The organism is Tessaracoccus rhinocerotis, assembly GCF_007197885.1.
Classification (GTDB): Bacteria; Actinomycetota; Actinomycetes; order Propionibacteriales; family Propionibacteriaceae; genus Arachnia; species Arachnia rhinocerotis.
The window spans coordinates 676,582-791,207 of the sequence record NZ_VKKG01000001.1; the positions used below are offsets into that span (position 1 = coordinate 676,582).

The 114,626-nt window shown below is 68.8% G+C and carries 100 protein-coding genes, 8 tRNA genes and 1 pseudogene (2 of these 109 only partly in view); 40 read left to right on the forward strand and 69 right to left on the reverse strand.

Going from position 1 to position 114,626, the window contains the following annotated elements; genetic code table 11:
• From rplC to FOJ82_RS03320, 4 genes are all read right to left on the reverse strand, one after another.
• A protein-coding gene (gene rplC / locus FOJ82_RS03305; protein WP_143937005.1) for a 50S ribosomal protein L3 crosses the window boundary here: on the reverse strand, positions 1-406 show its 5' portion. It extends 257 nt beyond the left edge of the window; 406 of the gene's 663 nt are visible here — the first part of the coding sequence; its start codon is at positions 404-406; its stop codon lies beyond the left edge, outside the window.
• Positions 407-414: 8 nt separating this feature from the next.
• Entirely contained in the window at positions 415-726 is a 312-nt protein-coding gene (gene rpsJ / locus FOJ82_RS03310; RefSeq protein WP_040284687.1) for a 30S ribosomal protein S10, read from the reverse strand.
• A gap of 412 nt (positions 727-1,138) precedes the next feature.
• Positions 1,139-1,990 carry a DUF2510 domain-containing protein gene (locus FOJ82_RS03315; protein ID WP_143937006.1) on the reverse strand — a complete coding sequence of 284 codons (852 nt, stop codon included), beginning with the start codon at positions 1,988-1,990 and terminating at the stop codon, positions 1,139-1,141.
• 9 nt (positions 1,991-1,999) lie between these two features.
• Positions 2,000-5,002 carry a glycoside hydrolase family 2 TIM barrel-domain containing protein gene (locus tag FOJ82_RS03320; protein ID WP_221933002.1) on the reverse strand — a complete coding sequence of 1,001 codons (3,003 nt, stop codon included), beginning with the start codon at positions 5,000-5,002 and terminating at the stop codon, positions 2,000-2,002.
• Between the two features lie 101 nt (positions 5,003-5,103).
• Here FOJ82_RS03320 and FOJ82_RS03325 point away from each other — a divergent pair, with 101 nt between their 5' ends.
• Positions 5,104-5,691, forward strand: coding sequence for a nitroreductase family protein (locus FOJ82_RS03325; RefSeq protein ID WP_143937007.1), 588 nt, complete (start codon positions 5,104-5,106; stop codon positions 5,689-5,691).
• 18 nt (positions 5,692-5,709) lie between these two features.
• Positions 5,710-6,672 (forward strand): glutathione S-transferase family protein, encoded by a 963-nt coding sequence (locus FOJ82_RS03330; protein WP_143937008.1) that lies wholly within the window; start codon positions 5,710-5,712, stop codon positions 6,670-6,672.
• Here the strand turns inward: FOJ82_RS03330 and gltX are convergent, their stop codons facing one another.
• A complete protein-coding gene (gene gltX, locus FOJ82_RS03335; RefSeq protein ID WP_143937009.1) occupies positions 6,673-8,139 on the reverse strand; it encodes a glutamate--tRNA ligase in 1,467 nt (488 codons plus the stop codon).
• Between the two features lie 40 nt (positions 8,140-8,179).
• Here gltX and FOJ82_RS03340 point away from each other — a divergent pair, with 40 nt between their 5' ends.
• On the forward strand, positions 8,180-8,803 hold the full coding sequence (locus FOJ82_RS03340; protein ID WP_143937010.1) for a DUF4112 domain-containing protein: 624 nt from the start codon (positions 8,180-8,182) through the stop codon (positions 8,801-8,803).
• 35 nt (positions 8,804-8,838) lie between these two features.
• Entirely contained in the window at positions 8,839-10,533 is a 1,695-nt protein-coding gene (locus FOJ82_RS03345; protein WP_143937011.1) for a glutamine--tRNA ligase/YqeY domain fusion protein, read from the forward strand.
• A 73-nt stretch (positions 10,534-10,606) separates the two neighbouring features.
• Here FOJ82_RS03345 and tuf read toward each other — a convergent pair whose 3' ends face one another.
• From tuf to FOJ82_RS03380, 7 genes are all read right to left on the reverse strand, one after another.
• Complete coding sequence (gene tuf / locus FOJ82_RS03350; RefSeq protein WP_143937012.1) at positions 10,607-11,800, reverse strand: elongation factor Tu; 1,194 nt, start codon at positions 11,798-11,800, stop codon at positions 10,607-10,609.
• 259 nt (positions 11,801-12,059) lie between these two features.
• A complete protein-coding gene (gene fusA, locus FOJ82_RS03355) occupies positions 12,060-14,150 on the reverse strand; it encodes an elongation factor G (RefSeq protein ID WP_143937013.1) in 2,091 nt (696 codons plus the stop codon).
• 71 nt (positions 14,151-14,221) lie between these two features.
• On the reverse strand, positions 14,222-14,692 hold the full coding sequence (rpsG, locus tag FOJ82_RS03360) for a 30S ribosomal protein S7 (protein ID WP_143937014.1): 471 nt from the start codon (positions 14,690-14,692) through the stop codon (positions 14,222-14,224).
• The gene (gene rpsL, locus FOJ82_RS03365) at positions 14,692-15,063 is read right to left on the reverse strand and encodes a 30S ribosomal protein S12 (protein WP_143937015.1); all 372 of its coding nucleotides are present in this window, start codon (positions 15,061-15,063) and stop codon (positions 14,692-14,694) included. The genes rpsG and rpsL overlap by 1 nt, the downstream gene beginning before the upstream one ends.
• Positions 15,064-15,308: 245 nt before the next feature.
• Positions 15,309-16,199, reverse strand: coding sequence for a carbohydrate ABC transporter permease (locus FOJ82_RS03370; protein WP_143937016.1), 891 nt, complete (start codon positions 16,197-16,199; stop codon positions 15,309-15,311).
• Entirely contained in the window at positions 16,199-17,101 is a 903-nt protein-coding gene (locus FOJ82_RS03375) for a carbohydrate ABC transporter permease (RefSeq protein ID WP_143937017.1), read from the reverse strand. Before FOJ82_RS03375 ends, FOJ82_RS03370 begins: the two co-directional genes overlap by 1 nt.
• Positions 17,102-17,180: 79 nt before the next feature.
• Positions 17,181-18,491, reverse strand: a complete 1,311-nt coding sequence (locus FOJ82_RS03380) for an ABC transporter substrate-binding protein (protein ID WP_143937018.1) — start codon at positions 18,489-18,491, stop codon at positions 17,181-17,183.
• 263 nt (positions 18,492-18,754) lie between these two features.
• On the opposite strand from FOJ82_RS03380, the gene FOJ82_RS03385 reads away from it, so the two are divergent.
• On the forward strand, positions 18,755-20,176 hold the full coding sequence (locus FOJ82_RS03385; protein WP_143937019.1) for an MFS transporter: 1,422 nt from the start codon (positions 18,755-18,757) through the stop codon (positions 20,174-20,176).
• Positions 20,177-20,247: 71 nt separating this feature from the next.
• On the opposite strand, the gene FOJ82_RS03390 is transcribed toward FOJ82_RS03385, so the two are convergent.
• Positions 20,248-24,186, reverse strand: coding sequence for a DNA-directed RNA polymerase subunit beta' (locus tag FOJ82_RS03390; RefSeq protein ID WP_143937020.1), 3,939 nt, complete (start codon positions 24,184-24,186; stop codon positions 20,248-20,250).
• Between the two features lie 133 nt (positions 24,187-24,319).
• Complete coding sequence (rpoB, locus tag FOJ82_RS03395) at positions 24,320-27,799, reverse strand: DNA-directed RNA polymerase subunit beta (protein ID WP_185975599.1); 3,480 nt, start codon at positions 27,797-27,799, stop codon at positions 24,320-24,322.
• 820 nt (positions 27,800-28,619) lie between these two features.
• On the opposite strand from rpoB, the pseudogene FOJ82_RS17000 reads away from it, so the two are divergent.
• Positions 28,620-28,763, forward strand: a pseudogene (locus FOJ82_RS17000) (DUF559 domain-containing protein); the annotation flags it as partial.
• Positions 28,764-29,039: 276 nt separating this feature from the next.
• On the opposite strand, the gene rplL reads toward FOJ82_RS17000, so the two are convergent.
• Together rplL and rplJ are read right to left on the reverse strand one after the other, a co-directional pair.
• Positions 29,040-29,435, reverse strand: a complete 396-nt coding sequence (gene rplL / locus FOJ82_RS03405) for a 50S ribosomal protein L7/L12 (protein ID WP_143937022.1) — start codon at positions 29,433-29,435, stop codon at positions 29,040-29,042.
• A gap of 54 nt (positions 29,436-29,489) precedes the next feature.
• Positions 29,490-30,125 carry a 50S ribosomal protein L10 gene (gene rplJ, locus FOJ82_RS03410; protein WP_143937023.1) on the reverse strand — a complete coding sequence of 212 codons (636 nt, stop codon included), beginning with the start codon at positions 30,123-30,125 and terminating at the stop codon, positions 29,490-29,492.
• A gap of 323 nt (positions 30,126-30,448) precedes the next feature.
• Between rplJ and FOJ82_RS03415 the strand changes: the two genes are divergently transcribed.
• The 4 genes from FOJ82_RS03415 (at position 30,449) to FOJ82_RS03430 (ending at position 33,671) form a co-directional block, all read left to right on the forward strand.
• Positions 30,449-31,348, forward strand: a complete 900-nt coding sequence (locus FOJ82_RS03415) for an ABC transporter substrate-binding protein (RefSeq protein WP_143937024.1) — start codon at positions 30,449-30,451, stop codon at positions 31,346-31,348.
• A 94-nt stretch (positions 31,349-31,442) separates the two neighbouring features.
• Complete coding sequence (locus tag FOJ82_RS03420) at positions 31,443-32,297, forward strand: amino acid ABC transporter permease (protein WP_221933036.1); 855 nt, start codon at positions 31,443-31,445, stop codon at positions 32,295-32,297.
• Complete coding sequence (locus FOJ82_RS03425) at positions 32,294-33,079, forward strand: amino acid ABC transporter ATP-binding protein (protein WP_143937026.1); 786 nt, start codon at positions 32,294-32,296, stop codon at positions 33,077-33,079. The genes FOJ82_RS03420 and FOJ82_RS03425 overlap by 4 nt, the downstream gene beginning before the upstream one ends.
• Positions 33,080-33,086: 7 nt before the next feature.
• A complete protein-coding gene (locus FOJ82_RS03430) occupies positions 33,087-33,671 on the forward strand; it encodes a hypothetical protein (RefSeq protein WP_143937027.1) in 585 nt (194 codons plus the stop codon).
• A gap of 6 nt (positions 33,672-33,677) precedes the next feature.
• Here the strand turns inward: FOJ82_RS03430 and FOJ82_RS03435 are convergent, their stop codons facing one another.
• The 14 genes from FOJ82_RS03435 to FOJ82_RS03500 form a co-directional block, all read right to left on the reverse strand.
• Positions 33,678-36,740, reverse strand: coding sequence for an endo-1,4-beta-xylanase (locus FOJ82_RS03435; RefSeq protein WP_143937028.1), 3,063 nt, complete (start codon positions 36,738-36,740; stop codon positions 33,678-33,680).
• A gap of 165 nt (positions 36,741-36,905) precedes the next feature.
• Positions 36,906-37,607: a 50S ribosomal protein L1 gene (rplA, locus tag FOJ82_RS03440; RefSeq protein ID WP_143937029.1), complete on the reverse strand. Its 702-nt coding sequence runs from the start codon at positions 37,605-37,607 to the stop codon at positions 36,906-36,908.
• Positions 37,608-37,700: 93 nt separating this feature from the next.
• Positions 37,701-38,126 (reverse strand): 50S ribosomal protein L11, encoded by a 426-nt coding sequence (gene rplK / locus FOJ82_RS03445; protein ID WP_143937030.1) that lies wholly within the window; start codon positions 38,124-38,126, stop codon positions 37,701-37,703.
• An 81-nt stretch (positions 38,127-38,207) separates the two neighbouring features.
• On the reverse strand, positions 38,208-39,026 hold the full coding sequence (nusG, locus tag FOJ82_RS03450) for a transcription termination/antitermination protein NusG (protein ID WP_143937031.1): 819 nt from the start codon (positions 39,024-39,026) through the stop codon (positions 38,208-38,210).
• A complete protein-coding gene (gene secE, locus FOJ82_RS16625; protein ID WP_143937032.1) occupies positions 39,023-39,598 on the reverse strand; it encodes a preprotein translocase subunit SecE in 576 nt (191 codons plus the stop codon). Before secE ends, nusG begins: the two co-directional genes overlap by 4 nt.
• An 84-nt stretch (positions 39,599-39,682) precedes the next feature.
• Positions 39,683-39,755, reverse strand: a tRNA-Trp gene (locus tag FOJ82_RS03460).
• 124 nt (positions 39,756-39,879) lie between these two features.
• Positions 39,880-41,262 carry a glucosaminidase domain-containing protein gene (locus FOJ82_RS03465; RefSeq protein WP_143937033.1) on the reverse strand — a complete coding sequence of 461 codons (1,383 nt, stop codon included), beginning with the start codon at positions 41,260-41,262 and terminating at the stop codon, positions 39,880-39,882.
• 100 nt (positions 41,263-41,362) lie between these two features.
• The gene (locus FOJ82_RS03470) at positions 41,363-42,346 is read right to left on the reverse strand and encodes a UDP-N-acetylmuramate dehydrogenase (RefSeq protein ID WP_246099766.1); all 984 of its coding nucleotides are present in this window, start codon (positions 42,344-42,346) and stop codon (positions 41,363-41,365) included.
• 49 nt (positions 42,347-42,395) lie between these two features.
• A complete protein-coding gene (locus FOJ82_RS03475; RefSeq protein ID WP_143937035.1) occupies positions 42,396-42,812 on the reverse strand; it encodes a MaoC/PaaZ C-terminal domain-containing protein in 417 nt (138 codons plus the stop codon).
• On the reverse strand, positions 42,805-43,230 hold the full coding sequence (locus tag FOJ82_RS03480) for an FAS1-like dehydratase domain-containing protein (protein WP_143937036.1): 426 nt from the start codon (positions 43,228-43,230) through the stop codon (positions 42,805-42,807). Before FOJ82_RS03480 ends, FOJ82_RS03475 begins: the two co-directional genes overlap by 8 nt.
• Before the next feature lie 86 nt (positions 43,231-43,316).
• Positions 43,317-43,487 (reverse strand): 50S ribosomal protein L33, encoded by a 171-nt coding sequence (rpmG, locus tag FOJ82_RS03485; protein ID WP_143937037.1) that lies wholly within the window; start codon positions 43,485-43,487, stop codon positions 43,317-43,319.
• A 36-nt stretch (positions 43,488-43,523) separates the two neighbouring features.
• Positions 43,524-43,599, reverse strand: a tRNA-Met gene (locus FOJ82_RS03490).
• Positions 43,600-43,634: 35 nt separating this feature from the next.
• Positions 43,635-43,707 (reverse strand) — tRNA-Thr (locus FOJ82_RS03495).
• Between the two features lie 136 nt (positions 43,708-43,843).
• A tRNA-Tyr gene (locus FOJ82_RS03500) sits at positions 43,844-43,929 on the reverse strand.
• A 142-nt stretch (positions 43,930-44,071) separates the two neighbouring features.
• Between FOJ82_RS03500 and FOJ82_RS03505 the strand changes: the two genes are divergently transcribed.
• Together FOJ82_RS03505 and FOJ82_RS03510 are read left to right on the forward strand one after the other, a co-directional pair.
• On the forward strand, positions 44,072-44,563 hold the full coding sequence (locus tag FOJ82_RS03505; protein ID WP_185975600.1) for a YajQ family cyclic di-GMP-binding protein: 492 nt from the start codon (positions 44,072-44,074) through the stop codon (positions 44,561-44,563).
• Positions 44,564-44,568: 5 nt separating this feature from the next.
• Positions 44,569-45,471, forward strand: coding sequence for an exodeoxyribonuclease III (locus FOJ82_RS03510; protein WP_143937039.1), 903 nt, complete (start codon positions 44,569-44,571; stop codon positions 45,469-45,471).
• Here the strand turns inward: FOJ82_RS03510 and mptB are convergent.
• The 4 genes from mptB to FOJ82_RS03530 are packed head-to-tail and all read right to left on the reverse strand — an operon-like array spanning position 45,447 to position 48,165.
• The gene (gene mptB, locus FOJ82_RS03515) at positions 45,447-46,949 is read right to left on the reverse strand and encodes a polyprenol phosphomannose-dependent alpha 1,6 mannosyltransferase MptB (protein WP_185975601.1); all 1,503 of its coding nucleotides are present in this window, start codon (positions 46,947-46,949) and stop codon (positions 45,447-45,449) included. The genes FOJ82_RS03510 and mptB overlap by 25 nt on opposite strands.
• On the reverse strand, positions 46,942-47,247 hold the full coding sequence (locus FOJ82_RS03520; protein ID WP_143937040.1) for a 4Fe-4S binding protein: 306 nt from the start codon (positions 47,245-47,247) through the stop codon (positions 46,942-46,944). Before FOJ82_RS03520 ends, mptB begins: the two co-directional genes overlap by 8 nt.
• On the reverse strand, positions 47,244-47,786 hold the full coding sequence (locus FOJ82_RS03525; RefSeq protein WP_143937041.1) for an NADH-quinone oxidoreductase subunit C: 543 nt from the start codon (positions 47,784-47,786) through the stop codon (positions 47,244-47,246). The genes FOJ82_RS03520 and FOJ82_RS03525 overlap by 4 nt, the downstream gene beginning before the upstream one ends.
• Positions 47,779-48,165, reverse strand: coding sequence for an NADH-quinone oxidoreductase subunit B (locus FOJ82_RS03530; RefSeq protein WP_246099724.1), 387 nt, complete (start codon positions 48,163-48,165; stop codon positions 47,779-47,781). Before FOJ82_RS03530 ends, FOJ82_RS03525 begins: the two co-directional genes overlap by 8 nt.
• 127 nt (positions 48,166-48,292) lie before the next feature.
• On the opposite strand from FOJ82_RS03530, the gene FOJ82_RS03535 reads away from it, so the two are divergent.
• The 3 genes from FOJ82_RS03535 to FOJ82_RS03545 are packed head-to-tail and all read left to right on the forward strand — an operon-like array spanning position 48,293 to position 52,493.
• The gene (locus tag FOJ82_RS03535) at positions 48,293-50,170 is read left to right on the forward strand and encodes a 2-oxoacid:acceptor oxidoreductase subunit alpha (protein WP_246099726.1); all 1,878 of its coding nucleotides are present in this window, start codon (positions 48,293-48,295) and stop codon (positions 50,168-50,170) included.
• Positions 50,167-51,219 carry a 2-oxoacid:ferredoxin oxidoreductase subunit beta gene (locus tag FOJ82_RS03540; protein ID WP_221933004.1) on the forward strand — a complete coding sequence of 351 codons (1,053 nt, stop codon included), beginning with the start codon at positions 50,167-50,169 and terminating at the stop codon, positions 51,217-51,219. Before FOJ82_RS03535 ends, FOJ82_RS03540 begins: the two co-directional genes overlap by 4 nt.
• On the forward strand, positions 51,216-52,493 hold the full coding sequence (locus FOJ82_RS03545) for a hypothetical protein (RefSeq protein ID WP_143937043.1): 1,278 nt from the start codon (positions 51,216-51,218) through the stop codon (positions 52,491-52,493). Before FOJ82_RS03540 ends, FOJ82_RS03545 begins: the two co-directional genes overlap by 4 nt.
• Here the strand turns inward: FOJ82_RS03545 and FOJ82_RS03550 are convergent.
• Positions 52,477-53,859, reverse strand: a complete 1,383-nt coding sequence (locus tag FOJ82_RS03550; RefSeq protein WP_143937044.1) for a glycosyltransferase family 2 protein — start codon at positions 53,857-53,859, stop codon at positions 52,477-52,479. The two genes, FOJ82_RS03545 and FOJ82_RS03550, sit on opposite strands and share 17 nt — an antisense overlap.
• Positions 53,860-53,966: 107 nt before the next feature.
• On the opposite strand from FOJ82_RS03550, the gene FOJ82_RS03555 reads away from it, so the two are divergent.
• Positions 53,967-55,916 carry a M13 family metallopeptidase gene (locus FOJ82_RS03555; RefSeq protein ID WP_143937045.1) on the forward strand — a complete coding sequence of 650 codons (1,950 nt, stop codon included), beginning with the start codon at positions 53,967-53,969 and terminating at the stop codon, positions 55,914-55,916.
• A gap of 12 nt (positions 55,917-55,928) precedes the next feature.
• Here FOJ82_RS03555 and FOJ82_RS03560 read toward each other — a convergent pair whose 3' ends face one another.
• A complete protein-coding gene (locus FOJ82_RS03560; RefSeq protein WP_143937046.1) occupies positions 55,929-56,969 on the reverse strand; it encodes a LacI family DNA-binding transcriptional regulator in 1,041 nt (346 codons plus the stop codon).
• A 147-nt stretch (positions 56,970-57,116) separates the two neighbouring features.
• Between FOJ82_RS03560 and FOJ82_RS03565 the strand changes: the two genes are divergently transcribed.
• The 4 genes from FOJ82_RS03565 to FOJ82_RS03580 are packed head-to-tail and all read left to right on the forward strand — an operon-like array spanning position 57,117 to position 62,654.
• Complete coding sequence (locus tag FOJ82_RS03565) at positions 57,117-58,436, forward strand: ABC transporter substrate-binding protein (protein WP_143937047.1); 1,320 nt, start codon at positions 57,117-57,119, stop codon at positions 58,434-58,436.
• Between the two features lie 6 nt (positions 58,437-58,442).
• A complete protein-coding gene (locus FOJ82_RS03570; RefSeq protein ID WP_143937048.1) occupies positions 58,443-59,438 on the forward strand; it encodes a carbohydrate ABC transporter permease in 996 nt (331 codons plus the stop codon).
• Positions 59,435-60,313, forward strand: a complete 879-nt coding sequence (locus FOJ82_RS03575) for a carbohydrate ABC transporter permease (protein WP_143937049.1) — start codon at positions 59,435-59,437, stop codon at positions 60,311-60,313. Before FOJ82_RS03570 ends, FOJ82_RS03575 begins: the two co-directional genes overlap by 4 nt.
• A gap of 25 nt (positions 60,314-60,338) precedes the next feature.
• The gene (locus FOJ82_RS03580; protein ID WP_143937050.1) at positions 60,339-62,654 is read left to right on the forward strand and encodes a glycoside hydrolase family 3 N-terminal domain-containing protein; all 2,316 of its coding nucleotides are present in this window, start codon (positions 60,339-60,341) and stop codon (positions 62,652-62,654) included.
• Positions 62,655-62,683: 29 nt separating this feature from the next.
• Here the strand turns inward: FOJ82_RS03580 and FOJ82_RS03585 are convergent, their stop codons facing one another.
• From FOJ82_RS03585 to FOJ82_RS03660, 16 genes are all read right to left on the reverse strand, one after another.
• Positions 62,684-63,574 carry a polyprenyl synthetase family protein gene (locus FOJ82_RS03585; RefSeq protein ID WP_143937399.1) on the reverse strand — a complete coding sequence of 297 codons (891 nt, stop codon included), beginning with the start codon at positions 63,572-63,574 and terminating at the stop codon, positions 62,684-62,686.
• A gap of 104 nt (positions 63,575-63,678) precedes the next feature.
• Positions 63,679-65,253, reverse strand: a complete 1,575-nt coding sequence (nuoN, locus tag FOJ82_RS03590; protein ID WP_143937051.1) for an NADH-quinone oxidoreductase subunit NuoN — start codon at positions 65,251-65,253, stop codon at positions 63,679-63,681.
• Entirely contained in the window at positions 65,253-66,767 is a 1,515-nt protein-coding gene (locus FOJ82_RS03595; protein ID WP_143937052.1) for an NADH-quinone oxidoreductase subunit M, read from the reverse strand. The genes nuoN and FOJ82_RS03595 overlap by 1 nt, the downstream gene beginning before the upstream one ends.
• Before the next feature lie 13 nt (positions 66,768-66,780).
• Positions 66,781-68,688, reverse strand: a complete 1,908-nt coding sequence (nuoL, locus tag FOJ82_RS03600; protein WP_143937053.1) for an NADH-quinone oxidoreductase subunit L — start codon at positions 68,686-68,688, stop codon at positions 66,781-66,783.
• A gap of 12 nt (positions 68,689-68,700) precedes the next feature.
• Positions 68,701-69,000, reverse strand: coding sequence for an NADH-quinone oxidoreductase subunit NuoK (gene nuoK / locus FOJ82_RS03605; protein WP_143937054.1), 300 nt, complete (start codon positions 68,998-69,000; stop codon positions 68,701-68,703).
• Positions 68,997-69,815: an NADH-quinone oxidoreductase subunit J gene (locus tag FOJ82_RS03610; RefSeq protein ID WP_143937055.1), complete on the reverse strand. Its 819-nt coding sequence runs from the start codon at positions 69,813-69,815 to the stop codon at positions 68,997-68,999. The genes nuoK and FOJ82_RS03610 overlap by 4 nt, the downstream gene beginning before the upstream one ends.
• Positions 69,812-70,363, reverse strand: a complete 552-nt coding sequence (nuoI, locus tag FOJ82_RS03615; RefSeq protein ID WP_143937056.1) for an NADH-quinone oxidoreductase subunit NuoI — start codon at positions 70,361-70,363, stop codon at positions 69,812-69,814. Before nuoI ends, FOJ82_RS03610 begins: the two co-directional genes overlap by 4 nt.
• A complete protein-coding gene (gene nuoH, locus FOJ82_RS03620) occupies positions 70,363-71,655 on the reverse strand; it encodes an NADH-quinone oxidoreductase subunit NuoH (RefSeq protein WP_143937057.1) in 1,293 nt (430 codons plus the stop codon). Before nuoH ends, nuoI begins: the two co-directional genes overlap by 1 nt.
• Positions 71,652-74,063, reverse strand: a complete 2,412-nt coding sequence (locus FOJ82_RS03625) for an NADH-quinone oxidoreductase subunit G (RefSeq protein ID WP_143937058.1) — start codon at positions 74,061-74,063, stop codon at positions 71,652-71,654. Before FOJ82_RS03625 ends, nuoH begins: the two co-directional genes overlap by 4 nt.
• Entirely contained in the window at positions 74,060-75,370 is a 1,311-nt protein-coding gene (gene nuoF / locus FOJ82_RS03630) for an NADH-quinone oxidoreductase subunit NuoF (protein ID WP_143937400.1), read from the reverse strand. Before nuoF ends, FOJ82_RS03625 begins: the two co-directional genes overlap by 4 nt.
• Before the next feature lie 23 nt (positions 75,371-75,393).
• Positions 75,394-76,140: an NADH-quinone oxidoreductase subunit NuoE gene (nuoE, locus tag FOJ82_RS03635; protein ID WP_143937059.1), complete on the reverse strand. Its 747-nt coding sequence runs from the start codon at positions 76,138-76,140 to the stop codon at positions 75,394-75,396.
• The gene (locus FOJ82_RS03640; RefSeq protein ID WP_143937060.1) at positions 76,137-77,489 is read right to left on the reverse strand and encodes an NADH-quinone oxidoreductase subunit D; all 1,353 of its coding nucleotides are present in this window, start codon (positions 77,487-77,489) and stop codon (positions 76,137-76,139) included. Before FOJ82_RS03640 ends, nuoE begins: the two co-directional genes overlap by 4 nt.
• Positions 77,486-78,199, reverse strand: a complete 714-nt coding sequence (locus FOJ82_RS16440; RefSeq protein ID WP_143937061.1) for an NADH-quinone oxidoreductase subunit C — start codon at positions 78,197-78,199, stop codon at positions 77,486-77,488. Before FOJ82_RS16440 ends, FOJ82_RS03640 begins: the two co-directional genes overlap by 4 nt.
• Entirely contained in the window at positions 78,196-78,750 is a 555-nt protein-coding gene (locus FOJ82_RS16445) for a NuoB/complex I 20 kDa subunit family protein (protein ID WP_143937062.1), read from the reverse strand. The genes FOJ82_RS16440 and FOJ82_RS16445 overlap by 4 nt, the downstream gene beginning before the upstream one ends.
• 15 nt (positions 78,751-78,765) lie before the next feature.
• A complete protein-coding gene (locus FOJ82_RS03655) occupies positions 78,766-79,125 on the reverse strand; it encodes an NADH-quinone oxidoreductase subunit A (RefSeq protein WP_143937063.1) in 360 nt (119 codons plus the stop codon).
• Positions 79,126-79,152: 27 nt separating this feature from the next.
• Positions 79,153-80,451, reverse strand: coding sequence for a geranylgeranyl reductase family protein (locus tag FOJ82_RS03660; RefSeq protein WP_246099728.1), 1,299 nt, complete (start codon positions 80,449-80,451; stop codon positions 79,153-79,155).
• Between the two features lie 259 nt (positions 80,452-80,710).
• On the opposite strand from FOJ82_RS03660, the gene FOJ82_RS03665 reads away from it, so the two are divergent.
• On the forward strand, positions 80,711-81,967 hold the full coding sequence (locus FOJ82_RS03665; RefSeq protein WP_143937064.1) for an isochorismate synthase: 1,257 nt from the start codon (positions 80,711-80,713) through the stop codon (positions 81,965-81,967).
• 157 nt (positions 81,968-82,124) lie between these two features.
• On the opposite strand, the gene FOJ82_RS03670 is transcribed toward FOJ82_RS03665, so the two are convergent.
• Both FOJ82_RS03670 and FOJ82_RS03675 read right to left on the reverse strand, forming a co-directional pair.
• Positions 82,125-83,765: a DUF6297 family protein gene (locus tag FOJ82_RS03670; RefSeq protein WP_143937065.1), complete on the reverse strand. Its 1,641-nt coding sequence runs from the start codon at positions 83,763-83,765 to the stop codon at positions 82,125-82,127.
• On the reverse strand, positions 83,762-84,415 hold the full coding sequence (locus FOJ82_RS03675) for an ABC transporter ATP-binding protein (protein WP_185975603.1): 654 nt from the start codon (positions 84,413-84,415) through the stop codon (positions 83,762-83,764). The genes FOJ82_RS03670 and FOJ82_RS03675 overlap by 4 nt, the downstream gene beginning before the upstream one ends.
• A 64-nt stretch (positions 84,416-84,479) precedes the next feature.
• Here FOJ82_RS03675 and FOJ82_RS03680 point away from each other — a divergent pair, with 64 nt between their 5' ends.
• The gene (locus FOJ82_RS03680) at positions 84,480-85,175 is read left to right on the forward strand and encodes a demethylmenaquinone methyltransferase (protein WP_143937067.1); all 696 of its coding nucleotides are present in this window, start codon (positions 84,480-84,482) and stop codon (positions 85,173-85,175) included.
• Complete coding sequence (locus FOJ82_RS03685) at positions 85,175-86,890, forward strand: TM0106 family RecB-like putative nuclease (RefSeq protein ID WP_143937068.1); 1,716 nt, start codon at positions 85,175-85,177, stop codon at positions 86,888-86,890. Before FOJ82_RS03680 ends, FOJ82_RS03685 begins: the two co-directional genes overlap by 1 nt.
• 14 nt (positions 86,891-86,904) lie before the next feature.
• On the opposite strand, the gene FOJ82_RS03690 is transcribed toward FOJ82_RS03685, so the two are convergent.
• Positions 86,905-87,690, reverse strand: a complete 786-nt coding sequence (locus FOJ82_RS03690) for a tryptophan-rich sensory protein (RefSeq protein ID WP_143937069.1) — start codon at positions 87,688-87,690, stop codon at positions 86,905-86,907.
• Positions 87,691-87,836: 146 nt separating this feature from the next.
• On the opposite strand from FOJ82_RS03690, the gene FOJ82_RS03695 reads away from it, so the two are divergent.
• The 3 genes from FOJ82_RS03695 to FOJ82_RS03705 are packed head-to-tail and all read left to right on the forward strand — an operon-like array spanning position 87,837 to position 91,023.
• Entirely contained in the window at positions 87,837-88,562 is a 726-nt protein-coding gene (locus FOJ82_RS03695) for an ABC transporter ATP-binding protein (protein ID WP_143937070.1), read from the forward strand.
• Positions 88,559-89,668 carry a COG1361 family protein gene (locus FOJ82_RS03700; protein ID WP_143937071.1) on the forward strand — a complete coding sequence of 370 codons (1,110 nt, stop codon included), beginning with the start codon at positions 88,559-88,561 and terminating at the stop codon, positions 89,666-89,668. The genes FOJ82_RS03695 and FOJ82_RS03700 overlap by 4 nt, the downstream gene beginning before the upstream one ends.
• 8 nt (positions 89,669-89,676) lie before the next feature.
• A complete protein-coding gene (locus FOJ82_RS03705) occupies positions 89,677-91,023 on the forward strand; it encodes an ABC transporter permease (protein ID WP_143937072.1) in 1,347 nt (448 codons plus the stop codon).
• Here the strand turns inward: FOJ82_RS03705 and pntB are convergent.
• Both pntB and FOJ82_RS03715 read right to left on the reverse strand, forming a co-directional pair.
• Positions 90,992-92,410, reverse strand: a complete 1,419-nt coding sequence (gene pntB, locus FOJ82_RS03710) for a Re/Si-specific NAD(P)(+) transhydrogenase subunit beta (protein ID WP_143937073.1) — start codon at positions 92,408-92,410, stop codon at positions 90,992-90,994. The two genes, FOJ82_RS03705 and pntB, sit on opposite strands and share 32 nt — an antisense overlap.
• Before the next feature lie 3 nt (positions 92,411-92,413).
• The gene (locus FOJ82_RS03715) at positions 92,414-93,952 is read right to left on the reverse strand and encodes a Re/Si-specific NAD(P)(+) transhydrogenase subunit alpha (RefSeq protein ID WP_143937074.1); all 1,539 of its coding nucleotides are present in this window, start codon (positions 93,950-93,952) and stop codon (positions 92,414-92,416) included.
• A 63-nt stretch (positions 93,953-94,015) separates the two neighbouring features.
• Here FOJ82_RS03715 and FOJ82_RS16845 point away from each other — a divergent pair, with 63 nt between their 5' ends.
• On the forward strand, positions 94,016-94,147 hold the full coding sequence (locus tag FOJ82_RS16845; protein ID WP_281279921.1) for a hypothetical protein: 132 nt from the start codon (positions 94,016-94,018) through the stop codon (positions 94,145-94,147).
• Here FOJ82_RS16845 and menD read toward each other — a convergent pair.
• Genes menD through FOJ82_RS03740 form a run of 5 tightly spaced genes read right to left on the reverse strand, consistent with a single transcriptional unit; the run spans position 94,134 to position 99,066 of the window.
• Positions 94,134-95,699 carry a 2-succinyl-5-enolpyruvyl-6-hydroxy-3-cyclohexene-1-carboxylic-acid synthase gene (gene menD, locus FOJ82_RS03720; protein ID WP_246099730.1) on the reverse strand — a complete coding sequence of 522 codons (1,566 nt, stop codon included), beginning with the start codon at positions 95,697-95,699 and terminating at the stop codon, positions 94,134-94,136. The genes FOJ82_RS16845 and menD overlap by 14 nt on opposite strands.
• Positions 95,696-96,658, reverse strand: coding sequence for an o-succinylbenzoate synthase (locus tag FOJ82_RS03725; RefSeq protein WP_143937076.1), 963 nt, complete (start codon positions 96,656-96,658; stop codon positions 95,696-95,698). The genes menD and FOJ82_RS03725 overlap by 4 nt, the downstream gene beginning before the upstream one ends.
• 13 nt (positions 96,659-96,671) lie before the next feature.
• Positions 96,672-97,550: a 1,4-dihydroxy-2-naphthoate polyprenyltransferase gene (locus FOJ82_RS03730; protein ID WP_143937077.1), complete on the reverse strand. Its 879-nt coding sequence runs from the start codon at positions 97,548-97,550 to the stop codon at positions 96,672-96,674.
• A complete protein-coding gene (locus tag FOJ82_RS03735; protein WP_143937078.1) occupies positions 97,547-98,572 on the reverse strand; it encodes an AMP-binding protein in 1,026 nt (341 codons plus the stop codon). The genes FOJ82_RS03730 and FOJ82_RS03735 overlap by 4 nt, the downstream gene beginning before the upstream one ends.
• Before the next feature lie 2 nt (positions 98,573-98,574).
• Positions 98,575-99,066, reverse strand: a complete 492-nt coding sequence (locus FOJ82_RS03740) for a TM2 domain-containing protein (RefSeq protein ID WP_221933005.1) — start codon at positions 99,064-99,066, stop codon at positions 98,575-98,577.
• Between the two features lie 106 nt (positions 99,067-99,172).
• Between FOJ82_RS03740 and FOJ82_RS03745 the strand changes: the two genes are divergently transcribed.
• The 4 genes from FOJ82_RS03745 (at position 99,173) to FOJ82_RS03760 (ending at position 102,146) form a co-directional block, all read left to right on the forward strand.
• Positions 99,173-99,427 carry a PLD nuclease N-terminal domain-containing protein gene (locus FOJ82_RS03745; RefSeq protein ID WP_143937079.1) on the forward strand — a complete coding sequence of 85 codons (255 nt, stop codon included), beginning with the start codon at positions 99,173-99,175 and terminating at the stop codon, positions 99,425-99,427.
• Between the two features lie 69 nt (positions 99,428-99,496).
• Entirely contained in the window at positions 99,497-100,114 is a 618-nt protein-coding gene (dhaL, locus tag FOJ82_RS03750; RefSeq protein WP_143937080.1) for a dihydroxyacetone kinase subunit DhaL, read from the forward strand.
• Positions 100,115-100,131: 17 nt separating this feature from the next.
• Positions 100,132-100,959, forward strand: a complete 828-nt coding sequence (locus FOJ82_RS03755; protein WP_143937081.1) for a nucleotidyltransferase family protein — start codon at positions 100,132-100,134, stop codon at positions 100,957-100,959.
• Positions 100,956-102,146 carry a GHMP family kinase ATP-binding protein gene (locus tag FOJ82_RS03760; RefSeq protein ID WP_143937082.1) on the forward strand — a complete coding sequence of 397 codons (1,191 nt, stop codon included), beginning with the start codon at positions 100,956-100,958 and terminating at the stop codon, positions 102,144-102,146. The genes FOJ82_RS03755 and FOJ82_RS03760 overlap by 4 nt, the downstream gene beginning before the upstream one ends.
• On the opposite strand, the gene FOJ82_RS03765 is transcribed toward FOJ82_RS03760, so the two are convergent.
• Complete coding sequence (locus FOJ82_RS03765) at positions 102,143-103,051, reverse strand: cation diffusion facilitator family transporter (protein WP_143937083.1); 909 nt, start codon at positions 103,049-103,051, stop codon at positions 102,143-102,145. The two genes, FOJ82_RS03760 and FOJ82_RS03765, sit on opposite strands and share 4 nt — an antisense overlap.
• A gap of 18 nt (positions 103,052-103,069) precedes the next feature.
• Here FOJ82_RS03765 and FOJ82_RS03770 point away from each other — a divergent pair, with 18 nt between their 5' ends.
• The gene (locus FOJ82_RS03770) at positions 103,070-104,536 is read left to right on the forward strand and encodes a patatin-like phospholipase family protein (protein ID WP_143937084.1); all 1,467 of its coding nucleotides are present in this window, start codon (positions 103,070-103,072) and stop codon (positions 104,534-104,536) included.
• A gap of 36 nt (positions 104,537-104,572) precedes the next feature.
• A complete protein-coding gene (locus FOJ82_RS03775; protein ID WP_143937085.1) occupies positions 104,573-105,883 on the forward strand; it encodes a hypothetical protein in 1,311 nt (436 codons plus the stop codon).
• On the opposite strand, the gene FOJ82_RS03780 is transcribed toward FOJ82_RS03775, so the two are convergent.
• From FOJ82_RS03780 to FOJ82_RS03790, 3 genes are read right to left on the reverse strand one after another with little or no spacing between them, the layout of a single operon-like run.
• Complete coding sequence (locus FOJ82_RS03780; RefSeq protein WP_143937086.1) at positions 105,838-106,359, reverse strand: hypothetical protein; 522 nt, start codon at positions 106,357-106,359, stop codon at positions 105,838-105,840. The two genes, FOJ82_RS03775 and FOJ82_RS03780, sit on opposite strands and share 46 nt — an antisense overlap.
• Positions 106,356-106,910 carry a hypothetical protein gene (locus FOJ82_RS03785; RefSeq protein WP_143937087.1) on the reverse strand — a complete coding sequence of 185 codons (555 nt, stop codon included), beginning with the start codon at positions 106,908-106,910 and terminating at the stop codon, positions 106,356-106,358. Before FOJ82_RS03785 ends, FOJ82_RS03780 begins: the two co-directional genes overlap by 4 nt.
• Complete coding sequence (locus FOJ82_RS03790) at positions 106,907-107,461, reverse strand: hypothetical protein (RefSeq protein ID WP_143937088.1); 555 nt, start codon at positions 107,459-107,461, stop codon at positions 106,907-106,909. Before FOJ82_RS03790 ends, FOJ82_RS03785 begins: the two co-directional genes overlap by 4 nt.
• A 284-nt stretch (positions 107,462-107,745) precedes the next feature.
• On the opposite strand from FOJ82_RS03790, the gene FOJ82_RS17005 reads away from it, so the two are divergent.
• Complete coding sequence (locus FOJ82_RS17005; protein ID WP_425472474.1) at positions 107,746-109,029, forward strand: DUF222 domain-containing protein; 1,284 nt, start codon at positions 107,746-107,748, stop codon at positions 109,027-109,029.
• Here FOJ82_RS17005 and FOJ82_RS03800 read toward each other — a convergent pair.
• Positions 108,991-109,063, reverse strand: a tRNA-Lys gene (locus tag FOJ82_RS03800). The genes FOJ82_RS17005 and FOJ82_RS03800 overlap by 39 nt on opposite strands.
• A gap of 49 nt (positions 109,064-109,112) precedes the next feature.
• On the opposite strand from FOJ82_RS03800, the gene FOJ82_RS03805 reads away from it, so the two are divergent.
• From FOJ82_RS03805 to FOJ82_RS03825, 5 genes are all read left to right on the forward strand, one after another.
• Positions 109,113-109,754, forward strand: a complete 642-nt coding sequence (locus FOJ82_RS03805; RefSeq protein ID WP_143937090.1) for a hypothetical protein — start codon at positions 109,113-109,115, stop codon at positions 109,752-109,754.
• Positions 109,755-110,105: 351 nt separating this feature from the next.
• Entirely contained in the window at positions 110,106-111,488 is a 1,383-nt protein-coding gene (locus tag FOJ82_RS03810; protein ID WP_143937091.1) for an SH3 domain-containing protein, read from the forward strand.
• Positions 111,489-111,598: 110 nt separating this feature from the next.
• Positions 111,599-111,674, forward strand: a tRNA-Glu gene (locus tag FOJ82_RS03815).
• Positions 111,675-111,796: 122 nt separating this feature from the next.
• Positions 111,797-111,870: transfer RNA gene (locus tag FOJ82_RS03820), tRNA-Asp, on the forward strand.
• Between the two features lie 30 nt (positions 111,871-111,900).
• A tRNA-Phe gene (locus FOJ82_RS03825) sits at positions 111,901-111,974 on the forward strand.
• Positions 111,975-112,076: 102 nt separating this feature from the next.
• Here FOJ82_RS03825 and FOJ82_RS03830 read toward each other — a convergent pair.
• Together FOJ82_RS03830 and FOJ82_RS03835 are read right to left on the reverse strand one after the other, a co-directional pair.
• Complete coding sequence (locus FOJ82_RS03830; RefSeq protein ID WP_221933006.1) at positions 112,077-112,886, reverse strand: alpha/beta hydrolase; 810 nt, start codon at positions 112,884-112,886, stop codon at positions 112,077-112,079.
• 157 nt (positions 112,887-113,043) lie between these two features.
• Entirely contained in the window at positions 113,044-113,217 is a 174-nt protein-coding gene (locus FOJ82_RS03835) for a hypothetical protein (RefSeq protein WP_425472465.1), read from the reverse strand.
• A 224-nt stretch (positions 113,218-113,441) separates the two neighbouring features.
• Here FOJ82_RS03835 and FOJ82_RS03840 point away from each other — a divergent pair, with 224 nt between their 5' ends.
• Positions 113,442-114,626 carry the 5' portion of an NADP-dependent isocitrate dehydrogenase gene (locus tag FOJ82_RS03840; RefSeq protein WP_143937093.1) on the forward strand. Its footprint extends 1,029 nt past the window's final position, so the window shows 1,185 of its 2,214 coding nt (coding positions 1-1,185); the start codon lies at positions 113,442-113,444; the stop codon falls past the right edge of the window.

Genomic DNA, 114,626 nt, shown 5'->3' on the forward strand with positions numbered 1-114,626 from the left:
CGTGGAAGCCGTGGCGCTTCATGACGCCGGCGGTGCCCTTGCCCTTGGAGGTGCCGGTCACGTCGACGACCTCGCCATCGGCGAACACGTCGGCGGTCAGCTCCTGGCCCAGGGTGTACTCGGACGCACCGGAGGTGCGGATCTCGAGCAGGTGCTTGCGCGGGGTCACGTCCGCCTTGGCGAACTGGCCGGCGTCAGGCTTGGTGAGCTGCTTGGCCTTGACGGCGCCGAAGCCGAGCTGGACGGCGCTGTAGCCGTCGGTCTCAGGCGTGCGGATCTGCGTCACGACGCAGGGACCGGCCTGGATCACGGTGACCGGGACGACCTTGTTGTCGGCATCCCAAAGCTGGGTCATGCCGAGCTTGGTGCCCAGGATGCCCTTCACGTTTCGTTCAGTAGTGCTCATCTCGGACCTCACGGAAGCTTGATCTCAATGTCGACTCCAGCCGGGAGGTCGAGTCGCATCAGCGAGTCGACGGTCTTCGGCGTGGGGTCGAGGATGTCAATCAGCCGCTTGTGCGTACGCATCTCGAAGTGCTCGCGGCTGTCCTTGTACTTGTGGGGCGAACGGATGACGCAGTACACGTTCTTCTCCGTCGGCAGCGGCACGGGGCCAGCGACCTTTGCACCCGTGCGAGTCACGGTGTCGACGATTTTCCGCGCGCTGGAGTCGATGACCTCATGGTCATACGCCCGCAGCCTGATGCGGATTTTTTGTCCCGCCACAGTTGGTTCCTTCTACTCGTCCCTGGTGAAAGTTCTTCGAACTATCGGGGGTGATTCCCCTTGTCGCCCCGACCCCCGAGGTCGGGAGTGTCGCACTGTCAGCCACAGCTTGGGACAGCCTCCGAGATCCCTCTCGAAGGACACGTCCCGCCCGTTGGCAATCTGTCCGACCTCGAACACGAGGGGCGGCCGGCCGGCGCGAACCCGGCCCTGACGGACCCGTTCGACAACACGGTGAAGCCTGCCCCCGCTCGCGGAGCAACCTAGTTATTCTTGCACGCCACGCGCCCTGCACAAAATCATCGTCGTGCGGGGCCGCGAGACACTGGGAGACGATCTCCCGGCCGTACGAGTGTAGTCACCGCTCCCGTAGAGGTCCAATCGGCACTGCAATCCGGCCGACCCGGCACTCCTACTGGGCGACGATGCCCCCGAGGAGCTCTTCGACGGCGGCTTCGGTCCCGGGATGGCCCTGCGGGTGGAAGCCGATCACCCCGGCGAGGCTGCCCTCCTGCCCGGAGTCCAGCGCGAGGACGCGGATGGTGGTGGCCCCGTACTCCCCCTCCTCGGGGTAGGCCATCGTCATCGACCAGCCTGGCATCCCGTCCACCGTGACCGCACCGGACTCGCTGATCTCCATCTGCTCGCCAGTGTTGAAGGGCCCGTGGGACAGCAGGCACTCGACCATCGCCTCGGCCGCCTGCCGCGGCTCCCCGAAGCCGCTGCCGGCCTCCAGCCGTCCGACGACGATGCCCGCTGCCCACTGCTCGCCGCGCGGCTCGATGTCAACGGTCCCCCAAGCGTGCAGGTCGTGCAGCCACGTCCACTGCGAGCTGTCGAACCGGAAGCCCCACTCGTCGTGGACGCCGAACGGCACCACGATCCCCGCCACGCGCAGCTCCGGCCCGCTGTCGAAGTTCGACGACGAGGCGGCCACACAGTCCAACTCCCCCACCTGCGTCGGCTCCTGTACCGGTGTCGTGGCCTGCGGCGACGTGCCCTCGCTCGACGTGGCGGTCGGCGCGGGCGCGGGATCGCCGTCGGAGAAGAGGAGTGGCCCGAGCTGCCAGACCCCGAGCCCGACCAGCACTGCCGAGACCAGGACCACCACTGCCGGCACGAGCCAGGCGGGCCTGCGCGGGCCGTCGGGTTCAGATCCGGGCGTCGGAGCCCCCGGCGCGGGTGCCCAGCGGTTGCCGTCCCAGTAACGGGCCTGCCCGGCCGGCCCCTCGGGATCCTGGTACCAGCCGGGCTGTGCGCTCATGGTTGAAGCCTAGGCGCGCTCAGGTGCAGCGCTGAAGCGCAGGGACCACTGCGCCGCCCGCGGCCGCAGCTCGTGCTCCGGTCGGACGTCCGGATCGCTGAGCAGGGTGCCGATGCCGCGCTGGGCGGCGTCGAGGTAGAGGTGTGTCGCCGTCGGTTCGGGGAGCTCGTGAGGGTGGTCGGCTGCGGTGACCTCGCGCACGTCGTGTCGGCGCAGCGTGAACCCGGGCCGTGCGCCGGCCACCTCGTCCGCCGCGATCCGTAGGCCGATCCCCGGCAGTTCGAGCCAGCGCAGGTCACCCCTGTGGCCGCTCTCCTGGGGTCGGGCGTAGTCGATGGTGAGGTCCGGCACGCGGGACAGGAAGCGTCCCACCACGGCGGCGCGGCGGGAGTCGGGATAGTTCTCGTTCGGCCCGGTACCGAACCACTCCACATCCTCGACACCCGGTGGCAGGACGAGGTGCAGGCCGATCCTCGGCCAGCCGCCCGGCCATCCGCGCGTCGGCTGCGCGTCGGCGGCGAGGACCAGCTCGCCCTCGATCGAGCGCCACAGCAACTCGACGACGACGGCGTCACGTCCGGCCGCAGCCGCGTAGCGGTGGCGTACCCGGATCGAGTCCTCCCCCACCTCGACGGCCAGCACCCGTCGCTGCAGCCGGTCCAGGCCTGCGGCGCGCCACCCGTCGGCGTGCGTCGGCCCGCCGTGGTCCACGAGGTTGTTGGTGTTGCGGTCGGTGGTCACGAAGGCGCTGGAGGTACCGAGCCGGTCGTTGTCCGTCGGCGGACGCCACAGCTCCAGCCGCGGTCCCGACACCGGGTGCCCTCCGAGCTCGACGAGGTCCCCGGTGCGCGCGTCCAGACGGGCCCGTCCCAGCACCAGCACCCCGTCACGATCCGTGGGCTCGTCTGCCTCCCGTTCCGCGACGCGGGCGCCGGCCGCCGGAGGTGCCGAGATCCGTACCTGGTGGAACGCCACCACGTGGCCCGCGGGTGCCCAGTCGGTGTCAGCCGCGAGCTCGGCGCGCGCCGTGCGCCACACCTCGCCGTCCACGCCCGCGGGCGGGTCCGGGATGTCGAGGTCCTCGGCCCCGTCGGGCCAGATGGGATCGACGGAGATCTCGTGGCGCGCCACCAACTCCCCCGCGACCTCGTCCACGACGACGAAGCGGAGGTCGGAGGTGTCCCCGTCATGACGGCGGTTCTCGATCACCAGGCCGAGGTCGTCAACGACCAGCTTGATCGGCGAGCAGACCGCGGCGAACTCCGCCAGCATCGGGCTGGGGGTGCCGTCGGAGAGCACCATTCCGTCGGTGACGAAGTTGCCGTCGTGGATCTCCTCGCCGAAGTCACCGCCGTAGGCGAAGAACTCACGCCCGTCGTCGGTGTGGGTGCGCAGCCCGTGGTCGCGCCACTCCCACACGAACCCCCCGTGCCACTGCGGCAGCGTGTCGAACAGCTCCTCGTAGACGTCGAGCTGCGCGGAGCCGTTGCCCATGGCGTGGGCGTACTCGCACAGGATCATGGGGCGCTCGGCGAGTGCGGCGGCCCGGCCCGGGGCGCCCAGCTTGTTGTTGCCCAGACCCTCGCTGAGGAACCGCAGTTCCTCCGGCGAGGCGTACATGCGCGAGACGACGTCGCTGTAGCGGCCGTCGAAGTCGGGTTCGTAGTGGACGGGGCGTCCCGGGTCGCGCCGGTGCAACCACGCCGCCATGGCCGCCGTGTTGGCCCCGGTGTGCGCCTCGTTGCCGAGCGACCAGGCCACGACGCAGGGATGGTTCTTGTCGCGCTCGAAGAACCGCTCGACCCTGTCGAGCAGCGTCTCACGCCAGCGCGGGTCGTCGGAGGGATTGTCCACCCAGCCACCGGCCTCGAACCCGTGGGTCTCGTAGTCGCACTCGTCGATCACCCAGAAGCCAAGCTCGTCGGCCAGCGCCAACAGCTCCGGGTGGGGCGGGTAGTGCGCGGTGCGGATGGCGTTGATGTTGTGCCGCTTCATCAGGAGCAGGCCCTCCCGGGCGGCCTCGCGGTCGAAGACCCGCCCGAGGTCCGGGTGGTACTCGTGCCGGTTCACCCCGCGCAGCCTCAGCTTCACGCCATTGACCCGCCACTCGTGGCCCACCACTTCCACCCGCCGGAAGCCCGTGCGAACGGTGATGGTCTCTGCCGCGTTGGAGACCACGGCCTCGTACAGCCTGGGGACGTCGGCGCTCCAGGGCTCGACCTCGCCCATGGGGACGGGCGCCACCTGCGACGGCGTCGCGAACGTGGTGGAGACCCCCAACTCTTCGACCGCCACGGTGACGGGGAACGCCTCGGCGCCGGCCCTGATCTCGGGGACCAGGGTGCCGTGGCCGGTCTCGGGGTCGAAGTCGGCCCGCAGCCAGACGTCGTCGATGCCGGCCCCCGGGCGCGAGAGCAGCTCCACCTCGCGGAAGACGCCGGGCAGCCACCACTGGTCCTGGTCCTCGAGGTAGGTGTTGCTGGACCACTGGTGCACGCGCAGGTGCAGCACGTTGCTGCCGACGACGAGTTCGTCGGTGACGTCCAGCTCCTGGGCCAGGCGGCTGCCCCGGACCACGCCGACCGGGGTGCCGTTCATGGTGGCGATGCACAGGGACTCCACGCCACCGAAGCGCAGGTGCGCCCTGGCGCCCCCGGTGAGGAACGCATCGTCGACGGTGAACTCCACGCGGTAGTCACCGGTCGGGTTCTCGTCGGGGACGAAGGGTGGGTCCACCGGGAACGGGTAGTCGATGTTGGTGTAGATCGGCCGACCCCACTCGGGGCGACCCTGCAGTACCCAGTGCGACGGCACCGGGATCTCGTCCCAGCCGGAGTCGTCGAAGTCCACCCGGCAGGCGTCCGCCGGAGCCAGGTCCGGGCGGGTCGCGAAGTGGAACCGCCACGTTCCGGAAAGGTCGCGGCGGGGGGCGTCGGAGGAGAGTTGGGAGCGAGGGGCGACGCGCCTGCCGGAGCCGGGACTGAAGGAGGTGATCTCGTCGTTGTTCAGCACGTCGTTGAACCTAGCAGGGAACAAAATCAGCGCCCCGGGCGTTCATCACGGTGGGCCACTGTCGTCCCGGCCAGCCGAAGAGCAGACGCAGGAGGACGACAATGACCCAGACCCTGAACCGCACCGCCGTGACCAGCGCACCCATCTCCGAGGTGATCGCGAACCGGTGGAGCCCCCGCTCCTTCGACGTCTCCGTCGACGTGCCCGAGGAGAACATCACCGCCTTCCTGGAGGCCGCCCGGTGGAGCGCGTCGGCGTCGAACACCCAGCCGTGGCGCTTCATCGTGGGCCGGCGCGGTACCGCCACCCACTCCACCATCGTCGAGCACCTGATGGGCTTCAACAAGGCATGGGCCGGCAGCGCCTCCGTGCTCGTCGTGAACCTGGCCGAGACCGTCAGCCCCGAGGGCGCGGAACAGCGCTGGGCGCACTACGACCTGGGACAGGCAGCCGCCACGCTGGCCCTGCAGGCCCACAAGGACGGCTTCCACGTGCACCAGATGGGCGGCATCGAGGTCGACCCCCTGCGTCGCTCGTTCAACGTCGACGATCGCTTCGACATCGTCTCCGTGACGGCCGTCGGCGTGCTCGCCTCCCCCGCCGCGCTGGCCGACGAGGTGCTGCGGGAGCGCGAGGTTGCCCCGCGGGTGCGCAAGCCCCTCGCCGAGCTGCTGCTCGCCGACGACTGAGCGACTAGCCTTGCGGGCATGAGCACACCTGGCCAGGAAGAGCATTCGAAGGGCGGCGTCTACTCCAGCAAGGGCAAGGAGTTCACCCGCGACAGCTCCTACATCACCACCCGCATCGTCGCCGAACCCCGTCCCGGCACCGACGACCACCCGGTCGAGCCCGGCCGCTACCACCTCGTCGCAGCCCGGGCGTGCCCATGGGCGAACCGGACCATCATCGTGCGCGAGCTGCTGGGGCTGACCGACGTCATCTCCCTCGGCGCCCCGGGGCCGACGCACGACGCCGACTCGTGGACGTTCGACCTCGACCCCGGCGGGGTGGACCCCGTGCTGGGCATCCACAAGCTCAAGGACGCGTACGAGAAGCGGTTCCCCGGCTACCCGCGCGGCATCACCGTACCGGCGATCGTCGAGGTGGCCACCGGTGAGGTGGTCACCAACGACTTCGCCCAGATGACCCTTGACTTCTCCACCGAGTGGAAGCAGTACCACCGCGACGGCGCCCCGGACCTGTGGCCCGAGCACCTCCGCGACGAGATGGCGCCCGTTATGAAGCGGATCTACACCGAGGTCAACAACGGCGTCTACCGGTGCGGCTTCGCCGGTTCGCAGGAGGCCTACGACTCAGCCTACGACCGACTCTGGACGGCGATGGACTGGCTGGAGGAGCGTCTGGCAGACCGCCGCTACCTCATGGGGGATGCCATCACCGAGGCGGACGTGCGCCTGTTCACCACCCTGGTTCGCTTCGACGCCGTCTACCACGGCCACTTCAAGTGCAATCGCAACAAGCTGAGCGAGATGCCCGTCCTGTGGGCCTACGCCCGTGACCTGTTCCAGACACCCGGATTCGGCGAGACCATCGACTTCGACCAGATCAAGCAGCACTACCACATCGTGCACACGGATCTGAACCCCTTGGGCATTGTTCCCAAGGGGCCGGACCTGTCGGGGTGGACCACGCCGCACGGGCGCGGCTGATCACAGCGAGCTGCGCAGACCTTTCAGTCGGGCCAGGGAGGACTCCCGTCCAAGGATCTCGATCGACTCGAACAGCGGCGGTGAGACCTTCCGGCCCGAGATGGCGACCCGAACGGGGGCAAAGGCGAACTTGGGCTTGATCCCCATCCCCTCGACGATGCGCTCCCGCAACCCGGCCTGGATGGAGGCGGCGTCCAGGGCGACGGAGGACACCACGTCGATGGCCGCGTCCAGCACCTCCGGGGCGTTGTCCGCGAGGCCGGCCAAGGCGTCGGGGTCCACCACGATGTCGGCGTCGGCGGTGAACAGGTAGTCGAGCTGCGGGAGCGCGTCCTTCAGGAGGACCAGCCGTTCCTGGATGATCGGGACCGCCCGGCGCAGCACGTCGAGCTGGGCCGGGGACGGGGCCGCCCACTGCCCGGCGGCGACTGCGAAGTCGGAGATCCGGGTGGCCAGCTCATCGGCAGCCATGGCGCGGATGTAGTGGCCGTTGAGCCAGTCGAGCTTCTTGAGGTCGAAGATCGGGCCCGTGGTGTTGACCTTCTCCCACGAGAACTCCTGCACGAACTGCTCGAAGCTCTTCACCTCGTTCTCCTCGTCGCCGGCGTAGCCGAGGAGCTGGAGGAAGTTGCGCACGGCCTCGGGCAGGTAGCCCTGCTCCTTGAACCACATCAGCCGGGCTGCCGGGTTCTTGCGCTTGGAGATCTTGGACTTGTCCGTGTTGCGCAGCAGCGGCATGTGGGCGAACTGCGGCACCTCCAGCCCGAGCCACTGGTACAGGAGGACGTGCTTGGGGGTGGAGGAGATCCACTCCTCGCCACGCACGACGGTGTTGATCCCCATCAGGTGGTCGTCCACCACGACGGCGAGGTGGTAGGTGGGGAACCCGTCGGTCTTGAGGATCACCTGGTCGTCGGGGCGGGGCGCCCTCACAGTGCCGCGGATGATGTCGGTGAAGCTGGTCGGGGCGTCGTCGGGGATCAGCATGCGCACGACCGGGGTCTCCGAGAAACCGGGCAGCGCCGCCCGCTCCTGACGGGTCTTGCCGACGCACAGCCTGTCGTAGCCGGTGTTGGACTGCTTGGAAGCCTGCTGCTCCTCACGCAGCTGCGCCAACCGCTCGGAACTGCACCAGCAGTGGTAGGCATTGCCCTGGTCCAGGAGCTGCTGCACGTAGGGGGCGTAGGTCTCGAGCCGCTCCGACTGGCGGTAGGGACCGAACTCCCCGCCCTGCACCGGGCCCTCGTCCGGGCTGAGCCCCAGCCAGGCGAGGGAGTCGTAGATCTGCTGCTCGCTGCCCTCGACCAGGCGGTTCTGGTCGGTGTCCTCGATCCTGAGTACGAATCGGCCACCGGTCCTGCGGGCCCAAGCAAGGTCGAACAGTGCCATGAAGGCCGTTCCGACGTGGGGGTCGCCGGTGGGCGAGGGGGCGACGCGGGTGCGGGCGGGAGTCAACGAGTCAGTCATGATGGGCCAGATCCTACCGGCACGGTGGCATCCTTGAATCGTGAGCAAAGAGCCGGCGAAGAACCCGGACTCCCTCGAGGAGGCCATCCGGAGGGCCGAGGCGGCCCTGTCGGAGCGCGGCGACGGCGCCCCGGACAAGGGCCGCACCGAGGTGTCCGAGCGCGCACTCGCGGAGGCCAGGAAGGTGATGGAGCACCTGCCGCGCGACACCCCGGCGCGCGTCACCCGCACGTTCGCGCACGTCCTGGACAGCCTCGTGCGCGTGCCCGGCACCAACTTCCGCTTCGGGGTGGATCCGCTGCTCAGCTTCATCCCGGGCGCCGGGACCGCCGTCGGCGCCGCGTTCGGCTCGGTCGTGCTGGTGGACGCCGCCCGGCTCCGGGCCCCCGTTCCCGTGCTGGCGCGCATGCTGGGCAACTACCTGATCGACTGGCTGCTCGGGCTCGTCCCGTTCCTGGGTGGGTTCCTCGACATGGCCTACCGCTCGAACGCCAAGAACCTGAAGCTGCTCACGCGTACGATCGAGGACCGCGAGCAGGTGCGCAGGGCGTCGGTGACCTACTGGGTCTCCGTCGCGGTGATGGCAGCCGTGGTGCTGGCTGTCGTGGTGGGTGTGCCGATCGCCCTGCTGGTGTGGCTCAACGGGGTCCTGCCGGGGGGCTGAGGACGGAACGGTGCCCCGATGGTAGCTTTTCCTCCATGACTGAAGCCGCCGGGACCGCGCCCTCCAACTTCATCTCCGACATCGTGCGAAACGACGTCGCGAAGGGGCTCCACGGTGGCCGCGTCCAGACGAGGTTCCCACCCGAGCCGAACGGCTTCCTGCACATCGGCCACGCCAAGGCCATCGTCGTCGACTTCGGCACCGCGCTGGACTTCGGCGGCTCGTGCATGCTCCGCCTGGACGACACCAACCCGGAGACCGAGGAGACGTCCTTCGTCGACTCCATCATCGAGGACATCCGGTGGCTCGGGTACGAGCCGGCGGAGGTGAGACACGCCTCGGACTACTTTGAGCAGCTCTACGCGTGGGCAGAACTGCTGGTCAGCAAGGGCCTGGCCTACGTCGACGAGCAGTCGCCGGAGGCGATCTCCGCCGGCCGCGGCGGGTACGGCAAGCCGGGCATCGAGTCCCCCTACCGGGACCGGCCCATCGAGGAGAACCTCCGTATCTTCCGCGACATGCGCGCGGGCCAGTACAGCGACGGCTCCCGCGTCCTGCGAGCCAAGATCGACATGCAGCACGAGAACATGCAGCTGCGTGACCCGATCATGTACCGCATCCGCAACATCGAGCACCACCGCACCGGTGACGAGTGGTCCATCTACCCGACCTACGACTGGGCCCACGGCCAGAGCGACGCGATCGAGGGCGTCACGCACTCCATCTGCACGCTCGAGTTCGAGTCCCACCGCCCACTCTACGACTGGTTCCTGCAGCAGCTGGACCTGGACCGCACGCCTCCCAAGCAGATCGAGTTCGCCCGCCTCGAGTTCACCCACACCGTCACCTCGAAGCGGCGCCTCGCCAAGCTCGTGTTCGACGGCGTGGTCGACGGCTGGGACGACCCCCGGATGCCCACGATCCGAGGACTGCGCCGGCGCGGCTACCCGGCCGCCGCCATCCGCCAGTTCTGCCGGGAGGTCGGCACCACCCGCACCAACTCGCGCAAGTCCATCGAGGAGCTGGAGTCCTACGTCCGCCGCGAGCTCAACGCCACCGCGCAACGCCGCATGGCGGTGCTGCATCCGCTCAGGCTCGTGCTGGACAACTGGCCCACCGATGAGGACGGCCGCCCCGTCGTCGAGTACTTCGAGGTTGCGAACAACCCGGAGCGCCCCGAGGACGGGACCCGCCAGGTGGCCTTCACCGGAGAGCTGTGGATCGAGGCCGACGACTTCCGCGAGGTCCCGCCCGCGAAGTACTTCCGGCTCTCCCCCGGCCGGGAGGTCCGCCTGCGCGGCGCCTACTTCGTGACCGCGACGGACGTCGTCAAGGACGAGTCGGGCAACGTCGTCGAGGTGCGTGCCACCTACGACCCGCTGTCCCGGGGCGGCAACTCCCCCGACGGGCGCAAGGTGAAGTCGACCATGCACTGGGTGAGCGCCCGGCACGCCGTCGACGCGACAGTGTCCCTGTACGACAGGCTCTTCACGGCCGAGGCTCCCGGTGAGCGCACCGGGGAGGCCCTCGACGACCTGAACCCCAACTCGCGCGAGGTCCTCACCGGGTGCCGACTGGAGGCCGCCCTGGCCGACGCCGAGCCCGGCGAGGTCGTCCAGTTCGAGCGCCTGGGCTACTTCGCCGCCGACCTCGAGCACCCCATGACGTTCCACCGCACCGTCGGCCTCCGGGACGAGTGGGCGGCCGTCCAGAAGCGCGCCGGGGCCTAGCCCGACTCAGACACACAAGAAGGCCCCGCACCATTCGGTGCGGGGCCCTCGTGTCGTGCTGGGTCAGATCAGATCACTTGAGGATCTTGGTGACGTTTCCGGCGCCGACGGTGCGACCACCCTCGCGGATGGCGAACTTGAGCTGCTCCTCCATCGCGACGGGCTTGTTCAGGTGAACGGTCATCTCGGTGTTGTCGCCGGGCATGACCATGTCGGTGCCCTCGGGCAGCTGGACAACGCCGGTCACGTCCGTGGTGCGGAAGTAGAACTGGGGCGAGTAGTTCGAGAAGAACGGCTTGTGACGGCCACCCTCGTCCTTGTTCAGGATGTAGACCTGCGCCTCGAAGTCCGTGTGAGGGGTGGTCGAGCCGGGCTTGATGATGACCATGCCACGCTCGACGTCTTCCTTCTTGGTGCCACGGAGCAGCAGGCCGACGTTCTCTCCGGCGCGACCCTCGTCGAGGATCTTGCGGAACATCTCGACACCGGTGATGGTGCTGGTCTGCTTGTCCTCGCGGATGCCGACGAGGTCGACGGTCTCACCGGTGCGGACGATGCCGCGCTCGATGCGACCGGTGACGACGGTGCCACGACCGGTGATGGTGAAGACATCCTCGACGGGCATGAGGAACGGCTTGTCCGTGTCACGCTCGGGCTGCGGGATGTGCTCGTCGACGGCGTCCATCAGCTCGAGGATGCTCTTGCCCCACTTCTCGTCGCCGTTGAGCGCCGGGAAGGCCGCCACGCGGACGATCTTGGTGTCCTCGAAGCCCTGGGCGGAGAGGATCTCGTCCAGCTCCATCTCGACGAGCTCGATCAGGTCCGCATCGGCGTCGTCGATCATGTCGCACTTGTTGAGGGCGACGACCATCGCGGGCACGCCGACCTGACGGGCGAGCAGGATGTGCTCGTGCGTCTGGGCCATCGGGCCGTCGGTGGCTGCCACGACGAGGATCGCGCCGTCCATCTGGGCGGCACCGGTGATCATGTTCTTGACGTAGTCAGCGTGACCGGGGCAGTCGACGTGCGCGTAGTGGCGCTTCTCGGTCTGGTACTCGACGTGGGAGATCGAGATGGTGATGCCGCGCTGGCGCTCCTCGGGCGCCTTGTCGATCATGTCGAAGGCCGAGGCCTCGTTCAGATCGGGGTATGCATCATGGAGCACCTTGGTGATCGCCGCGGTCAGAGTGGTCTTGCCGTGGTCGACGTGTCCGATGGTGCCGATGTTGCAGTGCGGCTTGGTCCGCTCAAACTTGGCCTTTGCCACTTGGGCTCCTTCTAGGTATCGCCGCACACTCTGCGCGACGTGTTCGTCTGGTGTGACCCGCGCCTTTTGACGGGCAGGGGTACGGCGCCCAAGTCTACAACCCGAACGCATACTCGTGTAATGCTAGCGATCTGAGCGCCAGAGTCAAACGAGCGACCACCCATGCTACACGCCCACCAGTGACTCGCCCAACCCGTGCAAAACAGCCGGCCGGCACCCTTTCGGGCACCGGCCGGCTGAGCGTCTGGGACGGCTGGGATCACTCCCCGCCGCGAGCCTTCGCGACGATCTCCTCGGAGACTGCCTTCGGGGTCTCGGCGTAGGAGTCGAACTCCATCGAGTAGGAGGCCTGGCCCGAGGTCTTCGAGCGCAGGTCGCCGACGTAGCCGAACATCTCCGACAGCGGCACGAGGGCCTTGACGACCCGGTTGCCGTGGAGCTCGTCCATGGACTGCACCTGGCCACGACGGGAGTTCAGGTCGCCGATCACGGTGCCGAGGTAGTCCTCCGGCGTCGTGACCTCGACGGCCATCACGGGCTCGAGGATCGCGGGGTCCGCCTTGCGGGCCGCCTCCTTGAACGCCATGGAACCTGCCAGCTTGAACGCGAGCTCGGAGGAGTCGACGTCGTGGTAGGCACCGTCGGTCAGGGTGACCTTGATGTCCTCGACGGGGTAGCCGGCCAGGACGCCGAACTGCATGGCCTCCTTGATGCCCGCGTCCACCGCGGGGATGTACTCCCTGGGGATGCGGCCACCGGTGACGGCGTTCACGAACTCGTATCCGCTGCCGGCCTCGGTGGGCTCGAGGTCGATGATCACGCGGCCGAACTGGCCGGAACCACCGGACTGCTTCTTGTGGGTGTACTCGACCTTCTCGACCTTGCGGCGGAGGGTCTCGCGGTAGGCCACCTGCGGCTTGCCGATGTTGGCCTCGACCTTGAACTCACGACGCATGCGGTCGATGAGGACGTCGAGGTGCAGCTCGCCCATGCCGGCGATGATGGTCTGGCCCGTCTCCTCGTCCGTGTGGACGCGGAAGGTGGGATCCTCCTCGGCGAGGCGCTGGATGGCCGTGCCGAGCTTCTCCTGGTCAGACTTGGTCTTCGGCTCGATGGCCTGCTCGATCACCGGGGCCGGGAAGTTCATCGACTCCAGCACGATCGGGGCGGTCGGGTCGCACAGGGTGTCACCGGTGGTGGTGTCCTTGAGGCCCATCACCGCGCAGATCATGCCTGCACCGATCGACTCGATCTCCTCACGCTTGTTGGCGTGCATCTGGTAGATCTTGCCGATGCGCTCCTTGCGGCCCTTCACGGAGTTCATGACCTGCGAGCCGGTCTGCAGGACGCCGGAGTAGACGCGGACGTAGGTCAGGCGACCCAGGTGCGGATCAGCGGCCACCTTGAACGCGAGGGCCGCGAGCGGCTCGTCGTTCGAGGGCTGGCGGTGCAGCTCCACTTCCTCGTCACCTGGCTTGAAGCCGTCGATGGCGGGGACGTCGAGCGGCGAGGGCAGGTAGGCCACGACCGCGTCGAGCAGGGGCTGGACGCCCTTGTTCTTGAAGGAGCTGCCGGCGAGGGCGACGGTGAACTCGTTCGCGATGACGCCCTTGCGGATGCCGGCGACGATCTCCGCGGTGGTGAGCTCTTCGCCCTCGAGGTACTTCTCCATCAGGTCGTCGTCCACCTCGGCGACGCGCTCGACCAGCTTGGCGTGCAGTTCCTCGGCGCGCTCCTTGAGGTCGGCAGGGATCTCCTCGATCTCGTAGTCCTCGCCCATCACGGTCTCGCCGCGCCAGGTGAGGGCACGCATGCCGACCAGGTCCACGACGCCCATGAAGTCGCCCTCGGAGCCGATCGGGATCTGCAGCACGACCGGGTCGGTGTTCAGCCGGTCCCGGATGGTCTGGACGCAGTAGTCGAACGAAGCGCCCGTGCGGTCCAGCTTGTTGACGTAGCAGATGCGCGGCACGCCGTAGGTGGTCGCCTGGCGCCACACGGTCTGCGACTGCGGCTCCACACCGGCGACACCGTCGAACACGGCGACTGCGCCGTCGAGGACGCGGAGCGAGCGCTCCACCTCGACGGTGAAGTCAACGTGGCCCGGCGTGTCGATGACGTTGACCTGGGTGCCCTTCCAGAAGCACGTCGTCGCGGCGGACGTGATGGTGATGCCGCGCTCCTGCTCCTGCTCCATCCAGTCCATCGTCGCGGCGCCGTCGTGCGTCTCGCCGATCTTGTGGTTCTTTCCCGTGTAGAACAGGATGCGCTCGGTGGTGGTGGTCTTGCCGGCATCGATGTGCGCCATGATGCCGATGTTGCGAACCTGCGCGAGGTCTTGGTTGGCCACTGTTGTGTCCTTATCTGGCTTCGTGAGTTAACGGTGAATGCCCTCGAGCGCAGGGCTCGAGGGCAGGGAGGTCACCAGCGGTAGTGGGCGAAGGCGCGGTTGGCCTCGGCCATCTTGTGCGTGTCCTCGCGACGCTTCACGGCGGCACCGAGGCCGTTGGAGGCATCCAGGATCTCGTTCATCAGACGCTCCGTCATGGTCTTCTCGCGACGATCGCGGGAGAAGTTGACGAGCCAGCGCATGGCCAGGGTGGTCTGACGGCCGGGCTTGACCTCGATCGGCACCTGGTAGGTGGCGCCACCGACGCGGCGGGACTTGACCTCGATCGAGGGGCGGATGTTGTCCAGTGCGCGCTTGAGCGTCTGCACCGGGTCCACACCGGTCTTCTCACGGGTGCCCTCGAGGGCGTTGTAGACGATGCTCTGCGCGACGGTCTTCTTGCCGTCGAGCAGGATCTTGCTCACGAGCTGGGAGACCAGCGGGGAGCCGTAGACGGGATCGATGTTGATGGGGCGCTTCGGCGCAGGACCCTTGCGAGGCATTACTTCTCCTTCTTGGCGCCGTAGCGGCTGCGAGCCTGCTTGCGACCCTTGACACCCTGGGTGTCGAGGGAGCCGCGGACGATCTTGTAGCGGACACCGGGGAGGTCCTTCACTCGGCCACCGCGGACGAGCACCATCGAGTGCTCCTGCAGGTTGTGGCCGACACCCGGGATGTAGGCGGTGACTTCGATGCCGGAGCTCAGTCGGACGCGCGCGACCTTGCGCAGCGCGGAGTTCGGCTTCTTCGGCGTGGTCGTGTACACGCGGGTGCACACGCCGCGGCGCTGGGGCGAACCCTTGAGCGCGGGGGTATTGCTTGATGACGACTTGTCGTGTCGGCCCTTTCGGACCAGCTGCTGAATTGTTGGCACCTGTTTGGTATCACTTTCGCTGTCTGGACATGTAATTCCCTGGCATTTTGCGGCTTCAGCCAGATACGTTCCGGGTCACCGTTTCCGTAGTTGCACTGCGCCTGCGGCCGGCCGTGCGAGCTCCGCACGACCCCGCCAACGCTGCAACTCGAGGCTGGGGCCCATGCCAGGGCACGCACAAGTGCCCGCGAGGGCGGACACGCTCCACAAGGTTACTCCCCCACCCCCACAGGGTCAAAATGCGGCTACTTCACCGAGCCACTCATGAGGCCTGAGACGAAGTACTTGCCGAGCGCGATGTAGACGATCAGCGTGGGCAGGCTGGCGATCAGCACGCCCGCCATCATCCGGGAGTAGTCGGGGTTCTGCGCCGAGGCCAGCTCCTGCAGGGCGTAGGTCACCGGGCCGGTGTTGCGGTTGGTCAGGAACAGCGCGAACAGGAAGTCGTTCCAGGCGCTGGTGAACTGCCAGATCAGCGTCACGACGAAGGCCGGCGCGGAGACCGGGAGCACGATGGAGCGGAAGATCCTGAGGGTGCCCGCGCCGTCGACGCGTGCCGCCTCCACGATCTCGTCGGGCAGCGCGGTGGCGTAGTAGTTCCGGAAGATCAGGGTGCAGATCGGGATGCCGTAGATCGTGTGGGCGATGATCAGCGTCGGGATGCCCGCGAGCCACTGGGCCGTGGACTGGACGTCGATCATGAGCGACTGCAGCGGGATCATGATGGCCTGGTACGGGATGAACATTCCGAACAGGAACAGCGTGAAGATCAGCGTAGCGCCGGGGAACCGGAGCTTGGAGAACACGTAGCCGTTGAGGGACCCCAGGAACGACGACAGCACGGCGGCGCTGACCGCCAGCACCATCGAGCGCAGCATCGCGGGAGCGAGCGCCTCCCAGGCGGCCGCCCAGCCCGCGCCGGAGAGCTGCCTGGGTAGGCTCCAGGCGGTCAACGAGGTGTACTCGGCAGGTGACTTCAGGCTCGTGACGACCACCACGTACAGGGGCATCAGGACGATGGCGGCGAAGAAGACGAGCAACAGGTACTGGGTCCCGGTCAGTGCCAGCTTCTTGCCGCCCACCTTCTTCTTGCGGGGGACGATCTTCTCGACGGTGTCAACGGTCGCGGTGCTCATCATCGGCCCGCCTTCTCGGTTCGGTTGGTGTAGACGAGGTAGGGCACGACGACCAGCGCGACGAGGAGCAGCAGGATGGTCGCGTTGACCGCGGCCGCGACCGGGTCGTTCAGGTTGAACAACTGCAGCCACATCAGCGTTGCCGGTACCTCGGAGACGTAGGAGTTCTGTCCCGCGATCGCGTAGATCAGGTCGAACATCTTCAACGACATGTGGCCCATGATGATCAGCGCGCTCAGCGCGATCGGAGACAGCTGCGGGAACAGCACGTGGCGGTAGATCTTCCACTCGGAGGCGCCGTCCATGCGGGCCGCCTCACGCTGGTCGGTGGTGATTCCACGGAACCCGGCCAGGAACAGTGCCATCACGTAGCCGGCGAGCTGCCAGACGGCCGGGATCGCCATGGCCGCCATGTTGAACCGGGAGTCCGAGGACCACCACGAGTTCTGCAACTGCGGCAGTCCGAGTTCGATCAGCAACCGGTTCAGTCCTACCGCCTCGTAGTCCCCGGTCCCTGGCGACATCAGCCAGCGCCACACGACGCCGGAGGCGATGAAGGACACGGCCATCGGGAACAGGTAGATGGAGCGGAACGCCCCCTCCCCCGTGACCCCCTTCTCCAGGAGGATCGCCCACAGCAACCCGAAGAACATGGCCCCCACCACGAACACGACGGTGAGCACGAGCAGGTTCCACAGGGCGTGCTGGTATCGCTCGGAGCCGAGCAGGGTGGCGTAGTTCGCCAGTCCCCCCTCGCTCACGAGTCGTCCTGACTTGGTCTCCACCCTGTCGAACGAGCTGGCGATGTTGCGACCGATGAGTCCGTAGACGAACACCAGGACGAGCAGGATGGACGGCAGCAACAGCAGGACGCCGGGCAGCCAGGTCTTCACCTTCTTCATGGGGTCTCTCCGTTGGTAGGGGCTGAACACGATGGCGGGTTGCCGTCCCGGAGGCCGACAACCCGCTGCGTGGTGTTTCTCAGGCGCCGTAGGTCTCGGCGGCTGCGACGAGGTCGCTGACGAGGGTCTCCTCCTCGCGTCCGCTGTAGAACTTGGACATCGCCGTCGAGATCTCCGACAGCCAGGCCATGTTCACGGCCGCACCGTGGGCGATCGACGACGCGATCGCGTCGGCCCCGAACGACTCCATCGCGCTCTGCTGGTAGGCGGGGAACTCGTCGGCCGCGACGTCCGTGCGGGCCGGGATGGAACCCTTGGCCAGGTTGAAGGCCAGCTGGCCCTCTGCCGAACCGACGAGGCGCAGCCAGTCCTTGGCGCCCTCGGGGTTGGGTGCGCCGTTGGGCAGGGTGAAGGAGTCGGCGAGGAAGTCGAAGACGCCGTCGCTGCCGGGGACCGGGAAGTACGTGTAGTCCTCGCCGTCGACCTGGTCCTTGGAAGCGAACTGGGCCACGGCCCAGTCACCCATGACGTTGTAGGCCGCGCGGCCCTCGATGACGGCGTCGGTGGCTGCGGGCCAGTCGTCGCCGTCGGAGGCGGTGTTGGCGAACTCGATGATCTGTGCGTACTTCGAGACGGCCGACTTGACCCCGTCGGAGTCCCAGGAGCCGCCGGTGAACAGCCCGTTGTACTCGTCCACGCCGAGCTCGGCCATGAGAATGGTCTCGAACAGGTGGACCTGGGTCCAGGTGCCGCCGATGGTGATGGGGGTCTCGACGCCGGAGTCCTTGACCTTCTGCATGTCGGAGATCCAGGAGTCCAGGTCCGCGGGGACCTCCGCGGCGCCGGCGTCGGCGAGTACCTTCGGGTTCGCCCACACGACGTTGGCGCGGTGCACGTTGGAGGGCACCGAGTAGATGTCACCGTCGATGGTGATCCGGTCCAGCAGGTTCTGCGGGAACACGCTGGCGCCACCGAGCTCCTCGATGACGTCGTTGACCGGGACGATCTGGTCCGCGTCGATGTAGTCCATGAGTTCGGCGCCCGCGTGGCCCTGGAACGAGTCCGGCGGGTTGCCGTTCTGCAGGTCGGCGGCCAGCTTCGCCTTCGCGTTCGAGCCGGCGCCACCGGCGACGGCGAGGTTCTCGAAGGTGTTGTTCGGGTACTTCTCCTTGAACAGGGACTCGAGCTCGTCGAGACCGAGCTTCTCGGAGCCCTCGGCCCACCAGGTGAAGACGCCGACGGTGCCACCGGCGCCGCCCTCGACGGGACCCTCCCCCGTGGTGGTGGGTTCGGTTCCGGGTGTCTCCTCGTCGGTGCCGCAGCCGGCGAGGCCGACCACACCGACGGCGCTCGCGGCCCCAAGGCCGATCAGAAACTGCCTGCGATCCATTGCTCAGTCCTTCCTCGGCACGCAACCTCGTGTGCCTCGTACTAGAGATTTCCAGGCGGAGAGACGCCTCCGCGAGTGGCCCGCTCCTCGGCGAGCACGGCCATTCAATCGCTCTCCATCACGATATGGAAGTCGAAATGCGCAAATGAACATTCCGCTTTGGTAACGATCCTTCCAGTTCCCCGCAGGACCCTGACGGAACCCTGAAAACCACCGAGGACTCTTGGTGGCGGCTCCTCCCGGGTGGCAGACTTCTGCGGGCCATGAGAACCTTCCACGCACTGCTCGCGAACACCTTGGTGGCCAACATCGCGACGAACTACATCTGGTTCGCCGTCACGTTCTGGGTCTACCTCGAGACCCGCTCCGTCCTCGCCACCGGCATCCTCGGGGGCGCCTACATGGCTCTCCTCGCCCTCCTGGGCGTCCCGTTCGGCACCTTCGTCGACCGGCACCAGAAGCGCCCGGTGCTCGCCATCGCTTCCCTGGCCACCGTCGTCGCGTTCGCCCTGGCGTTCGTCCTGATGCTGCTCGCCCCGGACTCCGCCCTGTTGTCGGTCACCAGCCCGGGATTCTGGGCGTTCGTCCTGCTGGTCCTGCTCGGCTGCATCGTCGAGTCCGTGCGCTCCATCACGCTGTCGTCGTCCGTCACGCTCCTGGTGGAGCCGGAGGGGCGCGACAGGGCCAACGGCCTGGTCGGCATGGTCAACGGCGTCGCGATGCTGATCTGCTCCGTGCTCTCGGGGCTGTCCGTCGGGCTGCTCGGGATGCAGACCACCCTGCTCATCGGCCTGCTGGCGATGATCGCCTCCATGGTGCACGTGCTCACCCTGGACATCCCGAGGACCAGGATCGAGGCGGAGGACCACCACGGCCAGCGGGCCCAGTTCCGGCTGGCGTGGCGGACCGTGGTCGCGATCCCCGGCCTGCTGGCCCTGATCGTCTTCTCCACTTTCAACAACTTCTTGGGCGGCACCTACATGGCGTTGCTCGACCCATACGGGCTGGAACTGGTGAGCGTCGAGTGGTGGGGCATCCTGTATGCCTTCTGTTCCGTCGGCTTCGTCGTCGGCGGCGCCGTCGTGGCCAAGCGAGGGCTGGGCGGGAACCCCATCCGGACCATGCTGCTGGTGCTGGTGGGGATGTGGATCGTCGGCATGGCGATGTCCATCCGTGAGTCCGTCGTGCTGCTGGCGGTGTGCATGTTCATCTACATGGCGATCGTCCCCGCCGTCGAGGCCGCGGAGCAGACCGTCCTGCAGCGGACCGTGCCGTTCGCCAAGCAGGGCCGCGTGTTCGGCCTGGCGCAGTCGATGGAGCTGGCAGCCTCCCCCATCAGCGCCTTCCTCGTGGCACCGCTGGCGGAGTTCTGGCTGCTTCCCTACATGCGCGAGGGCGGGGGCCAGGAGGACTGGGCCTGGCTGCTGGGCCACGGCGAGGGGCGCGGCATCGCGATGGTGTTCCTCCTCGGGGGCCTCGTGGGCCTGGCTGTGACGGTCGCGGCGTTCTTCAGCCCCGCCTACCGGCGGGTCTCGCGGAGTTTCGCGGAGACGCCCGCGAGCATGGCCGAACTGGAGGGCCAGTCGCGTCCGACCGACCTGCCGGGCACGACGGCGGAGGGCCTCGGAGCCGCCGGACGCGCCGTCCCCGGCGCGATCGAGGAGCACCAGGAGCGCCACCACTGACCTCTCCGGGGACGACAGCAGGGCCCGGTGCGCGTGCACCGGGCCCTGCTGTTCGTTTCAGGCTCTCAGCCTCAGCGGATGTCGCCGAAGTCGAGGTCGTCCAGCGGAACACCGGGACCGGCGGGATCCGAGCCGAACGAGTAGTCGTACGGATCGTAGGTCATGGTGTAGAGGCTGGAGCGCGCCTCCTCGGTGGGCTCCACGCGGATGTTGCGGTAGCGCTCCAGGCCGGTGCCGGCCGGGATCAGCTTGCCGAGGATGACGTTCTCCTTCAGGCCGAGGAGCGAGTCGCTCTTGCCCTGGATGGCGGCATCGGTCAGCACCTTGGTGGTCTCCTGGAAGGAGGCCGCGGACAGCCACGAGTCGGTCGCCAGCGACGCCTTGGTGATACCCATGAGCACCGGACGTCCCTCGGCGGGCTTGGCGCCCTCGGTGAGCGCCTTGCGGTTGGCGGCCTCGTAGGACGGACGGTCCACGAGCTCGCCCGGCATCATGTTGGTGTCGCCGGAGTCGATGACCGTCACGCGACGCAGCATCTGGCGGATGATGATCTCGATGTGCTTGTCGTGGATCGGGGCACCCTGCGTGCGGTAGACGCGCTGGACCTCGTCCACCAGGTGCTCCTGCACCTTGCGCAGACCACGGATCCGCAGGACGTCCTGCGGGTCCACCTGACCGGCGGTCAACTGCTGGCCGATGGAGACGTGCACGCCGTCCTCGATCCGGATGCGCGCACCCGAGTGGTCCTCGAACTCGAGGCGGGTACGACGCGCCACCGGGTACTCGAGGTCCTCGCCACCGTCGTCACGCACGAGGACGAGCTTGCGGTTGCGCTCGCCGTCCTCGACGCGGATGACGCCGTCGGCCTCTGCGATGGGTGCCTTGCCCTTGGGCTGGCGGGCCTCGAAGAGCTCGACGACACGCGGCAGACCCTGGGTGATGTCGTCGCCTGCCACACCACCGGTGTGGAAGGTACGCATCGTGAGCTGGGTTCCCGGCTCACCGATCGACTGGGCGGCGACGATACCGACGGCCTCGCCCACGTCCACGGTCTTGCCGGAGGCCAGCGAGCGGCCGTAGCAGAGGGCGCAGGTACCGGTGGCGGCCTCGCAGGTCAGGACCGAGCGGACCTTGACCTCCGTGACGCCGGCGGCGACCAGCTTGTCGATCTCGGCGTCGCCGAGGTCGGTCCCGGCCTCGACCAGCACCTCACCCTTGGCGTCGACGGCGTCGACGGCCAGCACGCGGGCGTAGACCGCGGTCTCGACGTCGATGATGGTCTCGACCTGGGCACCCTTGGCGAACGCCTCGGTCTGCACCTCGACGGGGCGGCCCGACTCGTCGGTGCCCATCTTGGTCCACACGGCGATGGTCTTGGTGAGACCACGCTCGGTGCCGCAGTCCTCCTCGCGGATGATCACGTCCTGGCTGACGTCGACGAGTCGACGGGTCAGGTAGCCCGAGTCAGCGGTTCGCAGAGCCGTGTCGGCCTGTCCCTTTCGGCCACCGTGGGTGGAGATGAAGTACTCCAGCACCGAGAGGCCCTCACGGAAGTTCGACTTGATGGGCTGCGGGATGATGTCGCCCTTCGGGTTCGCCACGAGGCCCCGCATGGCGGCGATCTGGCGCATCTGCGTCATGTTTCCTCGCGCACCGGAGTCGACCATCATGAAGATGGGGTTCTCCTTCGTGAAGTTCTCACGCATCGCCTGGGTGAGCTCGGCGGTGGCGTCGGTCCAGATCTCGATGAGCTCCTGGCGACGCTCGTCCTCGGTCACCGAACCACGCTCGTAGAGCTTGTCCACCTTGGTGGCGCGCGCCTCGTAGCCGGACAGGATCTCCGCCTTCTGGGGCGGGGTCTGGACGTCGGCGATCGAGACGGTGACGCCCGAGCGGCTGGCCCAGCGGAAGCCCATGTCCTTCAGGTTGTCCAGTGCCGCGGCGACGACGACCTTCGAGTAGCGCTCCGCCAGTTCGTTGACGATGCGTCCCAGGGTCTTCTTGCCGACGACCTCGTTGACGAAGCCGAAGTCCTCCGGCAGGGCCTCGTTGAACAGTGCCCGGCCGAGGGTGGTCTCCACGAGGAAGGAACCGTCGTGGCGGGGCTCGGCACCGTCGATGACGACGTCGGTGAGGCGCAGCCTGATCGGCGTGTTGACGGCCAGGTCCCCACGGTCGAAGGCCATGGTGGCCTCGGCGATGGAGGAGAAGGTCCGTCCCTTGCCGTTGCCGTCGCGCTCCGAGGTCAGGAAGTAGTGACCGATGATCATGTCCTGGGTGGGCATGGTCACGGGGCGACCGTCGGCGGGCTTGAGGATGTTGTTCGTGGACAGCATCAGCACGCGCGCCTCGGCCTGCGCCTCGGCGCTCAGCGGGAGGTGGACGGCCATCTGGTCACCGTCGAAGTCCGCGTTGAACGCGGTGCACACGAGCGGGTGGATCTGGATGGCCTTGCCCTCGATGAGCTGCGGCTCGAACGCCTGGATGCCGAGGCGGTGCAGGGTTGGTGCACGGTTCAGCAGCACGGGGTGCTCGGCGATGACCTCTTCCAGCACGTCCCACACGACGGGGCGCTGGCGCTCGACCATGCGCTTGGCCGCCTTGATGTTCTGGGCGTGGTTGAGGTCGTCGAGGCGCTTCATGACGAACGGCTTGAACAGCTCCAGCGCCATGGCCTTCGGCAGGCCGCACTGGTGCAGCTTCAGCTGGGGCCCGACCACGATGACCGAACGGCCCGAGTAGTCGACGCGCTTTCCGAGCAGGTTCTGGCGGAAGCGTCCCTGCTTGCCCTTCAGCATGTCCGAGATGGACTTCAGCGGACGGTTGCCGGGCCCGGTGACGGGGCGACCGCGACGGCCGTTGTCGAACAGCGAGTCAACAGCCTCCTGGAGCATGCGCTTCTCGTTGTTCACGATGATCTCGGGGGCTCCGAGGTCGAGCAGGCGCTTCAGGCGGTTGTTGCGGTTGATGACGCGGCGGTACAGGTCGTTGAGGTCCGACGTGGCGAAGCGGCCACCGTCGAGCTGCACCATGGGGCGCAGGTCCGGCGGGATGACCGGGACGGCGTCCAGCACCATGCCGGAGGGGTGGCTGCCACCGGTGAGGAAGGCGTTGACCACCTTGAGTCGCTTGAGCGCACGGGTCTTGCGCTGGCCCTTGCCGGTGGCGATGGTCTCGCGCAGCGACGCGGACTCGGCCTGGAGGTCGAAGGTCTGGAGGCGCTTCTGGATTGCCTCGGCGCCCATGTAGCCCTCGAAGTACTTGCCGAAGCGGGCATCCATCTCGCGGTAGAGGATCTCGTCGCCCTCGAGGTCCTGGACCTTCAGGGTCTTGAAGCGGTCCCAGACGGCCTGGATGCGGTCCAGCTGGCGCTGCCCACGGGTGCGGAGCTGGCCAACCTCCTTCTCGGCGCCCTCACGGACCTTGCGCTTGATGTCGGCCTTGGCGCCCTCGGTCTCGAGCTGCGCCAGGTCCTCCTCGAGCTTGGTCATGCGGGTCTCGATGTCGGCGTCGCGGCGTGCGGCCACCTGCTTGAGCTCCACGTCGACCTTCGCCTGCAGCGAGGACAGGTCGCGGTGACGGGCCTCCTCGTCGACGGCGGTGATCATGTGCGCGGCGAAGTAGATGACCTTCTCGAGGTCCTTCGGAGCGATGTCGAGCAGGTAGCCCAGACGGCTCGGGACCCCCTTGAAGTACCAGATGTGAGTGACGGGCGCGGCCAGCTCGATGTGGCCCATGCGCTCGCGACGCACGTTGCTGCGGGTCACCTCGACGCCGCAGCGCTCGCAGATGATGCCCTTGAAGCGCACGCGCTTGTACTTGCCGCAGTAGCACTCCCAGTCCCTGGTGGGACCGAAGATCTTCTCGCAGAAGAGGCCGTCGCGCTCGGGCTTGAGCGTGCGGTAGTTGATGGTCTCCGGCTTCTTGACCTCGCCGTAGGACCACTCGCGGATCTGGTCGGCGCTCGCGAGACCGATTCGGAGTTCGTCGTAGAAGTTCACGTCCAGCACGTTTCTTCTCTTTCCTCTACCTATGTCAGGTGATGTGTTGTTCGTCTGAGTTGTTCTTGGGACCGAGCCCCTCCCCTGCGGTCGCAACCACAGGACGGGGGGCACACGGGGGGCGAGCCCCCCGTGCGTGTGCTCAGACTTCGCCGACGTCCATGAATCCGGTGTCACCACCCGGGCGGCGGCCCAGGTCGATGCCGAAGTCCTCTGCGGAGCGCAGGTCCTCCTCGGAGTCACGCAGGTCGATGATCCGGCCGTCGTCGGAGAGCACCTCGACGTTCAGACACAGCGACTTCATCTCCTTCACGAGAACCTTGAACGACTCCGGGATGCCCGGCTCGGGGATGTTCTCGCCCTTGACGATCGCCTCGTAGACCTTCACTCGGCCGGGGACGTCGTCGGACTTGATGGTCAGGAGCTCCTGCAGTGCCCAGGCGGCGCCGTAGGCCTCGAGTGCCCACACCTCCATCTCACCGAAGCGCTGGCCACCGAACTGTGCCTTACCACCGAGCGGCTGCTGGGTGATCATGGAGTACGGGCCGGTGGAGCGTGCGTGGATCTTGTCGTCGACGAGGTGGTGCAGCTTCAGCATGTACATGTAGCCGACACCGATCTTCTCCGGGTACGGCTCGCCGGAGCGGCCGTCGAAGAGTCGGGCCTTGCCGCCCGCGTCGATCAGGCGGTCGCCATCACGCGTGGGCAGCGAGTTCCCGAGCAGCCCCTGGATCTCCGTCTCGGAGGCGCCGTCGAAGACGGGGGTGGCGACCTTGGCGTCGCCCTCGACCCGGCCGAGGCCGACGTCGCGCAGGCGCTCGGCCCAGGCCTCCTCAACCCCGGTGACGTCCCAGCCGGTCTTGGCGATCCACCCGAGGTGGTTCTCCAGGACCTGGCCGATGTTCATTCGGGACGGGACACCCAGCGGGTTCAGGACGATGTCGACGGGCGTGCCGTCCTCCAGGAACGGCATGTCCTCGACGGGCAGGATCTTCGAGATGACGCCCTTGTTCCCGTGGCGGCCGGCGAGTTTGTCGCCGTCGGAGATCTTGCGCTTCTGGGCGACGTGGACCCGCACCAGCTGGTTGACGCCGGGGGGAAGCTCGTCGTCCTCCTCGGAGGCGTCGAAGACGCGGACGCCGATGACGGTGCCGGACTCGCCGTGGGGAACCTTCAGGGAGGTGTCGCGGACCTCGCGTGCCTTCTCGCCGAAGATGGCGCGCAGGAGGCGCTCCTCGGGGGTGAGTTCGGTCTCGCCCTTCGGTGTGACCTTGCCCACGAGGATGTCGCCCGCGGAGACCTCGGCGCCGATGCGGACGATGCCGCGCTCGTCGAGGTCTGCCAGCATCTCGTCGGAGACGTTGGGGATGTCGCGGGTGATCTCCTCGGCGCCCAGCTTGGTGTCGCGGGCGTCGACCTCGTGCTCCTCGATGTGGATCGAGGTGAGGACGTCGTCCTGGACGATGCGCTGGGACAGGATGATCGCGTCCTCGTAGTTCAGACCCTCCCAGGGCATGAAGGCGACGAGGAGGTTCTTGCCGAGCGCGAGCTCGCCCTGGTCGGTGCACGGGCCGTCGGCCAGCGGGGTGCCGACCTCGACGCGGTCACCGGGGGCGACCAGCGGGCGCTGGTTGATGCAGGTGCCGGCGTTGGAGCGCACGAACTTGTCGAGCTTCCAGGTGGTGTAGGTGCCGTCGTCGTTGGCGATCTCGATCAGGTCGGCCGAGACGGCGTGCACGACGCCCGCCTTCTTAGCGACGGTGACGTCACCGACGTCGACCGCGGCGCGGTACTCCATGCCGGTGCCGACGAACGGGGCCTCGTTGCGGACCAGCGGGACCGCCTGGCGCTGCATGTTGGCACCCATCAGGGCGCGCGAGGCGTCGTCGTGCTCGAGGAACGGGATCAGCGCGGTGGCCACGGAGACCATCTGGCGCGGGGACACGTCCATGTACTCGACCTCGGCGGCCGAGAGTGCATCGGCGTCACCGTGCTTGATCCGGACGAGCACCCGCTCCTCCGTCAGGCGGCCGTCCTCGTCGAGCGCGGCGTTGGCCTGCGCGATGGCGTAGCGGTCCTCCTCGTCGGCGGTGAGGTACTCGATCTGGTCGGTGACCTGGCCGTCGACGACCTTGCGGTACGGGGTCTCGATGAATCCGAACGCGTTGATGCGCGCGAACGTGGCCAGCGAGCCGATCAGGCCGATGTTCGGGCCTTCAGGGGTCTCGATGGGGCACATGCGGCCGTAGTGCGACGGGTGGACGTCTCGGACCTCCATGCCGGCGCGGTCACGCGAGAGGCCACCGGGGCCCAGGGCGGACAGGCGACGCTTGTGCGTCAGGCCCGCGAGGGGGTTGTTCTGGTCCATGAACTGCGACGACTGGGAGGTTCCGAAGAACTCCTTGAGCGCCGCGGTGACGGGCCGGATGTTGATCAGCGTCTGCGGCGTGATCGCCTCGATGTCCTGCGTGGTCATGCGGTCCCGCACGACGCGCTCCATGCGGCCGAGGCCGGTGCGCAGCTGGTTCTGGATCAGCTCGCCCACGGTGCGGAGGCGACGGTTGCCGAAGTGGTCGATGTCGTCGGCCTCGACGATGACGCCGTCGAGGTCCTCCTTGTGCTCGTGGAGGGCCACGATGTACTTGATGGCGGCGACGATGTCCTCGATGGTGAGGACCTGCTGGTCGAACGGCAGCTCGAGGCCCAGCTTCTTGTTGATCTTGTACCGGCCGACCTTGGCCAGGTCGTAGCGCTTCGGGTTGAAGTAGTAGTTCTCCAGCAGCGCCTGCGCAGCGTCGCGCGCCGGCGGCTCACCGGGGCGGAGCTTGCGGTAGATGTCGAGGAGGGCCTCGTCCTGGGTGTGGACCGAGTCCTTCTCCAGGGTCAGGCGCATCGACTCGTACTCGCCGAACTCCTCGAGGATCTTGTCCTCGGTCCAGCCGAGCGCCTTGAGCAGGACGGTGACGTTCTGCTTGCGCTTGCGGTCGAGGCGGACGAACACCATGTCACGCTTGTCGACCTCGAACTCCAGCCACGCACCGCGCGACGGGATGACCTTGCAGGAGTAGATGTCCTTGTCCGACGTCTTGTCCGGGGTCTGCTCGAAGTAGACGCCCGGGGAGCGGACCAGCTGGGACACGACGACACGCTCGGTGCCGTTGATGATGAAGGTGCCCTTCTCGGTCATCAGCGGGAAGTCGCCGATGAACACGGTCTGGGACTTGATCTCGCCGGTGTCGTTGTTGACGAACTCGGCGGTGACGAACAGGGGCGCGGCGTAGGTGACGTCGCGGTCCTTGCACTCCTCGATGGTGTGCTTGGGCTCCTCGAAGCGGTGGTCGCGGAAAGACAGCGACATCGTCTCGTTGAAGTCCTCGATGGGCGAGATCTCCTCGAAGATCTCCTCCAGGCCGGAGCGGGTGTTCACATCGGTGCGGCCGGCAGCCAGTCGCTCCTCGACGGACTTGCTCCACTCCGCGTTTCCGATCAGCCAGTTGTAGGCGTCGACCTGTAGGTCAAGCAGGTTTGGGACCTCGAGCGGCTCATGGATCTTCGCGAATGAGATCCTTCCGCTGGTCGATACGACATTGGTGTTCTTCAACGCAGAGCGCGAGGTTGCCAAGATTCGGTCCTTCCAAGAACGCGAGAAGCTGGTTCTTCGCACAGCAAAAGACCCGTGTCAAATGACAGGGCACGTTTGCATAGCAGGGCAAAAAACCACTATAGGCCACGCCGACAGAATCGGCAACCCGCTGACCGTACCCGGGGAGGTCACCCTCGACCTGTGGCCAGCATATCCGAGACCCCTGCCAGATGCCACGCCCCCTCCCCTTCGGCGCGTGCGCCCTGGGGACATGCGCGCGGCGGGTCCGTGGGCCCGCCGGGCGGCCGACCCGACACGCCGCACGGATTCGCCCATGGGGTGGCCCGTGCCCTCTGCGTCGATTCCGATCGGCAGTTCGGGTCGGGTGGTCGCGGTCGAGTCGAGCCGAGACTTTTCCACAGACGGTCGCCGTCGTGACGGACGGCGGTGCGCCACAACCAGAGTTCGGGCATGGAGGAACTCATCGACACCTGCGCGGTCGACGGCGTGGTCGCGCGGAAGGACCTCGTCGCCGCGGGCGCGACCAGGGCACAGTTGAAGGCGGCCGAGGACGGCGGCCTGTTGGTCCGTCTCGGGAGGTGCCGGTACGCGACGGCGGACGCCGACGAGGGCGTCGTCACGGCCGTGACCGCCGGCGGCACCCTGACCTGCCTGTCGGCACTCGAGCGGCTGGGGGTCTGGACACTCGACGTCGGCCCGGACCACCACGTGCGACGGGCGGCCCGACGGCGGCGCGACGGTCCCGTGGTGGGGGCGATCGAGTGCCGCTCCACCCTCTCCCACCGCGGACCCGCTCGGACCTGGAGGACCTGCTCGTCGGCCGGAGGGTCCTCGTCGAGTGGACGGCTTCGAGCACCACCGCTCCCGCAAACAGTTCCGCGAGGACCGACGCCGCGACCGGCGGGCGCGCGAGCTGGGCTACGTGGTGCTGCGCTTCACCTGGGAGGACGTGATGCACGCCTGGCCGAAGGTCGTGGCCGAGATCCTCGCCTCCGTTGGCAACGACTACCACCGGCTCGCGCCGCGCCCCCAGGGCGGCCGCCGGTCCCGCAGGTCGACGCCGCCATTGGACGACCCGAAACGCCGCACGGAATCGCCCCATGGCCCGTCCCCTCCCCCTCGATTCCTGTCGGCGGTTCGGGTCGGGCATCCGCCGTCGACACGGCCGCGACAACAGCGACCACTCCAGGAACAGCGAGTGGCCCGCACCCCTCGGAAGGGGAACGGGCCACTCGTGAGTCGTTGGCTCAGGCCGAGGTCACTTGACCTCGACGGTGCCGCCGGCAGCCTCGAGGGACTCCTTGGCCTTGGCCGCGGTGTCCTTGTCGACCTGCTCGAGGACGGGCTTCGGAGCACCCTCGACGAGGTCCTTGGCCTCCTTCAGGCCGAGGGAGGTCAGAGCGCGGACCTCCTTGATGACTGCGATCTTCTTGTCGCCACCGGAGGTGAGGATGACGTCGACCTTGTCGGAGCCAGCCTCTTCGTCACCGGCGTCGTCGCCACCGGCAGCGGCCGGGGCGGCGGCAGCCACGGCCACCGGAGCGGCAGCGGTGACCTCGAAGGTGTCCTCGAAGAGCTTGACGAACTCGGAGAGTTCGATGAGGGTCATTTCCTTGAACGCGTCAAGGAGGTCTTCCTTGGAGAGCTTCGCCATGTTGGGCGTTCCTTTCGTCTCAGTTCGTCAGCAGCGGTACTTGCTGCGGGCGGATCATTCCGCAGCGTCTGCTGCTTCGGTTGCCGCGTCAGCGGCGGTGACGTCGCCAGTGGCGGCGTCGTCGTTCGTGGCCTCGGCAGCCGGCGCGGAGCCTGCGCCACCGATGAGGGCCGGGTTGGCCTCTGCGGCACCCTGGAGGGCACCGAGCAGACGGGCGCTCTTGGACAGCGGGGCTGCCAGAGTGCCTGCGGCCTTGGCCAGGTTGCCCTTGAGCGCACCAGCCATCTTCGCCAGCAGGACCTCGCGGGACTCGAGGTCAGCCAGCTTCAGAACCGTATTGGCGTCAAGGAACTTCCCGTCCATGACGCCACCCTTGATTGCCAGGAACGGATTTGCCTTTGCGAAGTCGCGCAGCCCCTTGGTGGTGGCGGCGACATCACCCGAGATGAACGCGATGGCAGTGGGGCCGGTGAAGGAGTCTTCGACACCCTCGATCCCGGCTTCCTTCGCTGCAATCGCGGCAAGGGTGTTCTTCGCAACGGCGTAGGTGGCATTCTCACCGAGCGTGCGCCGCAGTTCCTGCAGCTGCGCGACGGTGAGACCGCGGTACTCGGTAAGCACAGCAGCCGCAGACTCGCTGAAGTTGTCCTTCAGCTCCGCGACCGTGGCAGCTTTGTCCGGCCTCGCCATTGGGTCTCCTTTCCTAACCTGTTGACAGCCGGCGCACCCTGGCGGGGTACCCCGGCGCCGAATCACCCAGACAAGAAAAAAGACCCCGTCGCCAGGTGGCGCGGGGCTGCACAGCTCAGCTGTGGAACACTTGCGATCACCTGCGCGGGCACCCGGATGGGAATTGAGACTCTCGTCGCCTGCGGTCTTCGGCTCGCACGACACTACCTGCCGCCGCACCCGAAACCAAATCGGCCGGCCCCTGCGGCACCACCCGATGCGGTTCCACTCGGGGCGCTGGGATATCCTCAGCCCTTGAACCACCAAGCACCCAAGGAGAATCGATGCGCCTGCGTCCGATCATCGCCGCTGCCGCCACCGCCGCCCTCGCGCTCACGGCCTGCTCAACCCCCACCGACGAGACGACGACGCCCGCCGAGTCCACCGACCGCACCCACGACGTCTCGGGCGTGGAGAAGGTCGACGAGATCGCCTCGCTGCTGCCTGCCGACGTGGCCGACTCCGGCAAGCTCGTCGTCGGCGCCTCGATCGACTACGCCCCCGCGGAGTTCCGCGCCGAGGACCTGCAGACCGCCATCGGCTACGACATCGACCTGAGCCGCGCGCTCGGCAACGTGCTGGGCCTCGAGGCCGAGATCGCCGCGGCCGAGTTCGACTCCCTGCTGCCCGGCATCGGCACCAAGTACGACGTCGGCATCTCCTCGTTCACCATCACCGAGGAGCGCACCGCCAACTACAACATGATCAGCTACATCGAGGTTGGCTCGTCCTACGCCGTCAAGGCCGGCAACCCCACGGACTTCGACCCGGAGAACGTGTGCGGGACCACGATCGGGGTGCAGACCGGCACGTACCAGGAGGAGGAGCTGGTCACCTTCAACGAGGCCTGCACCGAGGCCGGCGAGGAGGCCATCGAGGTGCTGCCCTACGCCAGCCAGTCCGACGTCACCACCAACGTCATCGGCGGCAAGGCCGACGCCTTCTACGCCGACTCCACCGTCGCCCACTACGCGGTCGAGCTGACCGGTGGCCAGATGGAGGTCGTCGGCGGCATCCGTGACTCCGCCCCGCAGGGCATCGTCGTCAACCAGGACGACCCGGAGCTCACCGAGGCCATGCACGCCGCCATGCAGCACCTCATGGACGACGGCACCTGGGAGGCGATCCTCACCAGCTGGGGCAACGAGGACGCCATCATCACCACCGCCGAAGTCCACCCCTGAGACCATGGCCGACGCCCCGGAGCTGATCAGGGCCCGTCCGGTCCCCAGGCCCACCCTGTGGGTCTGGGCGGCGGTCGTCCTCGTACTGGCGGCGATGCTCGTCAACAGCCTGCTCACGAACCCGAACTACCGCTGGGACGTCGTCGGCCAGTACCTCTTCGACCCCCGCGTGGTCGCGGGCGTCGGCTGGACCCTGCTCCTGACGCTCGGCGCGATGGTGATCGGCATCGTGCTGGCGGTCGCCAGCGCCGTGATGCGGATGGGGACCAACCCCGTCCTGAGGGCGGTCTCGACGGTCTACATCTGGTTCTTCCGCGGCACCCCGGTCTACACACAGCTGGTCTTCTGGGGCCTGCTGTCGGTGCTGTACCCGCGCCTGAGCCTGGGCATCCCGTTCGGTCCCGAGTTCTTCGTGTTCACGACGGCCGACGTGGTCAACGCCACCGTCGCGGCGTTGCTCGGTCTGGGCCTCAACGAGGGCGCCTACCTCTCCGAGATCGTGCGCTCCGGGCTGAACGCCGTCGATGACGGTCAGTGGGAGGCCGCGTCGGCGCTGGGCATGAGGCGCTCGACGACCCTGTGGCGGATCATCGTGCCGCAGGCGATGCGCGTCATCGTCCCGCCGACGGGCAACGAGACCATCTCCATGCTGAAGACCACGTCGCTGGTACTGGCGGTGCCCTTCACCCTGGAACTGACGTTCGTCACCAACGCCATCGGCAACCAGAACTTCCTGCCCATCCCGCTGCTCATCGTCGCGGCGATCTACTACCTGGTCATCACCTCGGTGCTGATGGTGGGGCAGCACTACCTCGAGGCCTACTACGGCCGCGGCTTCGACGGCAACGACTCGGCCACCGCCTCCACCCGCGGGATGTCCCGCAAGCAGCAGGCCATCCTCGCCGCCCGCACCACCCACGCAGACCCCTACCTGGACGTCACACCATGACCGACACCACCGCGAAGATCCAGATCGACGGAGTGCACAAGTTCTTCGGCGAACTGCACGTCCTCAAGGGCGTCGACCTCCACGTCGAGCAGGGTGAGGTGGCCGTCCTGCTGGGTCCCTCCGGATCCGGCAAGTCCACGCTCCTGCGTTGCGTCAACGGGCTCGAGGAGTTCAACGCCGGCCGCATCCGCGTCGACGGCGAACTCGTCGGCCTGCGGGAGGTCACCCGCCGCGACGGCTCGGTCGAGCTGCACCGTCGCACCGACGCCGACATCGCCCGCCAGCGCTCCCGGATCGGGATGGTCTTCCAGCGCTTCAACCTGTTCCCGCACCAGACGGCCCTGGGAAACGTGATGGAGGCGCCGCGCAAGGTGCACCGGTTGTCACGCGGGGAGGCCGAGCGCAGGGCGCGCGAACTCCTCGAGCGCGTCGGCCTGGCGGACCGGGCGCACCACTACCCTGCCCAGCTCTCCGGAGGGCAGCAGCAGCGCGTCGCGATCGCACGGGCGCTGGCCATGGAACCGGAGCTCATGCTCTTCGACGAGCCGACGTCCGCGCTGGACCCCGAGCTCGTCGGCGAGGTGCTGAGCGTCATGAAGGACCTCGCGGCCTCGGGCATGACGATGGTTGTCGTCACCCACGAGGTGGGCTTCGCCCGCGAGGTCGCCGACCAGGTGGTGTTCATGGACGACGGTCTGGTGGTCGAGGCCGGCGCGCCCGACCAGGTGATCGGCGACCCGCGCAACCCCCGCACCCGGGAATTCTTCGCCAAGGTGCTCTGACGATCCGGTGAGAACCGTCGTCGTGCTGCTCACCGTGGCGCTCGCCGCGATGCTGGCGGTGCTCGCGTTCCTGTTCCTGGCCCCCAAGGATGACGGGTCGCCGTCGCCGTCGCCGACACCCACTCCGCCCGCGAGCCCCGCAACGACCGCCACCACTGGGAGCACCCCGCCCACGCCGGGGCCGGCGCCGAGCGGGTCGGGCTCCCCCTCGTCGACCCAGACGCTGATGTGGCAGGGCAAGGCCACGTTCGAGCACTTCACGGTGGCCGTGCTCGAGGACACCGGTTCGGGCGAGATGGTCGAGGGCAAGGCAGGGCTGCTCGTGGAGGTGTGCGTCACCACCGCCCTGGAGGAGGGCCGCGACACCCGGATCTCGCTGGAGCCGTGGAGCCTGCAGGACTCCAACGGCAACACCCAACGGCCGCAGGACCCCGGCGCCTACGAACCCGCCTTCCCCGCAGGTGGAACCTACGGGGAAGGCGAGTGCGCGAAGGGCTACCTCACGTTCGACCTGGTCACCGACCAGGTCGACCACGTGGAACTGGTCTACGCGAACGGCCTGGGCGACCGTGCCGTGTGGCAGTTCCACTGAGCATCGTCAGCGGAACCTGACGATGTTGTTCAGCACCCACCCCGACGTGTTCCGGTAGGTCCAGACGTCGCCCTGGAGACTGGCGGCCACGTGGTCGGCCCAGATCCAGGAGCGGCAGCCTCCCCTGCCGGTCACCGCGGTGTCGCACTCGGTGCGCCACTGGCGGCCGTCGGGGGCGGTCCACTGGCCCGTGTACCCCAGCGGGTTGTTGGCCCACTGCGCGCGGGTCAGGTACGGCAGGTAGGTGAGGTTGTTGAAGTGCCAACCGGTCTCGCCCACGAACCGTCCGTCCACCACCTTCACCTGGGTGGCCCAGATCTCTGTGAAGCAGCGGATGGTCTGCGAGTAGGGCTCGCACTCGGTGTACCACCAGCGACCGTTCACGTTGTGGAACCCGGGCGTGGAGTACAGGTCCTGCCCAGGCGACGGCGCGGGCGTGCTGGGTGAGGGCGAGGGCGTCGGTGAGGGCGTCGGGCTCGGCGACGGTGTCTCGGCCACGAGGAGCCGTGCCACACCCCACCGGGCCGTGTTCTGGTACCCGAGGCCCGTCGGGTCGGCCCAGCTGGTGATGCCGGTCCGCTCACCCGCGACGCCGTCGTTGACCTGGACGTCCAGGCCCTGGACGGTGCCCGCGCCGGCGTACTCGCCGAGCTCGATGGCGGCCTCGACGACGTAGCCGCCGTCGGTGGTCGCAGTGGCGCTGCTCACCCGTGCCAGCTGGGTGGCCTCGTCACCGGTGCCGAACGAGAGCTCACCGTCGACGTTGATGCGGATCTGGGTGTCGGTGGCCTCGTAGGCGCCGCCCTTGCGGTTGCCGAGGTCGACGAAGAACTCCACGGAGTCCTGCACCCACGGGTCGGAGGCGGACACGTCGATGACGTCGTCGGTGACCTCAGCCAGCAGGTAGAGCTTCGTCCCGTGCCACAGCGCCCGCACCTCTGCAGTTGCCGCGGTCTCATCGCCGGTCAGGACCCTCGCGGTGGTGAGGGACTGGGCATCCGCCCAGGCGGCGTCCACCTCCGCGTCCACCGTCGGCGCACCGTCGGCCTCGAGGACGTCGATGGTGGAGAGTTCCTCGACCAGCGAGATGGCGCCCAGGGCATCCCCCGGGTTCCAGTCGACGACACCGGCTGGGGTCGTCACGGACACGTCGAACCCGAGGCTGTCGCCCTCTGCGAGCTCGGCAGGCACGTGCACGAGCACGGTCCACCCCTCGCCTTCGTCGTCGATGACGGCGTCGGTGTCGCTCCGCGAGACCGTCGTGGCACCCTCCCCGAGCGTGATCGTGACCTGCGAGGCGTCCTCGGGCAACTCGGCCCACACCACCAGGTGCTCGGGAGTCCAGCGCAGTTGGAACTCGCCCACGTCGCCCACGGCATGCAGCGGCAGGTCCTCCCAGGTCCGGGACGCGAGACCCTCGGCGTTGGCCGGTACGTCGCCGGCGAAGACTACTGCGTCGCGGATGATGGGAGTCAGGTCGTCGGAGTCGACGATGCCGTGGTAGGCGTCCTTGGCCGAGTAGGTGGCAGAGAACGCCAGCGGCGCCTGCTCCGAGCGCCAGCTCCGGTTGTCGGTGAGACCCCAGATCGTGACGGAGAACAGCTTGTCCGAGTGTTCCCGGAACAGTTGGAAGGCGTCTCGGTAGTAGTGCCCCTGCTGCACGAGGGCGGCCTCGGTGACGGGAGTGCCGACGGTGACGTCCAGCTCGGTCACCGCCTGGATGACCGGCAGCGCGGCGAACCGCTCGATGGCGGCGTCCAGGCTGCTGATCGGGGTCGAGAGGCTGACGTGGAACTGGTGGCCGACGCCGTCGACGGGGACGTCGCGCTCGAGCAGGCCCTCGATCACCTGGAGGTAGCGGTCCTGCTTGCCCGCCTGCTCGGTGTTGTAGTCGTTGATGAAGAGCTGCACGGGACGCTCGACGCCGGGCTCGGCGTGGACCTGGTTGAAGGCCTCGTCGGCGTAGGTGAAGGCGAGGTCGATGAAGTCCTGGCCGAGGATTCGGTACCACTCCGAGCGACGCAGGCCGTCGTCGGTCCGCTCGTCGGAGATGACCTCGTTGACGACGTCGAAGGCGACGAGCTTGTTCGTCGCAGAGCCGAAGTTGCCGAAGTTCGTGGCGAGGTACTCGGCGACGTCGAAGACATGGGTCCTGAGCCGCGACCGCAGGATCTCCCGATCGGCCTCGGAGTCCGTGAGGGGCTCACCCGCCTCGTCCTGGAAGAACCACTCGGGCACCTGGCTGTGCCACAGGAGGACGTGGCCGTACACCGCGAGGTCGTTTTCGGCGGCGTAGGTCATCAGGGTGTCGACCTGCGGATCCGGGCTGAAGTTGCGCTCCTCGTCGTACCAGGCCTCCGGCTTCATGTGGTTCTCGGCCGTGATCTGGCCGAAGTGCTTGAGGAGGAGCTCGGAGGCCAGTCCGGTGGTCTCACGCTGGTCGATCGCCACGCCGACGGGAAAGTCGACGGTGTCCTTGATCGGTAGCAGGTCCTGCACCTCACCTACAACAGCTCCGATGGAGATGTCGTCGACGAGGAAGTCGGCGGTCCCGGCGGAGGTCTCGAAGTAGATCAGGTTGGGGGCCTCGGGGAGGGTGAGGGTGGTCTCGACCGGCACCCACTCCCCCGCGCCGACACCGGTGACGGTGGCCATGTTCACCCACTTGTCGTCGGCGTCGTCGGGCACGTCGCGCTCGACCGAGACACGGATGTCCGCCGTCCCCTCGGCCCCGGCCGGGAGCTTCACCCACGCGGTCAGCTCGTAGACCGCCCCCGCCTCGAGGACGCCCCCGATGGAGGCGCTGAGGCCGTTCCAGGAAGCGGTTCGGCCCGAGACGAGGGCCGCGCCCTCGCCGCCGTGGGCCTCGGCCACCAGCGTGGCCCCCGCCTCGCCCGAACCACGCACGGCCCAGGGCTCCAGCTGGCTCTCGAAATCATTGGTCAGTGCTGTCTCAACGGTCTCCGCCGCGGCCGGACCGGCCAGCGTGCCGGCCCCCAGGGCGAGTGCGGCGGCCAGTGCGGCGGTCAGTAGCCGCCTTGACGTGGATGGTTTGTCCTTCAGCCTCATGGTGCTCCCTTGCAGTCTCTCGATGCTGTGGGCAACACCATACGTACATTAGTCTGTCCGTACAACAAATTTCGTAGAGTTTCGCAGACTCGTTTCGCAGACATGCAGAAACGGGGTGGGCGCCGTGCGCCCACCCCGTTTCGGGAACTGCTCAGGTACTGCCGATCAGGCCTCGGCGGCCTTGTGCGCGGCGCCGTCGACGAGGATGCTCGGGCTCATGGTGGCCGAGATCGCGATCTTGCGCAGGTAGCGGCCCTTGGAGGAGGCCGGCTTCAGGCGCAGGACCTCGTCGAGGGCTGCGAAGTAGTTCTCGGCCAGCTGCTCGATGGAGAACGACGCCTTGCCGATGATGTACTGCAGGTTGGAGTGGCGATCGATGCGGAACTCGATCTTGCCGCCCTTGATGTCCGAGACGGCCTTGGCCACGTCCATGGTCACGGTGCCGGTCTTGGGGTTCGGCATCAGGCCACGGGGGCCGAGGACGCGGCCCAGGCGGCCGACCTTGCCCATCATGTCCGGGGTTGCCACGACTGCGTCGAAGTCGAGGTAGCCGCCGGCGACCTTGTTGACGAGGTCATCGGTGCCGACCTCGTCGGCACCGGCCTCGAGCGCGGCTTCAGCCTTCTCACCGGAGGCGAAGACGAGGACCCTTGCCGTCTTGCCGGTGCCGTTGGGAAGGTTGACCGTGCCGCGGACCATCTGGTCCGCCTTGCGGGGGTCGACGCCGAGTCGCATGGCGACCTCGATGGTCTCGTCGAACTTGGCCGCGGCCATGTCCTTGATGAGACGCAGCGCCTCTTCTGGGCTGTAGATCTGGTTCTCGGCGCGCTTCTCGGCGGCCGCGGCGTATGCCTTGGTGTGCTTCATTCTGGTTCCTTGTCTTAGTCGGCAGCCTCGCAGGCTGCTCCACCAGGTCCTGGTGTGGGGTTTGCACTCCCCTGCCAGGGAAAACGATTTTGGTCAGTCGGTGGTGATGCCCATGGAACGGGCGGTTCCCTCGACGATCTTCATGGCGGCCTCGATGTCATTGGCATTGAGGTCCGGCAGCTTGGTGGCGGCGATCTCGCGGACCTGGTCCTTGCTGAGCTTGCCGACCTTGTTCAGCGCGTTGTCGGAGCCCTTCGTCAGGCCGGCGGCCTTCTTGATGAGCTCGGCTGCGGGCGGGGTCTTCGTGATGAAGGTGAACGTGCGGTCCTCGTAGATCGTGATCTCGACGGGGATGACGTTTCCGCGCTGGGACTCCGTCTGGGCGTTGTACGCCTTGACGAACTCCATCATGTTGACGCCGTGCGGACCGAGTGCGGTACCGACGGGCGGGGCAGGGGTGGCTGCGCCAGCCTGCAGGGCGATCTTGACGACCGCCGAAACCTTCTTCTTGGGAGGCATGGGTGGGTCCTTTTGTTGGTTGTGGAACTGGTCCCGTTTCAGGCGACGCCCTGGGCCCGGGACCGGGCGCAACAGTTCAGCTTAGACGACTTTCTCGACCTGTCGGAACTCGAGGTCGACGGGCGTCTCGCGCCCCAGGATCTCGACGAGAGCGCGCAGCCGCTGGCTGTTGGCATTGATCTCGGTGATCGTGGCATGGACTCCCGTGAAGGGTCCATCGGTCACCATGACGGAGTCGCCGACCTGGAAGTCGACGACCTCGACCTTCTTCTTGCCCCGAGACGCGTTCGCGGAGCCGGCGGACTCGGCCGCGACCTTCGCAACCACGGACGGGGTAAGCATCTTGAGGACCTCGTCCACGCTGAGCGGGACGGGGGTCTGGCCGTGGCCGACGAAGCCGGTCACGGACGGGGTGTGGCGCACGACGCCCCAGGACTCGTCGGTCAGGTCCATGCGGATCAGGACGTAGCCGGGCAGCACGCAGCGGGTGACGGTCTTGCGGGTGTTGTTGCGAATCTCGACGACGTCCTCGGTGGGGACGACGGTCTCGTAGATGTAGTCCTCCATGTTGAGGGACTGCGCACGGGAGTCCACGTTCTGCTTGACGCGGTTCTCCATGCCCGAGTAGGTGTGGATGACGTACCACTCGCCGAACTTGGACTCGAGTTCTTCCCGCAGCTGCGCGATGGCGGCGGCGGTGGCGTCGTCGTCCTCGGGCGCGGGCTTGGTCTCCTCCTCGTCCTCGTCGTCGCTGAGGACCACCTGGGTGTCCTCGTCGTCAACTGCAGGCTCCTCGACGGCGCCGAAGTCGATCTCGACCTCGTCGGTGGGCTCCGGCTCTGGGCTCAGGTCCCCGAGATCGATCTCGAAGTCTTGTGCGCCGGTCTCGTTCTCACTCATCGGTCATCTCCAAACAGGCTGAGCAGACCCCAGCCGAAGAACAGGTCGAGCAGACCGATGAAGGCGATGAAGAACAGGACGAACACCAGCACTGCGCTGAAGTAGCTGACCAGCTGCGGCCAGGTGGGCCACACGACCTGCTTGAGCTCGGCGGCGGACTGCTCCACGAACTTCGCCGGGTTGCCGGCCCGGTACGGGTCCGTCTCCTCCCGCTCGCTCTCGGACCGCTTGCGCGTGGCAGTGGTCTTCTTCACGGGTGCCTTCGCGGTCTTGCGCGCGACGCGGACCGTCTCAGAGGCTGACTCGTTCTCCTCGGCGGAGAAGTCCTCCTCCAGTTCGGCGATCCTGGCGTCCTCGGCCTCGGGAGTGAGGTCCTTCTTGCGGACCGGTGCCTTCGAGGTCTTGCGCGGGACGCCGGTGAAGGCAGCGCTGTCGCTTCCGTTGGCGGGGTCGTCAGACGCCTCGACCTCGGTGGCCTCGGCCACGTCGTCGGTTGCGGCTCCCAGTCCCTCGGCCGACTCATTCTCGGCGAGTTCGTCGAACTCGTCCGATTCCGGAGTCTTGTCGCTCACGCGCTTACCCTTCGGTCAACAAACAAAATGCCTTCCGCCCCATCGGGACGGCAGGCGCCTTTGAAACAGTATCGGACTGCTTCGCAGGGCAGGAGGGACTCGAACCCCCAACCTGCGGTTTTGGAGACCGCTGCTCTGCCAGTTGAGCTACTACCCTTCATGACTCCACCCACCTCGATCCCGCTGTGCTGGAGGCACAGGGAATCATAGGCAAACTTCGCCAGATCCCCAATACTAGGCCAACTTCCCCCACGGAGTCGAACCGAGATCCGTGCTGGTGCTCACCAGTCCAGCAACCGGGCCCAGACGACGGCCGTGACCTCGCCCGTGGGTCGGATGAGGTGGTGGCGCTGGAACGCCCTGACGGCATCTGCCGTAGTGGCGTCGAAGCTGCCGGTGGTGGGCACCTTGAACCCGGCTTGGTTCAGTTCGAGCTGGACGGCAGTCACGGCCTCTCCCCTGGCCCCCTGCGTGAGCTTCGGCAGGAGCGCAGACCAGGACTTGTCGTCCATCACACCAGTGACGCCCACACCGACCCTGCGCTGCCAGCTCGAGACGGCGTCCCGGGACGCGGAGCCGAAGATCCCATCCACCACCAGGGCTGAGCCTCCGTAGGCGTTGAGGAGGTACTGCATCGTCTGCACGCCCTGCTCCTTGGCGCCCGAGGTGTAGGCCGGGAAGTCGGGCCCGGGCACGAACTCCGGGATGACGTCGGGCCGGGCCGGGGCGCTGGGCAAGGGCTTGGGCTTCCAGTCCGGATTGAAGCCGGCCGTGGGCACCGTCGGCAGGTTGTAGCGGTACAGGTTGTACTTGACCATGATCCCGATGACGGTGGTCGAGTAGTTCGGGTCGGTGGCGTAGCCGGCCCTGTGCACCTCCCGGATGAAGTTGTCGGGATCGGCGGAGTACTTGAAGGCGCCCTGGTAGCGGCGGTTGGCCGACAGCAGGCGGCCGTAGTCGAGCAGCGAGTCGCCGACGCTGGCGTACGTGCGGAAGGAGGACACCTCCTCGTACCAGCCGTTGGAGCCGTACTCCCGGGAGCTGACGTCGACGCAGCCGCTGGCGTACGGGGTGGTACCGCCGCACTTGATGGAGAAGTAGCTGTTGATCGGGTCCTGCGACATCTTCGAGCGGCCCCAGCCCGTCTCCAGCGCGGCCTGGCCGATCGCGACCGAAGCCGGGATCCCGGTGTCAGCCTGGTTCTTGCGGGCGGCTTCCACGAGGCTCGCGATGAACCCGGCGGTGTCGGCCGCCGCGGCGGGGCTCAGGACGGTGTCCGGCTGCAGCGCCTTCTCCGGGTTGGTGAACGCCTCCGAGAGCGGGACCGGCTCTTCGCTGGTGACGGCCTCGGTGGCGACGGGATCGGTGGTGACGGGATCGGTGGTGACGGCCTCGGTCGCGACGGGATCAGTGGTGACGGCCTCGGTGGCGACGGGATCAGTGGTGACGGCCTCGGTGGCGACGGGATCGGTGGTGACGGCCTCGGTCGCGACGGGATCAGTGGTGACGGCCTCGGTGGCGACGGGATCGGTGGCGACGGGTTCGGTCGGGACGGCCGTCTCCTCCACGGTCTCGGCGTTGGCCGGCTGCACGGTTGGGGCCAGGCTGAGCGCGAGTGCGGCGGCGGCAGCCAGCGCCACCACCGCGGTGCGAAGCGAACGCAAGATTCTCGTCCTTCCGGATGCGGGCCGCGCAGGGAAGCGACCGTCCGGCAGCAACCTAGCGGAGCTTCCCGGCGATCCGGGAGGCACCTGAAGCTGGGCTTCAGCTTCGCCCGGGCCCACCCAGCCGGGTTCCGACGAGGTTCACCTCGGGGACGAGCCGAACGCCGAAGCGGGCCTCCACGCCGTCACGGACCTCGGTGGCGAGGGCGACCAGGTCGGCCGCCGAGGCTCCCCCGCGGTTCGTGAGCGCCAGCACGTGCTTGTGGGACAACGCTGCGCGTTCGTTTCCGTGGCCCTTGGCGAAGCCCGCGTGCTGGATGAGCCAGGCCGCGCTGGTCTTGACGCGCTCACCGGCGGGGTAGCGCGGCGCCTCCGGCGGCAGGGCGGCCGCGTCCTCGGGGGTGAGAACCGGATTGGTGAAGAATGACCCCGCGCTCCAGGTGTCGTGGTCTTCGGCGTCGAGCACCATTGCCTTGTTCCCACGGATGGCGAGCACGGCGTCGCGTACCTGACGGGCCGGTGCCCGCTGCCCGACGTCGACGCCGAGCGCCCGGGCCAGTTCGGGGTAGGCGACGGGATCGCCGAGGTCACCCCGGCGCAACTGGAAGGTCACGTTCAGCACCAGGTGGCGGCCCGGCTCCTCCTTGAAGCGGGAGGACCGGTAGCCGAAGCCGCACTCCGAGGCGGCGAAGGTGCGGCGCACGCGCTCGCGGCGGTCCCAGGTGAGCACGGACGCTATGGTCCGCGAGACGTCCGAACCGTAGGCGCCGACGTTCTGGATCGGCGTCGCTCCCACGAGGCCGGGGATGCCCGAGAGGGTCTCCAGCCCTGCCCACCCCTGGGCCAGCGAGTGGGCGACGAACTCGTCCCAGTTCTCACCAGCTGCGACCTGGACGCTCGCGCCGGCACAGTCGGAGACCTCCGCACGGATCCCCTTCGTGGCCACGCGCACGACGGTGCCGGGGAAGCCCTCGTCGGCCACGAGCACGTTGGACCCGCCGCCGAGGACGAGGACGGCCTCGCCGCGCTCGTCGCAGGCGGCGACGGTCTCGACCAGCGTCTCGTCATCGGTGGCCACCACCATGCGAGCCGCCGGCCCTCCGACCCGCAGGGTGGTGTGGTCGGCCAGGCGGTCAGCCAACGCGCACCTCCGCGCGCGCCGCACCCAGGACCGCGTCGTCGCCGCAGGTGGCGGTGATCCCGAGCTTGGCCACGCCGTCGTTGACGTCCGTGACGGTGGCGTTCACGACCACCTCGACCCCCTCGTCGTCGTCGGGGACCACGACTGGCCGGGTGAAGCGCACGAAGTACTGCTGGACGCGGGTCGGGTCGCCGACCCAGTCGGTGACGATCCTGAGGGCCGCACCCATGGTGAACATGCCGTGGGCCACCACGCCGGGCAGGCCGATGGCCCGGGCGTGGCGGTCCGAGAAGTGGATCTCGTTGAAGTCGGTGGAGGCCCCGGAGTAGCGCACGACGGTGGAACGGGTCACGCGGATCCGCAGTTCTGGGAGCTGGTCGCCCTTGGCGACGCCGGTGAGGTCAGGCATCGGAGTCCTCCCTGGTGTGCATGAGGGTCGAGCGGGCCGCCACGGCCGTGGTCCCGTCCACGGCGAGGTCCACGACGATGCTGACCATGTCCAGGCTCCCGCGGTTGCGGACGCGCTCGATGGTGAGGGTGGCCACGACGTCGTCGCCGTCGCGCAGGGGGCGGGTCACCTCGAAGGACTGGTCGCCATGCATCGTGCGGTGCAGCGCGAGGCCGAGCTCCGGGTCGTCGAACAGGGAGCCCCAGGCCTGGGCCGCGATCACTGCGGCGAACGTCGGCGGCGCCACCGGCTCGGCGGCGAAGTAGGCAGGATTGGTGTCCCCGATGGCCTGCGCGAACTCGGCGATCTTCGCGCGGCTGACTCGGTAGGGCGCGGCCGGCGGATAGCTCCGGCCCGCGTGTTCGGGTGTGATCGGCATGGGATCAGGCTAGGGCATCTCCCCCACCGAAGGCAGCGACGGCCGCCCCCGTGGTGGGGACGGCCGTCGGTGGAACTGTGCTGGGTTCAGCGGGTCTCGCGGTGCGCACGGTGGGTGCGGCAGCGCGGGCAGAACTTGCTGAGCTCGAGACGATCCGGGTCGTTGCGCCGGTTCTTCTTCGTGATGTAGTTGCGCTCCTTGCACTCGGTGCAGGCAAGCGTGATCTTCGGGCGGACGTCCGAACCCTTCTTGGCCATGATTTTCCTCGTTTTCTGAGTTCTTGGGCTGAGTTGTGGTGACGAGGGCGGGACTTGAACCCGCGACACAGCGATTATGAGCCGCTTGCTCTACCGACTGAGCTACCCCGTCGAAGTTCAACCCCGAGGGTTCCCGAAGAAGAACAGAGCCCCCATGCGGAATCGAACCGCAGACCTTCTCCTTACCATGGAGACGCTCTGCCTACTGAGCTATAGGGGCCAGCCGACGACCAAACATACAACAAGATCCGTTGCCGTCCCAAATCGGGCCGGCGAGGGCCTCCACCGCCTTCCCCGACGGCCGTCGAGGGCCGGAGAGGCAGTGTTCAGGCCCCGGACCAATCCGATCCGAGGCCTGGTGGCAGGTGCAGGATTCGAACCTGCGTAGGCGTACGCCGACGGATTTACAGTCCGCTCCCATTGGCCACTCGGGCAACCTGCCGCGCCGGGCGAACCCAGCGATGCAAGAGCCTACCGAACAGGTGGGCCCGACGGCAAAATCGCCTAGCGCGTCGTCCTGCGGACCCCTCCACGCGCGGCGCTGGCACAATGGTCGGCACACCCAAGCCCCCGCAGGAGGACCAATGGCATCCGAGAGCTCGTTCGACGTCGTCAGCAAGGTTGACCGCCAGGAGGTCGACAACGCCCTGAACCAGGCGGCCAAGGAGGTGCGCCAGCGCTTCGACTTCAAGAACACCGACGCCTCCATCAAGTGGTCCGGCGAGGCCATCGAGATGGAGGCCGTCTCCGAGGACCGGGTCAACGCGGTCCTGGACGTGTTCCAGACCAAGCTCGCCCGCCGCGGCGTGAACCTGAAGGCCCTCGACGCCGGCGAGCCCCGGCAGTCGGGCAAGGTCTGGAAGATCACGGCCGTGACCAAGGAGGGCATCAAGACCGAGGACGCCAAGAAGGTCGCCAAGCTCATCCGCGACGAGGGTCCCAAGGGCGTCAAGACCCAGGTCCAGGGCGAGGAGCTGCGGGTGAGCAGCAAGAGCCGCGACGACCTGCAGACCGTGCAGAAGATGATCAGGGACCAGGACTACGACTTCGCCGTACAGTTCGAGAACTACCGCTGACCTGCATGGAGACTCTTCGACTGGGAACCCACAACGTGAACGGGATCAGGGCCGCGCTCCGCAGGGGCGCGGCCCGGTTCTGGGACGCCACCGACGCCGACGCCGTCGCCCTGCAGGAGGTCCGCTGCCGGGTGGCCGACCTGCCTGAGGACGCCTTCGGTGACCACCACGTCACCCTCGAGGCGGGACAGCTGGCCGGGCGCAACGGAGTCGCCGTCCTCACCCGCGTGCCGCCCACCCGCGTGCGGACGCTCTCGGGAACGGTGCACCGGGCGGCCCCGGACGGCCCGATGGCCGAGGAGAGTGTGGAACGGATCGTGAACCGCGACCTGGCGCCCTTCGCCCACGAGGGCCGATACCTCGAGGTGGACCTCGCCGACGCGCCGGTCCGGGTTGCCTCGCTGTACCTGCCCAAGGGCGCGGCCTGGCCCCACGAGGAGGGCTCAAGGGACAAGTACGAGCGCAAGATGCGATTCATGCGCGGCTTCGCCCGCCTGCTCACCGCCTCCCGCCGGGAGGCCGCGGCGCTCGGGCGCGAGTTCGTCGTGGTCGGTGACTTCAACGTCGCCCACACCCGCCAGGACCTGCGCAACTGGCGCAGCAACCAGAAGTCAGAGGGCTTCCTGCCCGAGGAGCGCGACTGGTTCGGCAGCATCGTCGGACCCCGGCGGCTCGTCGACGTGGTGCGGCACCTGGAGCCGGAGTCCGACGGCCCCTACTCGTGGTGGTCGTGGCGCGGGCAGGCGTTCGCGAACGACTCGGGCTGGCGCATCGACTACCACCTGGCCTCGCCCCGGCTCGCGCGCGCCGCGATCCGGCACCACACCGCCCGCGAGGCCAGCTACGAGGAGCGGATGAGCGACCACTGCCCCGTCGTGGTCGACTACGACCTGACCGCGCTCGCCTGAGGCGGGGCGGGCGCGTCCCAGTCCTGGTCCAGCTCGTGGGACTTGACCGACTCGTAGAGCGCCCAGACCAGCAGCAGCCCGATCAGCCAGGGACCGTTGCGCAGGGCGAAGTTCATGGCCGCGTAGCCCAGCAGCACGGCGGTGATGACGATGGCCACCCGCAGCCAGCGCCGCGAGGGCCGGGTCATCGGGAACAGCACCCCTCCCCACACCACGTACCAGGAGTGGATGGCCGGTGCGCAGAACGCGAACAGCAGGAACGACCAGGACACGAAGTGGACGGGACGCCGGCCGAGGTGCCTGACCGCCAGCCAGACGATGCCGATCGCACACACCACTATGCCGACGGCGCGGGAGACGTTGATCGCGGTGCGGCCGTCCGGGTCCGGGTCCAGCCCGAAGAAGTCGAGCGGGTACTGGATCGCGTGCCCGAGCACGCTGAACGGCGAGACCGTGTCCACCATCCCCGGGACGTTGACGGCGTTCACCCAGCCGAAGCCGAGGCCGGTGGCGACGCTGATGCCGGCGAAGACCACCACCGACACCAGCAACGAGACGAAGCCGCGGGTGATGGCCCAGGACAGCGGTCGGGCCTTCCAGCTCGTCCAGGGCGTCACGAGGAAGGGCAGCGCCACCGCAGCGAGGAAGGCCGGCTGCTTGATGCTGGCCGCCACCCCGACGATGACGGCACCCACCCACCAGTGTCGGAACACCATGGTGAACCAGATGCCCAGCAGCATCAGGCCCGTCATCAGCGAGTCGTTGTGCATGCCACCGACGAAGTCGATCACGAGGATCGGGTTCAGGACCGCGAACCAGCTGGCGGCGTAGGGGTCGACTCCCAGGAGGCGCGCGATCCGCGGCACCAGGATGCCGATCAGTGCCACGCCCACGAGGGCTGGGATGCGCATCAGCTGGGCGGACCAGAGCGGGTCGAACCCGGCGAGCACCACGAGCCAGTGGCTCATCCGCAGCGCGAGCGGTCCGTAGGGGGCGGGGGTGTCGCGCCAGACCCAGGCGACCTGGTCCGCGAAGGTTCCCGGCAGCACCCCCGGCCCGACCGTGTAGGGGTTGATGCCGTTCTCCAGCATCCAGCCCTGCGCGGCGTAGGAGTAGGCGTCGTGGGAGAAGATGGGCGGCCCCAGCAGCAACGGCAGCGCGATCACGCCGAACACCGCCCAGTGCCGCAGCTGCGGCAGTCCCTTCGCCCTCCGCCGCGACGGGCGCAGCCGCAGCCAGGACTCCAGCAGGAGCGCCAGCCCCACCAGGGTGAGGACGGTGCCAGCCCACTTGGACACCGGCCCGTCGAGCCGGAGCTGGTAGAGCACCTCCCACACCGGTGAGGCCTGGGGCAGGTAGGCGGGGCTGAGCGAGCCGAGCAGGATCAGGAGCGAGCCGAGGAACCCGGTACGCACCGCCCGGGTGCCGACCGCCAGTCGCACTGCTTGCAGCGCCTCCTCGAACCGGCCGCTAGCCACCGTGGAGGCCGTGGAGCAGGTCGGACAGCCGATCGGTGGCCGGGACGTGCGCGCCGTCCCACAGGAGCGCGTCGGTGGGGCACTGCTCGATGCAGACGCCGCAGTACATGCACAGGGCCCAGTCGATGGTGAAGGTGTCGAGCACGTTGTGGGTGCGCTCGCGCGCGCCCGGCGCGGGCGCGGACTTCTCGGTGTGGGAGGTCAGCGAGATGCACCAGGTGGGGCACTCGCGGGCGCAGATCATGCAGGAGGTGCAGCGCTCCGCCACCAGCGCAATGGATCCGTGTGCGTGGGTCATCGGCCCCTCCTGACGCGCGTCCCGGAGGCGGACAGTGCGATCTCGGCCGCCGTCGCGTCCGGGTTGTCGAGCAGCCCTGCCTCGGGAACGCCCGGCGGGACCAGTCGGCGCCTGCCGGGGCTGGCGTCGGACTCCCCGGGCTCCAGCGCCCCCGGCCACCGCCCCTGGATGCGGGGTTCCAGCAGGAAGTCCTTGCGCAGGGGCGTGCCGCCGCCGTGGTTGAGCAGCGGCCGGTTGTCGTCGCCGGTGAACCGGACGCCGAAGAAGTCGTGGACCTGGCGCTGCAGCCAGGCCGCCCCGGCGTAGAGGGGGGTGATGCCCGCGAGTTCGCACCGGTCGCGGTCCACGAGGACGTCGAGGCGCAGGCGGCGGGCACCCTCCGCGTCGGTGAGGAAGAGCAGGACGCGGATGTGGTCGCTGAGCCCGACCTCGTCGACAGCAGTCAGGTTGGCCAGGTGCACGAAGCCCTCCGCGCGCGCACGCTCGACGCGAGGGAACCACTCCCCGGCCGCGACCACCTCGCCAGAGCCCTCAGCCAAGGCGCACCTCCTCCAGAACCGCTGCCAGCGCCTCGGGCGGCGGTGGGCAGCCCGCGATGAACCGGTCCACCTCCACCCCCATGTCGGCGGCGCCCTTGGCCACGGAGTAGGAGTCCCAGTAGGGCCCGCCGACGCAGGCGCAGGACCCGAAGGAGACCACCACCGGCTTGCCCGGGAGACCGGCGAGGAGTTCACGCACGGCGGGTGCCACGGCGTTGGTGATGGTGCCGGAGAGCGCAACCACGATCCGGGCGCCGGCGGGGACGTCGACCAGGTTCGCCGTGCCCGCGGCCGCCTGCGACTCGAGCGCGCAGCACGCCAACGGGACGTCCACGACGTACACCGAGGAGTCCCCGAACCAGTCCTTCGCCTGCAGCATGTCCTAGATCCTACGATGACCGGGCCCGACGCCAATTCCGCAATGGTTTCCACGCGTATCCATCTGCCTACAATGTGATGCGGGACACGGCCGTGGCCCAGGATTTTGGAAAGTAGGGAAGAACTTCGTGGCTCAACCCCAACCGCTCGATCGCGTTGTGATTCGATTCGCCGGGGATTCCGGTGACGGGATGCAACTGACAGGCGATCGGTTCACCGCCGAGTCCGCGAGCCTCGGCAACGACGTCGCCACCCTGCCCAACTTTCCGGCCGAGATCCGCGCGCCGCAGGGGACACTGCCCGGCGTCTCCAGCTTCCAGCTGCACTTCGCAGACTTCGACATCGTGACCCCCGGCGACCGGCCCGACGTGCTCGTCGCGATGAACCCCGCAGCACTGAAGGCGAACCTGCACGACCTCCCCAAGGGCGGCGTGATCATCGTCGACACCGCCGATTTCACCAAGCGGAACCTCGCCAAGATCGGCTGGCTGCACAACCCGCTCGAGGACTCCACCCTCAGCTCCTACAAGCTGCACGCACTGGACCTTACCGGCATGGCCAGCGAGGCCGTGAAGGAATTCGGGCTCGGACGCAAGGACGCCTCCCGAACCAAGAACATGTTCGCGCTGGGTCTGCTGAGCTGGCTCTACTCCCGGGAGACCGAACAGACCATCAAGTTCCTCGAGGACAAGTTCGCCCGCAAGCCCGACATCCGCGACGCAAACATCGCGGCCTTCCGCGCCGGGCACGCTTTCGGCGAGACCACCGAGGTGTTCGAGCACCGCTACGAGGTGGGCGCCGCACCGATGAAGCCCGGGCGCTACCGGCAGATCACCGGCAACCTGGCCACGGCCTACGGTCTGATCACCGGCGCCAAGAAGGCGGGCCTGGAACTGTTCCTCGGCTCCTACCCCATCACCCCGGCCTCCGACATCCTGCACGAGCTGTCGCGCCGCAAGGACCTCGGTGTGATGACTTTCCAGGCGGAGGACGAGATCGCCGGCGTCGCGTCGGCAGTCGGCGCGTCGTTCGCCGGGGCGCTCGGCGCCACCACGACGTCGGGACCAGGCATGGCCCTGAAGATGGAGACCATCGGGCTCGCGATCATGACCGAGATCCCGCTGGTGGTGGTCAACGTGCAGCGCGCCGGGCCGTCCACGGGCATGCCCACCAAGACCGAGCAGGCCGACCTCCTGCAGGCCGTCAACGGCCGCAACGGCGAGGCCCCCGTCGTGGTGCTGGCGGCCAGGTCCGCCACCGACTGCTTCGACACCGCCGTGGAGGCGTGCCGGATCGCGGTCAAGTACCGCACCCCCGTGATCATGCTCAGCGACGGCTACCTGGCCAACGGCGCCGAGCCATGGCGGATCCCCGACCTGCAGGCGATCGAGCCGATCGTGCCCGGCTACGCCACCGAGCTCAACGGCACGGACAAGGTGGGCGAGCCCGCCTTCCTGCCGTACCAACGGGACCCGGAGACCCTCGCCCGCGCCATGGCGGTGCCGGGCACGCCCGGGCTGGAGCACCGCATCGGCGGCATCGAGAAGGACGCCATCACCGGCGCCATCTCCTACGACCCGGACAACCACGACAAGATGGTGCGCACGCGCCAGGCCAAGGTGGACGCCGTCGTGGCCGACATCCCCGACGTCGTGGTCGACGACCCGACGGGCCGCGCCCGCGTGCTGGTGCTCGGCTGGGGTTCCACCTACGGCCCGATCACCGCTGCCGCGCGCCGCGTCCGCCTCGGCGGCCGCGACGTCGCCACCGCCCACCTGCGCCACCTCAACCCGATGCCGGCCAACCTCGGCGACGTCCTGGCCGCCTACGAGCGCGTGATCGTCCCCGAGATGAACCTCGGCCAGCTGGCCCAGCTGCTGCAGGCACGCTACCTGCGCGAGATCACCAGCTACTCGAGGGTGCGCGGCCTGCCCATCTCCCTGTCAGAGCTCGAGACCGACCTGGTCGCCGAGATCGACACCCTCACCGAAGGAGCAGCCAAGTGAGCAACCTCACCGGCCTGCGGGGCGTCCCGATCGCCCTGGACCCCCTGAACAAGAAGGACTACACCTCGGACCAGGAGGTCCGCTGGTGCCCAGGCTGCGGCGACTACGCGATCCTGTCCACCTTCCAGTCCATGATGGGCACGCTGGGCATCCGGCGCGAGAACACCGTGATCGTCTCCGGCATCGGCTGCGCGGCGCGGTTCCCCTACTACGTGGACACCTACGGCATGCACTCGATCCATGGCCGCGCCCCCGCCATCGCCACCGGCATCGCCACGGCGCGCGAGGACCTGAACGTGTGGGTGGTGACCGGCGACGGCGACTCGCTGTCGATCGGCGGCAACCACCTAATCCACACGCTGCGCCGGAACGTGAACATCACCATCCTGCTGTTCAACAACGAGATCTACGGGCTCACCAAGGGCCAGTACTCCCCCACCTCCGAGGTGGGCAAGCTGACCAAGTCCAGCCCGCTCGGCTCCCTCGACAACCCGTTCAACCCGATCTCCTTGGCGCTGGGCGCCGAGGCCACGTTCGTGGCCCGGGCGATCGACTCCGACCGCAAGCAGTTGACCGAGGTCATGACCGCGGCGGCGCAGCACCGGGGTGCGGCCCTGGTGGAGATCTACCAGAACTGCCCGATCTTCAACGACGGCGCCTTCGAGGGCCTCAAGGGCCCGGAGAAGGAGGACCTGCTGATCAACCTGCGCCACGGCGAGCCGATCACCTTCGGCAGCGAGGGCAGGTACTGCGTGTTCCGCAACGCCCGGCACGACTTCGAGATCGGCGAGACCGCCGACGTCGACCCCGCGGCCATCGTCGTCCACGACGCCGAGCGGCCCGACCCGTCGCAGGCCTTCGCCCTGTCCCGGCTCACCGAGGGCGGCGTCATGCGCCAGGCTCCCGTCGGCATCTTCCGCAACGTGCAGCGCCCCGCCTACGACGACCGCGTGCGTGAGCAGATCCTCGAGGTCCGCGCCGAGGACCAGGACGCGGCGCTGGCCGACCTGCTTGCCGGTCCCGACACCTGGGAGGCAACGGCGTCATGAGTGCCGGCGGCTGGCAGCCGACCGGCGCCGGATCCCCCCAGCGGGCCTCCGGGAAGGAGCCGGTCCCCCCGCACCCCAGTGGTCAGGACCCGGCCTCCGAGGCCACCCCCACGCGGCCGGACACGAACGTCATCCGTCCCATCCCGACCGGCTCGGCGGGCCCCTCCTTCGATGCGCTCGCGATGCAGGACGTCCTGAGCCGGGCGCGCGACTCCCGCCGATTCGAGGCCCCCGAGGTCGAGGAGGAGGTCCGCAGGCGCCCGTTCCCGCTGCGCGCCGTGCTGGTCGCCCTCGTGACGGTCATGGTCCTCGGCATCGGCGCCGGCCTGTTCTACGTGCAGTTCCTGCGCAACGTGGAACAGGACCCCGACACCATCGTGGAGGTCACCGCGACGGCGTCACGCTCGGTCCTGCAGACCCCGCAGGACGCGGTGCGCGGCTACTTCCAGGCACTCGCCGACGGCGACATCACCGAGGCCCTCACCTACGGCCCGCGCGGCGGCAACGGGTCGCTGCTGCTGCTGGAGCCCGAGGCCCACGCGGCCATGCCGGAGGGCTCCAGGCCGAGCGACCTGCGGATCCTCACCGAGGACCCGCACGCCTCCGAGGTGGAGGTCTCCTACACCCTCGCCGGCGAGGAGGTCAACACCACCGTGCGTGTGAACCGGCTCGACTCGGGCGACTACCAGCTGGCGCGCACCACGGTGACCGTCCTGACGCAGGTGGCCGGCGGCGACAACCTGCCGATGTTCATCAACGGTGTGGAGGCGGACCACACAATCCCGCTGGAGGTAGTGCCGGGGACCTACTCGCTGAGCACCGAGCTGCCCTTCATCGCCTACCCGGAGGAGGCCAGCTTCAGGATCCAGTCGCTGGCCTACACCGACGTCACCGTGTTCCCCGTGAACCCGCAACTCACCGCAGAGGGCCGCGACGCCTTGCTGGGTTCGGCCCGCGAGTCGCTGGCGAGGTGCATCGCGTCCCGGGAGCTCACCCCCACCGGCTGCCCGAACGCGATCCGGGCCAACAAGCCAGTGTCTGCGGGCAGCGTCGAGTGGACGCTCCTGAACGACCCGTGGAGCTCCTTCAACCCCACCCTGAACTCCGACGACCAGACCATCGGGATCGCCACCGTCTCCCTGCAGTACCGGGTCACCATGACCTACACCGACGGCCACACCTCCGGCAACAACGACCTGTCCCGCAACGTGCAGGTCAGCGCGACGCTGCTGGGACGTTCGGCCGACGAGGTGAGCGTCACCTGGGACCGGTGAGGCTCACCTCGTCCTCGGGAAGGGCACGGCGTGGAACCGCCGTGAACACGCCGGTGCGCTGCCAACGCTGCCACTGGAGCCCCTGCCCCCTCGAGAAGCGCCACAGGCTCCGCACGAGCGCCTGCAACTCGACGGCGTCCACCAGGTAGATCGTGACCCAGGCGCCAGGAGCGAGCAGCAACAGGTTGAGGTTCTCCCTCCGCTTCGGGTCGGTGAGGACCTGCAGGGTGATCACGGCCGTGATCAGGACCACGTAGAGGGCGAGGGGCAGGAAGTCCGACGTGGCGAAGGTGTAGGTGATCAGCACCACCAGCAGGAACACCTCGAGCAGCAGCAGGACCTCGCACAGCAACGCCACGGGCAGCACGAGCAGCGTGAGGAGCCTGCTGTGGTGCGGTCGCAGGCTGAAGAACAGGTGGCGGTAACGCCAGAACGTCGTGAGTCGGCCGAACTTCCAGCGCAGTCGCTGCTTGGCCAGGCCCGTCACGTCCGTGGCGCCCTCGGTCCAGACCACGGCGTCGGGTGCGTACTGGATGGTCATGCCCGCGTCCTGGATCCTGGTGGACATCTCGATGTCCTCGGTGATGATCGTCTCGTCGAAGCCGCCCAGTTCCTCGAACACCGAGCGGCGGTAGGCCGCCGCGGCCCCACCCACGATGTAGATCGAGTCGAGCAGCGAGTCCGCCTTCTTGAAGTAGAAGCCGTAGAGGTACTCCAACTGCTGCAGGAGGCCGATGCCGCTGCGCCGGTTGCCGATCTTCACGTTCCCGGCCACCGACATCACGCGCTCGTCCTCGAACCGCTGCACGATCCGCTCCAGTGCCGCCGGGTCGACGACGCAGTCGGCGTCGATGGTGACGATGATCTCGCCGCTGGCCAGGAGCAGGCCGGAGTTGAGGGCCCGGGACTTGCCGGCGTTGTCCTGGCGGTGCAGCACGAGGTGGCGACCCTCGTCCCGCCGGCAGCGTTGCGCCAGTCGGCACAGCCTCTCCCACGTGCCGTCGGTGGACCCGTCGTCCACGACGACCACCTCGACGTCCGAGTACGTGCTGGTCAGGATCGACTTCACGGTGGACTCGATCCCCACCTCCTCGTTCCAGGCCGGCACGATGACGCTCACCCGCGGCCTGGCCGGGGCAGGCTCCCGTCGCAGCCGACGCCGCCGGCGTCGGGCCATGACCGGTTCGTACCAGGGCGCGACGAACAACTGGAGGGCGTAGCGCAGCAGCGACGGGGCGAACAGGGCGAGCAGCACCCACCGTAGGAACAACCAGTCGTCGTCCGGGCGCACGTGGCGCGTCAGGAATAGGTGGAACACCATGAACGTCGCCGCGTAGCCGACGAGGTGTAGAACAGTTCTGCCCATTGGGCACCTTCCGGGACCAAGTCCCCCGGCGCCACACTTTACGCGGGGCCCCGCAGTCGGGCAATCCGGCCGTCGTCCTGTTGCGCCCGGCCGCTACGCTTGCGGTCATGAAGCCGAGTCTCAACTTCGACCATTTCGACCCGACGATCCGCCCGCAGGACGACCTCTTCCGGCACGCCAACGGCACGTGGCTGCGCACCGTCGAGATCGACGCGGACAAGTCCACCGCCGGCGGCTTCGTCGACCTGCGCGACGAGTCCGAGCGCCATGTCCAGGAGATCATCTCCGAGCTCTCCGTCGAGGACCCGGCATCCGAGGCCGGCAAGATCGCCAACCTCTACGCGTCATTCATGGACACCGAGCACATCGAGGCGCTCGGCGCCACACCGCTGTACCCGATCCTGAACATGATCCAGGACATCGCCTCGGTCTCCGACTTCTCCCGCCACCTGGGCTGGAGCCTGCGCCACGGCTTCTCGTCGCTGATCGCCTTCGGCGAGGAGTCCGATCCCGGAGACCCGCAGCGCTACGTGATGTTCGCGGAGCAGGCTGGCCTGGGCCTCCCGGACGAGGCCTACTACCGCGAGGACAAGCACGCCGAGACCCGTCAGGCATACCGGGCCCACCTCCAGCAGGTCTTCGAGCTGGCCGGCTTCCACGACGCCCCCGAGCAGGCGCACGCCGTGTTCGAGCTGGAGACCGCGATCGCGGAGCACCACTGGGACAAGGTCCGCACGCGCGACCTGCGTCAGATGTACAACCCGAAGACGTGGGCCGAGTTCACAGCCCTGGCCGTCGGCTTCGACTGGGACGCCTTCGTCGATGGTGCAGAGCTCCCCGTCGACAAGGTGGCCGACGTGGTTGCCTGCCAGCCCTCGTTCGACGAGGCCGCCGGCGACCTGCTGACGTCCCAGCCGCTGGACGCGTGGAAGTCCTGGGCGCGGTGGAAGGCCATCGCTGCCCTCTCCCCCTACCTTTCCCAGGACTTCGTCGACGCCCGCTTCGACTTCTACGAGCGGACCCTGCAGGGCACCGAGGAACTGCGCCCACGCTGGAAGCGCGCCGTCGCCCTGGTCGAGGGTGCCATGGGCGAGGCGGTGGGCAAGATCTACGTCGAGCGCCACTTCCCGCCCGCGGCGAAGGACGCGATGGACGAACTCGTGGCCAACCTGCTCGCGGCCTACCGCGAGTCGATCGAGAAGCTCGACTGGATGACGGACGCCACCCGCGCGGAGGCGCTGGACAAGCTGTCCAAATTCAAGCCGAAGGTGGCCTACCCGAACAAGTGGCGCGACTACTCGGACCTGCAGGTCGACCGGGAGGACCTGGTGGGCAACGTGCTGGCGATCCACTCCTTCGACATGGACTTCACCCTCTCCAAGCTCGGCGGTCCGATCGACCCCGAGGAGTGGCTGATGTACCCCCAGACGGTCAACGCCTACTACCACCCCCTGCGCAACGAGATCGTGTTCCCGGCGGCGATCCTGCAGCCCCCGTTCTTCAACGTCGAGGCGGACTCGCCCGTCAACTACGGCGCGATCGGCGCGGTGATCGGCCACGAGATCGGCCACGGCTTCGACGACAAGGGCTCCACCGCCGACGGTGACGGAAGGCTGCGCGACTGGTGGACGGAGGAGGACCGGACCGCGTTCGAGGAACGCACCAGGGCCCTCATCGGCCAGTACGAGGTCCTCTCCCCCGAGGGCGCCGACGGCGAGAAGGTCAACGGCGAGCTCACCATCGGCGAGAACATCGGGGACCTCGGCGGCCTGGGGATCGCCTACAAGGCGTGGCTGCTCTCCGGCGGCGACGTCGACGGCGACCCGGTCGACGGGCTCACCCCGGCGCAGCGCTTCTTCCTGGGCTGGGCAGCGGCCTGGCGCTCCAAGGTGCGTCCCGAGGCGGCCAAGCAGCGCCTGGCGACCGACCCGCACTCCCCCAACGAGTTCCGCTGCAACCAGATCGTGCGCAACCTCGACGCCTTCCACGAGGCCTTCGGCGTGACCGAGGACGACCGGCTCTGGCTGGCCCCGCAGGAGCGGGTCAGCATTTGGTGAGGTGACGCACCCCTAGTCCAGGGGAGCTGTCGAGCCCCGCACCACGAGGTGGGTGGCCAGCCGCATGGGGCCGGTGGTGGCGGGCCGGCCGGCGCGGCGGTCCATGAGCGAACGGACCGCCGCGGTGCCCATGTCCTCCAGGGGCTGCCGGACGGTGGTGAGGCCCGGGGCCGAGAGTCCCGCGATCAGGGTGTCGTCGAATCCGACGACGCTGACGTCGTGCGGGACCGACATCCCGAGCTGTCGTGCCGCCTGGAAAACGCCCAGCGCGGCGTCGTCACAGGCCGCGAAGATGCCGGTGGGGCGGACGTCCTCGGGGAGCGAGAGCAGCTCGAGGCCGGCGCGCAGCCCGGCCTCGTGGGAGAACTCGTCGCCAGCCACCAGCCGCGGGTCGTGCGGCAGTTCGTTCATGCTGAGAGCGGACAGGTAGCCCTGCAGCCGCTCCGTCGCGGGCACGGAACCAGGCGTCCCGCGGACGAAGCCGATGCGCCTGTGCCCCTGTTCGATCAGGTGCTGGGTGGCCTCGACGCCGCCGTTCCAGTTCGTGGCCCCGATGCTGGTGAAGTCCGGCGGCATGGCGTTGGCGGGGTCGATGGAGACCAGCGAGATCCCGAGCTCTCGGACCTTCGCCAACTGCCGGGAGGACAGCCTGGAGGTGACGACGATGACTCCGACGTAGTCCTGGGCCTTGACCATCTCGAACCAGTGGTCCCCCAGTGGAACCGGGTCCCGCTGGACGCTGTCGGGCGGGGTGTACAAGGAGACGAGGGCCACACCGTGGGCCATGGCCGCGGTGGCGGCGCCACGCAGGATGTCCAGGGTGTACGTGCTGGTGAGGTTGTCGGCCACCAGCGCGATCAGCGGGTAGGAGTTGCGCTGCTCGCCTCCGGCAGGGACGTATCCCAGCGCCTCGGCCGCCGCCAGCACGCGTGCGCGGGTGGCTGTCGAGACGTCAACGCGGCCGTTGACCGCCTTGGAGGCAGTGGCACGCGAAACACCCGCTCGCCGCGCCACGTCATCAAGCCGTACACGCTCTCCAGTCAGTTCGCTCACGCACTCAGCATACGAAACGTTTCGGGCATTGGCAACGCCTGTGTAACACTAGTTGTCGCTCAGTTGACAGAATTAGAACTACGGTTAAACTAATCCTACCTAGCACGTTTCGCGAAAGCTTTCGCGAAGGCAAACCTGGAGGTTTCAATGAAGAAGCGACGGATCCTTGGGATCGCTGCAGCCGCATCAATGCTGCTCACCGCCTGCGGCGGGGCCACCGACGGCCCCGGCGACGGCGCGACCACCGGCGGGGGTGACACCACGACCGCACAGGGTGAGGACGTGACCCTGCGCTGGTGGCACAACTCGAACACCGGCGACGGCAAGGACTACTACGACAAGGTGGCTGCGGACTTCGAGGCCGCCAACCCCGGCGTGACCATCGAGGTCAGCGCCATGCAGCACGAGGACATGCTCACCAAGCTCGAGGCTGCCTGGCAGTCCGGTGACGTCCCCGAGGTCTACATGGAGCGCGGCGGCGGCGAGCTCGTCGACAAGGTCGAGGTCGGCCTCGTCAAGGACCTCACGGACCTCGTGCCGGAGACCATCGAGACCGTCGGCGGCAGCGCGGCGGGCTGGCAGGTCGACGGGCGCACCTACGCCCTGCCCTTCTCGATCGGCGTCGTCGGGTTCTGGTACAACACCGAGCTCTTCGAGCAGGCCGGCATCGAGGGCACTCCCGAGACCATGGCAGACCTGTACGACGCGGTCGACAAGCTGAAGGCAGCCGGCATCGAGCCCATCTCGGTCGGCGCCGGCAGCAAGTGGCCCGCAGCGCACTACTGGTACTACTTCGCGCTGCGCCAGTGCAGTGCCGAGGTCATCGACACCGCCACCACCACCCTCGACTTCTCCGACCCGTGCTTCATCCGTGCGGGCGAGAGCCTGCAGGAGCTGGTCGCGGCCGAGCCGTTCAACGCGGGCTTCCTCACCACCGAGGCCCAGTCCGGCCCCACGAGCGCTTCGGGACTCCTCGCCACCGGCAAGGTCGCGATGGAACTCGCCGGCCACTGGGAGCCCGGCGTCATGCAGGGCCTGACCGAGGACGGCACCGGCCTCGGCGACGCCACCGGCTGGTTCCCGTTCCCCGCGGTCGACGGCGGCGAGGGTGACCCGAGCTTCCCGCTCGGCGGCGGCGACGCCTGGGGCGTCCCCGAGACCGCACCGCAGCAGGCCGTCGACTTCGTCGAGTACCTGCTCTCCGACGAGATCCAGCAGGGCTTCGCGGAGTTGGACATGGGTCTGCCCACCAACCCGAACGCCACCGAGTTCGTCCAGGACGAGGCGCTCGCCGCACTCCTCGAGGTGCGTGACTCCGCAGAACGCGTCCAGCTCTACCTGGACACGGCCTTCGGAACCTCCGTCGGTGGCGCGATGAACGACGAGATCGCGCTGGTCTTCGCCGGCCAGTCGAGCCCGCAGGGCATCGTCGACGCCATCCAACAGGCAGCTGACGCGGAGAAGTAAGCACAAATGTCAGCCTCCACCCTCGCAACAACCTCCACCGGCGGGCGCTCCATCTCGGAGCGCCCGCCCGGGCAGGGTCCCCGCAAACGGCGCCGCAACTGGGGCATGGCCCTCGAGGTGCTGCTGTTCACGGCCCCTGCGCTCATCCTGTTCGCGATGTTCGTCGTGTGGCCCATGCTGCGGGCGGTGGAGCTGTCCGTCTTCCGCTGGAAGGGCTTCGGACCGCTGGTCGACTTCGTCGGACTGCGAAACTACATCTCGGTGCTCACCGACGACGTGTTCCTGGGTGCCCTCGGGCACAACATGTTCATCGTGGTCGCGTCGATCGCCATCCAACTGCCCATCGGCATCGCGATCGCGCTGCTGCTGAACCGGAAGATGAAGTTCCAGGGCCTGGTGCGGACCCTCGTGTTCGTGCCCTACGTCCTGGCCGAGGTGATCGCCGGCGTGGTGTGGTTCCAGCTTCTCACCCCGCGCTACGGCTTCATCGAGAACGTGCTGAGCGCCATCGGGATCACCCCACCCCCCCAGGGCTTCCTCGGGACACCCGAGATCGCCCTGTGGACCGTCATGGTGGTGCTGACCTGGAAGTACGTCGGCCTCGCCATCATCCTGTTCCTGGCCGGCCTGCAGTCGATCCCGGCCGACGTGGACGAGGCAGCCCAGATCGACGGCGCCTCGTGGTGGCGGATCCAGTGGCACATCACCATCCCGCTGCTCGGCCCCACGCTGCGGACCTGGGCGTTCCTGTCCATGGTCGGCTCGCTGCAACTGTTCGACATGGTTTGGATCCTCACCAAGGGCGGTCCCGCGAACGCCACCACCACCATGGCGACGTTCCTGATCAACGAGGGCACCCGGCGCTCCAACTACGGCATCGCCGGTGCCGCATCGGTCGTCCTGTTCGTAATCGCCCTCGTCCTGGCGCTGGTCTACCAGAGGTTCGTCCTCGGCCGCGACAACCAGCAGGACGTCCAGCCCCGGAAGAAGGCCGGCCGATGACCGCCACTACCCTGGCCGCCCCGGCCACCCAGGACTCCCCGACCCGCCGCCGCCACCGCGACGGCAGCGCGGGCCCCGTCACCTACTTCATCGCCCTCGTGCTCGTGGCGTTCACCCTCGGGCCGGTCCTCTACGCCGTCCTCGGCGGGTTCCGCACCAACGCGCAGCTGGCCGAGAACCCCGCCGGCATGCCGGACCCGTGGGTCTGGACCAACTACATCGGGGTTGTGGCCAACCCCAGCTTCTGGGTCTACGCGATGAACTCGACGGTCATCGCCCTGCTCACCACCGTGATGGTGATGCTGTTCGGCCTGATGGCCGCCTACCCCTTGGCGCGCTACAACTTCCGCCACCGCGAGAAGCTGTACATGATCTTCGTGACCGGACTGCTGTTCCCGGCCACCGTCGCCGCCATCCCCCTGTTCATCATCATCAGCAAGGACCTCGGCCTGAGCAACAACTGGTGGGGCATCGCGCTCCCCCAGGCCGCCTTCGCGCTGCCGATGACAATCGTCATCCTGCGACCCTTCCTCCAGGCCATCCCACCGGAGCTTGAGGAGGCTGCCTTCATCGACGGCGCCAGTCGGCTGCGAGTGTTCACCCGCATCATGCTCCCCCTCTCCGGGCCGGGGCTGGTCACCGTCGGCGTGCTCGCGTTCGTCGGTTCCTGGAACGCCTACCTGCTGCCGCTGCTGCTGCTGCAGGGAGACATGCGCACGCTCCCCCTGGGCGTCGCCGACTACTCCTCCGAGCACTCGTCCGACACCGCCGGCGTGTTCGCGTTCACGACCCTCTCCATGATTCCCGCACTCATTTTCTTCCTCGCCATGCAGCGCCGCATCGTCGGTGGCCTGCAGGGCGCGGTGAAGGGCTGATCCCCCCATGCACAAGGACACCACCATGCTCCCCTGGCAAGACCCCGGCCTCGCTCCCGCCGAGCGCGCCGCCGCCCTGCTCGCCGAGATGACCCTCGAGGAGAAGGCGGCCCAACTGGGCTCCCACTGGCACCGCGCCTCCGACAAGCCTGTTGACGACGAGGTGGAGACCCATGACGTCGCTCCGATGGAGCACGCCTTCAAGTCCCACCAGAAGACCTGGCAGCAGGCAGTCGTCAACGGCATGGGGCACCTCACCCGCACCTTCGGCACCGACCCGGTCAGCGTCCCCGAGGGCCTCGCGCGGCTCGCGTCGCGGCAGGCCGACGTGACCGCGGCCTCCCGCTTCTCAGTGCCGGCCCTGGCCCACGAGGAGTGCCTCACCGGCTTCACCACGCTCGGCGCCACGGTCTACCCTGCCGCGATCGCCTGGGGAGCCACCTGGCGGCCCGAGCTGATCCGGGAGATGGCGCGGGCCATCGGCGAAGACCTCGCCGCCGTCGGAGTCCACCAGGGCCTGTCCCCGCTGTTCGACGTGGTGCGCGACTACCGCTGGGGCCGCGTCGAGGAGACCACCGGTGAGGATCCCTACCTCGTCGGCACCGTCGGCACCGCGTACGTGCAGGGCCTGCAGGCCGCCGGCGTGCACGCCACCCTCAAGCACTTCGCCGGCTACGCCGCCTCCCGCGCCGGCCGCAACCACGCCCCCATCTCGATGGGCCGCCGCGAACTCGAGGACATCATCCTGCCGCCGTTCGAGATGGCGGTCCGCGAGGGCGGGGCCAAGTCCGTGATGAACTCCTACTGCGACATCGACGGGGTTCCCGCCACGTCGTCGCGCTGGCTCCTCACCGAGGTGCTCCGCGAGCGCTGGGGCTTCGAGGGTCCCGTGGTGAGCGACTACTGGTCCATCGAGTTCCTCACCAAGACCCACCGCATCGCGCAGAGCCCCGCCCACGCGGCGGCGCTGGCGCTGCGCGCCGGCCTCGACGTCGAACTGCCCGCGACCGGCCCCTACGGTCACCTCCGCTCCGCCATCGAGCAGGGCCTCCTCGACGAGGCCACGGTGGACACCGCCGTGCTGCGCGTACTGACGCAGAAGGCCGAACTGGGCCTGCTCGACGAGGGTTGGGAGCCGCTGCAGGGCACGGACTCCGAGCGCGACCTCGACTCGCAGCACAACCGCGACGTCGCCCGCCGGGTCGCCGAGGAGTCGGTGATCCTGCTGGCCAACGACGGCATCCTCCCGCTCGCCTCGCCGGGCCGGGTCGCGGTCGTCGGGCCCGTCTGGACCGACGTGCGCTCCTACATGGGCTGCTACGCGTTCCCGAACCACGTCCTGTCCCGCGACGGCGGCAAGGAGACCGGACTCGAGATCGACCGGCTCGACGACGTGCTCCCTGCGGCGCTGGGCGGCGACGTCTCGTTCGCGGCTGGCTGTGGCTTCACCGACGGGACCGACGAGCAGCTCGCCGAAGCCGTCGAGCTGGCGGCATCGGCAGACGTGACGATCGTCACGGTGGGCGACATCGCAGGCATGTTCGGCATCGGCACCTCCGGCGAGGGCTGCGACGTGGCGGACCTGCGCCTGCCCGGCCGGCAGGGCGAACTCGTGGAGGCAGTGCTGGCCACCGGGACCCGGGTGGTCCTCGTACTGGTCACGGGCCGGCCCTATGCGCTCGGAGAGTACGCCGGCCGCTGCGCCGCCATCGTCCAGGCCTTCATGCCGGGAGTCGAGGGCAGCGACGTGCTCGCCCGGGTCCTGACCGGTGAGCTGAACCCGTCGGGCCGGCTCCCCATCGGGATCCCCTCGGGCCACGGCGCCCAGCCCGGCACCTACCTGGCGCCCTCGCTCGGGTGGTTCTCCGACGGCATCTCCAACCTCGACCCGCGCCCGGTGTTCCCCTTCGGCCACGGCATCTCCTACACGAGCTTCCGGCTGAACGATGCCGCCGTCTCCGCCCTGGAGATCCCCGTCGACGGCGTCGTTAACTACTCGGTGACGGTCACCAACACCGGCGATCGGGACGGCTCCGAGACGGTCCAGCTCTACCTGGAGGACCCGTGGGCGGAGGTCGTGCGACCCCTCAAGCAGCTGATCGGCTACGCGAAGGTGGACATGGCGGCCGGCGAGTCGCGGCGGCTCACCTTCGAGGTGCACGCCGACCGCACGTCCTTCACGGGCACCGACCTGCAACGCATCGTCGAGCCCGGTGAGGTCCTGCTGTCGGCCGGCCACTCCTCGGAGGACAGGCTCGACGGGCTCGCGGTGGTGCTGACTGGAGAGCGCCGCGTCGTCGGCGAGGGCCGCGTGCTCACCACCCCTGTCACCTTCGGGTGACGGGGGCGGCCCGCTCGGTCACCGACGGGTCACGCAGTCCTGTCGACGAGGTCGTCGCAGTACTGCAGCAGCAGGTCCTTGGCCTCGCCCTCGGGGAGGATGTCCAGGTGCCGTCTGGCGGACTCCGCCCGGCGGCGCACCTCGGCCCGCGCCCGCTCCATCACGGGGTGGGCGCGGAGCTCCGCGAGGGTGTCGGCGAGGGCCTCGTCCGAGGTCAGGTCTCCCGCGATCCTCGCCTTCAGCGCCTCGTCGGCCGGATCGTCGGAGGCCGCGAGCATCAGCGTCGGCAGCGTGGGGACACCCTCGCGCAGGTCGATCCCCGGGGTCTTGCCGGTCGTGGTGGAGGTGATGTCGATGAGGTCGTCGCTGAGCTGGAAGACGGCTCCCAACTCCTCGCCGAACGCGCTCAGGGCGTCCAGCACCTCCCCAGGGGCGCTGGCAACCATCCCGCCGAAGCGGGCGGAGGCCGCGATCAGGGACCCGGTCTTGTCCGCGATCACCCGCAGGTGGTGCTCGAGCGGGTCGTCGCCCTCGCGGGGGCCGACCGTCTCGGCGATCTGCCCCTGCACCAGTCGGGTGAACGTGGCGGCCTGCAGGTCGACGAAGTCACGCCCGAGTTCGTTCACCGTCGTGGACGCGCGGGTGAACAGCCAGTCCCCCACCAGGATGGCGACGTGGTTGCCCCACATCACGTTGGCCGACGGGGTTCCGCGGCGCACCGTGGCGTCGTCCATGACGTCGTCGTGGTAGAGGCTGGCCACGTGGGTCAGCTCCATCACGAGGGCGGCCTTGATCAGCTCCTCCTCGTCCACGTCCCCGCCGAACCGCGAGCAGACGAACACCAGGGTCGGCCGGAAGCGCTTGCCGCCGGCGGCGATGATGTGCGTGGCCGCCTCGGAGACGAAGTCCGAGTCGGCCATGGCCACCTCGAGCAGGCGCTCCTCGAAACGCTCGGACAGCCGAGTCAGCTCGTCCGGGTGGACCACCTGTGACAACTTTCCTCCTCGTTGGCCGACCCGACGGGTCAGCGGATGAACTCGGCGGCGCCGTTGAACAGTTCGAGCAGCCCACCGGGCAGGATGCCGAGGACGATCGTAGCCAACGCGGCCACCACGAGCACGCACCAGGTCCACAGTGACGGCGTGGCGACCTCTGCGGTCTCACCCTCCACCGGGTCCTGGAACCACATGGCGACGACGATCTTGAGGTAGAGGAACGCAGCCACGAGGCTGAACACCACCGCGAGGAAGACCAGCCAGCCGTAGCCACCGGCCCAGGCCGCCGCGAACACCGCGAGCTTGCCGACGAAGCCGGCGGTCGGCGGGATGCCGGCGAAGCTGAGCAGGAACAGCGTCATCACGGTGGCGACGACGGGGTGCGACCTGCCGAGACCGCGCCAGGCGTTCAGGTGGTTGGCCTCCCCGCCGGAGCGACGCACCATCGTGACGATGGCGAACGCGCCGAGCGTGGCGAAGCCGTAGGCCAGCAGGTAGAAAGCGATGGAGCCGACGCTGTTGAGGGAGACGTCCTCGGCGGCGGCCACCACTCCGACCGCGCCCACGAGGATGAAGCCCGCGTGCGCGATCGAGGAGTAGGCCAGCAGTCGCTTTACGTCGGTCTGCACCAGGGCGACGACGGAGCCGACGAGCATCGTGGCGATGGCGACGCCGGTCAGGAGCGGCTGCCAGTCCCAGCGCGCCGCGCCCAGGGCGACGTAGAAGATGCGCAGCAGCGCACCGACGGCGGCCGTCTTCGTCGCGATGGCCATGAACCCGGTGACGGGCGTGGGGGCGCCGACGTAGACGTCGGGGGTCCAGGCGTGGAACGGCACCGCGCCGATCTTGAACAGGAGCCCGACCGCCAGCAGCACCATGCCGGCCAACAGCAGCAGGTTGCTGCTGGTGCCCTCGGTGATGGCGTCCGCGATCGCGCCCAGCTCGAAACTGCCGGAGTAGCCGTAGAGCAGGGCGGCACCGAACAGGAAGAAGCCCGAGGCGAACGCACCCAGCAGGAAGTACTTCAGCGCGGCCTCCTGGCTCAGCAGGCGACGGCGGCGGGCCATGCCGGAGAGCAGGTACAGCGGCAACGAGAGGATCTCCAGCGCCACGAACAGGATCAGCAGGTCGTTCGAGGCGACGAACAGCAGCATCCCGAACAGCGCGAACACCAGCAGCGGGAAGACCTCCGTGTGCTCGCGCTTGAGGCGCTCGGCCTCGCGCTCGAGCGGCGACCCGGGGACCGTCGCGGCCGACGCTGCGAACGCGGACTGGCCTCCTCCGACGCCGCGCTCGGCGAACAGTGCGACGCCACCCAGTCCGAACACCAGCAGCATGGTCCAGAACACGTACGTGGGTCCGTCAGTGACGACCGATCCCATCGCCGCGATGCCGGTCTCGCCGGCGACCCAGTTGTTGATGGTCAGCCCGAGCGCCGCGACGACGGCGAGACCCGCGATGAACACCTGGACGGCGTAGCGCGCCGTGCGAGGGACGAAGGCCTCGACGAGGACGCCCACGGCGCCCGCACCCAGGAGCACCAGTAGCGGGGACAGCTGAAGCCATTCCAGTGTCGGCGCAGTGATCTCAAGGATCGTGCTCATCAGTTGCCTTCCTCAATCTGCGGGGCGGGGTCCTGGACCCCGACGACGGACATCACACCGGTGGCCGCATCGTCGACGACGTCGAGGATCGGCGACGGGTAGAACCCGAACACCAGCAGCAGCACCAGGAGCGGGACGACGGCAGCGCGCTCGCGCGTGGTCAGGTCCTCGGTGATGTGTTCCGCGGTCTGGCTCGTGACGGGCCCGGTCATGGTCCTGCGGTACATGCTGAGCACGTAGACCGCGGCCAACACCATGCCGATCGTGATGACGGCGGTGTGGATCGGGTAGCGCTGCCAGGCTCCCGCCATCACCAGGAACTCACTGACGAAGTTCGCCAGGCCCGGCAGGGACAGCGTCGCCAGCCCGGCAATCAGCAGGAATCCGGCGAGCACGGGGGCCACCTTCTGGACGCCGCCGAAGGCGGAGATCTCCGCTGTGCCGCGCCGGTGGACGAGGAACCCGATCACCAGGAACAGCGCCGCGCTGGAGAAGCCGTGGGCGAGCATGTAGAAGATGGAGCCCGTCAGGGACTGGGTGGTCATGGCGAAGATGCCGAAGACCATGAAGCCGAAGTGGCTGATGGAGGTGTAGGACACGAACCGCAGCAGGTCCTTGGTCCCGAAGGCCATCAGGGCGCCGTAGATCATGGACACGATGGCCCAGACCAGGATCACCGGGGTGGCCCAGCGGCTCGCCTCCGGGAACACCATCAGGCAGACCTTGATCATCCCGAAGGCACCGATCTTGTCGAGGACGCCCACGAGCAGGGTGGAGGTTCCGGCACGCGCCTGCTCCGCCGCGTCGGGCAGCCAGGTGTGGAGGCCGACCAGCGGCGCCTTCAGTGCGAACGCGAAGAAGAAGGCGACGAACAGCCAGTTGCCCACGGCGCCGCCGAAGTCGATCTGCTGCAGGTCGGACAGCAGGAAGCTGACCTGGCCCTGCTGGGCACCGACGGCGTAGACGCCGGCCACGCCAACGAGCATCACCAGGCCACCGGCCAGGGACACGAGCAGGAACTTCATCGCTGCAGCGCTGCGCTTCGCGCCGCCCCAGCCACCGATGAGGAAGTACATCGGGATCAGGGTCGCCTCGAAGACGATGTAGAACAGCAGTAGGTCGCCGGCCATGAACACGTACAGCGCGAAGGTCTGCATCATCAGGGCCAGCGAGAAGTAGGTGCGGCCGGTCCACCGGGCAGCGGGCGTCTCGTCGACGTTCCACTCCGCGATCATGACCACGGGGACGAGGATCACGGTCAGCAGCACCAGCACACCGCTGAGGCCGTCGAGCTCCAGCGCGTAGTTGGCGCCGATGGCGCGGATCCAGGGGACGTTCTCGACGAGCGGACCGCCGAGGGACAGGACGAAGGCGACCACGCCGAGGATGGTGGTGGTCAGGGCGAAGCCCAGACCGACGAGCTTGCCCGTGTTGCCCTTGAGCAGCAGCAGTACCAGGGCGCCCACCAGCGGCAGGAGCGCCAGAATGGTCAGCAGGGGAATCGAGTTGATCATTGTGCCTTCCTCCTCAGACCAGCTGTCCGAAGAACACGATGGCCGCGAGGGCCACGATTCCGATGACCAGGGTCAGGCCATAGGTGCGAACGTAACCGTTCTGGGCCGTCCGCAGCCAGGCCGACAGGCCGCCTGCGAGGGAGGCCGAGCCCATCGTGAGCCCGTCGACGACACCGCGGTCGATGGCCGCGACGCCCTTCGAGAGGCCGCGCGTGGGCCGGATGATGGCGTGCTCGTTGAGTGCGTCGCCGTAGAGGTCCGCCCGGCCGGCGAGCACCAGTGGGTTCTTCGTGGTGGGCTCGTTGCGGGGGATCTCGCCCCGGTGCAGGAACCAGCCGACGAGGACGCCGACGATCACGACGGCGAGGGTCAGCAGGCCGATGGTGGTGAAGTGCACCAGCGGCGTGTCGTGGACCTCGTGGCCGGTGGGCGGCGCGAGCCAGCCCTGGATCCAGCCGTTCATCGCGAGGCCCGCTCCCAGGGAGGCGATCGCCAGGATGATCAGCGGGACGGTCATCACCAGCGGGGACTCGTGCGGGTGCACGTCGTCGGCCCAGCGCTTCTTGCCGAAGAAGGTCATCACCATCAGGCGCGTCATGTAGTACGCGGTGACACCGGCGCCGATGAGTGCCAGCACGCCGAGGACGGTGTTCTGGTCGAAGGCGGCCTCGATGATGTGGTCCTTGGAGTAGAAGCCGGCGGTGAACGGGAACCCGATGATGGCGAGGTAGCCGGCGGCGAAGGTGATGAACGTGACGCGCATCGCCTTGGACAGGCCCCCGTAGTGGCGCATGTCCACGTCGTCGTCCATGCCGTGCATCACGGACCCGGCGCCGAGGAACATGTTGGCCTTGAAGAAGCCGTGGGTGATGAGGTGGAAGATCGCGAATGCGGCACCCACCGGGCCGAGACCCGCGGCCAGCATCATGTAGCCGATCTGCGACATGGTGGATCCGGCCAGGACCTTCTTGATGTCGTCCTTGCTGGAACCGATCCAGGCGCCGGCGAGCAGCGTGACCGTGCCGACGATCGCGACGGCCGTCAGTGCGATCTCGCTCTGCGCGTAGATCGCGTTGGAGCGGACCACGAGGTAGACGCCGGCGGTGACCATCGTCGCGGCATGGATCAGTGCGGAGACCGGGGTCGGGCCCTCCATGGCGTCCAGCAGCCACGACTGGAGCGGCACCTGTGCGGACTTGCCGCAGGCGCCGAGCAGCAACAGGAGACCGAGCAGGGTGGCCCAGAACGGGGTCAGTTCCGCGGCGCCGGCGTTCACGTCACTGAACGAGCTCGAGCCGAACCAGGCCAGCATCGTGAAGATGGCCATCGCCATGCCGAGGTCGCCGACCCGGTTGACCACGAAGGCCTTCTGTCCGGCGGCGGCTGCGGAGGGGCGGTGCTGCCAGAAGCTGATCAGGAGGTAGGACGCCAGGCCGACGCCCTCCCAGCCGACGAACAGCACCAGGTAGTTGTCGGCGAGCACCAGCAGCAGCATGGCCGCGATGAACAGGTTCAGGTACGCGAAGAACCGGCGGCGACGGTCGTCGTGGGCCATGTAGCCGATCGAGTAGATGTGGATCAGGGATCCGACGCCGGTGATCAGCAGCACGAACAGGATCGAGAGCTGGTCGACCAGCAGACCGACCTCGATGGTCCAGTTTCCCGTGGACAACCACTCGAACAGCGGCACGGACGCGGCGCGGGAGCCCTCGTCAGCGGACAGCATCTGACCGAACAGCACCAGCCCGATCGTGAACGAGGCGAGCGGTGCGGCGGTGGCCAGGATGTGGCCCCACTTGTCCGAGTAGCGCCCGAGCACGAGCAGCAGGGCCGCGCTGGCCAGCGGGATCGCGATCAGCAGCCAGGCGAGGCTGAACAGCCCACTGGCCGGGACGGCGTTGACGATTTCCAGGAGTTGCACTCTTCAGGCCCCTTAGAACTTCAGCAGGTTGGCGTCGTCGACGGAGGCCGATCGGCGGGCACGGTAGACGGCGACGATGATCGCCAGTCCGACCACGACCTCCGCCGCGGCGACCACCATCACGAAGAAGGTGCCCACCTGGCCGTCGAGGTTCCCGTGCTGCCGGGCGAACGTCACCAGTGACAGGTTGACGGAGTTCAGCATCAGCTCCACGCTCATGAACGCGATGATCGCGTTGCGGCGCACGAGGAACCCGAGGACTCCGATGGCGAAGAGAATCGCCGAGACCACCAGGTACGGTTCGCTGCTCATTCGCTTTCTCCCTCAGCGTCGGAGTGGACCCGTTCGATGGCCTTGAAGGCCCTGTCGGCGGGGGTGCGCAGTTGGTCGACTGCCACGATCGCGCCTCGAGCGGTGAGCGTCTCCGAGACCGAGGCCTCGGCGACGCTGCCGTCGGGCAGGAGCGCCGGCGCGTGGATGGCGTTGAAACGGGCGTAGACGCCGGAGTTCGGAAGCACGCCGGGGTGCTTGCCCTCGGCCGCGTAGGCCTCCATGCGCTCCTGGGCCTGGACGACCTGGGACTTCTTCGCCTTTAGGCGCTCGCCGTGGGCGAGGACCATCGCGCCGACCGCTGCGGTGATCAGCAGGGCGGCGGTGGCCTCGAAGGCGAACACGTAGCGCGAGAACAGGAGGGCCGCCAGTCCCTCGAGGTTGCCGCCGAACTCCTCGTTGGCGGCCGCGAGGCCTGCAGGCTCGCCCTCGAAGACCTGGCCGACGGCCATCACGAGCAGCACGGCCAGGCCGATGACGGCCAGGAACGAGGCGACGCGGTGGCCCTTGAGTGTCTCGACCACGGAATCTGAGGTGTCGACGCCGACGAGCATGACCACGAACAGGAACAGCATCAGGATCGCGCCCGTGTAGACGATGATCTGGATGACGAAGAGGAACGGTGCGTCCTGCGCGGCGTACATGACGGCCAGCGCGAGCATCACGCCTGCGATGCAGATGGCGCTGTGCACGGGCTTGCGCATCAGGACCATGCCCACCGCCAGCAGGATCGCGATCGGGCCGCAGACCCAGAAGGCAACCTCACCGGCACTCACCAGTGGGATGAAGGAGGTCATTTGGCGGCTCCCTGGGCAGGTGTGCGGGTGTCGGGCTGTCCGGTCTCGGGCAGCCCGAGGAAGTATGCCTGCTCGTCGTCACCGAGGCGACGCGGGTGCGGCGGCTGCTCCATGCCCGAGATGAGCGGCGCGAGCAGCTCGTCCTTGGTGTAGATCAGGTCGCGACGGTTGTCGTCGGCGAGCTTGAACTCGTTGGTCATGGTCAGTGCACGCGTCGGGCAGGCCTCGATGCAGTACCCGCAGAAGATGCAGCGCAGGTAGTTGATCTGGTACACGTGGCCGTAGCGCTCGCCGGGCGAGAACCGCTGGTCGTCGGTGTTGTCCGCACCCTCGACGTAGATGGCGTCGGCGGGGCACGCCCAGGCGCACAGCTCGCAGCCCACGCACTTCTCCAGGCCGTCGGGCCAGCGGTTCAGCTGGTGACGCCCGTGGAAGCGGGGCATCGTGACCTTCTCCTTGCCCTTCTGCGGGTAGCCCTGCGTGAAGGTCTTCCGGAACATGGTGTTGAACGTGACACCGAATCCGGCCCACGGATCGAAGATGCCCATCAGTTCTCCTCCCCTTGCTTTTCCTCGCCGGAACCGGCGGGAACCGTGACGACGCCTGCGAGTTCGGGCAGCACCTGGCCCGGCCGCGGGGGCACGGGATAGCCGCCGGCGAACGCGTCGAACGGCTCGTCGGTGTCGATTTCTTCCTTCTCGGCGGCGTCGGTGCGCCCGCTGAACGCGATCAGGATCGCGAGCAGGGCCACGGCCAGCCCGATGGTGTACTGCGGTGCGAGCGCGATCATGACGATCCAGAGGATCGAGACCGGGATCAGCACCTTCCAGCCGAGGTCCATGAAGTGGTCGTAGCGGAAGCGGGGCAGGGTGCCGCGCAGCCACACGAAGATCGAGAACACGAGCTGGACCTTGATGATGAAGAAGATCGGCCCGAACCACGGGTTGTCGATCCCCGGGATCAGGTTCAGCGGCCACGGTGGCAGGTAGCCACCGAGGAACAGCGTGACGGCCACGGCGGACACGGTGGCCATGTTGATGTACTCCGCGAGGAAGTACATGGCGTAGCGGAAGCCGGAGTACTCGGTCATGTAGCCGGAGACCAGCTCGGACTCGCACTCGGGCAGGTCGAACGGTGCCCGGTTGGTCTCGCCGACCATCGAGATGCCGTAGATGATGAACGACGGCAGCAGGAGGATGGCGTACCAACCGGTGATGCCGACGTCGAACTGCATCTCGGTGAACGGCACGCGGAAGATGATCGGGTTCGACTGAGCCTCCACGATGGCGTGGGTGGACATCGAGCCGGACAGCAGGAACACGCCGACGATCGAGAGGCCCATGGCGATCTCGTAGGAGATCATCTGTGCCGAGGAGCGGATCGCGCCCAGGAACGAGTAGGTGTTGTTCGACGCCCAGCCGGCCAGCACGATGCCGTAGATGCCCACCGACGCGATCGCGATGATGAACAGCACGGCCACGGGCAGGTCGGTGACCTGGAGGCGCGTGGTGTGCCCGAAGATCTCCACCTGGCCGCCGAACGGGATGACGGTCCAAGTGGTGAAGGCAGCCACACCGGTGAGCAGCGGACCGAGGTTGAACACCAACCGGTCAGTGCCCTGCGGGCGGAAGTCCTCCTTGAAGATGAGCTTCGTGCCGTCGGCCAGTGCCTGTCCCAGGCCGAAGGGGCCGTTCATGATGGGACCGAGACGGTGCTGCATCTTCGCCACGAGGCGGCGCTCGTACCAGACGTTGAAGATAGTCCAGACGAGCAGGATCACGAAGAGGGCGACCACCTTGATGAGGATGAGCCACCATGGGTCCTGGAAGAACACGTTCATGCCTGAACTCCTTCTTCAGCGTTGACTGCCTGGACGGTGACGGGACTGCCCACCACGGCGGGGAGCCTGTCGCCGCTGCCCACACCGGGGTTGGCGGGGACCCAGACGACGTTGTCGGCCATGCTGTTGGTGACCATGACCGCGAGCTCGACCTTCGCGTCGCCCACGGACACGGACGCGACGTCGCCGAGTCCGAGCTGGGCGGCGGTGGCCGGGGAGACCCGCACGACGGCGGGTCGGGCCGTGGCGCGCAGTGCCAGTTCGTAGTCGTTGCCGCTGGAGGCGTCCAGCAGTTCGCGCCACGAGGAGACGACGTGGCCCTCGGGGACCCCGCCGTCGGCGACCTTGGGGCCGCTGGGACGGGCCCCCTCCCAGGTGCCCAGTTCGGTGAGGTCGGCGAACGCGTCCGCCGGGGTGCGGAAGCCGAGCTCGGAGCCGAGGGCGTCGCCCAGGGCTGCGATGATCCGCAGATCCGTCATCGGGGTGCGGTTGGCGCGGTTCACGAGTGCGACGGGGCGCTCGCGGTGCTCCCAGTTGATGAAGTGACCGGCCTGCTCCTCCACCAGCGCGGCGGGGAAGACCACGTTGGCACGTTCGGTGACTGCGCTCTGGCGCTGCTCGATGCTGACGACGAAGTCCGCGCCCTCCAGGCCTGCCAGCGCGGCGGCGGGGTCGGCCAGGTCGGCCGGGTCCACGCCCGCGAGGATCAGCGCCTTGAGGTCACCCGATGCGGCGGCGGCGAACTGCTCGACGGCGGACAGGCCGGGCTCGGCGGAGATCGGGGTGCCGCCCCAGGCGGAGGAGACGTCCACCCGGGCCGCGGCGTCGTCCAGCGGGCGACCGGCCGGGAGCAGGTTCGGCAGGCAGCCGGCCTCGATGGCTCCCATGTCACCGGCACGGCGCGGGATCCAGGCGAGGCGGGCACCGCTGGCGTCGGCCTTGGCCGCGACCGCGGTCAGGAGCCCGGGCAGGACGCCTGCGCGCTCACCCACGAGGATGACCGCGCCGGAGTCGAGCTCAAGCGAGTCGAGGGCTGCCGCCTCACCACCGGGGGCCACCTGGAGCAGCTCGGCGTTCAACTTGTCGCTGCCGCGGCTGGAGAAGGGGGCCAGGGTGGTGACCTTCAGGCCGTTCTTCCGGTTTGCCTTGCGCAGGCGCAGGAACACCAGCGGCGACTCGTCCTCGGGCTCGAAGGCCACGAGCACGACGTGGTCGGCCTTCTCGAGGTCGAGGTTCGTGACCGACTCGGCCAGGCTGCGCCCGGCGACCCGGGCGGCGATGAACTCGGCCTCCTCCGCGGAGTGCGGGCGGGAGCGGAAGTCGATGTTGTTGGTGCCGAGCACCGCGCGGGCGAAGCGCGAGTAGGCGTAGGCGTTCTCGACGGTCAGTCGGCCACCGGTCTGGACACCGACGGCGCTACCGGCGGCCCGCAGGCCGTCGACGGCGGCATCGATCGCCTCCGGCCAGCTCGCCGGCTGGAGGACGCCGTCGCGCCGCACGAGCGGGCGGGTGATGCGGTCCTCGCCGCGGCCGTACATGAAGCCGAAGCGGCCCTTGTCACAGCTCCACTCCTCGTTGACCTCCGGGTCCTCGCCCGCGAGGCGGCGCTTGACCTGGTGGTGGCGGTGGTCGGTGCGCAGCTCGCAGCCAGCGGCACAGTGCTCGCACGTCGTCGTGGTGGAGACGAGGTCGAACGGCCGGGACTGGAACCGGTAGGCGGCCGAAGTCAGGGCGCCGACGGGGCAGATCTGCACGACGTTGCCGGAGAAGTACGAGTCGTAGGGGTCGTCCTCGTAGAAGCCGACCTGCTGCAGCGCACCGCGCTCGACGAGGGCGATGAACGGGTCACCGGAGATCTCGTCGGAGAACCGGGTGCAGCGCGCGCACAGGACGCAGCGCTCGCGGTCCAGGAGGATCTGGGCGGAGATGTTGATGGGCTTGGGGAAGGTGCGCTTGGCCATGCCGAAGCGGCTCTCCCCCGCTCCGTGGCTCAGCGACTGGTTCTGCAGGGGGCACTCGCCGCCCTTGTCGCAGATCGGGCAGTCCAACGGGTGGTTGATGAGGAGGAATTCCAGCATTCCGCGCTGGGCCTTCTCCGCCACCGGCGAGGAGACCTGGGTGTTGACCTTCATGCCCTGGGCCACCGGCATGGTGCAGGAGGCCTGCGGCTTCGGGAACCCGCGTCCGTTGCCCGCGTCGGGGATCTCCACCATGCACTGGCGGCAGGCTCCGATGGGATCGAGCAGGGGGTGGTCGCAGAAGCGCGGGATGTTGGTTCCGACCATCTCTGCGGCACGGATGATCAGGGTGCCCTCGGGGACGCTGACCTCGGTGCCGTCGATCGTGAGGGTGACCAGCTTGGGGGCCGGCTCCACCTCACTCGTGGCGATCTTGGCGTCGACGCTCATCTTGCGGCTCCATCCGTTGCGAACACTGCGCTCTTCTCGTACGGGAACAGTTCCCAGGCGGGCGTGTGGTAGCCCTGCTCGAACTCGTGCCGGAAGTGCTTGACCGCGCTCGTGGTGGCGGCCACCGCACCGTCGGCGAGCGCGCAGAACGAGCGGCCGCCGATGTTGTCACAGGCATCGAGCATCTTCTCGATGTCGCCCTCCTCGGCGGTGCCCGCCTCGAAGCGCATCAGCAGCTGGACCAGCCACCAGGTGCCCTCGCGGCAGGGGGTGCACTTGCCGCAGGACTCGTGCTTGTAGAACTCGACCCAGCGCAGCGTGGTCCGCACCACCGACGTGGTCTCGTCGAAGACCTGCAGCGCCTTGGTGCCCAGCATCGAGCCGGCACCGGCCATGCCCTCGTAGTCGAGGGGGATGTCCAGGCTCTCGGCCGTCAGGATCGGGGTGGAGGAACCACCCGGGGTGAAGAACTTGAGCTCGTGGCCCTCGCGCACTCCCCCACCGAGCTCGATCAGCTCACGCAGGGTGATGCCCAGCGGGGCCTCGAACTGGCCGGGGTGCTTGACGTGGCCCGAGAGCGAGTAGAGCGTGAAGCCCTTGGACTTCTCGGTGCCCATGGCCTGGAACCAGGCCGCGCCGTTGGCGATGATCGACGGGACCGACGCGATCGACTCGACGTTGTTCACCACCGTCGGCGACGCGTACAGGCCCGCGACGGCGGGGAACGGCGGGCGCAGCCGTGGCTGGCCGCGTCGACCCTCGAGGGAGTCGAGCAGTGCCGTCTCCTCACCGCAGATGTAGGCGCCGGCGCCGGCGTGGACGATGATGTCCAGGTCGTAGCCGGTGCCGAGGATGTTCTTGCCGAGGTAGCCGGCGGCGTAGGCCTCGCGCACCGCCTGCTGGAGGCGGCGGATGATGTGCAGCACCTCGCCGCGGCAGTAGATGAACGCGGTGTGTGCGTTGATCGCGAACGCCGAGATGATGACGCCCTCCACCAGCGTGTGGGGGGAGGCCATCATGAGCGGCATGTCCTTGCAGGTGCCCGGCTCCGACTCGTCGGCGTTGACCACGAGGTACTTCGGGTTCGGGTTGTCCTGCGGCACGAAGGACCACTTCATGCCGGTGGGGAAGCCTGCGCCACCACGGCCGCGCAGGTTGGCCTCCTTCACCAGCGAGATGACGTCGGCGGGCTGCATGTCCAGGGCCCGGCGCAGGGCGCGGTAGCCACCGGTGGTCTCGTACCTGGAGAGCTTCCAGGAGTTCTCGGTCCCCCAGTGCTCGGACAGGACAGGGGTGAGGACGTCCACACCCGGGTTGGTCGCCGTGTCGGTCACTTCGCCTCCTCGTCCTTCGTCGCGGGCTTGGGCAGGTTGTCGGGGTCGGGAGCGCGCCAGTCGTTCTCGCGGGCGAGCTCGAGGCCCACCAGGGAGGCGGGGCCGGCCGACGGTCCCTCGTCGGCGCGGCCGTCGGGGAAGCCCGCGAGGACGCGCTCGGCTGCCCGCCACGAGGTGAGGGTGGCGCCGCGCGGCGACGACACCTCCTGGTCGCTCATCAGGGCGTCGAGCAGGGCGTCGGTGGTCTCCGGCGTCATGTTGTCGAAGTACTCCCAGTTGACCATCACCACGGGGGCGAAGTCACAGGCGGCGTTGCACTCGAGGCGCTCGAGCGAGACCTGGCCGTCGGCCGTGGTCTGGCCCTCGTCGATCCCGAGGCGCTTCTTGGCCCGGTCCAGCAGCATGTCGCCGCCCATCACCGCGCACAGGGCGGTGGTGCAGACGCCGACGTGGTGCTTGCCGGCCGGGCGGCGCTTGTACATGGTGTAGAACGTGGCCACGCCGGAGACCTGGGCGGTGGAGATGCCCAGCACGTCGGCGCAGACCTCGATGCCGCGGGGGCTCACGCGGCCGTCCACCGACTGCACGAGGTGCAGCATCGGCAGCAGCGCGGAGCGTGCCTGCGGGTAGCGGCCGGCGAGCTCGCGGAGCTCGCTGATCGTGGTCTCGTCGATGTTGCTCGACTGGTCCGAGTAGTCGACCGCTCCGGAGTCGGGGAAGTCGCTGACGAAGTGGCCGCTCATCGGTCCACACCTCCAAGAACTGGGTCGAGGCTCGCCAGGGAGACCACGACGTCGGACATCATGCCGCCCTCGGTCAGCATGGACATCGACTGCAGATGGTTGAATCCGGGGTCCCGGAAGTGGGCCCGGTAGGGGCGCGTGCCGCCGTCGGAGACGAGGTGGACACCCAGTTCGCCCTTCGGGGACTCGATGGCCTGGTAGACCTGTCCCACCGGAACCTTGAAGCCCTCGGTGACGAGCTTGAAGTGGTGGATCAGGGCCTCCATCGACTCGCCCATGATGTGCTTGATGTGCTCGTTGCTGTTGCCCTGGCCGTCGGGGCCGAGCGAGAGCGACGCGGGCCACGCGATCTTCGCGTCGGCCACCATGATCGGCTGTCCCTGGGTCTTCTCGAGGCGCTCCATGCACTGCTCGATGATCTTCAGCGACTCCCAGCACTCGTCCAGACGGATCCGGAACGCGGCGTAGGCGTCGTCACCCTCCCAGGTGATGGTCTCGAAGTCGTAGGTCTCGTAGCCGCAGTACGGCTGGACCTTGCGCAGGTCCCAGTCGAAGCCGGTGCCGCGCAGGCGCGGTCCGGTGACGCCCATCGACATGCACTGGGCGAGGTTCAGCTTGCCGATGTCGCACATGCGGAGCTTGAAGATCGGGTTCTCGTTGCAGAACGCCGCGTACTCGGGCAGGTGCTTCTTCAGCCACGCGACGATGGTTCGCAGGTGGTCGATGCCACCCTCGGGCAGGTCGTTGGCCACGCCTCCGGGGCGGATGAACGCGTGGTTCATGCGCAGGCCGGAGATGCCCTCGAGGAAGTCGAGGATCATCTCGCGCTCGCGGAAGGCGATGGTCATCATCGTCAGCGCGCCGATCTCCATGCCGCCGGTGCCCATGGCCACCAGGTGCGAGGCGATGCGGTTGAGCTCCATCACGAGGACGCGGATGACGCTCGCGCGCTCAGGGATGTCGTCGGTGATGCCGAGGAGCTTCTCGACGCCGAGGCAGTAGACCGCCTCGTTGAACAGCGGTGCGACGTAGTCCATGCGGGTGCAGAAGGTGACCCCCTGGGTCCACGTCCTGTACTCCATGTTCTTCTCGATGCCGGTGTGGAGGAAGCCGATGCCCGGGCGGCAGGAGACCACCGTCTCGCCGTCCATCTCCATGATCAGGCGAAGGACGCCGTGGGTGGAGGGGTGCTGCGGGCCCATGTTGACGACGATCGTCTCGTCGCCGCGCTCCGCGTGCTCGTTGGCGATGTCGGACCAGTCGCCGCCCTGCGCGAGGTAGACCCTGTCCGCGGTTGCTTCACCCGGGGAGGCGAAGATGTCCTCGGTGGCTGCATGCGTGCTGCTCATGAGTAAGTCCTCCGGTTGTCGGGGGCGGGAACCCTGGCGCCCTTGTACTCGACGTCGACGCCACCCAGCGGGTAGTCCTTGCGCTGGGGATGGCCCTCCCAGTCGTCGGGCATCAGGATGCGCGTGAGGGCGGGGTGGCCGTCGAACTGGATGCCGAACAGGTCCCAGGTCTCGCGCTCGTGCCAGTCGGCCATCGGATAGGTGGCGACGACCGATGGGATGTGCGGGTCCGCGTCGGGGCAGGTGACCTCGAGGCGCACACGACGGTTGTGGGTGATGGAGATCAGGTGGTAGACGGCGTGCAGCTCGGCACCGGTCTGCTGCGGGTAGTGCACACCCGAGACGGACATGCAGATCTCGAAGCGGAGGAAGGCGTCGTCGCGGAAGGCCTTCACGACGGCGGGCAGCTCGGCACGGTCGACGAAGATGGTCAGCTCACCGCGGTCGTACAGGACGCGGGCGCCGCGCAGCGCGGGCACCACCTCGAGCGCCCGGCCGTGGATGGCGTCGGCGGCCTCGTCGTCGAAGGGGGGCTCGGAGCTGCCGGGCATCTGCAGGCTGCGAGTGATGCCGCCGTAGCCGGAGGTGTCCCCCGCGCCGCGCGACCACATGCCCTTGGTGGTGGCGAAGGCGCTGCGCGCGCTGAAGCCGTCGGACGTCTCGGCTGGCAGGCCGGAGGTGGACGACTCGGGAAGGTTCTCGTCGTTCATCGCATGAGCCCCTTCATCTCGTGGGTGGCGGGAGCGGCCAGGGCCAGCTTCTCGTTCTCCTCGACCGCCGCGATGGCGTTCGGGCCGATCGGGGTGCGCTGCACCTGCTGGCGGAGCTTGAAGATGGCGTCGATCAGCATGTCCGGGCGGGGCGGGCAGCCGGGCACGTACATGTCGACGGGCAGGAAGTGGTCGCAGCCCTGGATGACGGCGTAGTTGTTGAACATGCCGCCGGAGCTGGCGCAGGCACCCATTGACAGGACCCACTTGGGGTTGGGCATCTGGTCGTAGATCTGGCGGATCACGGGGGCCATCTTCTGGCTCACGCGCCCGGAGACGATCATGAGGTCGGCGGAGCGCGGCGAGGCGCGGAAGACCTCCTGGCCCCAGCGACCCGAGTCGTAGCGCGGCGTTCCGAAGGCCATCATCTCGATGGCGCAACAGGCAAGGCCCATCGTCACGGGCCAGAACGAAGCCTGGCGCATCCATCCGGCAACACCCTCGAGGGTGGTCAGCAGGATGCCGCTCGGCAGCTTGTCTTCGATTCCCATGTCAGATCTTCCTTGTCAATCCCAGTCCAGGCCGTTGCGGCGCAGGACGTAGAAGTATGCGATGAGGACCGTGATCACGAAGATGATCATCTCGACCACGGCGAATGTGCCCAGTTGGTTGTAAGCGACCGCCCACGGGTACAGGAAGACGATCTCGATGTCGAAGATGATGAACAGCATCGCGGTGATGTAGTACTTCACCGGGAACCGGCCGCCGCCGATCGGCTGCGGCGTGGCCTGGATGCCGCACTCGTAGGAGTCGAACTTGGCCTTGTTGTACCGGGCGGGCCCGACGTTGAGACTCAGGACGATTGCCACGAGCACGAACACGGCGGCCAGGACCACCATGCCCACGATTGGGATGTAGAGGTTCACGTCAGTGCCTTCCCTTCTGCTTCACGGTCATGCTGACGGGGCCACCTTGCACAGGGCATTGATGATCCGGTCCATCGCGTCGCCGTCACGCTTGTCCGTGAGGTTCGCCAACAACTTCATCACGAATCGCATGAGAGTTTTGCGAGGTAGCCCGTAAGTGGTGCACAGATGCATGATCCTCGGGTCCCCGATGAGCTTCACGAAAATCGTTCCGAGGCGGTAGTAGCCGCCGAGTTCGGCGCTCAGGCGCGCCGGGTAGCCCTGCAGCGCCCGCTCCGCCGAGGCGGTGCCGATGCCGCGGGCGTGGGCCTCGGCCATGGCGTCTGCGGCGGCCTCGGCCGCTTCCATCGCGTAGGCGATGCCCTCGCCGTTGAACGGGTTGACCATGCCGCCGGAGTCACCGACGAGCAACAGGCCGCGGCCGTAGTGGGGCTTGCGGTTGAAGGCCATCGGGAGGGCGGCGCCCTGCACCTTGCCCACCATGTTCTCGTCGCGGAAGCCCCACTCCTGAGGAGTGTTGTCCAGCCAGCGCTTCAGCAGCGCGCGGTAGTCGGTCTTCCCGAAGCCCTTGGAGGTGTTGAGCACGCCGAGGCCGACGTTGGAGGTGCCGTCGCCCATGCCGAAGACCCAGCCGTAGCCCGGCATCAGGGTGGACTTGTGCGGCTCGCCGTCCCACAGCTCCAGCCAGGACTCGAGGTAGTTGTCGTTGGTGCGGGGAGACTTGTAGTAGGTGCGCACGGCCACGCCCATCGGGCGGTCGTCGCGCTTGCCGAGGCCCATGGAGATCGCCAGGCGCGAGGAGTTGCCGTCGGCCGCCACGACCAGCGGAGCGCGGTAGCTCACGCCGTCCTTGGTGCGCACGCCCACGATGCGGCCGGACCGGTCGTCGGTGATCGCCTCGTTGACGTTTGCGCCCTGGACCAGTTCTGCGCCGTGGGCCACCGCGTGCTGAGCCAGCATGTCGTCGAAGTCGGCGCGCTGCCGAACGACGCCGTAGGGCGGGAAGTCGGTCAGGTCGGGCCAGTCGAGGACGAAGGGCTCCGTACGGCCGCCGTAGATGCGCAGGCCCTTGTTGTGGATCCAGCCGGCTTCCTCGGAGGTGTCGATGCCCAGCCTGGTCAGTGCACGGGTGGCGCGCGGGGTGAGGCCGTCGCCGCAGACCTTCTCACGAGGGAAGTGGCTCTTCTCGAGCAGGAGCACGGAAAGACCGCGGCGCGCGAGGTTGGCCGCGGTCGAGGATCCCCCGGGACCGGCTCCGACGACGATGACGTCGGCTTCAGTCCCTCCGGTGGCCGCCATGCCTTCGGTTGGCTTGGCGTTCTGCATTGGCTACTCCTGGCTCGACACGACCCTCGAGTAGAGGGTTTCGGGGGTCAGTCTAGGGGTTCAAATCCGCAAACCTCCAACCGGAGTACTTACGGCTCTCGCGTCGGCCTGACTAGGCATTTTGCCAACCATTTCAAGTACACAAACCTTGCGTAAATGGTCTCGTGGCGTCGGTCCTCGGGCTGCCAGCCCTGCGCTCGGGGCCGGGGATCAGGCCCGGGTTAGCAGGCACTCATTGGGCTCGGCTAATGTCGGGTGGGTGATTCTGGAATCGGGTAGCAACCGTCTGCGTGCCACCACCGTCGCCATCGACGACCCTGGCCCCCTTCAGCGCTTCCTGCCCCTGACCGGCCCCTCCACTGCGTTCATCCGCAAGGGCGAGGGAATCATCACCATCGGTGAGGTTGAGCGCTTCGAGACCGACTACCCCGACGCCGCCGACGTGTGGTGGGACGAGGTGGCCTCCTACATCGACCACGACTCCGAACTGCCGGGCGCCTACGGCACCGGCCCGCTGGCCGTTGGTTCCTTCACCTTCGACCCGGACGCCTCCGAGGAGCGTTCCGTCCTGATCGTGCCGAAGGTGATCATCGGGCGCCGCGCCGGACAGTTCTGGATGACCAAGCTCACCGGTGGCCGGATGGACTACGAGCTCCCCGACGTCGGCGAGGCCATCGTCCCGCCCACGGGAGTCACGCTCGACGACGGACCGGTCCCGCCCGCCGAGTGGGGGCGAATCGTCGCGGAGGTGGTGGGCCTGATCCGCGCCGACGAAGTGAGCAAGGTGGTGCTCGCCCGCAAGGTCAGGGCGCGCTCCGAGACCCCGTTCGACGCCCGCGCCATCCTGAACCGGTTGCTGCACCGCTACCCCACCACCTGGGCCTACATGGTCGACGGCCTCGTGGGCGCCACCCCGGAACTACTGATCCGGCGCCAGGGCGGACTCGCGACGTCGCGGGTGCTCGCCGGCACCATCTCGCTGGACCCCGACCACACCGATCCCCTCGCCCGCGCCGCAGACCTGGCCCGCTCCCACAAGGACATCTCCGAGCACGAGTTCGCGGTGGAGTCCATCGCCCGGGCACTGGAGCCGTTCTGCTCGGCCATGAACGTGCCGGAGTCACCCTCGGTCCTGCCACTGCCCAACGTGCTGCACCTGGCCACCGACATCACCGGCGTCACCGACCCGGACACCAGTGCCCTGGCCCTCGCCGCCGCCCTGCACCCGAGCGCCGCCGTCTGCGGCACTCCCACGTTCCTGGCCCGCGAGGTCATCGGGGAACTCGAGTCCATGGATCGTGGCCGCTACGCCGGCCCCATCGGCTGGGTGGACGCCCGCGGCGACGGCGAGTGGGCCCTGGCCCTGCGCGGCGGCCAGATCCTGCGCGACGACCCCCGGGAGATCCACCTGTTCGCCGGCGCCGGCGTGGTGGCCGACTCCGAGCCGGAGGCCGAGATCGCCGAGACCAACGCCAAGCTGCTGCCGATGCTCCAGGCCTTGGGCCTCTCCGACTGAACGCACGCGCCGGGGGGTGGAGCGCAGAGGAGGTTCGGGCGCCTAAGAACGCTTGAAACCCGAAGAGCACCCACACCGGACCGGACTGCTGGCTGGTACAAACGGCGCCCGAACCTCCTCTGCGCTCCACCCGCCTGCACAAGTGCCCGGCATCCACTCACCGCTTCTGCGAGCGCTGCACCTTGATCTTGGTGGTGTTGCCGGTCGAGCGCCCCTGCTTGCGCGCCTTCTCCTCCTCCAGCAGACGGCGCTGCTCCTCCTGCTGCTCCATCATCTGGTCCTTGTCGAACCCGGAGCGCAGGATGGCGAACGCGATCGCGGCGATCAGCAGCGAAACCCAGGCAGGCAGTCCGAAGACGATCGGCAGGGTCACCAACGCCACCATGTCGATGCCGCGGAGCATCGAGAACAGCATGCCCGGGGGCATGGCGCCGACGCCGATCGCGACGATGGGGCCGCCGTAGTCCGCAGGCTTGGCGCTCATCCAACGGATGGCGGCCAGCAGGCCCGCGATGGCGGTGATCAGCGCCGCGGTGATGCCGGCGATGACGTCGAGCTGCTCGCCGCCGAGGGCGCCAAGGAACGCGGGCGTGGTGGCCACGCCCCAGATCAGGGCCAGCACCGCGGGCACCACGATGACCGCCGTCTTGATCTGCGCCGGGGAGAACGGGAAGCTGCGCTGCAGGCCCTTGGTGCGGGTGAGCACGCGCAGGGAGTTCATGAACGGGATCAGCGCCGCCATCAGCACGAGCGCCGAGATCGGCGGGTTGAGCTGCGAGATCCCGAGGGCCTGGACCGCGTAGGGGACCACCATCGATCCCAGCCACACGACCAACGGCATGGGGTTGCGCCACAGCCGCTGCACGTCGCGCATGATCAGGGCGGTGGTGCCCTGTCCGGCGCCGCGGGTGGCGCGGACGTGGCCCTTCTGCTTGGCCTTGTGCTCTACGAGGATGTCGCGCACCAGGGCGAAGTCGAGCGCGAAGGCCGCTCCCTGCATGCCCGCGATCAGCGAGCTGCCGGCGGTGAGCCGCTGCCGACGGATGTTGCGCAGCCTGTGGTGCGCGACCACCATAGACACCAGCCCGAGGACCAGGCCGGCCCCGGCCACGATGTAGGCGAACTCGACGCTCAGCTGCTCGAGGCCGGCGACCGGGAGCCAGCCCGCCGCGATCCCGACGAGTGCCAGCAGCGTCGCGACCGCGGCCAGGCCGACGATCCACTGCAGCGTGCTGGTGATCCAGTGCCGCTCGAGGCCCTGCTCGGCCGCGGCGAAGGCGGTCAGCCCGAACGCACCCAGGCCACCTGCCAGCGCCCAGATGCCGATGTGGGTGAGGGTCGAGCCGGTGAGGGTGGCGATCAGGGCGCTGAACAGTGCGCCGGCGAAGAACGCGACGGCGAGGGAGGCGACGAGGCGGCCACGCAGGAGCTTGCGGCGGTCCACCGCGGCGTCCATGAGCCAGAAGCCCTCGGCCGCGGAGGCGACGATGGGGCCGAACATGCGGCTGGCCACCAGCGTGAAGGCGAGCACGGCGGCGACGGCGGCCCATGGCAGCAGGCCGCGGGCGGCCAGGCAGGAGTCGGTCTCGCAGCCGGAGACCGACTGCTGGGCCTGGATGATGGAGCTGATCAGCATGGCGCCGATGAGGACCACGCCGAAGACCATGACATAGGCGTCCTGGAGGGCCTGCAGGATGTTGCGGTCGGCGCGTCCGTGTCGCCAGTCGCGCATCAGCAGCTTCAGCTGCTTCTCGTCGGCCTGACCCACCTCGCCGAACTTCTCGTCGGTGGCACTCATCCGCGCGGCTCCCCCAGTCGGACCTCGCGGGCGTTGATCGCCTTCAACAGCGCCGGCTCGTGGCTGGCGAGCACGATCGCGAGACCATCGGCGAGCTCCTCGCGGAGCCGGTTGCCGAGCCACTCGATGCCCTCGACGTCGAGGCGCTGCTCGGGCTCGTCCATCACGAGGAGGCGGCGCGGCCGCACGAAGGCCGTCGCCAGGGCCAGCCGGCGGCGCTGACCGGAGGAGAGGGTGTTCGGCAGCTGCGACGCCTGCGGGACGAGCTGCACCTCCTCGAGGACCTCGTCCACGAGCGCGTCGGGCTCGTGGATGCCGTGCGCCCGCGCGAGCAGGTCGAGGTGCTCGACCACCGAGAGGTCGGGGAAGAAGTCGAGGTCGTCGATGACGGTGGCCACGGATCTGCGGATCTCGGGGTTGGTCTCGTTCATCTTGGTGCCAAGCACCTTCACCGAGCCGTCGTCGGGCTTGTCGGCCCCGACGATGCAACGCAGCACCGTGGACTTGCCGGCACCGTTGCGGCCGGTCAGGGCCACGGCCTCGCCGGCATGGACCTTGAGATCGAGTCCCTCCACGATCGTCACGGGCCCGTAGGCCTTCTTCAACTTCTCGACTGTCAGGACCACTTCGCGCTTCGCCACGGCCCCCATTGTTCCCCATCGGGTCGAAAGCCTGCGAACTGCACCTGTCGTTGCGCGGCGATAGGCTGAGGGGATGCAGCACACGCGAGCGGACCTCAACAAGCAGACGGCCGAGGTATCGGCCATGTTCGACGGCGTCGCGGAGCGTTACGACCTGCTCAACAGCATCCTCTCCTTCGGCCAGGACCGCGCCTGGCGCAGGGCCACCGTCGCCGCCGTGGCACCTCGCCCGGGCGAGCGGATCCTCGACCTGGCCGCCGGCACCGCCAAGTCCTCCACCCCCTTCGCCGACGCCGGGGCGGTCGTCTTCCCCACGGACCTGTCCATGGGCATGCTGCGCGTCGGCAAGTCGCACCAGCCCGGGCTCGACTTCGTCAACGGCGACGCCCTGCACCTGCCCTACGCCGACGAGGTCTTCGACGCCGTCACGATCTCCTACGGCCTGCGCAACGTGGAGCGCACCGTGGAGGCGCTGGCCGAGCTGCACCGCGTGACCAGGCCGGGTGGCCGGATCGTCGTGAACGAGTTCTCCACGCCCACCGCCGGGGTCTTCCGGTTCCTCTACGAGGAGGTCGCCCTGCGCGCCGTGCCGCTGGTGGCGAGGATCTCCAGCAACCCCGTCGCCTACGGCTACCTCGCCGAGTCCATCCTCGCGTGGCCTGACCAGGCCGGGCTGGCCGACCTGATGGTCGCCGCCGGCTGGCGCGACGTCGAGTGGCAGAACCTGACCGGCGGCATCATCGCGCTGCACCGCGCCCGGAAGCACTGATGGCAGAGTTCACCCTCGGCTCCTACGCGGCCCGCAGCTGCCCGGTCAAGACGTTCAACGACTTCGACCCGACACTGCAGCAGCCCGCCCTCGACCACTCGCTGCGCGAATCGTTCCAGGGCGGCGAGGACCAGCGCAAGCTCGTGCTCGCGAGCATCGTGGAGCAGGACTCGAGCGTGGTGGACCTGCGCTCGCTGGGAACCGACCACTGGGCCGAGCTCGAGGCCTCCACCCTGGGGGCGATGTCCGACGGGGCCGATGTAGTGGTGGGCGGCGTGCTGCCGCTGGACCTCGCCGGGCACCGCAGCGGCAGGGCCGACGTGCTCGTCCGCGGCGACGACACCCCCGACGGGCGTCCCGGCTACTGGCCCATGCGGATCAAGAACTACAAGGTGCTGGAGCGCCAGGTGGGCTGCACGGACCTGCAGTACTCCACCATCGACGACCTCGGGGCCATGCAGGTGCTGCCTGACCTGCGCTACCGCGCCTACCGGCAGGCAGCGCTCCTCGAACTGGCACACGTGTGGCGGTTGCTGGAGACGGCGGGCTTCGCCTCAGCGACCCCGCTGGCGGGCATCGTCGGCACGGACAAGCCGCACAGCCCCGGGGAGGGCCCCGCCGTGGCGTGGGTCCGGCTGGACCACCGGTTCCTGCGCACCTTCTCCCGCACCTCCCCCACCGGGCACCGGATGCGCTCGGCCCTCGAGCGCTACGACCACGAGCACGGCTTCCGCGTCCACGTCGCCGAGCAGGCCATGCGGCGCACGGGCGTCGACGATCCCGAGCCCGTGGTTCGTCCCATCCGGGTCAAGGAGTGCGAGTGGTGCGCCTGGTGGGAGGTCTGCCGCCCGCGGATGGACGACGACGACCTCTCGCTGCGGATCTCCAAGACCCCCCTCGACGTGCGGGAGCTGCAGACCCTGATGGGTCTGGGCATCGGCACGGTCGCGGAGCTGGCAGAGGCCGACATCGAGGCGATCCTGCCGCAGTACCTGCCGCTGACCGCGCACCGGGACCACTCGGAGCAGCGCCTGCGCACCGCCGCCCGGCGCGCCCGGATGCTCGCAGCCGGCGTCGAGCTCGAACGGGTCTCCTCCGACCCGATCGCCGTGCCCCGCTCGGACGTCGAGATCGACCTGGACATCGAGACCGCGGAGCGCGACGTCACCTACCTGTGGGGGGTCCTGGTCACGGACCGGCGCAGTGGGGAGCAGTACTACGAACACTTCAGCGCGTTCGCCGACCAGTCGGGGGACGAGGAGGTCCAGCTTGCCGTGCGGTTCGCCCGGTGGTTGGTGGACTTCGTCGCGGCCCACCCGGAGGCGCTGGTGTTCCACTACAGCGACTACGAGACGGTGCACCTGCGCCGCCTCGCCGAGCGCAGCAACCACCCCGACCTGGTTGCGGCCTGTGGCCTCGTGCGCGACCACTTCGTGGACCTGTTCGGCCACGTGCGCGACAACTTCGTCGGCGTCGACGGCCTCGGCCTGAAGGTGGTGGCCCGCAAGGGTGCCGGCTTCAACTGGCGCGACGACGACGCGGGCGGCCTGAACTCGCAGACCTGGTTCGCGGCCTCGATCAGCGCAGGGACCGACGCCGGGCGCGCCGCCGCCCGCACCCGGGTGCTGGAGTACAACGAGGACGACGTGCGCGCCACGTGGGCCGTGCGCGAGTGGCTCGACGGCGTCGACGCCGGACCCCCGGCCGGCGACTGACTCCCCCGCGCGTCCTAGGCGATGGCGGCGGTCCTGCGGCGACGCACGAGGAACGCCACCAGGCTCAGTAGCACCAGCACCACTGCCACGGCGGCGGCAACGGCAACGGGGACCGACTGCGGGTCTCCGGCGGTGCGTCCGATCGCGATCCAGGTGAACGCCCACGCCATGGCGCCGGCGATGGCCACTCGCGGACCGAAGGCCCACTGGTAGAGACCGTGCAGGGCGGCCGCGACTGCGATCACGATGACGGCGAGGACCGCAGCAAGGGACCCCTCCGGCTCCCATCCCGACGCCGCACCGGCTGCCGCGATGTTGGCGCAGGACGCGGCGGTCACCCAGCCGAGGTGAAGTCCGTGGGTGCCGTCCACGACGATCCGCGCGGGCCACGAGTCGTCGGGGTTGCGGTGCAGGTTGCGCACCAGCAGGCCGAGCACCAGCGCGAGGGCGAGGATGACGACGACGCTGAGCCAGATCAGGTCCGCCTGGGTCACCAGGAGCCAGGAAGAGTTCAGGATCAGGCTCGCGCCGGCGAGCCAACCGATCGAGCGTTCCCGCTCGGAGGACGCGTTGCGCGGCAGCCACTGCCACACGACGTAGGCGATGAGGCCGGCGTAGATGAGGCTCCAGATGGAGAAGGCGGGCCCGTCGGGGGCCAGCAGCGTCGCCTCGTCCGACAACGCACCGCCGGCGGACTCGGCCACCCGTTGCCCGATGACCCCCGTGCCGAAGAGCAGGCCGACTGCGCAGAACACGGCGCTGGCGGTGACGAACAGGCGGCGCAACAAGTCTCGGTGCATGTCCCGACGATACCCGTGAGGGGGTCCCACCCATCCCGCGAGCGCATGGCAGTCAGACCTGGGTCCACGAATCTCACCCCCGTCTGGCGATGGCCCCCGGGCCGCCCTATGCTCATCGCAGATCGCGTTACATAGAAGGGGTGGGGATGGATGCGGAGCCGGCTGTCGAGACCAAGGACCTGAGCAAGGTCTACCGCGTCGGTGGATCGCCCGTCGTGGCTCTGAACCGGGTGAATCTCAGCATCCCCCGCGGCAGCTTCACCGCGGTGGTCGGCACCTCCGGCTCGGGGAAGTCCACCTTGCTCAACATGCTCGGCGGGCTCGAGCTCCCCACACACGGCCAGGTCCACGTCGCCGGGCACCGACTCGAGACCATGAGCGAGACGGAACTCGTGCGCTTCAGGCGGGAGAACGTCGGCTTCATCTTCCAGTCGTTCAACCTGATCGAGTCCCAGACCGCCCTCGACAACGTGGCGATGCCGCTGTCGTTCCGCGGCTGGTCGAGGCAGCGTCGCAGGGAACGCGCCCGGCTGGTGCTGCACCAGCTCGGTCTGGGCCACCACCTGCACCACAAGCCGTCCCAGCTCTCGGGCGGGCAACAGCAGCGGGTGGGCATCGCGCGCGCCCTGGCCGTGCAGCCGTCGATCGTCTTCGCCGACGAGCCCACCGGCAACCTCGACTCGAGGACGGCCGAGCAGACCCTGAACCTGTTCCGCGCCGTCGTGCGCCGGTTCAACCAGACCTGGGTGATGGTCACCCACGACCAGCACCTCGCCAGCTTCGCCGACACCATCGTCTCCATCAGCGACGGGCGCATCAGCAACATCACTCAAGTCGAGCACGACGACACCCTCCGGAAGGTCGCAACATGAAGCTTCTCCGACCCCTGGCGCTGCTGGCAGCGCTGTGCCTGGCACTCCTGGCGCCGGTCCACGCCCACGCCGGCAACGGCACCGACGGCCTGGTCACCGAGGACGGCGCCGGCGTCGGTGCGGGCTCCGGCGACGGGACCGGCGGGGATGCCGGCGACGGTGGTGGCGCACCGGAGGGCCCGGCCGGGGTCTCCGTGCCCAGGGTGATGCTCACCGAGTTCATCAACGTGCCGCTGGAGGTGACCGCGGGGGACGCGGTGACCGTCTCGTTCACGCTGCAGAACATGTCGCGCAGCACGCGCGTGAACAACCTGCGGGTCACCCTGTCATCCGACGAGGCGGGCGCCTTCCTGCCCGTCAACGGCTCCGCCTCCACCTACATCTCCACGATCCGCGCCGAAGGGTCCGTGACCCGCGAGATGACGCTGCGCACGATGCCGTCGCTCGAGGAGAAGCCCTACTCACTGACGTTGCGGATCGAGTACGAGGACGCGCGGGCCAACGCGTTCGAGTCCACCGAGCAGGTGGCGATCGTGGTCCGGCAGACGGTGCGCGCCGACACCTCGACCGCACAGGTGATGCCGGAGGCCATCATGGCCGGCCAGCAGGCGTCGGTCAGCTTCAGCATCAACAACCTCGGCAGGAACAAGCTGTTCAACGCACGGGTCACGGTGCCGGAGGGCCAGGGCCTGGCGGCCCAGGAGGTCTTCGTCGGCACCATCGACGCAGGGGCCTCGGGAGCCGTGGACATGACGGTGCAGTCGCTGGAGGAGACCCCCGGGCCCGTCACCGTCCAGGTCAGCTACGAGGACGCGGCCGGCGTGGTGACCACCCTGGACAAGGAACTGGCCCTCGTGGTGCAGCCGGAGATGCTCCCCGAGGAGGAGTTCCCCGTCGAGGAGGAGTTCCCGGTGGAGGAGGAGTCCGGATTGCTGGGCGGGATCCCGGCCGGGGTGGTGGCGATCGCCGCGGCAGTGTTGGTGCTGCTGCTGGCGCTCGTGATGTTCCTGGTGGGTCGCAGCCGCAGGCGGCGCCGCGCCCGGGAGAAGGACTCGGACATGGCCCTGCTCGACGGTGACCCACTGCTCCCCACAGACGTCGCGTAGGTCCCGGCATGCGCTTCGGCGACCTGGTCCGCTCCAGCCTCACCAGCCTGTGGCAGCGGAAGTTCCGAACCTCGCTCACGGTGATGGGCGTGGTGATCGGGACCATGGCAGTGGTGGTCATGGTCTCGCTCGGTGTGGGGTTGTCGAAGGCCCAGCTCGACTCCATCGAGCAGTACGCCAGCCTCCGCCAGATCACCGTCCACGCCACCTCGATGATGGAGGGCGAGCCGGATGCCGACGTGGTGGCCATGGACGACAACCTGGTGGCCGAGCTGGAGTCGCTGCCGGGGGTCTCCGACGTCTGGCCGGTCTACTTCGCCGACGCGGAGGTCAACCTGCGGGGGACGGTCAACTGGATGCAGCTCATGGGGGTCCCGCACTCGATGCTGGAGTCCCTCGACGTGGAGTTCGCCTCCGGCGGTGTCCCCGAGGTGGGAGCACCGCTGGCCCTGGTGGCCGGCGACAAGGTGGGCGAGATGTACTTCTGGGACCCGGTCACCGGCATGCCGCTCGAGGTGGACATGGCCACCGAGCAGTTCTTCGTGACCTTCCCCGGCGGCGCCGGACCGGGCGAGCCGCAACCCGGCGGGGGCGACGGTGAGGACCCGGTCACGGTGGCGCCGCCGCAGAAGTTCCTGGTCCCCGTCGCGGGTGTCCTGGCGGGCGAGGAGATGGAGTGGGGCCAGCACTCGGGGATGCTGTACGTGGACATGGCAGCCCTGGTCAGGACGCTGGAGGAGGCGTTCCCGGGCAAGGCCCTGCCCGGCCAGCCGGCCACCCCCAGCGGCAAACCGGTCGGCGCCTTCGTCTACTCGCAACTGGTGCTCATGGCCGACGACGTCGCGGCCGCCAAGGAGTTGACCACGTCCCTGCGGGAGCAGGGCTACCAGATCGACGCAGCCGTGGAGTGGATGGACCAGATGGAGCAGCAGTCGGCTCTGATCCAGGCCGTCTTCGGCGGCATCGGGCTGATCTCGCTCCTGGTGGCCGCCATCGGCATCGCGAACACGATGCTGATGAGCGTCTACGAGCGCACCCGCGAGATCGGCATCATGAAGGTCCTGGGCGCGGCCCTGCGCGACATCCGCAACATGTTCCTGCTGGAGTCGGCGTGCATCGGGTTCTTCGGCGGCTTCTTCGGGCTGCTGCTGAGCCTGGCCGTCTCCGCGGTGCTGAACGCCACCCTCGGCGGCGCCATGGACATGGGCATGGGCGCCAGCGAGCTCTCGGTCATCCCCGCATGGCTCGCCCTGGGCGCGGTGGCTTTCTCCACGCTCATCGGCACGGTCGCGGGACTGGTCCCCGCCCAGCGGGCGATGCGGCTCAGCGCGCTGGGAGCGATTCGCGCGCAGTGACGGGCAGCGCGGCGACGATGGCCTGCGTGGAGGCCTTCGCGTCCCCGAAGCACATCAGCGTGTTGTCCCGGAAGAACAGCGGGTTCTGCACGCCCGCGTAGCCGGCGGCCATGGAGCGCTTGAACACCACGACGGTGCCCGCCTCCCACACGCGCAGCACCGGCATGCCCGAGATCGGCGAGCCGGGGACCTCCGCGGCGGGGTTGACGGTGTCGTTGGCACCGATGACGAGCACGACGTCGGTGTGCGCCAGGTCGTCGTTGATCTCGTCCATCTCCAGGACGATGTCGTAGGGCACGTGCGCCTCGGCCAGCAGCACGTTCATGTGCCCGGGCAGGCGCCCGGCCACGGGGTGGATGCCGAAGCGCACCTCGACGCCCCGCTCCTGCAGCTGGTTGACGAGGTCGGCCACCGGGTACTGCGCCTGCGCGACGGCCATGCCGTAGCCGGGCACGATGACGACGCTGCGTGCGTCCGCGAGCAGGTGGGCCACCTCGGTCGTGGACGCCTCGCGGTGCTCCCCCGCCTCGCCGGTGGTGGCCGGGGCGGTGTTGTCGCCGAAGCCGCCCAGGATCACGGAGATGAAGGAACGGTTCATCGCCTTGCACATGATGTAGGAAAGGATCGCGCCGGAGGCCCCGACGAGGGCGCCGGTGATGACCAGCACGCTCATGTCGAGCATGAAACCGCTGAATGCCGCGGCCCAGCCGGAGTAGGAGTTCAGCATCGAGATCACCACGGGCATGTCCGCGCCGCCGATGGCGGCCACCAGGTGCACGCCGAGCCACAGCGAGAGCACGGTCATCGAGACGAGGGCGATGATCGAGCCGCTGCCCAGGTACCACCAGCCGAGGAGCGCGATCGCCACGACGGTGGCCAGGTTCAGCCAGTGCCTGCCCGGCAGCACCAGCGGCCGCGACTTCAGTTTGCCGTTCAGCTTGCCCCAGGCGACGATGGAGCCGGTGAACGTGACCGCACCGATGAAGATGCCGAGGTAGACCTCGACGGCGTGGAACGGTTCCGGGTCGGGGTGCTGGAAGTGGACGTTGAATCCCACCAGCACGGCTGCCGCGCCGACGAAGCTGTGCAGCAGCGCGATCAGCTCGGGCATCCCGGTCATCTCGACCCTGCGGGCGCGCCACACGCCGATGGTGCCGCCGATGGCGATGGCGGAGTACAGGAGGACGGCCGACAGCGGCTGCAGCTCGTGGTTGCGGTAGTCGGTCCAGGCGATGGCGAAGTTGGTGGCGACGAGGGCGAACACCATCCCCATCACCCCGTAGACGTTGCCACGCCTGGCGGTCTCGTGCTTGCTCAGCCCGGCCAGCGCGAGGACGAACATCAGGCCGGAGGCGATGTAGGTGGCGTCGATGAAGTTGTTCAGCACGGCTCAGCCCTTCCTGAACATGCCCAGCATGCGGGCGGTGACGGTGAACCCGCCGAAGACGTTGATGGAGGCGATGAGGACGGCCACGAAGGCCAGGCCCTTGACCAGCCACGAGTCGCTCGCGAGCTGGGTCATGGCGCCGACGATGATGATGCCGCTGATGGCGTTGGTGACGCTCATCAGGGGCGTGTGGAGCGCGTGGGTCACGTTCCACACGACGTAGTAGCCCACCACCACCGCCACCGCGAAGATCCCGAAGAGGGACACGAACCCGGTGGGAGCGAAGGTGAGAGCGGCCACCAGCCCAAGTGAGCCGACGCCGACCGCGACCACCTGGTGCCACCAGGGGCGCTTCGGTCTCGGTGGTTCCGGTTCGGCCGCCGGCTCGGCGACGGGGGCCGGTGCGGGGGCGGCGGAGACCTGGATCGGGGGTGGCGGGAACGTGACCTCGCCGTCCCTCGCGACGGTCATGGTGCGCACGATCTCGTCGTCGAAGTCGACGACCAGCCGGCCGTCCTTCCCGGGGGTCATGAGGGCCAGGACGTTGACGAGGTTGGTGCCGTAGAGCTGGGAGGCCTGCCCCGGGAGCCGGGCGGCGAGGTCGGTCCAGCCGATGATGGTGACGCCGCCGTCGGTGATGAACGTCTCCCCGGGGCGGGTCAGCTCGCAGTTGCCGCCGCCGGCTGCCGCGAGGTCGACGATCACCGAGCCGTTGCGCATCGAGGCCACCATCTCGGCGGTGATCAGTCGCGGCGAAGGTCGGCCGGGGATGGCTGCGGTGGTGATGATGATGTCCACCTCGGCGGCCTGCTGCGCGTACAGCCGGGCGGCGCGTTCGGCGTAGTCGGCGCCCACCTCGCGTGCGTAGCCGTCGGAGCTCACGCCCTGGTCGTCGGCGCCGACGTGCAGGAAGGTGGCGCCCATGGACTCCACCTGTTCGGCCGTCTCGGGGCGCACGTCAGTGGCGCGCACGACGGCGCCCATCGCGCCGGCGGCGCCGATGGCGGCCAGGCCGGCGACGCCGGTGCCGGCCACGAGCACCTTGGCGGGCGGGACCTTGCCCGCGGCGGTGACCTGGCCGGTGAAGAACCTGCCGAAGACGTGGGCCGCCTCGACGACGGCACGGTAACCGGAGATGTTGGCCATGGCGCTGAGCGCGTCCATCGACTGGGCGCGGGACGTGCGCGGCACCATGTCCATGCTCATCGCGGTCACGCCCTGCGCGGCGAGCCGGGCGGTCAGCCCCGGCTCCTGGCGGGGGGTCAGGAAGGCGACCAACACGGCCCCGGCTCGCATCGTCGCGAGCTGGGCATCCGTGGGCGGGTGGAGGGCGACCACGACGTCGCCACCCCACACGTGTTCGGGCCCGACGACCAGCGCACCGGCCTCCGCGTAGGCGGCGTCGTCGAAGGCGGAGCGCTCGCCGGCCCCCTCCTCGACGAGCACCCGGTGGCCGAGGTCCAGCAGTTGCCGGACCGTCCGAGGGGTGGCCGCGACCCGGGTCTCGCCGCGGGCGGACTCGTTGGGAACTCCGATATCCATGTGGCACAAACTAGCCGGAGTCATCCGTGTGGATAGCGGCGGGGTCGGTGCAAGATGGGTCGCATGGCGGTCGAGGTGAGGACAGAGACCCGGTTCGAGGGCGTGCAGGCGGTGCTCGGGCCGAGGAGACCGACCTCCAACGTCTGGCTCGGGTTCCCCCGCATCCTGAGGCGCCACGACCTCAGCTCCTTGTGACCCCGGTCCGCGGGATCCTCGCCACCACGAGTTGGCGACCCTGCACCCGGGCGGCCAGCGCCGCCTCCAGCTCCTCGGGCGTGCCGACCGTCGTGGCCCGCCAGCCGAGAGCCGCACCGACGGCCGCCAGGTCGAGGCCCTGCGGGGTTCCGAAGACGCGTTCGAAGGCCGGCGCGTAGGCGGGGGCGCCCTGCTCGAGCGTCTCGAAGATGGCACCACCGTCGTCGTCGGCCACCACCACCCTGAGGTCGGCCGCAGGCTCCTGGGCGGGGTGGACCAGGGCCCCGAGGTCGTGCTGCAGCGTCAGGTCGCCGAGCAGCACCGTGGTCGGTCTGCCGGTGGCGAGCGCGACCCCGGTGGCGGTCGCGAGCGTGCCGTCGATGCCGGCGAGCCCACGGTTGGCCCAGGTCCGGATCGGGTGCGGGGCGATCGGCGCCAGGTCGGCGTCGCGGATGGTCTGGCTGGAGCCCAGGAACAGGTTGTCGCCCGGCGCGACGCTGCCGAGCACGCCGGCGACGACGGCGGCCCGGTCGAGGCCGGGACCGCCACGGGCCGGGAGCGCCTCGTCGGCGGCGAGCCACTGCGCGAGCCAGCCCTCCGGCTGGCCCGTCAGGAGGACCCGGTCCGCCACCACCGATGCACGGGACCCGACGTCGAACCAGTCGGCCCGGTCGCTGACCACCACGAGTTCCACGTCGGGCCGCGACAGCAGGCGGGTCACCGGCCGCGACAGCGTCGGGTGCCCGAAGCAGACCACGCGCTCGATGCGCCCGCCGAGCTCCGACTCCAGCAGCAGTCGGTAGCCGGCAACCGCGTTCCCACCGGCGCGGGCGTTGCTCGAGGGTTCGGCGAACAGGGGTGCGCCCGCGAGTTCCGCCGCCGCGCGCGCCTCCGTGCCGACGGCGGCGCCGGCATCACCGACGAGCACCACGGTGGGGCGCTCGTCCAGCTCGACGACGGTGGCGCCGACGCTCCCGGAGACCTCCGCCACGCGCACCTCCACGTCCGGGACGGGCCCGACGTGCGGCGAGGGGAACTCCACGTTCAGCTGCACCGGGCCGGGGCGCCGGGTCCGCACCCCGGCTGCGAGCACGTGGGCGCGCTGCACGGCCGCGGTCCAGGCCTCGACGCTGCCGGAGGCCGCGGACAACCGCAGCACCCCCAGCGCGGAGGGACCGAGGACGCCCACCTGGTCCGTGGTCTGGTTGGCGCCGGTGCCGACGGCCTCGGCCGGCCGGTCCGCCGTGACGAGCAGCAGCGGGACACCGGCCGCCCGTGCCTCCATCGCGGCCGGGGCGAGGTTGGCGACGGCGGTTCCCGAGGTGGTCACCACGGCCACCGGGCGCCCCGACGCCTTCGCCAGGCCGAGGGCGGTGAAGGCGGCGACGCGCTCGTCGACGCGCACGTGGAGGCGCAGCCGGCCGGCCGCGTCGGCCGCGTGCAGGGCCAGGGACAGGGGCGCGTTGCGGGAACCGGGGGCGAGCACGACGTCGGTGGCACCGCAGGCGGCCAACGTCTCCACGACGACCGCTCCCAGCAGTGGTGAGTTCACAATTCCTCCAAGTCAGGCCTGCCGAGCAGCGCGGCCGCGCGCCCCAGCCGTTGCCGCCACCAGAGTGCCACCTCGGGGGCCGCCGCGACCCGTGCGAGCGCGTCCCGGTCCACGTGCAGCCCCCGAACCGGCAGCTCGCCGTCGACGGCCCGCAGGGGGTCGTGGGCGACGTCGTCGAGGAGCAGTGACGCGGTCTCGAGGCCGCAGGCGTGCGAGAGTTCCGGGAGCGCGGCTGCCAGTGCCACGCCGGCGCGCAGGCCGACCGAGGTCTCCAGCGCGCTCGAGACCACCGCTGGCAGCCCGAGGCGTTCGGCCAGTTCGAGCGCGGCGCGGACCCCGCCGAGGGGCTGCGCCTTGAGGATGGCGACGTCGACGATGTCCCTCACTGCGAGGGGGTCGACCGCCCGCCGGATGGACTCGTCGGCGGCGATCGGCACGGCGATCCCCGCGGCGTCGAGGCCGCGACGCAGTTGCCGCAGCTCCTCGACGCTGCGGCACGGCTGCTCGGCGTACTCGAGCCCGAACTGCGAGAGCTCGCGCAGCGCCTCCAGCGCACCGGCGACGTCCCAGGCCGCGTTGGCGTCCACGCGCACCAGCCCGTCGGGCCCGAGGGCCTCGCGCACCGCCGCCACGCGGGCCACGTCGTCGCCGAGTCGCTCACCGCTCTGGGCGACCTTCACCTTCGCGGTCCGGCAACCCGCCTGCCGCACCCTCGCAGCGGCCTGCTCTGGGCCGACGGCGGGGACGATCGCGTTCACGGGCACGCTGCTGCGGACGGGGGTGGGGAACCCGACCTCGGCGGCCTCCAGCGCGGCCGCCAGCCAGCGGGCGGCCACGGCGTCGTCATACTCGGGGAACGGGCTCCACTCGCCCCACCCGGCCGGCCCCTCCAGGAGGACGCCCTGCCTGCGGGTGATCCCCCGGAAGCGCGTGGTGAGTGCGATGTCGTAGACGATCACGGCAGCACCGGGCTCAGCCCGCGAAGGTGCCGACGAGCAGGCCCAGGCCCACGCCGAGCTCGGTCATGCTGGTGCCGCGCAGCAGCGGGATCAGGGCGGTTCCCGTGGCACCGCCGAGCATCCGGCTGAGCGGCGCGAACGCCATCCCGAAGGCCAGCAGCGCGATCAGCGCGGCCCACGTGGTCAGGGCCGCGAAGACCACCACCGACACGGCCGCGAGCGCGACCAGGGCGACGTAGAACCAGCGGGTGCCGGCGTCGCCGAGGCGGGTCGCGAGGGTCAGCTTGCCGGCGTCCCTGTCGCGCTCCAGGTCCCGGAGGTTGTTGACCACCAGCAGCGCGCTGGCCAGCAGGCCGATGGCGCAGGCGGCGGCCCACGTCGCCGGGGGCACGGCGTCGCCGATGACGTAGGCGGTGCCGGAGACGGCCACCAGGCCGAAGAACACGAACACGAACAGCTCGCCGAGACCCAGGTAGCCGTAGGGCCGCTTGCCGCCGGTGTAGAACCACGCGGCGAGGATGCACACCAGGCCGACGGCCACCAACCACCAGTGGCCGGTGACGGCCACGATGACCAAGCCAGCCACGGCGGCGACGCCGAAGCAGATGAACGCGGCCCGCTTCACAGCTGCGCCGCTGGCAAGGCCGGAGGCGACGAGGCGGACCGGACCCACTCGGTCGTCGTCGGTGCCGCGCACGCCGTCGGAGTAGTCGTTGGCGTAGTTGACGCCGATCTGGAGGCCGAGGGCCACGAGGAAGCACAGGAGCGCCAGCGGCCAGTCGTACACGCCGGAGAAGGCGGGCACCGCGGCACCGGCGAGGACGGGCGCGAGCGCCGCGGGCAAGGTGTTCGGGCGCGCGCCGGCCACCCAGACGTTGATGGTGTCTCTCATGATTGGACCCACTCTAGGAGAGCGGAGCGGTCCGGTTTGCCACCCGCGGTGCGCGGCAGGGAGTCGACCAGCACGAACTGACGCGGCAGTGCGCTCCTGGGGAGGTCCGCCGCGAGCGCGCCCCGCCACGCGCCGAGGTCGCCGTGGGTTGCGAACAGCACGATCCGGACGCCCCACTCCTCGTCCGGGACCGCGAGCACGGCAGCGTCCGGCTCGCGTGCTTCCACCGCCCTGCGGATCCGGCCGAGATCGACGTTCACCCCGCCGGTGATGACGACGTCGTCGAGCCGGCCCCCCACCACGAGGTGGGTGCCGTCGAAGGTGCCGAAGTCCCCGGTCAGGAACTCCCCCGCCGGCGCCTCGCCACCCAGGTAGCCGTCGAACAGCATCTGTCCGCCCAGGGCGATCCGGCCGCTCCCCTCCGGCGCGCGCGCGTCGGGCACGATCCGTACCTCGACGCCGGGCAGCGGGACCCCGTCCCAGACGCAGCCGCCGCACGTCTCGCTCATGCCATAGGTCTCGATGATCCTGATCCCGGCCGCCTCGGCCCGCTCCCTGAGTTCCCTGCCCAGGGCGGCCCCGCCGACGAGGACGGCGTCGAACCCGGCCAGCCGTGCCGTCACGGTCGCGGACCGCAGGGCGCGGTGGAGTTGCGTCGGCACGATGGACAGCGCATCACCCTCGCCGGTGGATCGCGCGTCCGAGAGGTCGGTGGCGCCCAGGACGGGGCTCCGGCCGGCGGCGTGCGAGCGCACCAGGACCATCAGACCCGCGACGTAGTGCGGCGCCAGCGCGAGATGCCAGGTGAGGGGGGCGCCCAGCCGCTGCTGCGACGAGGCCGCCGCGGACCGGAGCGCGGTGCGGGACAGCACCACTGGCTTGGAGTCCCCGGTGGAGCCCGAGGTGGCCACGACGGCGCCGACGTCGGCGGGCAGTTCCGGTGGCACGCCGGGTGCCAGCCAGAGCGCGGGACCGCCCTCCAGCATCCGGGCGACGGCCCCGGCGGCCCACGCAGCCTCCACGCTCAGCGCCCGAGCTCCGACTCGGGCTTGGCCAGGATGATGATGAAGTCGACCAGGGCCCACAGGCTGTTGGCGGCCGACAGGAGGTACCCGAGACCGGCCATCAGCAGGAGGCTGTCGACCTGCGTGCTGCCTGCGCCCACCACGCCGCCGATCATCAGCAGGAAGCTGATGACGGCCAGCGCGAGGTGTCCGAGGCCGAGGGCCGTCCTGCCGAGGTAGAAGGAGTGTGCTCCGATTCCCCCCAGGAAGAACGCGAGCAGCGCGGCCGCCACCTTGGACTTCGCGGGCGCCTGCGGGTAGGACTGCACCCTGTAGGACATGGCTCCGTAGCTGCCGTAGGGGCTCGGCTGGGCGTACGGGTCAACGCTCTGGCCGTAGAGGTTGGTGGTCGGCGACGGTCGCGGCGACGGGGTGCCGTGGTGGCCGTAGCCGGTGGGTTCGAACGAGGGACCCGGGCCACCGGGGCCATGGGCGTCGTACGGGTTGCTCATTCGCGTCCTCCCTGCCGAACCGAGCGCAGCTGCAAACACCCCGAAGGTAGCACCCGCCGCCCCGAGCGGGATTCGTTCGCACGGCTGCGGCAGGTAGGCTGGCGGCGTGACCCGGGTACTCATTGTCGTCGTGATCGTCGCCCTGACGATCTACTGCATCGTGGAATTGGCCCAGTCGCACACCTACCGCGTCCGGAAGATGCCGAAGTGGCTGTGGGCCTTCACCGTGATCTGCCTGCCGGTGATCGGCCCGTTGGCCTGGCTGATGTGGGGACGCCCCACGGGCGAGGACCCGCGTCGGTTGCCGAGGGACCAGGGCCCGGACGGCGACGAGGACTTCCTGCGCGGCCTCAGGCCGTGAGTGCGATCGCCCACTGACAACCTCGATAGACTTGCCGCGGCCTGGAACGGCCCGGAGGAGGAATGCCGGATGACAACCGACAACGACGTGATCCGCGACTGGCTCGAGCGAGCCACTGCAGTGCTCGAGGAGCACGCCGCGGAGCTTGACGAACTCGATCGTGCAGTAGGGGACGGCGACCACGGCACCAACATGCTGCGCGGCTTCCGCGCGGCGCTCGACAGCGTCGTCGCCGACGACTCCCCTGCCCGGAACATCAAGCACGTCGGCATGGCGCTGGTCAGCAACGTCGGTGGCGCCTCCGGACCGCTGTTCGGGACTTTCTTCCTGCGCGCCGGGCAGGCCTGGGGCTCCCCGGTGAGCACCGCCTCCCTCGCCCGCGCGATGCGCCTCGGACTGGAGGGAGTGGTCGCCCGCGGCAAGGCCGAGGTGGGTGACGCGACGATGGTGGACACCCTCGCACCGACCATCGAGAGCCTCGAGGCGTCGGTCGCGGCCGACGTCGACCTGCAGGACGCGATCGGCGAGGCCGTCGCAGCAGCGCAGGAAGGTGCGGAAAGCACCCGGCCGCTGGTGGCCAGGCGCGGCCGGGCGAGCTACCTGGGCGAGCGCAGCATCGGCCACCTGGACCCGGGCGCGGTCTCCGCGTCACTGCTGGTGTCCACACTTTCCGCCGACCACGACTGACCAATAGGGTGGGGGCCATGGCACCTGACACCATCGCACCCCCCACCAAAGCTGTCATCCTGGCCCGCGGCCTCGGCTCGCGAATGCGCAAGGAGGCCGACGGCGTCGAGCTGAGCGACGAGCAGTCGAAGGCCGCCTCCGCCGGCGTGAAGGCAATGATCTCCGTGGGTCGTCCGTTCCTGGACCACGTCATGTCCGCCCTCGGCGACGCCGGGTTCACCCAGGTCTGCCTCGTCATCGGTCCGGAGCACGACATGATCCGCGACTACTACGACAACATCGACAAGTCGCGCCTGAGCATCAGCTACGCCATCCAGGAGGAGCCGCTCGGCACCGCCAACGCCCTCCTGGCCGCCGAGGAGTTCGCCGGCGACGACCGCGTGCTGGTGATCAACTCGGACAACTACTACCCGGCCGAGGCGCTGCGCCAGCTCGCCGACGTCCCGGGCTCGGCCCTGGTCGGGTTCGAGCGCGAGGCGATGCTGAGCGAGTCCAACATCGACCCGGAGCGCATCAAGGCCTTCGCCCTGGCCACGGCCGATGCCGAGGGCAACCTCGACGAGCTCGTCGAGAAGCCCGACGACGCCACCGTCGAGCGGCTGGGCGACGACGCGGTGCTGTCCATGAACTGCTGGCTGTGCGGGCCCGCGATCTTCCCCGCCGCCAAGTCGATCCCGAAGTCCGCCCGCGGCGAGTACGAGATCACCGACGCCGTCCGCGCGGCCATCGATGCCGGGGACCCCTACCGGGTGGTCCGGGCCAACGTCGGCGTGCTGGACATGTCCAACCGCGGTGACATCGCATCCGTCGTCGAGGCCCTCGGGGACCGCGAGGCCAACTTGTGACACAGATGTTCGTCCCCGGCCGCCTCGAGGTGCTCGGCAAGCACACCGACTACGCAGGCGGCCGGTCCCTCCTGGCTGCCGTGGACCGCGGCATCACGATCATCCTCGACGACAACGGCGAGGGGATCTCGGCCACCACGTCGGCCAGCCCGGACGTCCTCGTGCTGCACCCAGGCGACCGCCTGGACCTGCCCACCGGCCACTGGGGCGGCTACCTCCAGGCCGTGGTGGACAGGCTGGCGCTGAACTTCGGCGAACTGAGGCCGGCGCGTCTCGAGATCGACTCGGACCTGCCGCTGGCCAGCGGGATGTCTTCCTCCTCCGCGCTGGTCGTGGCGATGGCCCTTTCCCTGGTCGACCACAACGGCTTCCGGGAGACGCCGCAGTGGAAGGAGAACATCACCTCCGCGATCGACCTCGCGGGCTACATGGCCTGCTTCGAGAACGGCATGACCTTCGGCACGCTCGAGGGCGTTCGGGGCGTGGGGACCTTCGGCGGCTCGGAGGACCACACGGCGATGCTGTGCTGCCGGCCGGACCAGCTCACCCAGTTCTCCTTCTGCCCCATCGTCGAGCACGAGTCGGTGCCGTTCCGCCCGGAGTGGTCGTTCGTCGTCGCCGTCTCGGGGGTCCTGGCCGAGAAGACCGGGACGGCGCTCGCGTCGTACAACAGGGCGTCGCAGCAGACGCGCGACATCATCGCCGCCTGGAACACCGCCACCGGGCGCGCGGACACCGTCATCGCCGACGCCCTGGCCTCCGACGAGGACGCGCTCGAGGGCCTGCGCGCGGTGGTCTCGCACTCCCCCGACCTGACCGCCAGGCTGCGGGCCTTCCTCACGGAGTCCGAGGAGGTCATCCCCGCCGCCACCCGGGCACTGGCCGCCGGCGACCTGTCCGAGTTCGGCCGCCTGGCGGACCTCTCGCAGCGCAACGCCGACGAGGTGCTCGGCAACCAGATCCCGGAGACCAACCGCCTGCAGGCGTTGGCGCGCGAACTGGGGGCCGACGGTTCTGCCGGTTTCGGTGCCGGCTTCGGCGGCTCGGTGTGGGCGCTCACCCGCACCGCCGACGCTGAGGCCTTCGCCACCGATTGGCTCACCCGCTACGTCTCGGAGTTCCCAGAGGTGGCCGGACGCGCCACCACCCTGGTCACGCGCCCCGGTGGACCGGCCCGGCACCTCTAGTAGTCGTAGTCCATGTCCTCGTAGCTGCGGGGGTCCTCGATGGGCTCCAGGTGACCGGTGACCCACAGGTCCGGGAACTCCTGGCGGATCTCGCCCACCAGGTCCTCCATCGCGTCGTGGCCCTGCTGAACCGTCCACGCGCCGGGAACCAGCATGTGCATCTCCATGAACTTGCGGGTCCCCGACTCCCGGGTGCGGATGGCGTGGAAGGCCATGGTCTCCGAGGTGTGCGCGTCCAGGATCTCGCGCAGCCGCTGGTTCTCCTCCTTCGGCAGCGAGATGTCCATCAGCCCCTCGGTGGACTCCTTCACGAGCCCGTAACCGGCCCACAGGATGTTGAGGCCGACCCCGATGGCCAGCAGCGGGTCCAGGATGGTCCATCCGGTGAGCATCACCAGCAGGATCCCGATGGCCACGCCCACGGAGGTGTAGACGTCGGTCATCAGGTGCTTGCCGTCGGCGCGCAGCGTGATCGAGTTGTGCCGACGACCGGCGCGCATCAGGGTGACGCCGACGACGCCGTTGGCCAGGGTCGCCACCAGTGAGATGGCGATGCCGAGGCCGAGTTGCTCGAGGGGGCGCGGGTCGAACAGCCGGATGACCGCGAACACGATGATCGAGGCGGCCGCGACGAAGATCATGATGCCCTCGACCGCGGCGGAGAAGTACTCCGCCTTGGTGTGGCCGAAGTGGTGGTTCTTGTCCGCCGGCTTGGCCGCCACCTTGAGCGCGACGAGCGCCACGATCGCGGCCACCAGGTTCACGATCGACTCGGCGGCATCGGCGAGCAGGCCGGCTGAGCCGGTTAGCAGGTACGCCCCGGCCTTCAGCGCGATGGTGAACACTGCCGTCGCGACGGCGAGCCAGCCGTAGCGGGTCAGATCGGGCCTGGTCTCGGTTGTCACGCCACTAGACTCCCACGCATGGCAAGGACGGGCTGGCTGGGACTTCCGCTATTCGGATTCACCCCCCACGAGGAGACGGTGGCCTGCGTGCTCTCCGGCGGGGGTTCCCGGGCGAGCTTCCAGCTCGGGGCGCTGGCCTGGCTCTATGAGCACGACCCCAAGTTCAGGCCCACCATCTTCGTCGGCACGTCGGCCGGGGCGATCCTCGCCGCCGCGCTCGCCCAGGGCGGCAACGCCCAGGAGCAGCAGGCCTACGCGGAACTGCTGCGCGACATCTGGTTGGGAATGACCAGGTCGGAGGACATGTTCATGCCTCGGCCGTGGATGGCGCGCGCCAAGCAGGAGATGCCGCTGTGGTTGCAGATCGTCGATCCCCCGGAGCAGGTCGAGCCGCCCACCCGGTCCTTCGCGGCCAGACTGCCGTTCCGGCGCCGGCCGGAGCATTCGGCCGCCAGCCCAGCCAGTCCACCGTCGCCCATCGACCCGCTCGAACTGGCGCTCACACCTGACGAGGACCTGCACGCGGAGTGGTCGCTGGCGGACCTGGCCACGATCATGGGTCACCTCGGGTCGCTGCCCCGGATCGGGACGGACCTCGCCACGATCCGGCTCGGGATGGAGCAGACCCGCTCCATGTACCGGCCCGGCCCCATGCTGGCGCGCCTCCTGGACAAGGAGGTCTTCGACGGCGACCGCGTGGCCGCCTCGGGAAACACCATGCGGATCGCGATGGTCTCGCTCGAGTCCGGACAGCTGCACTACATGCGCGAGGACGGCCGGATCGTCGACCGCACCGACCGACTCATCGACGACAGGCCGCACAACCTCGCCACCGGGGTGCTCGCCTCCTGCTCCATCCCGGCCGTGTTCCGCCCGGTCCCCCTCGGACGCGACACCTACGTCGACGGCGGGGCGCGCGAGAACCTGCCCGCCGAGCTCGCGATCGGACAGTTCCGCTCCGAGCGCACCTACGTGATCAGTTCGCAGTCGACCGGCGTCTCGGCCCGCCAGTCCATGGCTGATGCTGACCTGTTCACGGTGGTCACCCGCTCGATGGAAATCCTCATCGACGAGGCCACGCGTGACGAGCTGGCCTACGCCCACTCCGCCGGCGCCATCGTGATCGACCCGGAGGTGGACGTGCACGAGGCCATGACGGTCCACCCCGGCCTGATCCGGATCAACATGGACTACGGCTGGATGCGGGCCGCCGAGGAGGTGCTGGGGCTCGGGACCGCGCAGGAGGCCCGCACCTCGCGGATCACCGTCCTGCGCATGCAGTCCCTGCAGTTGGAGCAGCAGATCTCCGACGGTGCGGACACGGCCAGCATCGGGGCCCGGCTCGCAGGCGCCAAGGGCGAGTTGCGCCGTCTGGTCGACGCCTCCCCTCCGGAGGCGCTGCCCCCTGGCGCGGACCAGTGGTGGCGCAGCTTCGAGCACCACCCAGAGGAGCCCACGTTCGAGAAGTCGTGGCTGGGCGGCTGACCCGCTGAGGAACCGCTTCGCTATACGCTTTGGGCCATGCAGACCCTCGACGAGCTCGGCCGCCTCGTGCAGGCCAGCTTCGGCCTGTGGCGCCGCCACCTGCCTGCGCTGCTGACCTGGTTGGCCATGGGCTGGGCCGTCCGAGAGCTGTCGTTCCAGCTGGGGGTCCTCTTCGGGCCGAACCGGGTGGCGGCACTGGCATGCTTCGCGTTCGGCATGGTCTTCTGGGTGGTCTGCATCATCGGGATGCTGTTCACCGTCACCCGGCGCCCGCGCGCGTTCGACGACCTCCGACTCCGCACCGGCGCGCCTCCCGTCGCCACGCGCCGCTGGCGCGACGTGATGGTGGAGGCCGTCGTCCCGTTCCTCGCGCTGTACGCGGTCTGGGGCCTGACCGAGGACCAGGTGCAGCGCGCGTTCACGGCCAACCTGACCTGGTGGGGAATCGACGCCGCCAACTTCTCCATCTCCTTCGCGCAGTGGCAGCTCTACATCGTCGTCACGGTGGTGGCCTGGGCGCTGCAGGCGGCGCTGGGGCTGATGTTCAGGCGTCGCCGCAAGGGCGTGGTCCTGAGCGTGGTGCTGACCTTCCTGCGAGGGGTGGCCATCCTCACGGCCTTCCTCGGCCTGGACACGGTCTGGGCGCGGATCCTCGGCTGGCTGCAGGACCGCCGGGTGTGGGGTTGGGGAAGCGATGCCTGGAGTGGCTTCGTCGACGCCCTCCCCCGGTGGCAGCTGCCCGTCGGGATGACCCTGCCCGAGGCCGTCAACGAGTTGGGGCAGCTCGTCTGGACCGGGCTCCTGCCCGGCGTGCTCGGAGGGGTGGTGCTGCCGCTGCTGTGGCTGGCCCTCACGGCACTGACGGTGGGCTGGAACGACTTCACCAGCGGCGTCACCGGTGGGCGGCTCGCCGGGATCCTCGACAGCGCCACGGGCAGGGCGAAGCGGCTCGGCGACCGCAAGGAGCGCACGCCGCTCGCGGTGGCGGGTCGGGTGGCGGCCAGCCAGCTGGAGCCGCTGCTTCCGGTCGTAGAGGCCTTCCGGCTGGTCATGCGCGCCGGGCTCCCGCTCCTCGGCGCCTACCTGGTGCTCGCGGCCATCGGGCGCGGCCTGGGCGTGTGGCTGGACGACGCCGTCATCTGGCTGATCGGGCCCAACACGACGGCGGTCACCATCCGCTACACGGCCGTGACCGAACTGTTGGCCGAACTGGTCGCGTGGCCGCTGCTGGCCTGCCTCTACGCGGCCACCTTCGACAGGGTCCTGCAGGTCACCGTCGTGGCGGATCAGCCCTCGGCGGATCAGCCCTCGGCGGAGAAGCCGATGCCGGCCCGCTCGACGCCGTAGAACCGGAGTGCGACCCGCGCGCCGTCGAGGGCGCTCTCCGGCACCACCCACCCGACGGAGATCGTGCGCACGATCCCGGCAGTGACGTCCTCGCCGTCGACCCGGTGGCAGTCGGGTTCCAGTTCGAGGTCGTAGGCGACGTCGTAGTCGGGGTACCAGGAGTCGGGACCGTTGTGGAGCCGGACCTCGCAGGCCAGGTCATAGGGGTCGAGCGGCACCTCCCCGACGCGCTGCCTGATCTCGGCGACGACCGCCACAGCGCCGGTGGGCACGGGATCGCTGATCCCCTGCGGCTCGTATTCGACCGCCGAGACGCTGAGGAGTTCGAACTCCATGCCCAGCACTTCCTGGACCTCTCCGGGGCCGGCCCAGTGCATGATGATGGGCTGTTGCCGGTGCGAGGTGACCAGCCCGAGCCCGACCGCCGTCGCCAGTGCGAATACGAGCGCCACCGCGGCCGGCAGCCACCTCCTCATCGGGTCACCTCCGTGGTGGGCGGTCCGATGACGTGCGAGTCCTCAACGTCGGCGTCGTCCGGCACCACGTCGGCCACACGCACGCCGGCACCATGGGTGAACAGGAAGCCCTGCGAGCGCTCGATGGTGAGTTCGACGTCGTCGAGCGCATCCGGTGGGAGCTGGAACACCGACGTGCCGGACCCGGTGAACCCGGGATCGGTTCTGGGCACGCCCATCAGGCCCGCCACCTCGTCGCGCTCATGGAACACCGTGCCGTCCGCGGTGACGAGTGCCACCGGGCTGAACGCGGCGCTCTGTCGCTTGGCGGCAGCCTCCCACTCCACCACCACCCAGACGCCCTCGGTGGACATCGGCTCGTCGCGGACGATGACCTCCCGGGCCAGCCGGACCTCGGTGACCCGCACGTCGTAGTCGGGTGTCGAGATGGTCTCGCCGACCTCGCCGGCGTACCAGCGGGTCACCATCTGGGACTCGTCGGTCACCATCGAGACCAGGCCGACGCCTACGAGGCACAGGAAGAAGGCGAGGATGCGCCCGGGGCGTGTCACTCCTCCACCTCCAGGACCGTGCAGACGAGGTCCACCACTGCCACCAGTTCGGACGGGTACCAGCGGTCGCTGGAGAGGTAGCCGTCGTCGGAGGACTCGTCGAACAGGCTCACGGTGATCGCCTCGTCCGGGCCCCACAGGGGTTCCTCCGTCTCCAGCCGGATGCTGGCCTCGGCGGCGAAGCCCGGGTCGAACCCGCCGCCGGCCAGGTTCCTGGTGGTGTACCACTCGCCGTCGAAGCCGTAGCCCTCACCGGTGGGCAACTCCACCCCGACTGCCGGTTCGAGCATCTCGAGGGTGGCCCGCCAACGGTTCGTGGCGTCGAGTCTGATGACGACGGCGCCACCGTCGGAGTCCTCGGAGGGCTCGATCTCGCAGCCGTGCAGCGTGATGTCCCAGCGGGTGAGGGAGACCTGTTGGCCAGCCTCGACCCTGTACGGCGACGTGTCCCTGGGACCGAACCCACCGACCAGCGCGATCACGCCGAGCACGGCGCCGACCACCAGGAGCGTGAGCAGCCACGTCCGCACCGTCGGGTTGATCCTCGCCATGGTTCGCAATCGTAGGGCTCCGGTCGGCCACGCCGCACCACGGGCCGGAAGAGCCGAAATAGTTGTCCACAGCGATTCGCTCAGGCGTTCCATTCCGCCCCCGTCTCCGGTAGAATTCACACATGGAAGACATCGCCGCCACCCTCGCGAAGGAGCTCCTCGAGATGGAGCAACTCTCCGAGCTCGTGGCCGCGCGCAAGGTCATGCTGCTGGCCGAGCTGGCCGCCAACTATCACCTCACCGAGGACGACGTCGTCGAGGTGCTCGTGGAGAAGCAGATCCCGATGGGCGACGGCGCCCCGAGCGTGTCGGAGTTCCTCTGTCTGGAGGTGGCAGGGCTGCTCCGCTGCACGCCCGCAGCTGCCGGCGGACGGATCGCCGACGCCGTGAACCTCAAGTCCCGCCATCCGCGCCTGTACGCGGAGATGCGCGAGCTGAGGGTGTCCGCGGATCGGGCGTGTGCGGCGGCGCGCAAGTGCCAGCACCTGCCGCAGCCCGTGGCCGAGCAGGTCACCGACCGCTGGATGCGTACCCAGCACCGCCACGGCTGGACCGCCGCGTTCAACCGTCTGGACAAGGAGATCGCCAACGCGGCTCCCGAGATCACTGCGGCACGGGAGCGGCGGACCCGGACGCAGCTCGGAGTGCACGTCTGGGGCCTCCACGAGGGCACCATGAACCTCACCGGGCGGCTCGAGACCCTCGACGCCCGCTACCTCGACGCAGCGGTCGAGCGCATCGCCGAGATCCTGGGCGCCGAGTCGCCGGAGGCCACCAAGGAGGTCCTGCGCGCCAGGGCGTTGGGCGTCCTGGCCAACCCGGCCCACGCCCTCAGCCTCCTGCAGCAGGCCGCCCAGCCAACCCTCGACGCGATCCCGGCCGAAGAGAACCAGGCACGCCACGACCCCCACGGCTGCCGTGGCCACCTCTGCGGCACCATCACCACCCCGCTGCACAAGCTGCGGCCCCAGCTGGGCATCGCGGTGCACCTGCACGTCGACGCCCTGGGCGGCCTGGAGGGTGCGGCCCGGATCGAGAGGGCGGGACACATCACCACCGCCACCCTCGCGGAGGCGCTGAGAGGGGTCGACATCACCGTGCAGCCGGTCATCGACCTCGACAACGTCCCCGCTGAGGACCGGTACGTCCCCACCACGTCGATGCGCAGGGTCGTCGAACTGGCCGCCCCGTACGAGCCGTTCCCGTTCTCCACCCGCGGACCACACCGGCTCGACCTCGACCACACGGTGCCGTACCAGCCGGGCGCGCCCGGGCAGACGCGCCTCGGGAACCTGGCACCCCTCAGCAGACGCGTGCACCGGGCGAAGACCGCCGGCCACTGGCGGGTGGAGCAACCGAGGTCAATGACCTTCGTGTGGCACAGTCCGCTGGGATTTCAGTACGAGGTGCATCCGGCAGAGGGCACGCGCAGGGTTGTACCTGTCGCCCGCAGCGGCATGCCCCAGCAGTACGCCGAGCTCGTGGCACGCATCCGCACCGAGAAGCCCTCGCCCGCCACGATCCTTCGGTGCGCCCAGCGGGGCTCGAACCCGCGACCCGAGGCTTAAAAGGCCCCTGCTCTACCAACTGAGCTATAGGCGCCCGCACAGTCTAGTGCCTCCTCGCACTGGGTGCGTGGCAGGCTGGGCGCGTGGCTGACTACCTGGGACTGATCATCGCGCTGGCCATCGGCATCCCCCTGCTCGTGGTGGCGGTCCTGTTCGACGCCCGTCGGCGGCGCCGGCTGGAGGGCGACGGCGAGTCCCCGCCGCAGCGCGGCGCGGTCGAGGTCGACGCGCACCTGCCCCGTTACGTCACGGAGAGCGACATCGAACGGCTTCCCCTGCCCGGAGCCGGCGGGAAGGCGGCCAGGGAGCACCCCGGCACGGCGTTCGGGTTCGGGCACGCGCTGCCGGACTTCGCGACCGCCGGTGAGCAGGCGGAACTGCTCGACGTGCGCATCCTGATGGTCGACGGCGAGGTCACGTCGATCCGCGAACTGCTCGCCCTCCTCGCGACAGCGACCGCGGACGCGCCGCTGGTGATCGTGGCGAGCGGCTTCCACGAGGACGTGCTCGGCACCCTCCGCGCCAACCGTCGCGCCGCCGCCACTCAGGTGGTGGCGGCCACGGCGTCGGAGAAGGACCTCCACGAGCTGGCCGCCGTGGTTGGCGGCGAGGTCCTGACCGTCCCTGACCTCAAGGCCGGCTACACGCCCGAAGCAGCCCTGGGCAGGGCGGATGCCTGGACCAGCGACCTCGGGCGCACTTGGGTTGAGCCCAGCAAAGCCTGAACCTCAAGTGCTGCTTGAGACGCTCCGGGGAACCCGCCTCCCGAGCCATTCTCAGCCGGTTCTCAGCATTGGGGCGAATCAAACACCACACTCACGCGACGAGGTGAAATACGTAGTCAAAGCCCATTCGGATGAAATCGAACTGGCGAATCACACGAATGTGGTTACACGGCCGTCTTCGGCGTGGGAGCTTGCAGTTCACTCAGCAAACTCTCAAGTAGCGCTTGTCCACCCCTCCCGGCCCTCCCTAGTCTCCGACCCACTGGGCCAGGAACGCGTCGGAGGTCCCCCCGACCTCGAGGAAGCGGCGTGTTCCACCCAGTTCTGTGACATCCATTCGAAGGGACCACTGTGAACCGGGTACTCAAGGGCCTGAGGGGCATCGCCATCGCTGGCACCATGGCCGCCCTCGTCCAGGGAACGGCCAACGTCGCCCTCAGCCTGAGCGCCGAGGCGGCGGGCACACAGCTCACGGCCACCACCGCCGTCAACGTGCGCTCCGGCCCTTCGGTGACCAACTCCCGCGTGGGCATCCTCTACAAGGGCGAGAAGGTCACTGCCGGCAGCAGCAAGAACGGCTGGACCGAGGTCACCTGGGGCGGCAAGACCGCCTACGTCGCAACGGCCTACCTGACGACTGGCTCGGTGGCGAAGAACGCCGCCCCCTCACCGGCCGCATCGGCCGCCCAGGGCACGGTCTACACCACGTCGAACCTGAACCTTCGCGTCGGCCCGACGATCAACGACCCGGTCTCCGTCGTCGCGACGCAGGGCACCAAGCTCGCACTCACCGGCAAGATCAGCGGCTCCTACTCGCAGGTCCAGTACAACTCGAGCACCCTGTGGGCGGCGACGGGCTACCTGTCCAGTTCAGAGGGCGCCCCGACCCAGTCACTGCCGGCCGTCAAGCAGAAGGCACGGGCCACCACCGCGCTGATGATCCGGACCACTTCCGGCCGCGACTTCAAGTCCCTGGGCGACGTCCCGCGCGGCACCATCCTGGAGCTGACCGGAACGGTGCAGAACAACATGGCTCAGGTGGTCTGGCAGAGCAACGTGCGGTGGGTGAACAACTCCTACCTGACGCGGCTCACCGAGACCGTCCCGACCGCCCCGGACGTCCCCGACACGACCACGCAGTACGCGACGGCCAACCTGAACATCTGGCACGCCGCCACCGGTGACGCCCACACCGGCGAGATCCCCCGCGGTTCCGCCGTCTCGGTCACCGGCACCGTCACCAGCGGCCGGGCACAGATCGTCCACAACGGCGCGCTCCGCTGGGTCACCGCCAAGTACCTCTCGGCGAGCAAGCCGTCCGAGCCCGCTCCCCCGCCGAGCGGTGGCGGGGCGGACCGTGGCGACATCAACAAGGGCTACTCCAGCGGCCTCGACAAGACCAACGCCAACGTCCAGCGCATCGCCTGGCACGTCTGGGACCACTACCCGCAGATCAAGACCCAGTACGGCTGGCGTCGCGACGTGACCCCGGACCACCCGGCCGGCCGCGCCGTCGACGTGATGATCCCGAACTACAAGAACAACAGCGCACTCGGCTGGGAGATCGCGAAGTACTTCCGGGCACACGCCTCGGAGTTCAACATCAACTACATCATCTTCGACCAGAAGATCTGGAGCGTGGCCCGCAACAAGGAGGGGTGGCGCAGCATGGCGAACCGCGGCGGCGACACCGCCAACCACAAGGACCACGTCCACATCAATACCTACGGCTGACCCCCGGGCCGAAGGAAAACACCGACCCCCACTCCCAGCGACACGCCGTCGCGGAGTGGGGTTCGGCGTTTGCAACGTCGCACGTCTGCCGACTATCCTTGTGCAGTCCGGTCCCCATCGTCTAGCGGCCTAGGACTCCGCCCTTTCACGGCGGCAGCACGGGTTCGAATCCCGTTGGGGATGCCAAGTCCCTCCCTGTCGGGAGGGGTTTGAACTGGTAGCTGACTAGCGTCGGAGCCCGATTTCCCTTCCGGGGAAATGGCACGCTATAGTTACCGGGCTGGCCCAGCCAGCAAGGTCAAGAAATTGGCCCCGTAGCGCAGTTGGTTAGCGCGCCGCCCTGTCACGGCGGAGGTCGCGGGTTCGAGTCCCGTCGGGGTCGCTGGTAAGCGCAAGCAGCGCGAAGCCACCTGGCCAGGTAGCTCAGCTGGTAGCAGCGTTCGCCTGAAAAGTGAAAGGTCGCCGGTTCGATCCCGGCCCTGGCCACTCCCGAACCCCCGCCGCAGGCGGGGGTTTTTCTGTTCCCTCGATGCTGTTGCCGATGGCCACCACGACGGTTTCCAGCTCTGGAATGCCACGGGTGCTGGATCAGCCGTAGGTCTCCAGCCAGCGCCGGAGATCGGCGAAGAACCGCCCCCGCACCGGCTTGGGTGACAGGGCGAGGTCGTGGAGGCCGTCCTTGATCCGCACCAGTGTCACGTGCCGCCCCAGCATCGCGGCGCGGGAGGCCAGGCGTTCGACGTCCAGGACGATGTCGGCCGTGGTCAGGTCCTCACTCCACCTGGCGGAGATCACCGTGCGCTCCGAGATCGCCATGAACACGGGAACCTCGATGCCCAGGCCGGCGGCCACCTTGGCATGGCCCGCCATGATGGCAGCCAACCAGCCGACGCGCACCCTGAACGCCTTGTGACCCTTGTAACCCTCGTTGTAGCCCCACTCACCGTCCTGCGAGGAGTGGATGGAGCGCCGGTAGAGGCCGGTCTCGGAGACGGGGAACGTGGCGAGCGGGTTCAACTGGCCGACGGCGCTGAGCATGGGCGCGATGGCCGGCCGCAGCGCGGGGTAGCCCTGCAGCTCCAGCCAGGGCGAGTTCAGCACCAGGGCCTTGGCCCGGTCCGGGTGTGCGACGAGCCACAGTGCGGCCACCAGTCCCCCGGTCGAGTGGCCCATCACGACGAGTTCGTCGTGCCCCTCCCGTGTGATCAGGTCGGCTGCGCGGTTCAGTTCGTCGTGGTACTCGGCCAGGTCCGTCGTGAAGCCGGCGAGGTGGCCGGGCCGCAGGGAACGACCGTAGCGGTGGAGGTCCACCGCGTAGAAGTCGTAGCCGGCGTCGGCCAACTCGTCGGCCATGTGTCGCTGGAAGAAGTAGTCGCTCCAGCCGTGCACGTACAACACGGCACGCCTCGACACCGGCGGGTTGCGCCGAATCACCGTGGCAACGAGAGACCCCGGTTCCTCACCGCTGTAGGTGGGGAGGTCGGGGAGTGCGAGGGTGAGGACCTCGAAGGAGTCGAGCTCCTTGTCCGGAGCCCACGAGAGGCCGGGAGTGACCTCAGGATGGGGAGTCGTCGTCCTCGTCCTCTACCGCGTCATCATCATCGTCGAGGTAGGTTCCACCGTGTCCGTACTCCTCGGCGAGATCCGCGTACGCGTCGGGGATCTCCTCCGTCTCGGTGTAGTCCTCACCTCGGAGCTCACGCTCCAGTGACGCAAAATCGGTGTCCACAGGGCGATACTTGAGATCGCGGGCCACCTTGGTCTGCTTCGCCTTTGCACGGCCGCGCCCCATATCGGGTCGACCCCCTCGCTTTGTCCCTCGCGGCCTTGCCGCGGAATCTGTCAATAACTCGTGGGCCATAGGCTACCGGAGGTCGCGGACAAACCAAAGAACACGCCCAACAGCGTGGTCGCTAAGCTGTGCAGCGACGCATCGAGATCATTGGAGACCACATGGGCAAGATCATCTACACGCTGACCGACGAGGCGCCGCTGCTGGCGACCTACTCCTTCCTGCCGATCATCGAGGCCTACGCGAGCCAGGCAGGGGTCGACGTCGACACGCGCGACATCTCGCTCGCTGCCCGGATCGTCGCCCAGTTCACGGACCGGCTGCCCGCCGACCAACAACAGGCCGACGCGCTGGCGGAGCTCGGACAGCTGGCACGGACCCCCGAGGCCAACATCATCAAGCTGCCGAACATCTCTGCCTCCATCCCCCAACTGAAGGCCGCAATCGCCGAGCTGCAGGCCCAGGGCGTGGAGGTCCCCGACTTCCCGGAGGACCCCCGCACCGACCAGGAGCGCGAGGTCCGCGCCCGCTACGGCAAGGTCCTCGGCTCGGCCGTGAACCCCGTCCTGCGCGAGGGCAACTCCGACCGTCGTGCCCCCGAGTCCGTCAAGAACTACGCCCGCAAGCACCCCCACCGGATGGGCAAGTGGTCCTCCACCTCACGCACCGAGGTGGCCACCATGGACCACGCCGACTTCCGGCACAACGAGAAGTCGGTCATCCTCCCCGCGGCCGACACCCTCCGGATCCAGCACGAGGCCGTCGACGGCACCGTGACCGTCCTGAAGGACGCACTCGAGGTCGAGGCTGGCGAGATCATCGACGCCACCGTGATGCAAGGCGCCGTCCTCACCAACTTCCTGCGCGAGCAGATCGTGCGGGCCAAGCACGCGAACGTGCTGTTCTCCGTGCACCTGAAGGCCACCATGATGAAGGTCTCCGACCCGATCATCTTCGGCCACGTGATCCGCGCGTTCTTCGCCGACGTGTTCGAGTCCTACGGCGCGGAGCTCGCCGCGGCCGGACTCTCCCCCAACGACGGCCTCGCCGCCCTGCTGGCCGGCGTGGACGCGATGCCCGACGGCGCGAAGATCCGCGCGGCCATCGACGCCGCGCTCGAGAACGGCCCCCGCCTGGCGATGGTCAACTCCGACAAGGGCATCACCAACCTGCACGTCCCCTCCGACGTGATCGTCGACGCCTCGATGCCGGCCATGATCCGCAGCTCGGGCCACATGTGGGGCCCCGACGGGGAGGAGGACGACACCATCGCCGTCATCCCCGACTCCTCCTACGCCGGGGTCTACCAGGCCGTGATCGAGGACTGCAAGACCAACGGCGCCTAC

Bases quoted from the DNA above. Each gene is read 5' to 3' on its own strand.
- rplA (WP_143937029.1), bottom strand. From the start codon at position 37,607: ATGAAGCACACCAAGGCATACGCCGCGGCCGCCGAGAAGCGCGCCGAG.
- nusG (WP_143937031.1), bottom strand. From the start codon at position 39,026: ATGAGTGAGAACGAGACCGGCGCACAAGACTTCGAGATCGATCTCGGG.
- FOJ82_RS03660 (WP_246099728.1), bottom strand. From the start codon at position 80,451: ATGCAGAACGCCAAGCCAACCGAAGGCATGGCGGCCACCGGAGGGACT.
- rplL (WP_143937022.1), bottom strand. From the start codon at position 29,435: ATGGCGAAGCTCTCCAAGGAAGACCTCCTTGACGCGTTCAAGGAAATG.
- FOJ82_RS03370 (WP_143937016.1), bottom strand. From the start codon at position 16,199: ATGAGCACCGCGACCGTTGACACCGTCGAGAAGATCGTCCCCCGCAAG.
- FOJ82_RS03470 (WP_246099766.1), bottom strand. From the start codon at position 42,346: ATGGTGGTGGCCACCGATGACGAGACGCTGGTCGAGACCGTCGCCGCC.
- nuoI (WP_143937056.1), bottom strand. From the start codon at position 70,363: ATGGGCATCTTCGATCCGTGGGCCGGATTCGGTGTCACGTTCAACACC.
- FOJ82_RS03640 (WP_143937060.1), bottom strand. From the start codon at position 77,489: ATGAGCAGCACGCATGCAGCCACCGAGGACATCTTCGCCTCCCCGGGT.
- FOJ82_RS03770 (WP_143937084.1), top strand. From the start codon at position 103,070: ATGGCAAGGACGGGCTGGCTGGGACTTCCGCTATTCGGATTCACCCCC.
- FOJ82_RS03775 (WP_143937085.1), top strand. From the start codon at position 104,573: ATGCAGACCCTCGACGAGCTCGGCCGCCTCGTGCAGGCCAGCTTCGGC.
- FOJ82_RS03585 (WP_143937399.1), bottom strand. From the start codon at position 63,574: ATGGCCGACTCGGACTTCGTCTCCGAGGCGGCCACGCACATCATCGCC.
- FOJ82_RS03510 (WP_143937039.1), top strand. From the start codon at position 44,569: ATGGAGACTCTTCGACTGGGAACCCACAACGTGAACGGGATCAGGGCC.
- nuoN (WP_143937051.1), bottom strand. From the start codon at position 65,253: ATGAGCACGATCCTTGAGATCACTGCGCCGACACTGGAATGGCTTCAG.
- FOJ82_RS03780 (WP_143937086.1), bottom strand. From the start codon at position 106,359: ATGAGGAGGTGGCTGCCGGCCGCGGTGGCGCTCGTATTCGCACTGGCG.
- FOJ82_RS03610 (WP_143937055.1), bottom strand. From the start codon at position 69,815: ATGACCTCCTTCATCCCACTGGTGAGTGCCGGTGAGGTTGCCTTCTGG.
- FOJ82_RS03530 (WP_246099724.1), bottom strand. From the start codon at position 48,165: ATGCTGCAGGCGAAGGACTGGTTCGGGGACTCCTCGGTGTACGTCGTG.
- nuoH (WP_143937057.1), bottom strand. From the start codon at position 71,655: ATGAACGTGTTCTTCCAGGACCCATGGTGGCTCATCCTCATCAAGGTG.
- FOJ82_RS03505 (WP_185975600.1), top strand. From the start codon at position 44,072: ATGGCATCCGAGAGCTCGTTCGACGTCGTCAGCAAGGTTGACCGCCAG.
- FOJ82_RS03545 (WP_143937043.1), top strand. From the start codon at position 51,216: ATGAGTGCCGGCGGCTGGCAGCCGACCGGCGCCGGATCCCCCCAGCGG.
- FOJ82_RS03425 (WP_143937026.1), top strand. From the start codon at position 32,294: ATGACCGACACCACCGCGAAGATCCAGATCGACGGAGTGCACAAGTTC.
- FOJ82_RS03680 (WP_143937067.1), top strand. From the start codon at position 84,480: ATGCAGCACACGCGAGCGGACCTCAACAAGCAGACGGCCGAGGTATCG.
- FOJ82_RS03695 (WP_143937070.1), top strand. From the start codon at position 87,837: ATGGATGCGGAGCCGGCTGTCGAGACCAAGGACCTGAGCAAGGTCTAC.
- nuoE (WP_143937059.1), bottom strand. From the start codon at position 76,140: ATGAGCGGCCACTTCGTCAGCGACTTCCCCGACTCCGGAGCGGTCGAC.
- FOJ82_RS03705 (WP_143937072.1), top strand. From the start codon at position 89,677: ATGCGCTTCGGCGACCTGGTCCGCTCCAGCCTCACCAGCCTGTGGCAG.
- FOJ82_RS03315 (WP_143937006.1), bottom strand. From the start codon at position 1,990: ATGAGCGCACAGCCCGGCTGGTACCAGGATCCCGAGGGGCCGGCCGGG.
- FOJ82_RS03625 (WP_143937058.1), bottom strand. From the start codon at position 74,063: ATGAGCGTCGACGCCAAGATCGCCACGAGTGAGGTGGAGCCGGCCCCC.
- FOJ82_RS03575 (WP_143937049.1), top strand. From the start codon at position 59,435: ATGACCGCCACTACCCTGGCCGCCCCGGCCACCCAGGACTCCCCGACC.
- FOJ82_RS03375 (WP_143937017.1), bottom strand. From the start codon at position 17,101: ATGAAGAAGGTGAAGACCTGGCTGCCCGGCGTCCTGCTGTTGCTGCCG.
- FOJ82_RS16445 (WP_143937062.1), bottom strand. From the start codon at position 78,750: ATGGGAATCGAAGACAAGCTGCCGAGCGGCATCCTGCTGACCACCCTC.
- FOJ82_RS03675 (WP_185975603.1), bottom strand. From the start codon at position 84,415: ATGGGGGCCGTGGCGAAGCGCGAAGTGGTCCTGACAGTCGAGAAGTTG.
- FOJ82_RS03740 (WP_221933005.1), bottom strand. From the start codon at position 99,066: ATGAGCAACCCGTACGACGCCCATGGCCCCGGTGGCCCGGGTCCCTCG.
- gltX (WP_143937009.1), bottom strand. From the start codon at position 8,139: ATGACTGACTCGTTGACTCCCGCCCGCACCCGCGTCGCCCCCTCGCCC.
- FOJ82_RS03325 (WP_143937007.1), top strand. From the start codon at position 5,104: ATGACCCAGACCCTGAACCGCACCGCCGTGACCAGCGCACCCATCTCC.
- dhaL (WP_143937080.1), top strand. From the start codon at position 99,497: ATGACAACCGACAACGACGTGATCCGCGACTGGCTCGAGCGAGCCACT.
- rplK (WP_143937030.1), bottom strand. From the start codon at position 38,126: ATGCCTCCCAAGAAGAAGGTTTCGGCGGTCGTCAAGATCGCCCTGCAG.
- FOJ82_RS03520 (WP_143937040.1), bottom strand. From the start codon at position 47,247: ATGACCCACGCACACGGATCCATTGCGCTGGTGGCGGAGCGCTGCACC.
- FOJ82_RS03730 (WP_143937077.1), bottom strand. From the start codon at position 97,550: ATGAGAGACACCATCAACGTCTGGGTGGCCGGCGCGCGCCCGAACACC.
- FOJ82_RS03555 (WP_143937045.1), top strand. From the start codon at position 53,967: ATGAAGCCGAGTCTCAACTTCGACCATTTCGACCCGACGATCCGCCCG.
- FOJ82_RS03550 (WP_143937044.1), bottom strand. From the start codon at position 53,859: ATGGGCAGAACTGTTCTACACCTCGTCGGCTACGCGGCGACGTTCATG.
- FOJ82_RS03475 (WP_143937035.1), bottom strand. From the start codon at position 42,812: ATGCCTGACCTCACCGGCGTCGCCAAGGGCGACCAGCTCCCAGAACTG.
- FOJ82_RS03700 (WP_143937071.1), top strand. From the start codon at position 88,559: ATGAAGCTTCTCCGACCCCTGGCGCTGCTGGCAGCGCTGTGCCTGGCA.
- FOJ82_RS03685 (WP_143937068.1), top strand. From the start codon at position 85,175: ATGGCAGAGTTCACCCTCGGCTCCTACGCGGCCCGCAGCTGCCCGGTC.
- FOJ82_RS03415 (WP_143937024.1), top strand. From the start codon at position 30,449: ATGCGCCTGCGTCCGATCATCGCCGCTGCCGCCACCGCCGCCCTCGCG.
- rpsG (WP_143937014.1), bottom strand. From the start codon at position 14,692: ATGCCTCGCAAGGGTCCTGCGCCGAAGCGCCCCATCAACATCGATCCC.
- FOJ82_RS03385 (WP_143937019.1), top strand. From the start codon at position 18,755: ATGAGAACCTTCCACGCACTGCTCGCGAACACCTTGGTGGCCAACATC.
- FOJ82_RS03420 (WP_221933036.1), top strand. From the start codon at position 31,443: ATGCTCGTCAACAGCCTGCTCACGAACCCGAACTACCGCTGGGACGTC.
- FOJ82_RS03595 (WP_143937052.1), bottom strand. From the start codon at position 66,767: ATGATCAACTCGATTCCCCTGCTGACCATTCTGGCGCTCCTGCCGCTG.
- FOJ82_RS03565 (WP_143937047.1), top strand. From the start codon at position 57,117: ATGAAGAAGCGACGGATCCTTGGGATCGCTGCAGCCGCATCAATGCTG.
- FOJ82_RS03380 (WP_143937018.1), bottom strand. From the start codon at position 18,491: ATGGATCGCAGGCAGTTTCTGATCGGCCTTGGGGCCGCGAGCGCCGTC.
- FOJ82_RS16440 (WP_143937061.1), bottom strand. From the start codon at position 78,199: ATGAACGACGAGAACCTTCCCGAGTCGTCCACCTCCGGCCTGCCAGCC.
- FOJ82_RS03790 (WP_143937088.1), bottom strand. From the start codon at position 107,461: ATGGCGAGGATCAACCCGACGGTGCGGACGTGGCTGCTCACGCTCCTG.
- FOJ82_RS16845 (WP_281279921.1), top strand. From the start codon at position 94,016: ATGGCGGTCGAGGTGAGGACAGAGACCCGGTTCGAGGGCGTGCAGGCG.
- FOJ82_RS03330 (WP_143937008.1), top strand. From the start codon at position 5,710: ATGAGCACACCTGGCCAGGAAGAGCATTCGAAGGGCGGCGTCTACTCC.
- FOJ82_RS03345 (WP_143937011.1), top strand. From the start codon at position 8,839: ATGACTGAAGCCGCCGGGACCGCGCCCTCCAACTTCATCTCCGACATC.
- nuoK (WP_143937054.1), bottom strand. From the start codon at position 69,000: ATGAGCAGCGAACCGTACCTGGTGGTCTCGGCGATTCTCTTCGCCATC.
- FOJ82_RS03715 (WP_143937074.1), bottom strand. From the start codon at position 93,952: ATGGATATCGGAGTTCCCAACGAGTCCGCCCGCGGCGAGACCCGGGTC.
- rplJ (WP_143937023.1), bottom strand. From the start codon at position 30,125: ATGGCGAGGCCGGACAAAGCTGCCACGGTCGCGGAGCTGAAGGACAAC.
- FOJ82_RS03580 (WP_143937050.1), top strand. From the start codon at position 60,339: ATGCTCCCCTGGCAAGACCCCGGCCTCGCTCCCGCCGAGCGCGCCGCC.
- FOJ82_RS03755 (WP_143937081.1), top strand. From the start codon at position 100,132: ATGGCACCTGACACCATCGCACCCCCCACCAAAGCTGTCATCCTGGCC.
- FOJ82_RS03480 (WP_143937036.1), bottom strand. From the start codon at position 43,230: ATGCCGATCACACCCGAACACGCGGGCCGGAGCTATCCGCCGGCCGCG.
- FOJ82_RS03435 (WP_143937028.1), bottom strand. From the start codon at position 36,740: ATGAGGCTGAAGGACAAACCATCCACGTCAAGGCGGCTACTGACCGCC.
- FOJ82_RS03690 (WP_143937069.1), bottom strand. From the start codon at position 87,690: ATGCACCGAGACTTGTTGCGCCGCCTGTTCGTCACCGCCAGCGCCGTG.
- rpmG (WP_143937037.1), bottom strand. From the start codon at position 43,487: ATGGCCAAGAAGGGTTCGGACGTCCGCCCGAAGATCACGCTTGCCTGC.
- FOJ82_RS03670 (WP_143937065.1), bottom strand. From the start codon at position 83,765: ATGAGTGCCACCGACGAGAAGTTCGGCGAGGTGGGTCAGGCCGACGAG.
- FOJ82_RS17005 (WP_425472474.1), top strand. From the start codon at position 107,746: ATGGGCGACGGCGCCCCGAGCGTGTCGGAGTTCCTCTGTCTGGAGGTG.
- FOJ82_RS03570 (WP_143937048.1), top strand. From the start codon at position 58,443: ATGTCAGCCTCCACCCTCGCAACAACCTCCACCGGCGGGCGCTCCATC.